Here is a 110569-nt window from a genome sequence, read left to right on the forward strand (position 1 = left end):
TCTCGATCAGCCGGTGCCGGCGCAGCACCGAGCGCGCGAGGAGCCTGCCGTCCGCGGTCAGCTCGATGCCGCGGTACGGCACGTGCGTGACCAGGCCGAGCTGGGACAGCTTCGTGACCATCCCCGACGCCGAGGACGGGCTGACCTCCAGCCGGCCGGCGAGCGACGTGTTGGTGACCGCCTCACCCCGCTCGACCAGGCCGTAGATCACCCGGACGTAGTCCTCGACGGACGAGGACCTCCGGACCGAACCATCTCCCATACCGCATACTTTACGGTGCTACGTACTTTCTCGTGAAAGTTATGGCCGCCAGCGGTAGCGGATCCAGCCCGGGACCGGCTCGGCGCCCAGCTGGGCGTAGAACGCCGCGCCCTTTTCGTTGCCCTCCTGCATGTCCCACTCGACGCGGCCGGTCGTGCGGTTGCGCAGCTCGTCGAGCAGCTCGCCGCCGAGGCCGTGGCGGCGGTGGGCCGGGCGGACGAACAGGTCGTCCAGCCAGATCCCCGGCCGGGCCTCCCACGTCGAGAAGTTCCAGCTGCAGAAGGCGAAGCCGGCGATGGTCCCCGGCTCATCGGGCGGGGTCGCGATCAGCACCCACGCCTTGGGGTCCGGCCCGAACAGGTGCCCGCTCATCTCGGCGCGGTCGAGCTTCAGGTCGTGGTTGTCCTCGTAGACGGCGTGCTCCTCGATGAGCGCGCAGATTTCCTCGATGTCTTCGAAGACGGCGTCGCGGACGGGCATCTCGCCTCCCGTTTCTGTCGGTGGTGGTCGTTACTGTCGGGGCAGGAGGTGGTCGATGTCACCAGAAGGCAGGTTCGAAGACCTGGTCGACGAGTTCACCGGACGCCCGGGCATCACGCCACCGGGGGCGACCGGCGGGTTCGGGCGCACCGCCCTGCGCGCCGACGGGCGGATCTTCGCGATGTTCGTCCGCGGGCAGCTGGTGCTCAAGCTGCCCAAGGCCCGGGTGGACGAGCTGGTCGAGGGTGGGCACGGCGTGCGGTTCGACGCGAACAAGGGCACGCCGATGAAGGAATGGCTGGCGCTGGACGCGGCGTCGCCACAGCCGTGGTCCGCGCTGGCGGAAGAAGCACTCGAGTTCGTGGGAAGGAAGTGAGTCATCACGCTTGATAACGCAGTTCGCCGCCGACGGCGGTGCCTTGCACGCTGAGGTCGTCCAAAGCGGACTCTTCCAGCGGCGAGCCGGACAACACGGCGAAGTCGGCGAGCTTCCCGGGCTCGAGCGTGCCCAGGTCACGCTCGGCGAAGGTCGCGTAGGCCGAGCCGTAGGTGTACGCGCGCAACGCCTGCTCCGGCGTCAACGCCTCTTCGGGCGCGAAGGGTGCGCCTGACGCCGTGCGCCGCCGAACCATGTCGGCGAGCGCGAGCAGCGGCGCGCCGTTCACGACCGGGCGGTCCGACGACGCGGGGAGCACGCAGCCGGCGTCGAGGACGCTGCGCAGCCGGTAGCACCACGGCACGCGGGCGTCGCCGAGCGCGGCGCGCATGCCGTCGCCGAGCTCGTTGACGAACCGGCCCTGCGGGGACGGGATGAGGCCGAGCGAGGCGAGCCGGGTCAGCTCCGCGGGCTGGAGCACCGCGCAGTGCTCGATGCGGTGCCGGTGGTCCGCGCGCGGCGAAGCGGCCAACGCGGCTTCGTAGGCGTCGAGGACGACGGTGATCGCGCGGTCGCCGATGGCGTGCGTCGCGATCTGCCAGCCGGCGTCGTGCGCGCGGCGGATCGTCCGCGCGAGCGACTCCTCGGGCACCTGGAAGTAGCCGCGGTTGTCCGGCTCACCGTCGAACGGGTCGTGCATCGCGCAGGTGCGCCCGACGAGGGAGCCGTCGGCGAACAACTTCATCGGGCCGACACGCAGCCACTCGTCGCCGAGGCCGGTGCGCAGGCCGAGGTCGAGGCCGAAGCCGGCGTCGTCGGGCAGGTCGTGCAGGACGCTCGCGGCGACCATCACCGTGCTGCGCACGCGCAGCACGCCGGTGTCGCGCGCCTGCTGGTAGGCGGCCAGCTCGGCGGGCGTCTCGCCGACCAGGCCGCCGCCGATCCCGGCCTCCTGGACGCTCGTGATGCCCTCGGCGAGGTACTGCTCGGACGCCCGGGCGAGCCCGCGCACGACCCGCGAGACCGGTGTCGGGTACGTCAGCGGCCGCAGCAGGAGCTGGGCCTGCTCGCGCAGCAGTCCCGTTGGCGAGCCGTCGGCGTGCACGACGTCGCCGCCGACCGGGACGTGCGCGAGGTCGAGCTGGTCGAGCACGGCCGAGTTGACCACGGTCATGTGCCCGGACGTGTGCTTGAGCCGCACGAGCATGCCCGGCGCGGCGCGGTCGAGGCCGTGCCGGTCGGGGTGCCCGCCGGCGAGCTTGTTCTGGTCGTACCCGCTGCCGACCACCCAGCTCCCGGCCGGCAGCGTCGCGGCGCGCGTGGCGACCGCGTCGTAGACCTCCTCGACGCTGCGGCAGTCGCTGAGCGGCACGTCGTCGAGGCCCATGCCGAACCACGCCATGTGGTTGTGGGCGTCGTGGAAGCCGGGCACGACGAAGCCGCCGGCGAGGTCGACCCGCGAGCGCGCGGACAGCTGACGAGCGTCGTCGCCCAGCGCGACCACCCTGCCGTGCAGCACGGCGAGTGCGCTGGTGACGCCTTCGCCCGTCCACACCGTGGCGTTCTCGTAGACCGCGTCGACCTTCATGAATCCAGAGGCTATCGATCGATCGATCGAACGTCTAGCATCGCCCTCATGCCCACCGTGGACTTCGCCGTCGAGGACGGCATCGCGCAGATCCGGCTGAACCGGCCCGAGCGGCTCAACGCGGTCGCCGCCGTCCTGGTCGACGACTTCCTCGCCGCCCTCGACGCGGCCGCCCGCAGCGACGCCCGCGTCGTCGTGCTGTCCGGGAACGGCCGGGCCTTCTGCGCCGGCCACGACCTCAAGGAACCCACCCCCGCGGGTGACTCGCGGACGCGGCTGGACCGGCTCCAGGACGTCACGCGGCGGCTGCGCGGGCTGCGCCAGCCGGTGATCGCGGCGGTCCACGGCTACGCGATCGGCGCCGGCGCGGAGTTCGCGCTGGGCTGCGACCTGATCCTGGCCGCCGAGGACGCCGTGTTCGCGTTCCCGGAGGTCTCGCTGGGCCTGAGCGTCACCGGCGCGGCGTCGCGGCTGCTGCCGCTGCTCGTCGGCCCGCTCAAGGCGAAGGAGCTGCTGCTGCTCGGCGAGCGGTTCGACGGCCGGAAGGCCGCGGAGCTGGGGATGGTCAACGCCGCCGTGCCCGCCGACCAGCTCCAAGCCGAAGCGCTGAGCTGGGCCAAGCGGATCGCCGAGCACCCGCCGGCCGCGGCGGCGATGGCGAAGCGCGTCCTCGACACGCCGATCGACGTCGAGCCGGCGCTCGAGCTCGAGGTCAGCCACGCCCTGATCACCGAGCACTCGGCCGCGGTCGCCGCGTCGACCGAAGCGTTCCGGAGCCGGGGATGACCCCGCTCGCCGAGATCGGGACGCTGGACCAGCTCGTCCGGCGCGCCGCCGAGCTGTGGCCGGAGCGCACGGCCTGGGTGTTCGACCACTTGGACCAGGCCTTCACGTTCGCCGAGGTCGACCGCGAAAGCTCACGGATCGCCGCGGCGCTGGCCGAGCGCGGCGTCGAGCCCGGCGACCGCGTCGCGGTGATGCTGCGGAACGTGCCCGCGTTCCCGCTGACCTGGCTCGCGCTGGCGAAGATCGGCGCGCAGCTGGTGCCGGTCAACACGAACTACCAGGAATTCGACGGCGCCCACGTCCTCCGCCACTCCGGCGCGAAACTCGTCGTCGCCGCGGCCGAGTTCACCGACCTCCTCAACCGCATCGGCCTGACCGAGGTTGTCACCCCGGACGCACTTTCACGTGAAAGTGCGCACCTGGGGCCCGCACTTTCACGTGAAAGTGCGGGCTTCACGCCGGTGCCCGAGCTGCCGGTGAACATCCAGTACACGTCGGGCACCACCGGCGCGCCCAAGGGCTGCGTCCTGCCGAACCGCTACTGGACGACGCTCGCGATCGGACTGGCCACCGACTTCCCCGCCGTCGGCGAAGCGGACGTCCTGCTGACCGCGCAGCCCTTCCACTACATCGATCCACAGTGGAACGTCGCGCTCGGGCTGGCCGGCGGCGCCACCCTCGTCGTGCTGGACCGGTTCCACCCCAGCACGTTCTGGGCGAAGGTCCGCGAGCACGGCGTCACGTGGTTCTACTGCCTCGGCCTGATGCCGACGCTGCTGCTGCGCCAGGAACCGTCGGACGCCGATCGCGACCACCGCGTCCGCGCGATCTGCGCGTCGGCCATCCCGCGGGAGCTGCACGCCGAACTGGAGGCGCGCTGGGGCGTCCCGTGGTACGAGGCGTTCGGCATGACCGAGACCGGCGGCGACATCCGGATGACGGCGGCCGACCACGACGAGACCGTCGGCACCGGCTGCATCGGGCGGCCGAGCCGCGACCGCGAGGTGATGATCGCCGGCGACGACGGGAAGCCGTTGCCGCGCGGGGAAACCGGGCAGCTGCTGATCCGCGGCATCGGGCTGATGCACGGCTACCACGACGATCCCGAAGCGACGGCGAAGGCGTTCGAGAACGGCTGGTTCCACACCGGCGACCTCGCCCGGCTGGACGACGCCGGCCGCGTCTACTACGTCGGCCGCACGAAGGACATGATCCGCCGCAGCGGCGAGAACGTGTCCGCGGACGAGGTCGAGCGCGCGCTGCTGCTGCACCCGTCGGTCAAGCTGGCCGCCGTCGTCGCGGTGCCCGACGAGCTGCGCGGCGAGGAGATCAAGGCGTACGTCGTGTGCGACGGCGACCGTCCCGACCCCGCCGAACTCGCCGAGTTCTGTTCGGGCAAGCTGGCCTACTTCAAGGTTCCGCGGTTCTGGGCGTTCGCCGACGCGCTGCCGATGACGCCGTCGGAGCGGGTGGCCAAGGGCGAGCTGCGGAAGGTGGCCGACCCGCGCGCCGGGTCGTGGGACGCGAAGGCGGGAGCATGGCTGTGAGCAGCCGGGAGCGGGTGCGCGCGGCGGCGGTGAAGCTGTTCGCCGCCAAGGGGTTCCACGGCACCGGCATCCGGGATCTGGCGCAGGAGGCGGAACTCTCGTCGGCGAGCCTGTACCACTACATGGGCACCAAGGAGGATCTCCTCGCGGAGATCATGCACACGGCGCTGAACCGCCTGCTGGACGCGGCCCGCGAAGCGACGGCGGGCGGCGGCGACCCGGTGCACCGGCTGCGCACGCTGGTCGCGCTGCACGTGCTCGCGCACGCGATCGGCCCGGCGGAAACCCGCGTGGTGGACAACGAAGTCGACGTGCTGTCCCCGGCCGCGCGCGAGCCGGTGGTGGCGCTGCGGGACGCCTACGAACGCCTGTGGGCGGCGGCGATCGACGAGGGCGTCGCGGCCGGGGTGTTCCACACCGAACACCCGGCCGTGACGCGGCTCGCACTGCTGGAGATGTGCAGCGGCGTGGCCCGCTGGTACTCCCCGCGCGGCCCGCTGGCGCTGGACCAGCTCGCGGAGCACTACGCGGAGCTGGTGTCGAGGGCGCTGGGCTGCACGTCCCCGCCGGGTCCCACCGACTTCCGACGGTGCCGGGAAATCGTCGCGAAAGAGTGGGGCGTGTCCGTTTAGCGGCGCTTTTACCTGTGTACGCCTTGCCCAGACGGCGTGCGTGGGGGACGCTCGAAGGGTGACTGAGGAAACGATCCAACTGGAACTGGACGACTCGGGTCTCGCGCCGGGCATCCCGGCGCCGGCACACCCCCGCGATCAGGTGCAGGATGTCCCCTATCGCCCGGTCGAGTTCCGCGATGACGATCTCCCCACCGCCCTGGAACGGTGCTCCGCGTGGCTACGGCAGGCTCAGGAGTGGCTGGGCGAGCCGCTCGACGTCCTGGCCATCCACCTCGACTACGACGACCGCCAGGGCTCGCCGTACTACGACGTGAAGCTCCTGTGCAACGAAGAGGACCTGGCCGGCGTCCCGATCGCCATCCGCAACAAGAAGTAACCAGACCAGAGTGCCGTTAAGGCCACCTTACGGGCGTCTGACGCCCGTAAGGTGGCCTTAACGGCGTTTCGGGCACGGTCAGCCGAGCACGCCGCCGACCTTCACGTGCCCCTTGAGGAGGTTGCGCGCGATGGTGCGGCGCTGGATCTCGTCGGTGCCTTCGTAGATGCGCAGCAGCCGCAGCTCGCGGTACCACCGCTCGATCGGCAGCTCGCGGGTGTAGCCCATGCCGCCGTGGATCTGCAGGACGCGGTCGACGATCTCATTGGCCTTCTGGCCGCCGTACAGCTTCGCCATGGACTGCGCGTGCCGCGAGTCGATGCCCTGGTCGACCTGCCAGGCGGCGTTGAGCACGAGCCAGCGCAGCGCCTCGAGCTCCACGCCGGAGTCGGCGATCATCCACTGGATGGCCTGGCGTTCGGCGATCTTCTGCCCGAACGTCTCCCGCGTGTTGGCGTGCTCGATGGCCATGGAGATCAGCCGCTCGCACGAACCGATCGCGCGGGCCGGCAGGAGGTAGCGGCCCTGCCCGATCCACTGCATCGCGAGCTCGAAGCCGCGGCCCTCTTCGCCGAGGATCTGCGTCTCGGGCACGCGGACGTCCTGGAAGATCAGCGACGCCGGGCCCCACTCGCCCATGGTGTCGATGTACTCGGACTTCCAGCCGGCCTCGCGGTCGACGAGGAAGCAGGTGACGCCGCCGTTCGCGCCCTTCTCCGGGTCGGTGATCGCGAAGACCATGGTGAAGTCGGCTTCGTTGCCGCCGGTGATGAAGGTCTTCTCGCCGTTGATGATCCAGTCGGTGCCGTCCTTGCGGGCGGTGGTCCGGATGGCCTTGGCGTCCGACCCGGCGCCCGGCTCGGTGATCGCGAAGCACGACTTGCGCTCGCCCGAGATGGTCGGCAGCAGGTAGGTCTGCTTCTGCTCCTCGTTGGCGTGGAACAGGATGTTGTCCGCGGCGCCGCCGAAGCGGAACGGCACGAAGGTGCGGCCGAGCTCGGCTTCCAGCAGCGCGGCCATCACGGCGGACAGGCCCATGCCGCCGTACTCCTCCGGCGTGAAGACACCCCAGAAACCGGACTCCTTCGCCTTGAGCTGGAGGGCCTTCAGCTCCTCGCCGGTCAGCCCCGGCTGGTGCGCGCGCTCGCGGCGGAGGACTTCCTGCTCGAGCGGGATCAGCTCCCGCTGGACGAACGTGCGGACCCAGTCGCGCACTTCCCGTTCTTCGGTGCTGAGTGAAAAGTCCATGGGTGAGCTGCTCCTCCGACACTGGCTAAGCGCTTGCTTAGTCCAGGGTACCCCGTGAGAGGTGGATTACCCCAGACCTCGGCCCGAATTCGTGACAAGCGCCCGGGCGCCCGGAAGGATCGGAGGGGTGATGGAGATCGTGGTCCGCTGGTCGCCGCCGTTGCCCGCCGAAGAGCGCTTCCTGCGCCTGTTGGACGAAGCCGAGCAAGACCGCTTCGCGGCGTACCGCCAGGAGGCCGACAAGCGCCGCTTCCTGACCGGCCGCGTACTGGCGAAGACGGTCGCGGCGGAGCGGCTGGGCCTGGCCGCGGACGCGGTGAAGTTCGACGCGACCTGCGAAGACTGCGGCAAGCCCCACGGCAGGCCCCGGGTCCCGGGCGCGGACCTGACCCTGTCGATCTCCCACTCGGGCGACCTGATCGGCCTCGCGGCCACCCCGGCGGTCCCGGTCGGCCTCGACGTCGAGACGGCCAACCGCCGCGCGGACGACGGCCTGATCGACTACGCGCTGAGCCCGGCCGAGGCGGCCCACCTGGCCGGCCTGGACCCGGACGCGAAGGCGGCGGCGTTCTTCGTCTACTGGACCCGCAAGGAAGCGGTGATGAAGGCCACGGGCAAGGGCCTGCGCATCCCGCTGCAGAGCATCACGTTCTCCCGCTACGACGAACCGGCCCGGCTGGTGTCGTCCGGGGACGCGGCTTTGGACCCGGCGCGCACGCGGCTGGTGGACCTGAAGGCGGCGGACGGCTACCGCGCGGCGATCGCGGTGCTGACCACCGAGGAGCTGTCGGTGACCGAGGAGCACTGGCTCCCGTAGCGCTCGACCGAGCGCCCCAATGTGGCCTTCGGTGCGTCAGACGCACCCAAGGCGGCCTTCGGTGCGCAAGACGCAACCAAGGCCACATTGGGGCGCTCGGGGCCGGGGTCAGACCGAGGTGAGGTCCTCCAGGCCCATCGCCGTCAGCAGGGTCCTGAACTTCGCCGTCGTCTCGTCCAGTTCCGCCCTCGGGTCCGACGCCGCCACGATGCCGCCGCCCGCGTACAGCCTCATCGACGTCGAGGCGATCTCCGCGCAGCGGATCGCCACCGCCCACTCGCCGTCGCCTGCCGCGTCGACCCAGCCGACCGCGCCCGCGTAGTAGTCGCGGTCGAAGGGCTCCAGCTCCTGGACCAGGTCGCGGGACTCCGCCGTCGGGGTGCCGCAGATCGCCGGGGTCGGGTGCAGGGCCGCCGCGAGGTCGAGGGCCGTGACCTCCGGGTCGAGCAGCTCGCCCGTGATCGGGGTGCGCAGGTGCCAGATCGCCGGCGTCGTCACCAGCTCCGGGCCCGCCGGGACGTCCAGCGTGCGGCAGAACGGCCGCAGCGCCTCGACGAGGTAGTCGATGACCACCGCGTGCTCGAGCTGGTCCTTGCGGGACGTCCGCAGCGCCTCGCCGTTGGCGCGGTCGGTCGCCGGGTCCGCGGACCGGGGCATCGAGCCCGCGTGCGGCGACGAGAACACCGTGCGGCCGGTGCGGCGCAGCAGCAGCTCGGGCGTGGCGCCGACGAGCGTGCGGCCGCCGGGCAGCTCGGCCGCGTACGTGAAGTGGCGGGGGTTGCCGGCCGCCAGGTTGCGCACGACGCGCTCAGCCGGCACCGGCGAAGAGAACTCGAGGTCCAGGGCGCGGGCCAGGACGGCTTTTCGCAGGCCGCGCGAGCCCAGCGCGTCGACAGCGGCCGAAACGGCGGCCATGTGCCGGGACGGCGAAGGCACCGCGCGCACCTCCACGGGCGCCGCCAGTACCTCACGCGCGAGCGAAGGCGCGCCCTCGGCGCGGTGGACGGTCCGCGGCACGACGAGGTGGCCCGGCACCTTCGTGTCGGGCCCGGTGTCGAACGGCAGGACGCCGACGGCCAGCGGGGCTCCGGTCTCCGCCAGGACGCCGGGGATCGCCGAAGCGAGGCGCCGCGGGTCCGTCTCGGTGACGGTCCGGAGCACGCCCTGCGCGAGGAGTGCGCGCTGGGCCGTGGTGAAGAGGAAGTCGCCACGCTGGTAGCGGGCGGCGAGGTCGAGTGCCGGGGTCGCCGGGTCAGGTGAACTCACGGCTCCAGCGTCCCAGGCTTCGGGAGATCCGCGAGGGGAGTGTCACGAGCGACACTCCCCTCGCGGGAGCTCCTGACGACGAGCTACTTGAGCGCGTCGATGAGCGCCTCGCGCTGGCGCTCGCCCAGGCCGGCCGCACGCCGGTCCGGGTCGATGCCGGCCTGCTCGAGCAGGGCGGCGACCTTCACCGCGCCGAGGCCGGGGACGGCCTTCAGCAGCTGGGTGACCTTCGTCTTCCCGATGGTCTTGTTCTCCTTGGCCTGCTTGAGCACCTTCTCGATGCTCTCCTTGCCGGACTTGATCGACGCGAGCAGCTCCGAACGCGCCTTGCGAGCCTCGGCGGCCTTGGCCAGGGCCTCGGCGCGCTGCTCCGGAGTCAACGTAGGCAGAGCCAACGTAGTGTCCTTTCCTCTCAGGTCTCCGCTTTCGCGGCCGACAGCTTTTGTGAGTGCTTGCTCCTGCAAGCGCTGCTCAGCCGTCTCTTGCCACGGCCCCAGTAAACGCCACCGGCTTCGCGGCCGTGCAACCGACACGCACTTATTACCCCCGGAGGTGATACCGGGCAACCCGCTCCGGCCTGCGGAAACGCTCCCAAGAAGCGCCTCGGGTGGCCAGAGTCACCCGGAAGTGGAGCCTCCGTTACCGCACGCATTTCCTTGCGTATAAGGAAAGGCGCAAAAATTGATGATCTTGATCATCGTCCGGTCGTCGCCCGATCGCGCGACGACCGTGACCGAACGGAGCCGTTGTTGACCATGCCCGCTTCACCCGATCCGCACTAGAGTCGGCGCAACCCCAGTTCACCGGCGAACGACCCCCGGGAGCGACCATGTTGAGCACCATGCAGGACGGCCAGTTGTCGCTGGCGAACCTGCTCAAGCACGGCACCTCGGTGCACTCGGCGAGCGAAGTCATCACCTGGACCGGTTCAGAAGCCCGGCGCGAGACGTACGGGGAGCTCGGCCGCAACGCCGCCCGCCTCGCGAACGCGCTCCGGAGCCTCGGCGTCACCGGCGACCAGCGCGTCGGCACGTTCATGTGGAACAACGCCGAGCACCTGGCCGCCTACCTGGCCGTCCCGGCGATGGGCGCCGTGCTGCACACCCTGAACATCCGGCTCTTCCCCGAGCAGCTGACGTTCGTCGCCAACCACGCCGAGGACCAGGTCGTCATCGTCGACGGCACGCTCGTCCCGCTGCTGGCCAAGCAGCTGCCCGAGTTCAAGACGGTCCGGCACGTCATCGTGGCCAACGGCGACGCGGCGGCCCTGCAAGCCCCGGACGGCGTCCAGGTGCACTCCTACGCCGAACTGCTGGCCGCCCAGCCGGACACCTTCGACTGGCCGGAAGTGGACGAGCGCTCCGCCGCCGCGATGTGCTACACCTCGGGCACGACGGGTGACCCCAAGGGCGTCGCCTACTCACACCGCTCGATCTGGCTGCACTCGATGCAGGTCTGCATGAGCGACAGCATGAACCTCGCGCAGAGCGACAAGGCGCTGGCCATCGTGCCGCAGTTCCACGCGATGGCGTGGGGCCTGCCGTACGCGGCGCTGATGGTCGGCGCGTCGCTGGTGATGCCGGACCGCTTCCTCCAGCCGGCCCCGCTCGCGGCGCTGCTCGCGGCCGAGAAGCCGACGTTCGCCGGCGCGGTCCCGACCGTCTGGCAGGGCCTGCTCGCCCACCTCGAAGCGCACCCGCAGGACATCTCCCACCTGCGTGAAGTGGTCGTCGGCGGGTCCGCGGTGCCGCCGTCGCTGATGCACGCGTTCGAGGAGCGGCACCAGGTGTCGATCCTGCACGCCTGGGGCATGACCGAGACGTCGCCGCTGGGCAGCGTGGCCCGGCCGCCCGCCTCCGCGACCGGCGACGAGGCCTGGCGCTACCGCTACACGCAGGGCCGCTTCCCGGCGTCCGTGCGGGCGCGGCTGCTCGACGACGACGGCACGGTGCTGCCCTGGGACAACGAAGCCGTCGGCGAGCTCGAGGTCCAGGGCCCGTGGATCGCCGGCTCGTACTACGGCGGCTCGCAGGTCGACCCGGACAAGTTCCACGACGGCTGGCTGCGCACCGGCGACGTCGGCAAGATCAGCGCGGACGGCTACCTGACGCTGACCGACCGCGCCAAGGACGTCATCAAGTCCGGCGGCGAGTGGATCTCCTCGGTCGACCTGGAGAACCAGGTCATGGGCCACCCGGCGGTGGCCGAGGCCGCGGTCGTCGGCATCCCGGACGAGAAGTGGGACGAGCGGCCGCTGGTCGCGGTCGTGCTCAAGGAGGGCCAGACGGCCACGCCCGAGGAGCTGCGCGACTTCCTGGCCGACAAGGTCGCGAAGTGGCAGCTGCCGGAGAACTGGACGTTCGTGGACGAAGTCCCCAAGACGAGCGTCGGCAAGTTCGACAAGAAGCGGATCCGCGCGTCCTACTCCGAGGGAAAGCTCGACATCGCCCAGCTCTAACGGGTAAATCTCCGGCGAGTCTTCATGTTCGTGAAGGCCACCTTGAGGAACTCTGTGTTCCTCAAGGTGGCCTTCACGAACTTCACGGAGGGGTTCTGGGGATGCAGCAAAACAGGCGCAGGTTCTTGGCGCTCGCGGGCTTGGGCGCGCTGACGGCGGCGTGCGGGTCGAACACCGGGCGGCAGGGCGACCCGCCGCCCTCGACGGCGTACTCGGCGGGGCCGCCGCCGTCGGACACCCCGAAGGTCACGCTCCAGCAGTGGTACCACGCGTACGGCGAGGACGGCGTCCAGGAAGCCGTGAAGCGCTACGCGGCGAGCTACCCCGGCGCGACCGTGAACGTCCAGTGGAACCCCGGCGACTACGACTCCAAGATCGTCACCGCGCTGCAGAACAGCAAGGTCCCGGACGTCTTCGAAGCGCAGGTCAAGATCGACTGGGTGCGGCAGAACCAGGTCGTGTCGCTCGACGACGTCATCGCGCCGGTGAAGGCCGACTTCAGCCCGGCCGTGCTGGCCGCGCAGACCGTCGAGGGCAAGGTCTACGGCATCCCGCAGGCCACCGACACGCAGGTGCTCTTCTACCGCAAGAGCCTGCTCCAAGCCGCCGGCGTGCAGCCGCCGCAGACGGTCGACGAGCTGATCGACGCGGCCTCGAAGCTGACAAAGGACGGCGTCAAGGGCTTCTTCGCGGGCAACGACGGCGGCGTCGGCGTGCTCACCGGGCCGCTGCTGTGGTCGGCGGGCCTCGACTACCTCAAGAACGGCAACCGCGAGGTCGGCTTCGACGACCCGCGCGCGGCCACCGCGCTCGGCAAGCTGCACACCCTCAACACCAACGGCTCGCTGCTGCTCGGCGCCCCGGCCGACTGGTCGGACCCGGGCGCGTTCATCGACGGGCTCACCGCGATGCAGTGGACCGGGCTGTGGAACGTGCCGAAGATCCGCTCGGCGTTCGACGACGACTTCGGCGTGCTCCCCTTCCCCAAGCTGGACGGCAGCGGGGCGCCGTCGGTGCCGGTCGGCGCGTACGGCGCGATGGTCAACGCCAAGAGCGCGCACGTCGCCGAGGCGAAGGCGTTCGTGAAGTGGCTGTGGATCGACAAGACGGACAACCAGCTGGAGTTCGCGACGAAGTTCGGCTTCCACGTGCCGGCCCGGCAGAGCCTGATCGACCGCGCGGACAACCTCAAGAGCGGCCCGGCCGCCGACGCGGCCCGGTTCGTCAAGGAGAACAGCCACCTCGTCGGCGGTCCGGTGTGGACGCAGCAGTCGAACACGGCGCTGTCGGACGCGGCGGCGAAGATCGCCAAGGAGGGCGCGGACCCGGCGGCGCAGGTCAAGACGGCCGTCGGCGTGGCCCAGTCCGAGCTGAAGCGCCTGTTCGGATGAAACGGCGCGACGCGCGCGCCTTCTGGCTCTTCGTCGGACCGTTCCTGCTCGGGCTCGCGGTCTTCGCGTACCTCCCGATCGGCTGGAGCGCGTACCTGTCGTTCTTCGACGCGCGCAACACCGTGACCCCGACGGACTTCGTCGGCCTGGACAACTACGGGCACATGCTCACCGACAAGCCGTTCCTGTCGAGCCTGGGCACGTTCAGCGTGTTCGCGGTGTTCATCGTGCCGCTGACGTTCGTGCTGTCGCTGGCTCTGGCGCTCGGCGTCAACCAGCTGCGGTTCGCGCGCGCGTTCTTCCGGTCGGTGTTCTTCCTGCCCTTCGCGTGCTCGTACGTCGTGGCGTCGCTGATCTGGAAGACGTCGCTGTTCTCGGGTGTCCGATATGGACTGGCGAACACCGTGCTGTCGGTGTTCGGCGTGGATCCGGTGGCGTGGACCGGGACGGTGCACCCGCCGCTGTACTGGATCGTGCTGGTCACTGCCCGGCTGTGGCTGCAGCTGGGCTTCTACATGATCCTGTTCATCGCGGCGCTGCAACGGATTCCGCGGCACCTGTACGAAGCCGCGTGGCTCGACGGCGCGAAACCGGGCTGGCAGGTGTTCCGGTACGTGACGCTCCCGCAGCTGCGCTCGACGGCGGTGGCGGTGCTGCTGCTGAACCTGATCAACGCCTACCAGGCGTTCGACGAGTTCTACAACATCATGGGCGACAGCCGCGGGTACCCGCCGTTCGCCCGCCCGCCGTTGGTGTACCTGTACTACACGTCGCTCGGCTCGGGCGGCCAGGACCTCGGCCGCGGCAGCGCGGGCGCGGTGATCCTGGCGCTGATCATCGCGCTGGTGACCCTGTTCCAGGGCCGGGTACTGCGGTTCGGGAGGCCGGCGTGAGGGCGTTCTTCCGGTGGGCCGCCCTGATCGTGGCGGCGGTCCTGTTCCTGCTCCCCTTCTACCTGTTGCTGCGCAACGGCTTGGCGTCGCGGGCGGAGATCACCGCTCCGGAGTGGACGTTCTTCCCGTCCACAGTGCACTGGGAGAACTTCTCGAAGCTGTTCTCCGCCGAGGACGTCCCGTTCGCCAGGAGCCTGCTCAATTCGGCGATCGTGGCGGTGCTGCAAACGGTCGGCCTGCTGGTGCTCTGCTCCCTGGCGGGCTACGGCCTCGCCCGGATCCCGTACCGCCGTTCCAAGATCGTGTTCTACGCGGTGCTGGCGACGCTGATGATCCCGACGTCGGTGACGTTCGTGCCGAGCTTCGTGGTGGTTTCGTCGCTGGGCTGGCTGTCGGACTTCCGCGGCCTGGTGATCCCCGGGCTGTTCAGCGCGTTCAGCGTGTTCCTGTTCCGCCAGTACTTCCTGGACTTCCCGCGCGAGCTGGAGGAAGCAGGCCGGGTGGACGGGCTCAGCCGCTGGGGCGTGTTCTGGCGGATCGTCGTGCCGAACTCGAAGGGGTTCTTCGCGGCGATCGCGGTCATCACGGTGATCGGCAGCTGGAACGCGTTCCTGTGGCCGCTGATCATCGCTCAGTCCCCGGATTCGTGGACGGTCCAGGTGGCGCTGTCGGGGTTGCTGACGGCGCAGAACCCGCAGCTGAACCTGCTGTTCCTGGCGGCGGCGGTGTCGATCCTGCCGATCGTGCTGCTGTTCGCGTTCCTGCAGCGGTACCTGGTGCGCGGGGTGACCGAGTCCGGCCTGACGGGCTGAACCGCCACCACAGCAGGACCAGCGTCAGCACGAGCGCCCCGCCGTCGGTGACCAGCGAAGGCAGCCACCCGGCCCAGCCGTACAGGTCGGAGGTCGCCCGCCACACCGGCGGCGGGATCGCGAACACGCCCGCCGCCTGGGTGGCGTTCACCGCCAGGACCAGCCAGAACACCCACGCGCGGCCGGTCAGCGCGAGCAGTCCCAGCAGATTGCCGACGAGGTAGCCGGTCCCGACCAGGCGCAGTCCCGCCAGGAAGCCGTCGGGCAACGGCGCACCGGCCAGGAAAGCCGCGCGCGCCACCAGTTCGTGGTCGATCACCACGAAGTTCTGCACCGCCGTGCCGAGTGCGAAGAGCAGCGAACAACCCGCGATCCACCACCGCATGCCGAGCCCCCTCTATCAGTGATAGAGACCAATCTACCACTGATAGAGTGGGCCTGGTGCCGCTCGATCGCCGTCAGATCACCGAAGCCGCGCTCGCCCTGCTCGACGAAGTCGGCCTCGCCGACCTGAGCACGCGACGGCTCGCCGCCCGGCTCGGGGTCAGCTCGCCGACCCTCTATTGGCACGTCAAGGACAAGGCGCAGCTCCTCGACATGCTCGCCGAGGCCATCTGCGAAGACGCCTTCGAGATCGACGAGACGCAAGACTGGCGCGGCCAGCTCGCGCAGGGCTTGCACCAGTTCCGCACCCTGCTGCTCGAGCACCGCGACGCCGCGACCCTGCTCCGGGACCGCCTGCCGGGGCCGAACCGCCTCGCACACATCGAAACGACGTGCGGGATCCTGCTCGACGCCGGCTTCACCCCCGAGGACACCGCGGGCATCGCCCGGCTGCTGACCGCGCACGTCCTCGCGTCGGTCGAGACGCCCGCGCGGCCGGACCCCGAGTTCCAGCACCGGCTCGACGGCTTCCCCGCGGTCAAGGCGCTCGGTCCGGCGTTCGCCCGCACCACCGCCGACGACCTGTTCGCGCTCGGCACCGAAGTCATCCTCGACGGCCTCGCCGTCCGGCTGAAATGACCACGACCTTCGGCGGTACACCCACCTCGACGCCTGTGACAGGGTAGCTCGAAATGTCACGTTCATCGCCCGGACACCGACGTCCGGCACGGTGCTGGGCAACCGAGAAGACTGGGAGCGAACAGCCATGGCCGAACTCACCCGGCGCACCGTCGCCACCGCGGGCGCCGCCGGTCTCGGGCTCCTGCTCTGCACGCCCACCGCGAACGCCCTCGACCGCGCCCTGCGGCTCACCGGCACCCGCTCGGTCAGCACCGCCGGCACCACGCTGGAGCAGGTCGCGACGGCGTCGGGCCCGGGTTACTCGCGGCTGTCCGCGGGCCCGGGCTGGCCGCTGGTCGTCCGCAGCGACCTCGCCGCGCCGCAGAGCGGGCGCGACGACCGCCGCCGCGCGCTCAGCGCGTTCGTCCAGTTCACCGACCTGCACATCACCGACACCGAAAGCCCCGCGCGGTTCGAGTACCTGCACCCGTTCATCGGCTCCGCGCACCGGCCGCAGGAGGCGCTCGGCACCGTCGCCACCAGCGCGCTGGTCGAGCGCGTCAACAGCGTGCGGCAGGGCCCGTTCACCGGGCGGCCGTTCGACCTCATGGTGACCACCGGCGACAACACCGACAACCACGAGCTGATCGAGCTGGACTGGTTCCTCAAGGTCCTCAACGGCGGCAGCGTCACCCCGGGCTCCGGCAACCCCGACGTCTACGAAGGCGTTCAGAGCTCGGGCAACAAGGAGTACTGGAACCCCTCGATCCCCGGCGTCGGCGACGACTACTCGGCCAAGGGCTTCCCGCAGCTGCCGGGCCTGCTCGAAGCGGCCATGAAGCCGTTCACCGCGCCGGGTCTCGACGTGCCGTGGTTCTGCACGTTCGGCAACCACGACGACAGCATCGTCGGCTCGCTGCCGGCCCAGATCCCCGGCATCGACGCCTGGTACACCGGCAAGTACAAGGTCATCGGCAAGGACGAGACCACCGCGAAGAAGCTGGCCGACGCCATCCGCAAGCCGGGTTCGAGCATCCCGGTCGCGGAACTGTTCGGCGGCTCCGGCACCATCCGCGAGATCACGCCGGACGCCCGGCGCCGCCCGTTCACCACCGCCGAGTTCGTCCGCGCGCACCTCGACGCGGCCAACACCGGCCCCGGCCCGGCCGGCCACGGCTTCACCAGCGCGAACGCCGACGGCAAGAACGTCTACTACACGTTCCGGATCGCCCCGGGCATCACCGGGATCAGCCTCGACACGACCACCGACGCCGGGTTCGCGGACGGGTCCATCGGGCTGGCGCAGTACAACTGGGTCGAGTCGACACTGAAGCGGAACAGCTCGGCGTACTACGACTTCTTCGGCCGCAAGGTCACCCACGCCGTCACCGACGAGCTGTTCATCCTGTTCAGCCACCACACCAGCGGCTCGATGGGCAACCTGCTGCCGGACTCGCGCCACCTGCTCGACCCGCGCCTGGACGGCAACGCGTTCGTCGCGCTGCTCAAGCGGTTCCCGAACGTGCTGGCCTGGGTCAACGGCCACACGCACCGCAACCAGATCACCGCGCACGCCGGCGGCACCCCGAAGCAGGGCTTCTGGGAGATCAACACCGCGTCGCACGTCGACTTCCCGCAGCACGCCCGGATCGTCGAGGTCGCGGACAACGCCGACGGCACGTTGTCGCTGTTCACGACGTTGATCGAGGCGGAAGCGCCGTACGCGGTGGACTACGGCGCCCGGACCCCGCAAGCGCTTGCGTCGCTGTACCGCGAGCTGTCCTACAACGACATCCACACCGACCCGGGCCGCGTCGGCGCGAGCGCGGACCACAACACCGAACTGCTGCTGGTGCACCCGCTGTCCTGAGCGCGTTACGTCGGAGGTAATCGCCCCGCGGCGGGCTTTCGGGCAAGCTGCGGGGCATGACCGATCCCGAGGGCACGCAGCTCTTCCACCGCTCCATGCCGTTCTCCGAACGCCTCGGCGTCGAGGTGCTGGAGCACGGGCCCGCGCTCGTCCGCAGCCGGCTGAAGTGGGACGAGAGCCTCTGCACGCTCGGCGGCGCGCTGCACGGGGGCGCGCTCATGGCGCTGGCCGACTCGACCGGCGCCGTGTGCGCGTTCCTCAACCTGCCCGAGGGCGGCCAGGGCACGACGACCGTCGAGTCGAAGACGAACTTCCTGCGCGCGGTGCGTTCGGGCTACGCCGTTGCGTCGTCCAGACCACTGCACGCCGGGCGCAAGTTCGTCGTCGTGGAAACCGAGGTCCACGACGACGACGGCAAGTTGGTCGCGAAAGTGACACAGACGCAGGCCGTCCTCTAGGTACCTGTTTACATACCTCGCCGGACCGGCGAAAATCCTCGCCTACTGGGTGGGTCGATCGAGGAGCCGCGATGCGGGTACGCAGTCTGTTCACACTACTGTCGGTTGTCGTGCTGACAGCCGTAACCGTTCAGGTCGCCGAGGCGGGGCCGCGCGACGACGAAGCCGTCGACTACCACGAGTGGACCGGCGGCCGCTTCCACGAGGGCGACTTCGCCGGGCTCGCGCTGACCCGGGACGGCCTGCGCATCACGCACCCGGTCGGCACCGTGCAGCACACCGAGCCGGAGCTCGGCACGACGCGAACGTACGAGTACAGCCAGTGGACGTCCCCGGCGTACCGGCAGGGCTTCGGCGCGACGCAGCTGGTCGCGTCCTGGAACGCGAAGACGCCGGCCAAGACGTGGCTGCAGGTCGAGGCGCAGGGCCGGACGTCGGCCGGTGCCGAAACCGGCTGGTACGTGATGGGCCGCTGGGCCAGCGGGGACGGCGACATCCTCCGCACCAGCGTCGACGGGCAGGACGACGCGAACGCGCTGGTCGACGTCGACACGCTGGTCACGAAGGCCGGGGTGACGCTGAAGTCGTACCAGCTGCGGATCAGCCTCTACCGCGAAGCCGGCTCGGACGCGACGCCGTCGGTGTCGCTGCTGGGCGCGATGACGTCCGCGGTGCCGGACCGCTTCGAGGTGCAGCCGACCAAGCCGGGGCGCGCCACCGGGATCGAGCTGAAGGTGCCCGCGTACGCGCAGAACCTCCACAAGGGACAGTTCCCGCAGTACGGCGGGGGCGGCGAGGCCTGGTGCAGCCCGACGTCGACCGAGATGGTGGCCGAGTACTGGGGCAAGAAGCCGTCCGCCGAAGAGATGGCGTGGATCCCGGCGGACTACGTCGACCCGCAGGTGGCGTTCGCGGCGCGCTACACCTACGACCACGCCTACGACGGCACCGGGAACTGGCCGTTCAACACGGCCTACGCGGCGTCGCGCGGGTTGAAGGGGCACATCACGCGGCTGCACTCGCTCAACGAGCTGGAGAACTACATCGCCCGCGGCATCCCGGTGATCACGTCGCAGTCGTTCCTGGCCTCGGAGCTGGACGGAGCCGGCTACGGGACCGCCGGGCACATCATGGTCGTCGTCGGGTTCACGAAGGACGGCGACGTGATCGCCAACGACCCCGCGGCCAGCAGCAACGACCGCGTCCGGAACGTCTACAAGCGCGACCAGTTCGAGAAGATCTGGCAGCGGACCAAGCGCTACCGCGCGGACGGCTCGGTGGCGGGCGGCCCCGGCGGCATCGCGTACATCATCACCCCGGCCTGAATCCGTGAAGGCCTCCTTACCGGGCAAAAAAGCCGGTAAGGAGGCCTTCACGGCTTTTGTCACCAGGTCTTGCCGGCCTGCTCCCGGATCGCGCGGTTGATCCGGTTGAAGAAGCCGGTCAGGGCGATGTTCAGGACGATCGCCGACAGCTGCTTGTCGTCGAAGTGCTCGGCGGCCGCCGCCCAGATCTCGTCGGTGACGCCGGGCTGGCCGTCCTGGATCCGCGTCGCGGCCTCGGTCAGGGCGAGCGCCGCCCGCTCCGGCTCGGTGAAGAACGGCGTCTCGCGCCAGGTGACGACGTTGTGCAGCCGGTCGTCGGTCTCCCCCTGCCGCTTCGCCGACGCGACCCCCGCGTAGACGCACGGGCTGCAGCCGTTGATCTGGCTGGCCCGCAGGTGGACCAGCTCCAGCAGCAGCGGGTCGACGCCCGCGCCGTGCACCGCCTTGAACAGCTGCTGGACCGCGCCGACCACCTCGGGGCTGCTCTCGCTCGTCAGCCGTGGTTCCATCTTTTCCTCCATCGGTTACCTGTGCCCCTCCGGGCTCGTCACCACCACGACGGAGCGGAACCGAGGAAGGTAACGACATGCCCGACACGCTGGCCGAAGCGTTCGAAGCCCGGCGCGACCGCCTGCGCGCGGTGGCCCACCGCCTGCTCGGCTCGCACGCCGACGCCGAGGACGTGGTCCAGGAGGCCTGGCTGCGGCTGTCCCGCCAGGACGCGGCGGCCATCGACAACCTCGACGGCTGGCTGACCACGGTCGTCGGCCGGATCAGCCTGGACGTCCTGCGCTCGCGCAAGTCGCGCCCCGAATCGCCCTACGACGAGATCGTGGTCGCGGTCGACGACGGCAGCGAGGACGTCGCCCGCGCGGACTCGGTGGGCCTGGCGCTGCTCGTGGTCCTCGAGTCGCTGGGTCCGGCCGAGCGGCTGGCGTTCGTGCTGCACGACCTGTTCGCGGTCCCGTTCGAGGAGATCGGCCGGATACTGGGCAAGTCCGCGGGCGCGACGAAGATGCTGGCCAGCCGCGCCCGCCGCAAGGTCCGGGCCGCGGACGCACCCCCGGCCGGACGCGCTTCGCAGCGCGAGGTCGTGACGGCGTTCCTGCGCGCGGCCCGCGACGGCGATTTCGAGGGCCTGCTGCGGGTGCTCGACCCGGACGTCCAGCTGACGGTGGACACCCCGGGCGGCGTGGTGGTGGTCCTGGGCGCGACGAAGGTGGCAGCAGGCGCCCAGTTCGGCGCGGCGTCCGACGGCAGCACGGTGCTGGTCGGCGGCCTGCCGGGCGTGGTGGCCTGGCGGCCGGACGGGTCGCCGTTGTCGGTGGTGGCGTTCGTGGTGGCGGACGGCCGGGTCGCGCGCATCGCCGCGGTGGCCGATCCGGTGCGGCTGGCGTCCATGGACCTGCCGAAGCCGCAGTGAACCGCAGTTGCGGAGGGCGCAACCCGTTGCGTATTCACCACCGAACCTCACTCATGCGGATGTCGCCATCTCCGCATGATCCGTGATTAGCTGCGGGCAGGACCAGCAGGAGCCGGAAGGTGGATTCGCATGCCGTACGAGGTGCAGGGGGTCGTTTCGCGGGCGAAGGGCGAGCCCGTCTCGCTCGAAACCGTCGTCGTGCCCGACCCCGGGCCCGGCGAAGCCGTCGTGAATGTGCAGGCCTGCGGGGTCTGCCACACCGATCTGCACTACCGCGAAGGCGGGATCAACGACGAGTTCCCGTTCCTGCTCGGCCACGAAGCCGCCGGTGTCGTGGAAGCCGTGGGCGAAGGGGTCACCGATCTCGAACCCGGTGACTACGTCATCCTCAACTGGCGCGCGGTCTGCGGCACCTGCCGGGCCTGCAAGCGCGGCAAGCCGTGGTACTGCTTTTCCACCTTCAACGCCGCCCAGCCGATGACGCTCGCCGACGGCACCAAGCTGTCGCCCGCGCTCGGGGTCGGGGCGTTCCTCGAGAAGACGCTCGTCCACAGCGGACAGTGCACGAAGGTGAACCGGGAAGCCGAACCCGCCGTCGCCGGGCTGCTCGGCTGCGGGGTCATGGCCGGGCTCGGCGCCGCCATCAACACCGGGGCCGTCACGCGCGGCGACTCGGTCGCCGTCATCGGCTGCGGCGGGGTCGGCGACGCCGCCATCGCGGGCGCGAAGCTGGCGGGCGCGACCACGATCGTCGCGATCGACACGGACGACCGGAAGCTGGCGTGGGCCAAGGACTTCGGCGCGACGCACACCCTCAACAGCCGGGGCCTCTCCGAAGAGCAGGTCGTCGAGGCCATGCAGGACGCGACGAACTCCTTCGGCCCCGACGTCGTCATCGACGCGGTCGGCCGCCCGGAGACCTGGCGCCAGGCGTTCTACGGGCGCGACCTGGCCGGCACCGTCGTCCTCGTCGGCGTGCCGACGCCGGACATGCGGCTGAACGACCTGCCGCTGATCGACTTCTTCTCGCGCGGCGGCTCGCTGAAGTCGTCCTGGTACGGCGACTGCCTGCCGAGCCGGGACTTCCCGATGCTCGTCGACCTCTACCTGCAGGGCCGGCTGCCGCTGGACAAGTTCGTCACCGAGCGGATCGGCGTCGACGGCGTGGAGCAGGCCTTCGAGCGCATGCACCACGGCGACGTCCTGCGCAGCGTGGTGACGTTCTGAGCCTCTTCACCGACGAGGACTACCCGGCCGACCCCTACCCGGGGACCCGGCCGGGCTTCTCCTTCGTCCACACCGAAGGCGCCGGCCACCCGCTGACGACCGCGCCGGCCGGCTGGCGGGACCGGCAAGCCGTGCTCGCGTACGGCTCCAACGCGAACCCGTCGAAGATCAGCTGGATGCGCGCCGAGCTCGGGCTCGAGGGCCCGGTCGTCGTGGCGCACGCGCGCTGCGACGGCCTCGCCGCGGTCTGGGCGGCCGGCCTGCGGTTCCGCGACGGCCAGCGCCCGGCGACGCTCACCGCGCTGCCGGGCGTCGAGGAGCACGCCGTCTGGTTCGTGACGCCGGAGCAGCTCGCGGTGCTGGACGTCTGCGAGGGCCGCGGCAACCGCTACCACCTGGTGCGGCTGACCGACCCGGACATCACGCTCGAAGACGGCAGCCGGGTGACCGACGTGCTCGCCTACATCGGCGCGGTGCCGATCCGGTACCCGCTGCTGGTCGACGGCAAGCCCGTGCGCACGGCCGACGTCCCGCAGGCGCAGGCCGTCGAGCTGCAAGGCGAGCCGGCCGACGGCCCGGGCGTCGCGTGCGAGGTCGTCGAGCCGCCGGACGGGCGCACCTTCCCCTAGACCAGCTTGCCGGGGTTGAGGATCCCGGTCGGGTCCACCGCGGACTTGGCCGCCCGCAGCACTTCCACGCCCAGCGAACCGATTTCCGCGCTCAGGTAGGGCGCGTGGTCGATACCGACGGCGTGGTGGTGCGAAATCGTGCCGAGCCCGGTGATCGCCTCGCACGCCGCCGCTTTCGCGCGCTGCCACTGGCCGACCGGGTCGACCCGGTCGCGGGCGGTCAGCACCGTGAAGTACAGCGACGCGCCGGTTTCGTACGCGTGCGAAACGTGGCACATCACGATCGCGCGGCCGAGCGACGCCGTCAGCGCCGCGCGGACGTCGTCACGCAGCTCGTCCACATTGGACCAGTAGGCCGCGGTCTCCAGCGTCTCGACGCAGATCCCCCGGTCCAGCAAGGCGTCCCGCTGGCGAGGCCCGGCGAACCGGCCGTGCCGCCAGGACTCGCCGAGCGCCTTGCCGACGCGCACCGCGCCCGCGGCCTTCAGCCGGCGGACCGTCTCGCGGCGGCGCAGCGCGACGTCGTGCGCGCTGCCTTCCCAGCCGACGATGAGGAAGCACGGCCGCCGCACCCCGCGCGCGGCGAGGTAGCGGCGCAGCGCCGCCGTCTTGAGGCCCGCGTTCAGCGCCAGCGAGACCTCGGTTTCGTCCACATCGGACAGCCGGGTGACGTCGGCGAGCGCGTGGTGCTGCGCGAGGTCGCGGACCGCTTCGGCGCCCGCCGCCCAGCCGGGCAGCGCGTAGCCCTCGTAGCGCTTCACCGCCGGCGTGGGGCGGACGCGCAGCGCGACCTCGGTGATCACACCCAGCGTCCCCTCGCTGCCGACCGCGAGCTGGCGCAGGTCGGGTCCGGCGGCGGACGCCGGCGCCACGCCGAGCTTCCACTCGCCGCGCGGGGTCGCCAGCCGCACGCCGGCGACCATGTCCTCGAACCGCCCGTAGCCCGACGACGCCTGGCCGGCCGAGCGCGTCGCCGCGAAGCCGCCGATCGTCGCCCGCTCCCACGACTGCGGGATGTGCCCGAGCGTGAGGCCGTGCTCACCGAGGAGGCGCTCGGCCTCGGGCCCGCGGACGCCGGCCTGCAGCACGGCGATGCGCGACTCGGCGTCGACCGAGACCAGCGCGTCGAGCCGGACGAGGTCGAGCGCGATCACCGACGCCTTGTCGCCGCGCAGCGCCGCGACACCGCCGACCACCGACGTGCCGCCGCCGAAGGGGACGACCCCGATGTCGTGCCGCACGCAGACGTCGAGCACCGCCTGGACCTCGTCCGGGCCGGCGGGGAGCACGACGGCGTCGGGCACCGGGAACTCCACCGACGGCGACCGGCGGCGCAGCAGGTCGAGGTAGGACAGCCCGGTCGCCCTCGCCAGCCGCGCCGCGTCGTCCACCAGCACGTTCTCCGCGCCGACCACTTCCGACAACGCGGCGGCAGCAGACTCGTCCAGTTTCCGTGACGGTATTTCCACCGGCAATTCGCTCGCCGGGGCAGCACCGGGGGCCACCTGGCCGATACGCTGTTCAAGCCACTTGGCCGCCCGCGCGGGCAGCTGGGCGGCGTCGGCGGCTTCCGCGGTCCAGGACCGGCGGAGACGGTGGTCAATGAGCGCGTTCACGACTACAGTGTGACATATGGACGTGAAACGTCACACCACGCAGACGGCGGGATCCTCCGCGCTCGCGGACACCCGCAGCCGTCAGACGGCGACCAGAGTGGCCGATGACGTGCTGCTCGACGCCGCGCGCTCGTGCGTGCTGGCCGTCGGTGTGCGCCGCACCACACTCGCCGAAATCGCCCGCACCGCCCGCGTCAGCCGGATGACGGTCTACCGCCGCTTCCCCGACGTCCGCAGCGTGCTCGCGGCGCTGATGACCCGTGAGTTCAGCGGGCTGCTGCAGACCGCGAGCGAGCGCGGCGCCGACGCCGCGAACAGCCGCGAGCGGCTCGTGATCATCGCTTCGGCCGGCGTCCGCGCGCTGTCGGCCGACCCGCTGTTCCGCACGCTGCTCGACGTCGACCCCGAGCTCGTGCTGCCCTACATCGTGGAACGGCTGGGCGCGACCCAGAAGTTCGCCGAGCAGGCGCTGCACCTGCTCCTGGCGGCCGGCCACGACGACGGCTCGATCCGGCGCGCCCCGGTCGCGGCGCAGTCGCGGGCGGTGCTGCTCGTGGTCCAGTCGTTCGCGTTCTCGCTGCGGCCGGCCACCGCGGACGTCGACGAAGCCGCGCTGCTGGCGGAGTTCACGCACGTGCTCGACGCGGCGCTGAAGCCGTGACGTCCGGCTCCCTCAACGCGCGGCGCCGCGACCGCGAGCTCACCGAGCTGGCCGCGGGCGAGCGCGTCGACGTCGTCGTGGTCGGCGGCGGCGTCACCGGCACGGGCATCGCGCTGGACGCGGCTTCCCGCGGGCTGTCGGTGGCGCTGGTGGAGGCGCACGACCTCGCGTTCGGGACCTCACGCTGGTCGTCGAAGCTCGTGCACGGCGGCCTGCGCTACCTCGCGCACGGCGAGCTGGGCCTGGCGCACGAAAGCGCGGTCGAGCGGGGCATCATGATGACGCGGACCGCGCCGCACCTGACGCGCGCGATGCCGCAGCTGTTCCCGTTGTACCCCAGCACTTCCCGGGCCCAGCAGGCAATCGTGGCGGCGGGGCTCCGCGCGGGCGACGTGCTCCGCCGGGCGGCGCGGACACCGTCGTCGGTGCTGCCGCGGCCGCGGTCGGTCCCGCCCGCCGAAGCGCTGGCGCTGGCGCCCGGCCTTTCCCCGCACGGCTTGCGCGGCGGCCTCCTGGCCTACGACGGCGCGCTGGTCGACGACGCCCGGCTGGTGGTTTCCCTGGCCCGCACGGCCGCGTCGTTCGGCGCGCGCATCCTGACGCGTCTCTCGGCCTCCTCGCTTTCGGCGGACCGCGTCTCGGTCGTCGACGGCGTTTCGGGCGACGCGTTCGACCTCCACGCGCGCCAGGTGATCAACGCGACGGGCGTGTGGGCGGGCACCCTGACCGGCTCGGTCCGCCTGCGGCCGTCCCTCGGCTCGCACCTCGTGCTCGCGCCGGGGACGGTGCCGATGGGCACGACGTCGGTCAACATCGGCGTGCCCGGCGAGACCAACCGGTTCGTCTTCCTGCTGCCCCAGCCGGACGGCCGGGTCTACTTGGGACTCACGGACGAGCCGGTCACGGGCGCGATCCCCGACGTGCCACCGGTGCCCGAGTCCGATGTGGACTTCCTGCTGTCGCTGGCTTCCTCGGTGCTGGAGCGCCCGCTGACCCGCGCCGACGTCGCGGGTTCCTACGCGGGGTTGCGCCCGCTGGTCGAAGGCAGCGGCGGCCGGTCGGCCGACCTGTCCCGCAAGCACGCGGTGCTGGCCGGTTCCGACGGGCTGCTGACCGTGGTCGGCGGCAAGCTGACCACCTACCGGCGGATGGCGGAGGACGCCGTCGACGCGGCGATCCGCCTGGCCGGGCTCGCCGTCACGCCGTGCCGGACCGCCCGGTTGCCGTTGCTGGGCGCCGCACCCCGCGCCGAACTGTCCCTTGTGGACGCTCCGGCGCGCTTGGTGGCCCGGTACGGCACCGAGGCCCCGCGCGTGGCGGCGCTGGGCGAACTGGACGCCGAGTTCGCGGCCCCGGTCGCCCCCGGCACCGAGATCACGGCGGCGGAAGTCGTGTGGGCGGTCCGCAACGAGGGCGCGCTGGACGTCTCGGACGTGCTGGAGCGCCGCACGCGGCTGGCGCTGGTCCCGGCGGACGCCGAAGCCGCGCGGGCCAGGGTCGCCGAACTCGTCGACAAGTCGCTGGCCGGGCTCGCCTGAGCGCGGTGACCACGGCCATCCGACGAGCTTGCCGGGCGTTCACGTGGCCTAGGGTGAGGACATGACCGAGGGGACGCTCGAGATCGACGGGATCTCCAAGCGCTACGGCACGAAGGTCGCGCTGGACGGCGTCTCGTTCGACGTCCGCGCCGGGGAGCTGTTCGGCTTCGTCGGCAGCAACGGCGCCGGGAAGACCACGACGATGCGGATCGCGCTGGGCGTGCTCGCCGCCGACGGCGGGGAAGTCCGCTTCGGCGGGCAGCCGGTCACGCACGAGACCCGCACGCACATCGGCTACATGCCCGAGGAACGCGGCCTGTACCCGAAGATGAAGGTGCTGGACCAGCTCGTCTACCTCGCCGAGCTGCACGGCCTGAGCACGAACGAGGCCCACCGCAACGCCGAGGACTGGATCGGCAGGCTCGGGCTGGCCGGGCGCCGCAAGGACGAGGTGCAGAAGCTCAGCCTCGGCAACCAGCAGCGCGTCCAGCTGGCCGCCGCGCTGGTGCACGACCCGGCCGTGCTCGTGCTGGACGAGCCCTTCTCCGGCCTCGACCCGCTCGCCGTCGACGTGATGAGCGGGGTGCTGCGGGAAAAGGCCGCCGCCGGGGTGCCCGTGGTGTTCTCCAGCCACCAGCTCGACCTCGTCGAGCGGCTCTGCGACCGGGTCGGGATCATCCGCGGGGGCCGGATGGTCGCCGTCGGCACGGTCGGCGAGCTGACCGCGGGCGCGAGCAGCAAGCTCGTCGTCACCGCGCCGGCCGCGCGGCCCGGCTGGGCCGGTGGCCTGCCCGGGGTCCGCGTCGTCGAGGACCGCGGCGCCACCACCGTGCTCGACCTCGACCCGGGTGCCGACGACCAGGCCGTGCTCGCCGCGGCGCTGAGCACCGGGCCGGTCACCGAGTTCAGCCGCCGTCGCCGGTCGCTGACCGAGCTCTTCCGCGACGCGGTGTCCGACGAGGGAGAACGATGAAGAAGCTGACCGGACGGCGGGCGGTCTGGCTCGTGCTGAAGCGCGAGCTGAACACGCGGCTGCGCACGCGGTCGTTCGTGATCGGCACCGCGGTGCTGCTGGTGCTGCTGCTCGGCTACGTCGGCTTCCAGACCGCGCTGGCCGGCTCGTCGGACAAGAGCAAGGTGGGGCTGACCGGGCAGGCGACCGGGATCGCCAAGCAGCTGCAGGTCGCCGCCGCGCAGTCCGGCCGCCAGGTCGAGACCGTCACCGTCACCGACCCCGCCGAAGGCCGCAAGCAGGTCGAAGACGGCGACCTCGACGCGCTCGTCTCGGGTAGCGCGGCGAAGCTGACCGCGACTTACAAGTCCGCTTTGGACGATCAGCTGCGCCGGGTGCTCGACCAGGTCGCCCAGCAGCAGGTGCTCGACGGCGTCCTGTCGTCCGCGCAGCTCGAACCGGCCGACGTGATGGCGCAGGTCAACAGCACCCACGTGCAGGACGAAGCGCTCTCACCCGAACCGGCGGACCACACGCAGCGGCTGGTGCTCGGCCTGGTCGTCGCGTTCCTGCTCTACCTGAGCATCATCACCTACGGGATGATGGTCGCCCAGGGCGTGGTCGAGGAGAAGTCGAGCCGGGTCGTGGAGCTCCTGCTCGCCAGCGTCCGGCCGTGGCAGCTGTTGCTGGGCAAGGTGATCGGCATCGGCCTGGTCGGCCTGACCCAGCTGGTGATCCTCGGCGCGGCGGGCCTGCTGGCGGCGACGGCGACCGGCGTGTTCACCCTGTCCGGCTTCGCGACCGGCGCGGTGCTGTGGGGCCTGCTCTGGTACCTGCTCGGTTTCCTGTTGTACGCCACCGTTTACGGCGCGCTCGGCTCGCTCGTGTCCCGGCAGGAGGACACGCAGTCGGTCGTCGGGCCGCTGAACATCATCCTGGTCGTCGGGTTCGTCGCGGGCATCAACCTGCTGCTGCAGGACCCCTCGGGCACGGCGGCGAAGGTCGTCTCGCTGATCCCGCTGCTGTCCCCGATCCTGATGCCGGCCCGCATCTCGACGGGCGCGGCGGCCGGCTGGGAGATCGGGCTGTCGCTGGCTTCGACGCTGGCGCTCGTCGCGCTGCTGACGTGGGTGGGCGGGAAGATCTACGGCAACAGCGTGTTGCGGATCGGCAGCCGCATCAAGCTGTCGGAGGCCCTGCGTGGCTGACGTGCGGACGGCCGGGCCGGCCGACGTGACGGCGATCGTCCGGTTCGGCGAGGCGCACATCCGGCCGCACTACACGCCGTTGATCGGCGCGGCGGCCGCGGACGCACAGGTCCGCGACTGGTGGAACGAAGCGCACCTCGCCGCGGCCGTGGCCGCCGGGCGCGTGGTCGTCGCCGAGGACGACGGCGGGCTCGTGGGCGTCGGGCAGCGTGGCCACGACGGGACCGACCCCGTGGTCTACAAGCTCTACGTCCATCCCGAGCGCCGCGGCCGCGGACTCGGTCCGCGCTTGCTCGACGCCCTGATCGGGCAGCTTCCCGCCGGGGCCACGCGGCTCTGCATCGAACACTTCGCGGCCAACGAGCGGGCCGGCGCCTTCTACGAGCGCGAAGGCTTCACCGTGGACCGGATCGAACCGAGCCCCACCGGCGATCCCCGGCTCGCCGTCGTGTGGCGCGCCCGCCCGCTGACGTCGTCGTGAGTGTTCAGGGCGGTTCTGGCGAACGTTCTTTTGCCGACCTACGGTGTCAGCCGGGGCAGGACCAGCCAACTCACCGCCCGCAGCGGCCAACTCACGAACCGGAACGGCCAACTCGCCGGCGTGTGGGTGAGTTGGCCGCCGGGCGCGTGGTCTCCGGTGTTGCTGCTGGCGGCGGGGGAGGCCAGTGTGCCGGGTCCGGATGCACCCAATGTGGCGTTCGGTGCGTCGGACGCAACCAACGCCACATTGGGTGCATTCCCCGGCGACCGCAGGCGCCTTCGCGCCGTAGGTAACCAAGTGACGGTTGACTCTAGCCGCCCTGAACACTCACGACGTGATCTTCCCGTACCGCTCCAGGGAAACCTGCCGCTCGTGCGCGTGGTCGGCCATCGGCTCCGGGTACTCCTTCGGCCGTTCCTTCAGCTTGTGCACCGCTTTCCCGCCGACCGAGCGCAGCTCCGGCACGTACTTCCGGACGTAGTCGCCGTTCGGGTCGAACTTCTCGCCCTGCGTCGTCGGGTTGAAGATCCGGAAGTACGGTGCCGCGTCGGTGCCGCAGCCCGCGACCCACTGCCAGTTCAACTGGTTCGACGCCAGGTCGCCGTCCACGAGGTGCTTCATGAAGTGGCGGGCACCGAGCCACCACGGCAGGTGCAGGTCCTTCACCAGGAAGCTCGCGACGACCATCCGCACCCGGTTGTGCATCCAGCCCTCGGCCAGCAGCTGCCGCATTCCCGCGTCGACGATCGGGTAGCCGGTCCGGCCCGCGCACCACCGCTCGAACGCCTCGGGGTCGTCGTCGTGCCGCATCCCGTCGAACCGCTTGTCGTAGTTCTTCCGCGCGGTCTCCGGGCGGTGCCACAGGACATCGGCGTGGAACTCGCGCCAGCAGATCTCGCTGCGCAACGACTTCGCGCCGACGCGGTCGTCGCCCGCCAGGTCCGCCAGGATGGTCCGCGGGTGGATGTTCCCCCAGCGCAGGTACGGCGAAAGCCGCGTGGTGCCTTCGCGGTCCGGGCGGTCGCGGTCCTCGTCGTAGGTTTCGATGCCGTCGTCGAGGAACGCGTGCCAGACGTCGAGCGCGGCCTGTTCACCCGGCTCGGGCAGGGTCGCGGAAACCTGGGGCGCACGAGGGATCTTCAGCGATTTCGGCGGTTCCACCCAGTCCACAAGGGACGGTCCGGTGTCCGCGGGCGAGTGCCAGCCGCGTGCGGTCCACGCGCGGTGGAACGGCGTGAAGACGCGGTACGGGTCGCCGTCCGGCTTGGTCACCCGCCCGGGCGTCACCGCGTACGGCGAGCCGGTCTCGACCCAGTCGATGTTGTGCTCCGCCAACGCCTTCGCCACGGAGGCGTCCCGGCGGCGGCCGTACGGACCGGTGTCGGCGCTGACGTGCACCGCGGCCGCGCCGATCTTCTTCGCGGCGCGGACCACCTCCACGGCCGGGTCGCCGCGCACGAGCATCAGCCGTCCGCCGAGCTGCTCGTCCAGCTTTTCGAGGCACCCGTACAGGAAGGCCTCGCGCGGGGCGCCGCCGGGCTTGAGCAAGGCCTCGTCGAGGACGTACAGCGCGAGCACGTGCTTGCTGTGCTTCGAGGCTTCGAGCAGGGCCGCGTGGTCACCCAGCCGCAGGTCGCGGCGGAACCACAGGACGACGGGTGCTTCTCTGGTCACGCGGCCCAACGATAAGCGCCCCGCCGTGCGGGTGCACGACGGGGCGGTTACCGGGGTGAGCCGTCAGCGCTCCGACATCGGGGTGTAGTCCCGCGAAGCGTGGCCGGTGTAGATCTGCCGCGGGCGGCCGATCTTGGTGGCCGGGTCGTTGATCATCTCGCGCCAGTGCGCGATCCAGCCCGGGAGCCGGCCCAGCGCGAACAGCACCGTGAAGAACTTCGTCGGGAAGCCCAGCGCCCGGTAGATCAGGCCGGTGTAGAAGTCCACGTTCGGGTACAGCTTGCGCGACACGAAGTAGTCGTCCGAAAGCGCGGTTTCCTCGAGCTTCTTGGCGATGTCGAGCAGCTGGTCGCCGCCCTTCAGCTTGCCGAGGATCTCGTCGGCGGTGCTCTTGATGATCTTCGCGCGCGGGTCGTAGTTCTTGTAGACCCGGTGCCCGAAGCCCATCAGCTTCACGCCCTTTTCCTTGTTCTTCACGCGCTCGACGAACTTGGCGACGTCGCCGCCGTCGTTCTTGATGCCCTCGAGCATGTCGAGGACCGCCGCGTTCGCGCCGCCGTGCAGCGGACCGAACAGCGCGTTGATACCCGCCGAAATCGAGGCGAACAGGTTGGCTTCGGACGAGCCGACCAGGCGCACGGTCGACGTCGAGCAGTTCTGCTCGTGGTCGGCGTGCAGGATGAACAGCAGGTCCAGCGCCTTCGCGATGTCCGGGTCGACCTCGTACGGCTCGGCCGGGAAGCCGAAGGTCATGCGCAGGAAGTTCTCGACCAGGCCGAGCGAGTTGTCCGGGTACAGCAGCGGCTGGCCCACGGACTTCTTGTACGCGTAGGCGGCCAGGGTCGGGACCTTGGCGAGCAGCCGGATGGTGGACAGCTCCACGTTCGGCTCGTCGAACGGGTCGAGCGAGTCCTGGTAGAAGGTCGACAGCGCCGACACCGCGCTGGACAGGACGGGCATCGGGTGCGCGTCGCGCGGGAAACCGCTGAAGAAGGCCTTCAGGTCCTCGTGCAGCAGCGTGTGGCGCTGGATCTTCTCGGTGAAGTCGGCCAGCTGGGCCTGGGTCGGCAGCTCGCCGTAGATCAGCAGGTACGAGACCTCGACGAAGGTCGACTTCTCGGCCAGCTGCTCGATCGGGTAACCGCGGTAGCGGAGGATGCCGGCGTCACCGTCGATGTAGGCGATGGCGGACGACGCGGAGCCGGTGTTGACGAAACCGGGGTCGTAGGTGATGTACCCCGTCTGCGCCAGCAGCTTCCCCAGTTCGATCCCGGGCGCGCCCTCGACCGGGTGGACGATCTTGAACTCGTGCTCGCCACTCGGCAGGGTCAGCTTCGCGGTATCGCCGCCGGACTGCCCCGCAGTCGTCGCGTCGGACATGCAAGTCCCTCTCACGTTCGGCACGGAGCGGCGGCGCCTGTACGTTCCACAGGTAGCCACGTGTTCACGCGAGGAAACACTGGCGCCTCGCTGCACACCGCCCCGCTGGGGTATGAAGAATGCCCCTCTACGCTAGTCGAGGAACTGGTGTTCGCGCAGCGGTGGCGTTGCTCCTGGGGGCCCCTTTGGGACCAGGTTCACACGCTCGACGCCATATCCGCGGAAGTCGGCGGCTCGGCGCCGCTGCGGGACACCGTGATCGACGCCGCTTTCGCCGCGAAAGCGAGGGCCTCGCGCCACGCGTCCGCGTCGAGGGAAGCCAGGTCGGTGACGTCGCGGGTGTGCAGCCAGGCCAGCAGCGCGCCCTGCACGGTGTCGCCGGCGCCGATCGTGTCGACCACCTCGACCTTCCGCGACGGCACGTGGGCCAGCTCACCTGCGGCGGTGATCACCGCGAGCCCCTCGGCGCCCCGGGTGAGCACCACGGCGTCCACACCGGACTCGACCCACGTCTTCGCGGCCGCGAGCGGGTCGGCGCCGCCGGTCAGCCACGCGGCGTCGTCGTCGGAGATCTTGAGCAGCCGGACGTCCGGCAGCCAGGACGCGAACCGGGCGCGGTAGGCCGCCGGGTCGGTGATCAGCGCCTCGCGGATGTTCGGGTCGAGGACCGTCAGCACGCCGCGCGCGGCTTCGCGCCGCAGCATCGCCTCGTACGCCGAAGCGCCGGGCTCGAGGACCATGCCGAGGGTGCCGAGGGAGAGCGCGGTCACGTCGTCCGGAAGCGGTCCCGGGTCGGCGACGAGCCGGTCCGCCGTGCCCTCGACGTAGAACGTGTAGCGCGCGGCGCCCTTCGCGTCGAGCGCGACGACGGCGAGCGTCGTCGGCTCGTCCCCGCGCTGCAGCAGCGACGTGTCGACCCCGGAAGCGTGCAGCCGCTCGACCATCGCGTCGCCGAAGCGGTCGGTCGACACGCGGGACAGGAACGCCGCCGGCACGCCGAGCCGCCCGGCCGCGAGGGCGACGTTGTACGGACCACCGCCCAGCCGGGGCAGCAGCGCGCGCAGCCCACCGTCCACAGTGGAATCCAGGGGGTCGCCGGGAACCAGGTCGACCAGAGCTTCTCCGCCTACGACGATCACGCGGGGAGTTTATCCATTGCGGGCTGACAATTCCTGTCCGCTATTTGTTCAGCCCGCCGAGCAGCAACTCACCCAGAGCGGTGAACGCTTCGGCGTCGGAAACTTCGGTGCGCTGCCGGAGCACGCCGGTCTGGATGCCCTCGATGATCAGCCCGGTCATCTCGGCCACCAGCCGGGCGTGGACGTCCCGGAACACCCCGTCGGCGACGCCCTTGTCGATGAACCGCCGGAGCCGCTGGGCCGCGAACCGGCTGTTGACCTGGTAGGCCTCGCGCGCCGGCCCGAACTCGGCGAGGTCGCGCATGAACGCCGCCGACGCCCGGTTCAGGTGCTCGGCGACGCCGGCCAGGTACTCCCCGATGAGCTTGCGGGCGTCGTCGATCCCGGCGATGCGCTCCTCGATCCGCTCCGCGGCACCCCGGAAGAAGTGCGTGACGACCTTGACGGCGAGCTGCTCCTTGCTGGGCGCGAGGGCGTAGAGCGTCGACTTCGAGCAGCGCAGGCGCCCGGCGAGGTCGTCGAGGGTGAAGGCGACGAAGCCCTCGGCGAGGAAGAGCGCCTCCAGGTCGGCGAGCAGGGCGCGCTGACGCGCGGTCGGCCGTCGGCGGGGTTCGGGGCGCATCGGCTCACTATCTCCTACGTCTTCCGGCCACCCCAGGCCTGTCGTACTGTACTCTGATCGAGCCCACAGTACTGTTTTCAGTACCGCTTTGGAGGACGACGATGCCCGCCGAACGCCTGCTGCCCTCTCCCGAGGCCGAAGCCCTGGTCGACCTGGCCCGGGAGATCGCCCGCGACGAGCTGGCTCCCCGCGCGGCAGCGGCCGAAGAGGCGGAGCAGTTCCCGCGCGAGCAGTTCCGCCTGCTCGGCAAGTCCGGCCTGCTGGGCCTGCCGTACCCGGAGCGCTGGGGCGGCGGCGACGTCCGGTACGAGGTGTACCTGCAGGTCCTGGAGGAGCTGGCGACCGCGTGGATGACGGTCGGCGTCGGGCTGTCGGTGCACACGATGTCCTGCTACGCGCTGGCCGAGTACGGCACGGATTCCCAGCGCGACGAGTGGCTCCCGGACATGCTCGAAGGCTCGCTGCTGGGCGCGTACGCGCTCTCGGAGACGAACGCGGGCTCGGACGCGGCCGCTTTGTCGACCCGGGCCCGGCTCGACGGCGCGGACTACGTGGTGAACGGGACGAAGGCGTGGATCACGCACGCGGGCGTGGCCGACTTCTACACGACGATGGTCCGCACGGGCGCCGACGAGATCTCGTGCCTCCTGGTCGACGGCGCCACCGAAGGCCTGTCGGCGGCCCCGCGCGAGCGGAAGATGGGCCTCACCGGCTCCCCCACCGCCCAGATGATCTTCGACGGCGCCCGCGTGCCGGCGTCCCGCCTGCTGGGTTCGCCGGGCGAGGGCCTGCGGATCGCCCTGTCGTCCCTCAGCTCGGGCCGCCTCGGCATCGCCGCGTGCGCGGTGGGCCTGGCCCAGGCGGCACTGGACGAGGCGGTGGCGTACGCGAAGGGCCGCTCGCAGTTCGGCCGCGCGATCATCGACTTCCAGGGCGTCGAGTTCCTCCTGGCCGACATGGCGGCGACGGTGGAGTCGTCCCGGGCGACCTATCTGGAGGCCGCGCGGCGGCGTGACCGCGGGCTGCCGTTCCAGCGCCAGGCGTCGATCGCAAAGCTGGTGGCCACCGATGGGGCGATGAAGGTGACGACGGACGCGGTCCAGGTCCTGGGCGGGGCGGGGTACACGCGGGACTTCCCGGTGGAGCGGTACATGCGGGAGGCGAAGGTGCCGCAGATCTTCGAGGGGACGAACCAGATTCAGCGGATGGTGATCGCGCGGGAGCTGAAGAAGGCCTGATCGAGCGGGTTCTGTCACACGCTTGGGACACCTACGGTGACGGAATGTCAGGTGAGCTGCTAACGGTCGGGGAGTACGCGGCGCTCGGTGAGACCGAGTCGGGTTTCACCGAGCTTGTGGCGGGTCGCGTCGTGTCGTCACCCAGTCCCGAGGTCGGACACAACCTCGTGGTGTTCGAGATTGGGCGGCAACTCGTGCGACAGGTGCCCGGCCACCTCAAGCTCGTTCCCGGCACGGATCTCGATCTCGGTCTGGCGCCGCCCGGCAAACCGGGCTCCTCCCGGCGGCCCGACCTGATGATCGTCGACAAGACCGGGATTCGCCGGGATGGTGCCATGCTTCGGGCCGCTGAAGTGGCCGTCGTCATCGAAATCGTGACGCCGGGGTCGAAGCGCACCGACTACCACGTCAAGCACGACGAGTACGCCGACGCCGGAATCCCGCACTACTGGATCGTCAACAGCACCGAGCCCATCTCCCTGGTCGCATGCCACCGGGCCGGCGAATTCGGCTACCTCGACGCTTCAGCGGTCACCGGCACCTTCACCACCGACGTCCCGTTCCCCGTCAAGATCGGCCTCGACGCCCTTCTCGACTGACCCGACCTGGTCGAGCGAACCCTGTCCCACGCGCGGTACGGATACGTTGTCCGCATGCCAGGTCAGCTGTTGTCCATAGAGGAGTACCGAGCGCTCGGGGAGTCCGACCGCGGCTTCACCGAACTGGTGGAAGGCCGCGTCGTACCCTCACCCGGCGCCGGCCGCACGCACAACATGGCCGCGTGCCGGCTGGCCGCACAGCTGGAACGCCAGCTGCCCCGCGGCCTCGCGTTCGCCCTCGGCACCGACGTCGACCTCGGCTTGGCACCACTCGGCGAGCCCGGCTTCTCCCGCCGCCCGGACCTGCTGATCTTCGACCGGACAGCGGGCGACCCGATCCGCGCCGAGGCGGTAGCGGTGGTCATCGAGATCGCGACTTCGGGCTCCCGGCGCACGGACTACCGCGTCAAGCACGACGAGTACGCCGACGCGGGAATCCCGCACTACTGGATCGTCGACCTCGGCGAACCGGTCACGCTCGTCGCGTGCCAGGGCTACCACGACGCGGCGCCGGTCACCGGCACCTTCGAGACCGACGTTCCGTTCCCGGTCAAGCTCGACCTCGACGGCCTGCTGTCGTAGAGGAGCCGCGGTGACCGCACTTTCCGAGCCGGGCCCTGCTCGACGGTGGGAGATGCCCGATCACCTGCTGACGATCGAGGAGTACGCGGCGCTCGGTGAAACCGACACCGGTTTCACCGAACTCGTGGAAGGCCGCGTCTTGAGGTCACCCAGCCATGAACCCAGACACAACCGCGCGATCCACCGGCTGGCGGCACATCTTGAAGCGCAGCTGCCGGAACACCTCGACTTCGTCCCCGGCTGCGATGTTGACCTCGGCTTGGCGCCTCCTGGGAAGCCCGGCTTTTCCCGTCGACCGGATCTGATGGTCATCGACAAGTCCGCAATTGCCCGCGTCGACAAAGACGACGGCATGCTCAAAGCGGACGAAGTGGCGGTGGTCGTCGAGATCGCGACAGCGGGCTCCCGGCGCACCGACTACCGCGTGAAGCACGACGAGTACGCCGACGCGGGCATCCCCCACTACTGGATCGTCGACCTCGCCGAGCCGGTCACCCTCATCGCCTGCCAGGGGTACCAGGACGCCGCCGCAGTCGCGAAAACCTTCACGACCGACGACCCCTTCCCGGTCAAGCTCGACCTCGACGCCTTGATCGAGCAGCACGCCGGAACCGCCCGGTAACCGGCGTGCCGCTCGAAGCTCAACGGGACTCGCGGTAGCGGCGGTCCTTCGAAACGCCCTCGCCCAGCGTCTCGTCGAAGTGGTACACCTCGTCGCCCCGGACGAAGACGCGCAGCGCGCGGTTCATCACGTCCAGCGGGTCGCCCGACCACAGCACCACGTCCGCGTCCAGGCCCGGCTTCAGCGAGCCGATCTGCTCGTCCAGGCCCAGCATCGACGCCGGGTTGACGGTCAGCGAACGCAGCGCCGTCGCCGGGTCGAGGCCGTCCTTCACCGCGAGGGCCGCCTGGTAGACCAGGAAGTTGATCGGGATCACCGGGTGGTCCGTCGTGATCGCGATCTTCACGCCCGCGCGAGCCAGGATGCCCGCCGAGCGCAGGGTCCGGTTGCGCAGCTCGACCTTGGACTTCGTGGTGAACAGCGGTCCCAAGATGACCGGCACACCACGCGCGGCCAGCAGGTCCGCGATCAGGTGGCCTTCGGTGCCGTGGTTGATGACCAGCTTGTAGCCGAACTCGTCGGCCAGCCGCAGCGCCGTGACGATGTCGTCCGCGCGGTGGACGTGCTGGTCCCAGTACAGCTCGCCGTCGAGGACCTTCGACAGCGTCTCCAGCGTCAGGTCGATCTCGTGCGGCTTGCCCTCGGACTCGGCGTGCGCGCGCTTCGCCTGGTAGTTGCGGGCCTTGGTGAAGGCCTCGCGCAGGATCGCCGCGACGCCCAGCCGCGTCGACGGCGTCTGCTTCTTGTCGCCGTACACGCGCTTCGGGTTCTCGCCGAGCGCGCTCTTCACGCTGACCTGCTCCGCGAAGACCATGTCGAGGATGCTGCGGCCCCAGGTCTTGACGCCGATCGTCTGGCCGCCGATCGGGTTGCCCGACCCCGGCTTGATGACGACGCTCGTGACGCCGCCGGCCAGCGCGTCGTCGAAGCCCGGCTCGTACGGGTCGATGCCGTCGATCGCGCGGAAACGGGCGCCGTTCGGGTCGGTCATCTCGTTGGTGTCGTTGCCGGCCCAGCCCTCGCCGTCTTCGTGGACGCCGAGGTGCGCGTGGGCGTCGATGAAGCCGGGCAGCACCCAGGTGCCCGCCGCGTCGACGAGCTCGGCGTCCTCCGGGATGTCGACGTCGGCTTCGGCACCGATCGCGACGATCTTGCCGCCGTCGATGAGGACCGTGCCGCCGTCGATGGGTTCACCGTCGATGGGGACGACGTAGCCCCCGACAATTGCCTTCGCCATAGTTCGCCACGCTAACGAACTCGTCCGGGCGCGTGCACGCGGGCCTTCTCCAAGTGCACCAGCTCGTGGTTGTTCTCGGGCGTCCGGTGCGTCTCGCGGTAGCCGTGCTTGGCGTACAGGTGCAGCGGCCCGACGCTCTTCGACCCGGTGAACAGCCGGAACTCGGTCACCTCAGGCGGCGCCGCGGCCTCGGCGGCGAGCAGCAGCGACCCACCCAGCCCGGCCCCCTGCCGGTCCGGCGCCACGACGAGCCGTCCGATCACGCCGACGTGCCCGGTCACCGTCAGGCGCACCGACGCCACCAGGCGCCCGTTCTCGCGGATGCCCCAGGACAGGCCCGCCAGGGCCGCGCGCGTCTCGTCGAGCGTCTCCAGCAGCGGCGGCAGGTCGAGGTCGCCGTGCGCGCGGGCCTCGGTGACGTACGCGGCGCGCTGCAGCGTCAGCACCTCGCCCGCGTCGGCGGGACCCAGCCGGATCACCGGACGCGGATGCCCCAGCTGCCCGACCACGACGCCGACGGCTCCAGCTCGATCAGGTCCGTGCCGGTGTTGAGCGCGTCCGCCGGGCAGGTCATCGGCTCGATCGCCACCGCGCGGCCGCGGCCGACCAGGTCGTCCGGCGTGAAGACCTGCGCCCAGCGGAAGTCGGGGCCGGTCCAGACGACCAGCTGCCGGTCTTCGTGGGACAGCACGAACTGGTGCTCGCCGTCCGAAGCGGACAGCGAGCCGAACGCCGTGTCCAGGTTGACGCCTTCGAGCACGCGCCCGCCGCGGAAGTCGTACTCGGTGCCCTCGACGTCCTGCTCCGGCGCGTACGGCAGCTGCTGATCGCCCTCGTACGGGCGGACGCGGCTCGCCGGCAGCGTCAGGGTCAGCTCGTCGGTCGGGACGTCGCCGATCCGGAAGTACGGGTGCGTGCCGACGCCGACGCCGATCGGCTGCTCGCCCTCGTTGCGGATCTCGTGCGTCACGGTCAGTTCGCGCGGCGCGAGGTCGTAGGTCACCGTCGCGCGCAGCGGCACCGGCCAGCCCGGCTGCACCTCGACGTCGACGGCCAGGGTGATCGACGACTCGGCGTGTTCCAGCAGCTCCCACTCGAGGTGGCGGGTCAGGCCGTGGATGGCGTTGCCGCGCGCTTCTTCGGTGATCTCGAGCTGCTGTTCCTCGCCCTGGAAGGTCCACTTCCCGGCCTTGGTCCGGTTCGGCCACGGCAGCAGCACCTGGCCGGCGCCCTTCGGCGGCTTCTCGTCCTCGCCGAACTCCTCGACGTACGGCACTCCGCCGACCTCGAAAGCGCGCAGCCCGGCACCGATTTCGGTGACGACGGCGCGCGCGTTGCCGCGGGTGATCTCGAACTGCTGACCGGTCGGGTTGCCCATGGCACGACCTTACCGATCGACGAAGTCACTAGACCGGTCGTCATAGTTTGCGCTACGGTCGTCCCATGGTTCGCCGCACCGACACGCGGCAGCGGATGCTCGACACCGCCGCCGACCTGTTCCAGACCCAGGGCTACCACGCCACCGGCCTCACCCAGCTGACGACGGCGGGCGGCGCGCCCAAGGGCTCGCTGTACTTCCACTTCCCCGGTGGCAAGGAACAGCTCGCCGCCGAAGCCGTCCGGCTGTCGGGCGAGCGCACCGGTGCGATCCTGGAAGCGATCCTCCGCGACGCGCCCGACGCGCCGACCGCCGTCACCCGGGCGATCGACGCGCTGGCGAGTTTCCTGACCCAGTCGGACTTCCAGCGCGGGTGTCCACTCGCGACGGTCGCATTGGACGCCGCCGCGGCGAGCGAGCCGATCCGCGAAGCCTGCGCCGACGGCTACTCGTCGTGGCACACGATCTTCGCGGATTACTTTGCCGCGCAAGGACTTCCGGCCGAGCGCGCGGACGAGCTCGCCACCGTCGTGCTCGCCGCGATCGAAGGCGGGCTGCTGCTGGCCCGCACCCGCCGCGACCTCGCGCCGCTGCGCGCCGTCGCCACCCACCTGCACGCCACCCTCGACCGGGAGTTCTCCTGATGCGCGTCCACCACCTGAACTGCGGCACCATGCGCCCGCTCGGCGGCGGGCTGATCGACGGCAAGCCGGGCTTGTTCCGGCGCGCCACCATGGTCTGCCACTGCCTGCTGCTCGAGACGGACACCGGGCTCGTGCTCGTCGAAACCGGCATGGGCACGCCGGCCGCGGTCGACCGCGCCGCCTGGCTCGGCGCCGGGTTCGTCCGCCAGTCCAACCCCGTCCCGGACCCGGCGCAGACCGCGATCGCGCAGATCCGCGCGCTCGGGTTCGACCCGGCCGACGTTCGCGACATCGTGCTGACCCACCTCGACCTCGACCACGCGGGCGGGCTGATCGACTTCCCGTGGGCGCGGGTGCACGTCTACGCCGAAGAGCTGCGGGCGTTCACCGAACCGCGGGACGCCGCCGAACGCGGCCGCTACCGCCGGATCCAGTTCGCCCACGGTCCACAGTGGACGTCCTATGCGGACACCGGCGAACCGTGGTTCGGCTTCGACGCGGTGCGGCAGCTCGACGGCCTGCCGCCGGAGATCCTGCTCGTCCCGCTCTCCGGGCACACGCGCGGCCATGCCGGCGTCGCCGTCGACACCGGCAGCGGCTGGCTGCTCAACGCCGGCGACTCGTACTTCTTCCACGGCCAGCTCGACCCGGCCGCCCCGAGCTGCCCGCCCGGGCTCAAGTGGTTCGAGGGCCGCGTCGAGACGGTGCGGGGTGCCCGGCTGGACAATCACCGCCGCCTGCGCCAGCTTGTTCAGGAGCACGGCGACGAGGTCACCGTCTTCGCCGCGCACGACGAGACCGAGTTCCTCCGGCTGAGCACCAGGAGCAGCGTATGAAGGTGCACCACCTGAACTGCGGATCGATGCGCCCGGCGGGCGGCAAGCTGCTCGACGGCGAGCCCGGCCTGCTGCGGCGGGCGGAGCTGGTCGCGCACTGCCTGCTGATCGAGACCGGCGACGGCCTGGTGCTGGTCGACACCGGCTTCGGCGCGCAGGCCGTGGCCCGCCCCGGCGCGTGGCTCGGGCGGCCGTTCATGGCGATGGTCGGCGCGCGCGTCGAGACCGCGGAGACGGCCGTCGCCCAGATCCGCGCGCTCGGCCTCGACCCGGCCGACGTCCGCCACATCGTGATGACGCACCTCGACGTCGACCACGCGGGCGGCCTGGCCGACTTCCCCAACGCCGTCGTGCACGTCCGCGCCGAGGAGCACCGCGCGGCGACGGCCCCGGCGAACGCGGCGGAGAAGAACCGCTACCGGGCGGTCCAGTTCGCGCACCGCCCGCTGTGGAGCTCCTACGACGAGACCGGCGAGCCGTGGTTCGGCTTCGAAGCGGTCCGCTCGCTGAAGGGCCTGCCGGAGGAGATCCTGCTGGTCCCGCTCACCGGCCACACCCGCGGCCACACGGGCGTCGCGGTCGACACCGGCGACGGCTGGCTCCTGCACGCGGGCGACGCGTACTTCTTCCACGGCCAGCTCGACCCGGTCGCGCCGCACTGCCCGCCGGGGCTGACGGCGTTCCAGAACCTGGTCCAGACCCTGCGCCGGCCGCGGCTGGAGAACCTGGCGCGGCTGCACGAGCTGGCGCGGGACCACCACGACGAGGTGAAGGTGTTCTCGGCGCACAGCCCGGTCGAGCTGGCGGCGCTGCGCCGCGGAACCGTTTGATCTCGGCGTGGCGGCCGGGACGGTCCTGATCAGCTGGCGTCGACGGCCTGCTTGACCAGCGGCGCCATCTGCTCCGGCGTCATCTTGGCCGGGCCGGTGTAGTTGACCAGCACCGGCGTGCCCGCGACCAGCTCCGCCGTGGCGAGGGTGGCCGTCTTCTGCTCGTCGACGTAGTAGACGGCACCGTCCGGGAACCCGGCGACGTCCTTCGCGCCCGCCTTGGCCTTCTTGATGGACGCGACCATCTCGGCGGGCTTGCCCTGCTTGCCCTCGTAGCGGGTCACCGCGAGCGCGCCCGCGGCCTTGCCGTCCAGCTGGTACTCGCAGCTGCGGGCCTTGCCGCCGTTGGCCGCGTTGTCCTGCACCGGTCCCGGGACCGCCGTGAGGTTGTCCAGGAACAGCGCCTTCGACACGGCCGCCGCGGGCAGCAGCTTGCACGGGTCCAGCGACGCGGCGGCGGCGTTCGTGCTCGGCGCCGGCTTCGGGGCCGCGGACGACGACGTCGCGGTGGAGGGTTTGTCCCCCGAGGAGCAGGCGGTCAAAGCGGCAAAAGCGACCAAAACGACGGCTACCGTACGCATGCCCGCACCCTAGCCCGAACGGCCTACGCGGTCGGCGCCCGGTACCGCCAGAACGCCGGGAGCACGAACATCGCGGCGCAGACCAGCACGATGACCAGCAGGCCACCACCGGTCGCGGCCGCCGTCGTGCCGAACGCGGCGGCACCCCAGCCGTGCGTGAGGTCGGCGATCCGCGGGCCGCCCGCGACCACGACGGTGAAGACGCCCTGGAGCCGTCCGCGCATCTCGTCGGTGGTCGCGACCTGCAGGATCGCCATCCGGTAGACCGCGCTGACCATGTCCGCGGCGCCGGCGAGCGCCATGAAGACGACGGCGAGCCACAGCGAGTGCGCGAGCCCGAACCCGGCGACCGCCGCGCCCCACGCGCAGATCGAGACGACCACCGCGACGCCCTGGCGGTGGATGCGCGTCAGCCAGCCGCTGAACAGGCCGATCAGCATCGCGCCCAGCGGCAGCGCGGCGTAGAGCCAGCCGAGCGCGGGCCCGCCGCCGGGCGGGTCGCCGAACGTCCGCTCGGCCATCTCCGGGATCAGCGCCCGCGGCATGCCGAAGACCATCGCGATGATGTCGGCGACGAAGGAGGCCAGCAGGATCTTCTGCCCGGCGAGGTACTTGAAGCCGTCGACGACGTCGCTGAGCCCCGCCCGCCGCGACGGCCCGTTGAGCGGCGGGATCCACGGCAGCCGCCAGACGGCGACGAGCGTGATCGCGAGGGCGACGACGTCGATCAGGTAGAGCGTCGAGAGCCCGAGGACCGGGATCAGCGCGCCGGCGAGCAGCGGGCCGAAGACCGCACCGAAGGTCGACATGGTGGTGTTCAGCGCGTTCGCGGACGGCAGCAGCTCGGCGGGCACGAGCCGGGCGACGACCGCGCCGCGCGTCGGCATGTTGATCGCGAAGAACGCCTGGTTGACGGCGAGCAGGCCGAGCACCAGCCAGACGGACCCGAAGTTCGCGAAGGCCTGCAGCCAGAGCAGCGCGGAGGTGATCGCGACCCCGACGTTGGTGACGAAGAGGAGCTTCCGCCGATCGACGGCATCGGCGACGGCGCCGCCCCAGAGCCCGAAGACGAGCAGCGGAACGAGCGCGACGAGCCCGGTGAGCCCGACGTAGGCGGACGACCCGGTGAGGTCGAAAACCTGCTTCGGCACCGCGACGGCGGTCAGCTGCGTGCCGACGGCGGTGACCACAGTGGACAGCCAGAGCCGCCGGAAAGCCGGGATCTTCAGCGGCCGGGTGTCGACGATGATGCGTCCGAGGACCTTGCGCACGCCCGAGCGGGGCGGCATGGTCCCCGGTTCACCAGTCACAACCAACGAGCTTAGCTCGGCTAACTATCTCGGGTCTCGTGATTTACGTCGCCCGCGACCGGCGCCGGGCGGCCCTGCGGTGTCTTGAATGAGTCATTCAGGACCTCCGAAGACCTGAATGACTCATTCAAGACGTCGGCGAAGCCGCGGAGAGGGCTCGCAGGCTTCGGGCTCAGGGCGCGACGCGCTCCACGTGCCACCCGTCGTCCGTCCGCACGTACCGCAACCGGTCGTGCATCCGGTCCTCCCGCCCCTGCCAGAACTCCACCAGGTCCGGGCGGATCCGCCAGCCGCCCCAGTGCGGCGGGGCCGGGATGTGCTCGACGTCCGCGAAGCGCCGCTCGATGCCGCTCAGCGCGTTGTCCAGCGCGCGCCGCCCGTCGACCACCCGGGACTGCGGGGACGCCCACGCCCCCAGCTGCGAGCCGCGCGGGCGCTTCGCCCAGTACTCCGCCGTCTCCTTGGTGCCGACCTTCTCCACCTCGCCGCGGACGTGGACCTGGCGCTGCAGCGGGTACCAGGGGAACGTCACCGACGCGTACCGGGTCGCGGTCAGGTCGTGGCTCTTGGTCGACGTGTAGTTCGTGTAGAACACGACGCCGCGTTCGTCGAGGCCCTTGCACAGCACGGTGCGCGACGAGGGGCGGCCTTCGGCGTCCGCCGTCGCGAGGACCATCGCGTTCGGTTCGGCGATGCCGGCGGCGACGGCCTGGTTCAGCCAGCCCTGCAATTGGTCGGTCCACGTGGCGGCGAGCGCGGATTCGTCGAACGCGGCGCCGTCGTAGGCCACGCGCATTCCCGGAAGCCGTACTACGGCGTCTTCCACCTGGTCCTCGATTCCCGGCATCACGGCCAAACCTCCACGCCCGGTCGGGGCATCAGTCGACTTCGGCTCTAGGCACGTTAAGGCCTCACGAGCTGCAGCGGAACCCACTGAACGGTGACACCCGCCACCACGTCGCCGCCACCGGCCCGTAACCGCAGGACAACAAGCCGTAACCCCCGCGTTACCCGCCGGACCAGGATCGATACAGGACGCACCTACCTTCGGCCCGTTCCCCACCACCCCGGAGGCAGGCATGACCGACACCCTGTCCAGCGCCGAAGAAAGCGCCCCGCCGAAACGCCGCTACGCCCCGCTCGCGGCCAACGAAAACCGCGAGGACTACTCACTGCGCTTCGCCGCTCATTCGTTCCGGAAATGGTCACCGTTCGTGGTCGCGACGACGGCGCTGGGCGGCATCGCCTACCTCGCCGATTTCGCGATCGGCGCCAGCATCGTCCTTTCCTACGGCTTCACGTCCGGCGTCCTCGCGATCCTCGCCGCGGCGGTCGTCATCTTCGTGACCGGCGTGCCCATTGCGGCCGCCTGCGCGAAGTCCGGAGTGGACATGGACCTGCTGACCCGCGGGGCCGGCTTCGGCTACTTCGGGTCGACGCTGACGTCGCTCGTCTACGCGAGCTTCACCGTCATCTTCTTCTCGCTCGAGGGCTCGATCATGGGTCAGGCCTTCGAGCTGGCCCTCGGCATCCCGCTGCCGGTCGGCTACCTGCTCGCCACGCTGATCGTGCTGCCGTTCGCGCTCTACGGCATGGGCGCGGTCGCGAAGATGCAGACCTGGACGCAGCCGCTGTGGATCGCCGGCCTGGTGCTGCCGTTCGTCGTCGTGCTGGTCCGCGAGCCGGGCAAGTTCGCCGAGTTCACGCACTTCGCGGGCACCGAAGGCGCCGGCGCCGGGTTCTCCGCGATCGGGTTCGGCTTCGGCATGGGTGTCGCGCTGTCGCTGATCGGGCAGATCGGCGAACAGGCCGACTACCTGCGGTTCATGCCCGAAAAGACGGCCGAGAACAAGCGGTCGTGGTGGGCCGCGGTGCTCGCCGCCGGCCCCGGCTGGGTGATCCTCGGCGCCGCGAAGCAGATCGGCGGGGCGCTGCTGGCGTTCCTCGCGCTCGGCGTCGTCGGGAAGACGCACGCGCTCGAGCCGATCGCGCCGTACCTCGAAGCGGTGAAGCCGGCGCTCGGCCCGGTGGCGCTGACGTTCGCCGCGCTGTTCGTCGTCGTCTCGCAGATCAAGATCAACACGACGAACGCGTACTCGGGCTCGCTGTCGTTCGCGAACTTCTTCTCCCGCGTGCTGCACAAGCACCCCGGCCGCGCCTGGTACGTGCTGGTCAACTGCGGGATCGCGCTCGCGCTGATGGAGTTCGGCGCGTTCGGCTTCCTGAACAAGATCCTCGGCTTCTACTCGAACGTCGCGATCGCGTGGATCGGCGCGGTGTGCGCGGACCTGGTGATCGCGAAGCCGCTCGGGCTCTCGCCGCGCTACATCGAGTTCAAGCGGGCCTACCTGCACAAGATCAACCCGGTCGGGTTCGGCTCGATGCTGGTCGCGTCGGCGGTGTCGATCGTGGCGTACTTCGGCGCGTTCGGGCCGTTCCTGGCCGCGTTCAGCCCGCTGCTCGCGCTGGTCATCGCCGTCGTGCTGGTGCCGGTGCTCGCCGTCGCGACGAAGGGGAAGTACTACCTGGCGCGGGAGAACACCGTCATGACGGCGGAGGCCGACCCGCGCGCGACGCACACCTGCTCGGCCTGCGGCGACCCGTACGAACTGCCGGACGTCGCGGACTGCGCGAAGCAGGACGGCCCGATCTGCTCGCTGTGCTGCACGCTCGACAACACGTGCCACGACGTCTGCCAGTCGACCGGCCCGGTTTCGCTGGGCCTGCCGACGGTCCGGACGCCGTAAATCCGTAGAGGCCCGTCACCTGCGTCCGCGGCAGGTGACGGGCCTCTACGTTGGCCGGTTTCCCCCCTGGTCCCCCTCCCGGCTCGACTCCTTCACGTCCGGGGCGGCGCCGGGGTTGCCCCGGAGTTCCGAGATCTTTTCCGGCCGCGTGATGGCGGCCAGCATCAGCGCGCGCAGCTCGGCGCCGACGTCTTCGACCGGCAGCGGCGGCTCGTGCGCCTGCCACGCGCGCAGCAGGCCGGTGGCCGCGCCGACCAGCGCGATCGCCGTCAGCCGGTAGTCGCGGTCGGGCGCGGCGCCGTGCTCGGCCGCGCGCCGCGCTTCCGTCTCGATGAAGGTCGCCCAGCGGTCGACCCAGACCTGGTGCTGCTCCTCCAGCTCCGCGCTGACCCCGACCGCTTCGACGTAGTTGAGCCGCGGCAGCCGGGGGTCGACGGTGACCGTGTCGATGAAGACGTCGAGCAGCGTCGCGATGCGGGTCACGGCGTCGGCGTCGGCGACCTCGTCGAGCGCGGCGGTGACGTGTTCGAGCGCGAGGGTGTTGATCCGGTCGTGGAGGATGCGGAGCACGTCCTCCTTGCCGGTGAACTCCTCGTAGAAGTTCCGCGTCGAAACCCCGGCGCGGCCGCACACCTCGGTGATCTTGGTGTGCCGGAAGCCGGTGGAGGTGAACAGCTCGAGACCGGCCGTGAGCAGCCGCTCCCGGCGGTCGGCGCGGCGTTGCTCGGGTGCGACGCCGCCGTACGTGCGAGCCACCGGTTGACTCCTCCTCCTGAGGGATTGCCAGATCCTACCGGTTCGGCTACTTTGTGAAAATTTTTGTTACCACAAGGCTCGGAACACGCTCAACGCAGTCACCGCGTCGGGGGCCAAGGACGTCGTCAGGGTGCCGCCCGCGGCGAGCGGCGTGCGGGACCACCACTCACCCGATTCGGCCGGCAGCTCCGGGCCGCCGACCACCAGGTCCGTCGCCAGCACCCGGCGGCCCGCGAGCACCGCCAGGCTCCGGTCCAGCGCCGAACCGACCGCAAGCGTCTGGCGCAGCACCGGAACCCCACCCCGGGTCACCGACTGCGACGTCGTCAAGGACCCCGGCGCCTCGCCCGCGCGGCCCAGCACCAGCACCTCCCGCGTGTGCAGGTACGCGTCCGCGGCCAGCTCCCCGCGGAAGACCGCCGTGTGCCGGGCCCGGGACGTGACCACCGTCGGCTCCGGCAGGTACTCCAGCGAGCCACCCGGTTCCACGACGACGTCCACAGTGGACAGCGATGGCTCGCCGTGCAGGCCCGGCAAGGCGAGGGTCGCCGCCACGCCGGACAACCGGAGGGAGGCGCCCGGTCCCACGTGGACGGTGAGCAGCAGGTCGTCACCGCCCAGCGGGGCCGTGGCCGAGTTGACCAGGTGGACCACCGCCCCCGGCCCGCGGCCTCGGCGGGGGAACAACGTCAACGGCGCCATCGAACGCAGCTCGCGCAGCACCGTCCGCGAGCCGTCGAAGCACGCCGTCAACCGGGCGTGGGCTTTCACAGCAGGGAACGGACCCAGGCCGCGACCTCGGGTGCGTCCGGGGTGTCCACCAGGGACTGCGCGATGACCGGCAGGTCGCCCCGCATCCGGTGCGCGTCCGACGTCATCACCGCCATGTCCGCGTTCACCAGGTGCGCGATGTCGATCTTGTTGATCACCAGCAGGTCCGCCGTCGTGACACCGGGGCCGCCCTTGCGCGGCACCTTGTCGCCGCCCGCGACGTCCACCACGAAGATCTGGCTGTCGGCCAGCCCGCGGCTGAACACCGCCGTCAGGTTGTCGCCGCCGCTCTCGATGATCACCAGGTCCAGGCCGGGGAACTTCTCCTCCAGGCGCTCGACCGCGTCCAGGTTCGCGGTGATGTCGTCGCGGATCGCCGTGTGCGGGCACGCTCCCGTTTGGACCGCCTCGATCCGTGCCGGGTCGAGAACGCCCGCGCGGCGCAGGAAGTCCGCGTCCTCGGTCGTGTAGATGTCGTTCGTGACGACGGCGAGGTCGATCTCGTCACCCAACGCCCGGCACAGGGCAGCGGTCAGCGCCGTCTTGCCGGAGCCGACCGGGCCGCCGATGCCGATCCGGTACGCGCGCCCGGCCGTCGGTGCCGCGTCGTAGTGATCGGGTTCGGCGGCCGTCGGGTCGAAGTTGACCTCGTGGAAGTGGCCGTGACCGTGTTCAGCTGGCAAAGAGACGCACCTCTTCCTGGTGGTGCCGGGCGTGCGCCTCGGCGAACAAATCCAACGCGGGCGAGCCCGGCGAGGGCAGCGACGCCGGGTCGTCCCCCGCCACCGCCGCCGCTTCCGCACAAACCGAAGCGAGGTCCAGCCGCGCCACGACGGCGTTGACGGCGAAGGGATCCAGCCCCAGCAGCCGCACCGCGGCGCTCGCCGGCCCGCTCACCGCCAGGTACGCGGCCGCCATCGCGGCGTCGTACGGCGAACCGCCCGCGACCCCGACCAGCGCGCCGAGCACCACCGGGTGGTGCGGCCGCGGGGTCGCGGCCAGCAGCGCGTCGAGCACCGGCGACGGCCACGCGATCCGCCCGGCCCGTGCGGTACCGCGCCCCTGAGCCCGGGACGCATCACGCTGCGCGAGCGACGGGGTGCGCGCGTCCAGCTCACTGTCCAAAAGCGACCAATCGCCGCCGTCGACGGCCGTGTGCGCCGAAGCGGCGGCGAAAACGGCGGCGAGGAAGCCCGCCGTCCGCAACCGTCCGGACAGGAACCCGGGCAGGTCGCGCACGGACGTCACGAGCCGCCGGGCGACGACCTCCTCCAGCCCGCCGCTGTGGACGTGCCCGCCGCCGGGGAAGCGGGAGTCCGCGAGGATCAGTGCCGAGAGGTCCATCAGAAGAGGAAGTACCGTTGCGCCATCGGCAGTTCCGTGACCGGCTGCGGCTCGATCAGCTCGCCGTCGACGTGCACGGCGAAGCTGTCCGGCTCGACGCGGACGTCCGGCGTGGCGTCGTTGAGCACCATGTCCGCCTTCGTCCGCGCGCGCATGTTGGACACAGCGACCAGTGGCCGCGTGATGCCGAACGTCTCGCGCAGCCCGCTGTCCAAAGCGGACGGTGCGACGAAGTGCAGGCTCAGCGCCGCCCCGATCGAAGCGCCGAACATCGGGCGGGCCAGGACCGGCTGCGGCGTCGGGATGGACGCGTTCGCGTCGCCCATCGCCGCCCACGCCGGGAACCCGCCCTTGAGCACCACGTGCGGGCGGACGCCGAAGAACTTGGGCTCCCACAGCACGAGATCGGCGAGCTTGCCGACCTCGACCGAGCCGATCTCGGTCTCCATGCCGTGCGCGATGGCCGGGTTGATCGTGTACTTGGCGACGTAGCGACGGGCGCGAAGGTTGTCGGCCGCGCCGTCGCCGGGCAGCGCGCCGCGGCGGCGCTTCATCACGTGCGCGGTCTGCCAGGTCCGGATGATCACCTCGCCGATCCGGCCCATCGCCTGCGAGTCCGAGCTCATCATCGAGATGGCGCCCAGGTCGTGCAGGACGTCCTCGGCCGCGATCGTGGTCGGCCGGATCCGGCTCTCGGCGAAGGCGAGGTCCTCGGGCACCGACGGGTTGAGGTGGTGGCAGACGACCAGCATGTCGAGGTGCTCGTCGAGCGTGTTGGCCGTGTGCGGCCGGGTCGGGTTGGTCGAGGACGGCAGCACGTTCGGCAGCGAGACGACCTCGACGATGTCCGGCGCGTGCCCGCCACCGGCGCCTTCGGTGTGGTAGGCGTTGATCGAGCGCCCGCCGATGGCGTCCACTGTGGACTCCAGGAAGCCGGCCTCGTTCAGTGTGTCGGTGTGGATCGCCACCTGGACACCGGCTTCGTCGGCCACGGTCAGGCAGGCGTCGATGGCGGCGGGCGTCGTGCCCCAGTCCTCGTGCAGCTTGAAGCCGCCCGCGCCGGCCGCGAGCTGCTCGCGCAGGGCGTCGTGCCGGACGGTGTTCCCCTTGCCCAGCAACAGGACGTTGATCGGGTAACCGTCCATGGCGGACAGCATCCGGCCCAGGTTCCACGCGCCGGGCGTGACGGTGGTGGCCTTCGTGCCCTCGTTGGGCCCGGTCCCACCGCCGACCAGGGTGGTCAGCCCGGCGGCCAGCGCCGTGTCGACCAGCTGCGGGCAGATGAAGTGGACGTGGCAGTCGATGCCGCCCGCGGTGAGGATCTTGCCGTTGCCGGACAGCACCTCGGTCGACGGCCCGATGACCAGGGCCGGGTCGACGCCGTCCATCGTGTCCGGGTTGCCCGCCTTGCCGATGCCGACGATCCGGCCGTCGCGGACGCCGACGTCGGCCTTGACGACACCCCAGTGGTCGAGGATCACCGCGCCGGTGATGACCAGGTCCGGGGCACCCTCGGCGCGGGTCGCCGTGCCCTGGCCCATCGACTCGCGGATGACCTTGCCACCGCCGAAGAGCACCTCGTCGCCGGAGCCGCCGGCCCCCATCGAGCGGTCCTCGGTGACCTCGATCAGGAGGTCGGTGTCGGCGAGCCGGATCCGGTCGCCGGTGGTCGGGCCGAACAGCTCGGCGTAGCGCTCGCGGTCGATCTGCGGCATTTCAGAACTCCCCCGAGAATTCGGACCGCAAGCCCGGAACGCGACGCGCGCCGGCGAGCGGGACGAGATCGACTTCCCGTTCGACGCCGGGTTCGAACCGCACCGACGTGCCGGCCGGGACGTCGAGCCGGTGGCCGCGGGCGGCGTCGCGGTCGAATTCGAGGCCGGGGTTCACCGCCGCGAAGTGGTAGTGCGAACCGACCTGGACCGGCCGGTCGCCGAGGTTGCGGACGAGCAGCCGCACGCGCGGGCGGCCGGGGTTCAGCTCGACCGGCTCGGCGCCGGGGATGATCTCGCCTGGGTGCATCGGTCCGCCTTCACACGATCGGGTCATGCACGGTGACGAGCTTGGTGCCGTCCGGGAACGTGGCTTCGACCTGCACGGAGTCGACCATTTCGGGCACGCCGTCCAGCACCTGCGCCCGCGAGAGCACGCTCCGGCCGCTCGCGACCAGCTCACTCACCGTGCGCCCGTCGCGGGCCCCTTCGAGGACGTGGTCGGTGATCAGCGCGACCGCCTCGGGGTAGTTGAGCCGGACGCCGCGGTCCAGCCGCTTCCGCGCGACGTCCGCCGCCACGTGGATGAGCAGCTTGTCGCGCTCCTGCGGACTGAGGTGCATCCGCTAGGTCTATCACCCGGACCGGGGCCGCGCCTGGTTCGGAAACATACCTTTAACCTGGGCTTCGTCACACTGAGTGGTGAAAATTCTCCCGCCGGGCGGCCTCGGTGACTGAATCGTTCTCGTAATCGTGACCGAAACCACCGCTTCTTTCGATTGCCCCGTGGCGATCGAGGGAGCAAGGTCTATCCATCCGTGCGATGGCGCGCGCGTTCCGTGCGCATTTCCGTCCGCGCGTGCACCACCACCAAGACGGGGAAAAAAGCGCACCGAAAGGTTCCGCGAAACAGTGACTACCTCCACGATCAGCAAGCCACAGCCGTCCGGCCAACCCGACGACGGCTTCCGACCGGGTCTGGAGGGCGTCGTCGCCTTCCACACCGAAATCGCCGAACCCGACCGGGACGGCGGTGCGCTGCGCTACCGCGGCGTCGACATCGAGGACCTCGCCGGCAAGGTGACCTTCGGTGACGTCTGGGGCCTCCTCGTGGACGGCCGGTTCGGGCACGGCCTGCCGCCCGCCGAGCCCTTCCCGCTGCCGGTGCACACCGGCGACGTCCGGGTGGACGTCCAGGCCGCGCTGGCCATGCTCGCGCCGATCTGGGGCTACCGCCCGCTGCTCGACATCACCGACGAAGAGGCCCGCGAGCAGCTGGCCCGCGCGTCGGTGATGGCGCTGTCCTACGTCGCCCAGTCGGCGCGGGGCATCGGCCAGCCCGCGGTGCCGCAAGCGCGCGTCGACGAGGCCCACTCGATCACCGAGCGGTTCCTGATCCGCTGGCGCGGCGAGCCGGACCCGGCGCACGTCAAGGCGCTGGACGCGTACTGGGTGTCGGCCGCCGAGCACGGCCTCAACGCGTCGACCTTCACCGCCCGCGTCATCGCCTCCACCGGCGCGGACGTCGCGGCGGCCATGTCGGGCGCGATCGGCGCGATGTCGGGCCCGCTGCACGGCGGCGCTCCGGCGCGCGTGCTGCCGATGATCGAAGAGGTCGAACGCTCCGGCGACCCGGCGGGCCTGGTCAAGGGCATCCTCGACCGCAAGGAACGCCTGATGGGCTTCGGCCACCGCGTCTACCGCGCGGAGGACCCGCGGGCGCGCGTGCTGCGCCGCACGTGCCAGGAGCTGGGCGCGAGCCGGTACGAGGCGGCCGCCGCGCTGGAGCAGGCGGCGCTGAAGGAGCTGCGCGAGCGGCGTCCGGATCACCCGATCGAGACCAACGTCGAGTTCTGGGCCGCCGTGATCCTGGACTTCGCCCAGGTCCCGCCGCACATGATGCCCGCGATGTTCAGCTCGGCCCGCACCGCCGGCTGGGCCGCGCACATCCTGGAGCAGAAGCGCACCGGACGCCTGGTGCGCCCGTCGGCCAAGTACGTCGGCCCGGCGCCCCGCACCCCCGAAGACGTCGAGGGCTGGGAACTGGTCACCAAGCACTGACCGCAGTCCGTGAAGGCCTCCTTACCGGCTTTTACGACCGGTAAGGAGGCCTTCACGGACTTGGGACGGAGTCGTGGGCGGCGGTGGCGGCGAGCATGGCTGTGAGCTGGTCGACCAGCCATGTGTCCAGGTGCTCGCGCGGGATCGTGCGCTCCTGGAGCCAGGACAACAGGGCGCCTTCGACGACCGCCGTCCAGCAGCGCAGGGTCAGGGAGAGCAGGGGGGACGGGTCCGTGACGGCGAGGGCGTCCAGGATCAGGGCCACCGCGCGGTTGCGGACCTCGTCGATCGCCGCGTCCGTGTCCGACGTCGCGATCACCGACCCGCTGCGCAGCAACGCGATGTACCCGGCGCGGTAGTGGTCGGCGACGTCGATCAGGCCGCGGACGGCCGCCCGGAGCCGGGTTTCGGGCGGGCCCTCCTCGAGACCGGCCAAGCCGTCGATGAGGCCGTCGGTGACCGTGCGCAGGGCCTGCACCTGCAGCTCGCGCAGGTTCGGGAAGTACCGGTAGAACAGCGGCCGCGACACCTCGGCGCGCGCGACGATGTCGTCCACCGTGACCAGTTCCGGCGCCCGCGAGCCGAACAGGTCGAGCGCGGCCTGGATCAGGTCGTCGCGGCGGGCCTGCGGCGACATCCGCCGCGGGCGGCTCACGGCGTCAGGTCCAGCTTCGCCGCCGCGCGCAGCAGCCCGGGCGTCAGTCGCGAAAGGACCAGCGCGGCTTTCGCCTCCGGAGTGGACGGTGCGATCGCCGTGTCCTTCTCCACTGCGCGCAGGATGTCGCGCGCGACCCCCTCGGGCCCGAACCCGCGCCGGGCGTAGAGCTTCGAGCTCTCCTTCTGCCGCCGGCGTTGCTCCTCTTCGGACACCCCGACGAACGTCGTCGTGTTGGTGATGTTGGTCTTCACGATGCCCGGGCACACCGCCGTGACGCCGATGTGGTGCTCGGCCAGCTCGGCCCGCAGGCAGACGCTCAACGTCAGCACGGCGGACTTCGTCGTGGCGTACGCGGTCAGGATCTTCGACGGCAGGTAGGCCGCGGCCGACGCGAGGTTGACGATCTGGCCGCCTTCCCCGCGTTCGGCGAGCATCGGCGCGAACGCGCGGCAGCCGTGGATCACGCCCCAGAGGTTGACGTCGATGACGCGCTCCCAGTCCTCGACGGACGTGTCGAGGAACGGGCCGGACATCCCGATGCCGGCGTTGTTGACCACGATGTCCGGGACGCCGTGGTTTTTGCGGACCTCACGGGCGAAGCGGTGCACGGCATCGCCGTCCGAAGAGTCCACTGTGTACTCGGCGACGCCGTGGTCTTCCAGCAGCTTCAGGGTTTCCGCGGCCGCCGCGGGGTCGATGTCGGTGATGACGACGTCGGCGCCCTCGGCGGCGAACGCGAGCGCGGTGGCCCGCCCGATGCCGCTGCCGGCGCCGGTGACGACGACCAGCTTGTGCGCGAACCTCCCGGCGCCGGCGCGCGCCCGGCGCAGGCCCCGGCTTTCGGCGCCGGTCTCGGCGTACTCGACCAGCTCGGCGGCGGCGCGCGCGACCACCGCGGGCTTGGCGCGGGTGACCCAGTGCGTCCCGACGACCCGGCGGATCCGCAGGTCCGGCACCCAGCGGGTGACCTCGGTCTGCAGCGGCGTCGTGACGTAGGCGTCGCCGGTCGGGGCGAGCACCTGCACCGGGACGTCGGCGGGCTTCGGCGCGGGCCGCGAGAGCCGGGTGAACATGTTGGCGCGGTAGAGCTGGAGCCCGTGCAGGCCGTCGGACTTGTCCGGCGGTGCCGCGTCGGGCTCCATGCGCTGGATCTGCTTGCCCAGCAGGCCGGTGCGCCACAGCACGTCCGGGATCAGCGGGAACTGGAACGCGAGGATGTACCACGAGTGCAGGAACTGGCTCAGCGCGTTCTTGAGGCGCTTCGGCGTCGGGCGCGTGAGCTGCGCGCGGAACCAGGCGCCCGCGTGGTCGAGGCTCGGGCCCGAGATCGACGTGTAGGAGGCGACCCGGCCGCGCAGGCCGTCGCCGGTGACGGCGTGCCACGTCTGGATCGAGCCCCAGTCGTGGGCGACCAGGTGCACCTTCCCAGCCGGCTGCACCGCCTCGACGACCACGCGCAGGTCGTCGGCCAGCTGGTCCAGCCGGTAGGACGAGCGTCCCGACGGCTTGTCCGACTGCCCGGCCCCGCGCACGTCGTAGGTGACGACGCGGTGCTTCGCCGTCAGCTCGGCGGCCACCCCGCCCCACATCGAGCTGTTGTCCGGGTAGCCGTGCACGAGCACGACCGTGGGCCCGTCTTCCCGGCCGTCGACGTGGACGGAGAGGCGGACACCGTCGCTGGCGGTCACCCACTTGTGAGACATCCTGTCATGTTAGACAACCTGTCAACAGTCGTGTTCACCCGCGCGGCGGTTACGCGTGCCGGGAAGTTCAGGTTTTTGCTTGTATGACAGCGTTTTCGTGGTTTCCCGTGGAACCAAGCGGCGGCGGTGGACGACCGTGTCCACCGAACGGTGGACAGCCGGATTCAGCTGGGCGTTGCTCCCGATCAAGCCCCCGGTCGACCACGCTGGAGCCATGACCACAGCAGTGAGCGTGCGCGGCCTGCGCAAGCAGTACCCCGGTCACCTGGCCGTGGCCGGGCTGGACCTGGACATCGCCCCGGGCGAGGTGTTCTCCCTGCTCGGCCCGAACGGCGCCGGGAAGACCACGACCGTCGAAATCCTGGAAGGCCACCGGCAGCGCACCGCCGGCGAGGTCACCGTGCTCGGGGCGGACCCCGGCAAGGCCGGCCGCGCCTGGCGCTCGCGCATCGGCATCGTCCTGCAGACCGCGAACGACGCCGCCGAGCTGAGCGTCGCGGAGACCGTGCGGCACTTCGCGAAGTACTACCCCGGCCCGCGCGACCCCGACGAGGTCATCGACAAGGTCGGGCTCACCGCGAAGGCCGGCGCCCGGGTCAAGTCGCTCTCCGGCGGGCAGCGGCGCCGCGTCGACGTCGCGCTCGGCATCGTCGGACGGCCCGAGCTGCTCTTCCTCGACGAGCCGACCACCGGCTTCGACCCCGAGGCGCGGCGGCAGTTCTGGACGCTCATCGGCGACCTCGCCGCCGAAGGCACCACCATCCTGCTCACCACCCACTACCTCGACGAGGCCGAGGCGCTGGCCGACCGCGTCGCGGTGATCGCGCGCGGCGAGATCGTCGCGCAGGACACCCCGCAGAACCTGGGTGGCCGCGCCGCCGCCGAGGCCACCGTGCGGTGGACCGACGAGCGCGGTGCGCACGTCGAGCGCACCGCGTACCCGACCAAGCTCGTCACCGAGCTCTCCGCTGGGGGTAGGGAGCTCGCCGGGCTGACCGTGACGCGGCCGAGCCTGGAGGACATCTACCTGGACCTGATCGGAGACAAGGCATGACCACGCTCGCTCTACCCGGCCCGCTGTCGCTCGGCCTCGCCCGCGGCGGCACCGAGCTGCGGCAGTTCTTCCGGCACAAGGAACAGGTGGTCTTCACCTTCTCGCTGCCCGCGGTCCTGATGATCCTGCTCGGGTCCATCCTGGACGGTCCGACCGCCCTCGAAGGCGTCACGTCCGGGCAGCTGCTGGCCGCCGGGATGATCGGCTCCGGCATCGTCTCGACGTCGTTCAACAGCATCGCGACCGGTGTCTCCGCCGACCGGGAAACCGGGGCGCTCAAACGCCTTCGCGGCACGCCGATGCCGTCGTCGTCCTACTTCATCGGCAAGATGGTGCTGGTCGCGGTGTCCAGCCTGGCGCAGACCGTGCTGATGGCCGGGGTCGCCGTGCTGTTGTTCGGGCTGAAGCTGCCCACCGCGCCGGAGAAGTGGCTGACGCTGCTGTGGGTGTTCGCGCTCGGCATCGTCTCCTGCACCCTCCTGGGGATCGCGATCAGCTCGCTCGCCAAGTCCACCAACGGCGCGGTCGCCGTCGTGCAGATGCTGTACCTGGTGCTGCAGTTCATCTCGGGGGTGTTCGTTTCGCCGATCACCAACCTCCCGAAAGTTATGGTGGACATCGCGTCGTTCTTCCCCTTGAAGTGGATTTGCCAGGGCTTCCGGTCGGTGTTCCTGCCGGACGCCGCGGTGCGGATGGAGATGGCTGGGTCATGGGAGCTGCCGCGGGTGGCGCTGGTGCTGGGGATCTGGTGCGTGGTGGGCGCGGTGCTGGCGCGGCTGACGTTCCGGTGGACCGACGCGAGGTGAAGGACGCCTGGGACCGGTTCAACTGGCTCTGGGAGATCCTCTTCGCGGTGGCGTACCTGGCCACGACGGTGCTGGTGGTGCTGGACGAAACCGATCCGCTGCGCACCACCGTCGCGGTCGGGGCGCTCACCGCGCTCGCGCTGACGTACCTGCTGTGGGGCCGCGGGGTGGTCCGCGACGACGGCCACCTCCCGCAGCGGTGGACGCTCGCCGTCGTGGTCCTGGCGCTGGTCGCGGTCGCGATGTTCGCCAACACGACGACCAGCTTCATCCTGTTCATGGTGTGCCCGCTGCTGTTCTCGACGCTCGAGTTCCGCCCGGCCGCGGCGTTCACCACGGTGGCCATCCTGCTGAGCCCCGCGTCGGCGGTCGTCAACGACGGGCTGCGGGGGCCGACGCTGCACATCCTGCTGCCGATGACCGCGATCCTGATCGTCTTCGGGATCCTGTCCGGCAAGTTCATCCTGCACGTCATCGAGGAAAGCCGGGCGCGGGCGGACCTGATCGCGCGGCTCGAGGCGAGCCAGGCCGAAGTCGCGCGCCTCTCCCGGGAAGCGGGCACGGCGGCCGAACGCGAACGCCTGGCGCGGGAAATCCACGACACCCTCGCGCAGGGCTTCACCAGCATCGTCACCCTCGCCCAGGCCATCGAGTCCGAAGTGGACACCGACCCGGCCGCGGCGCGGCGGCACGCGGAGCTGGCCGCCCGCACCGCGCGCGACAACCTCACCGAGGCCCGCGGGATGGTCGCCGCGCTGGCCCCGGCCGACCTCACCTCGGGCTCGCTCGTCGACGCCGTCCGGCGGCAGGCGAACCGGCTGGCGGACGAGGCGGGCCTCGCCGTCCGGTACGAAGTGGACGGTCCGCTGCCCGCGTTGCCGATGGCAGGCGAAGTCGTCCTGCTGCGGGGCGCGCAGGAAGCGCTCAACAACGTCCGCCGGCACGCGGCCGCGTCGGCGGTTTCGGTCACGCTGTCCGTTGTGGACGATGCCGTCCGGCTGTCCGTCCGCGACGACGGCGCCGGCTTCGACCCCGACCGCGCCGACGGGTTCGGGTTGCGGGGCATGCGGTCCCGGGCGGAGCAGGTCGGTGGCAGACTGAGCGTCCGGAGTGGCCCCAGCGGCACCGAACTCACCTTGGAGGTGCCCGCTTGATCCGCGTCCTGCTGGTCGACGACCACCCGGTCGTCCGCGAAGGCCTCCGCGGCATGCTCGAAGCCGAACCCGACCTGACGGTGGTCGGCGAAGCGGGCTCCGGCGACGAGGCGGTCGCGCTCGACCGCATCGCCGAACCCGACGTCGTGCTGATGGACCTGCGCATGCCCGGCCTCGACGGCGTCGGCGCCACCAAGCGGATCCTGCGCGACCGGCCCACGCGCCGGGTCGTCGTGCTCACGACGTACGAAACGGACGCCGACATCCTGCGCGCGGTCGAGGCCGGCGCGTCCGGCTACCTGCTGAAGGACGCGTCCCGCATGGAACTGGCGAACGCGATCCGCGCGGCAGCGCGCGGCGAGACGGTGCTGGCGCCGTCCGTGGCGGGCAAGCTGGTGAACCGGGTGCGCAACCCGGAGCCGCAACCGCTTTCGGCGCGCGAGGTGGAGGTGCTGCGGCTGGTCGCGAAGGGCGGGACGAACGCGGACATCGGCCGCGCGCTGCACATCAGCGAGGCGACGGTGAAGACGCACCTGCTGCGGGTGTTCGGCAAGCTCGGCGTGTCCGACCGGACGGCCGCGGTGACGACGGCGATGTCCCGGAACCTGCTCGGCTGAACCCCGGGACCTGCTTCTCCCGCCTCCGCGCGGCAGAATGCCCCCATGCTTGAGTCGACCGAACACGCCCTGCTCCGCCGGATCGCCCACGAGCAGGCCGCCTGCCGGGCGCCGTCGCTGGTCGCCGCTGTGGTACGGGACGGTGAGATCGTCTGGTCCGGCGGGCGGGGGCGGGTCGGGGACACGCGGCCCGGGACCGACACCCAGTACCGGCTGGGCTCGATCACCAAGACCCTCGTCGCCACCGCCGTCATGCGGCTGCGCGACGAGGGCCTGCTCGACCTCAACGACCCGCTCGAAAAGCACGTCCCCGGCACGCCGTTCGGGGCCGCCACCGTGGCCCAGCTGCTGTCGCACACCTCCGGCCTGACGTCCGAATCGCCGGGCCTGTGGTGGGAGCGGACCCCGGGCGCCGACTGGGAGGCGCTCGTCGGCAGCCTCGCCGAGGGCGCGACCAAGCACCGGCCGGGCGCGAAGTTCCACTACTCGAACGTCGGCTACGGCGTGCTCGGCGAGCTCGTCGCGCGCCACCGCGGCAAGGGCTGGCTCTCCGTGCTGGACGAAGAGGTCCTCGGCCCGCTCGGGATGACCCGCACCACCCCGCACCCGACCGGCGCGCACGCCGAGGGCTTCGCCGTGCACCCCTTCGCCGACGTCCTCCTGCCCGAGCCGAGCCCGGACGCCGGCGCGATGGCCCCCGCCGGTCAGCTGTGGTCGACGGCGAAGGACCTCGGCCGCTGGACGGCGTTCCTCGGCGGCTACGGCGGCGGGGTCCTGTCCCCGGAGACCATCGAAGAAATGCGGACCGTGATCACCGTCGACGACACCGACGTGTGGACGACCGGCTTCGGCCTCGGCCTGATGCTCGTGCGCTACGGCGGCCGCCGGCTGGCCGGGCACACCGGCTCGATGCCCGGCTTCCTCGCCGTCACGCTGGTCGACCCGGCCGCGCAGACCGGCGCGCTGGTGCTCACCAACTCGACGTCCGGGGTCGGCATCACCCAGCTCTGCCTGGACCTCATCACGACGACCGACGAGCTGGAGCCCCGCCTCCCCGCCGAGTGGGAACCCACCGCCGTCGACCCGGAACTGCTGGCGCTGACCGGGCTCTGGCACTGGGGCCCGACGCCGTACCACCTGCGGGTCCAGGGCGAGGGGCAGCTCCTGCTGGCACCGGTCGAGGGTGCCGGGCGCAGCTCGCGCTTCCGCGCGACCGGCAAGGACACCTACGTCGGTCTCGACGGCTACTACTCCGGCGAGACGCTCGAAATCGGCCGCGACGCCGACGGTGTGGCCACCCACCTCGACCTCGCGACGTTCGTCTTCACCCGCACGCCGTACGACCCGGCCGCGCCGATCCCGGGCGGCGTCGAGAACTGGCGCTGAGGACCGGGCCCCGCTCACACCCCCAGCGTGGTGGTGAGCGGGGCCCTCAGGTCAGCGCGGGGGCGCCCGCCGCGTACGCGACGGCGGCGGCGAACCGGGTGGCGATGCGCTTGCCCTCGCCCCAGTCGAACAACCCGAACTTCAGCTGGGTCTGGATGGTGAGCGTGGCGCCCGGCGCCGCCGGCGAGACCATCGCGGTGACGACCTGGCCCCAGCTGAAGAACGTCATCCCGGTGCGGCAGGTGACGTAACCGCGCTGGGCGTCGTAGAACGGGCCCTGCCCGCCGATCGCCGTGACCCCGGCGGGGAGCGCGTTCCACAGCACCTGGGGCGGCACCGGGAAGCTCTGCTGCACAGTCGTCATGACGGGCAAACTACCGTGTCGCGCGCTCTGCGGTAACGGCGTTTTTACCCCCACCGCGGTGGACCCCGACCTGGCCGACGGCGTAACCGTCGCCGTCCGGAAGGCCGACGACGAAGTCCTCCGAAGGCCACCCGGCCAGCCACAGCCGGCGGCGGCCCGCCAGTTCGGCGGCGACGTCGGGCGGCGCCGCGGGCAGGTGGAACTTGATCCGCACGTCGCCGGGCAGCACCGCCCAGCCGTCGACCGGCTCGCCGGGCCGCACGTCGAACGCCGCGGCCGCGACCGGCGTCCAGCGATCGCTCTTCAGGCAGCGCGCGACTTCGGCGAGGTCCGAGCGCCACCCCACCAGGCCGAGCACGACCAGCAGGCTCGGGACCGGCACCAGCCACGGCAGCCAGCCGCCGTCGAACACGATGGCCGCCACCTCGCCCGCCACGGCGAGGACACCGGCCGTCCACGCCGTCAGAGTCCGGGCCAGCAGCCGCACCGGCACCCAGGACCGCTTGCGAACCCGGACGCGCCGGACGCGATCCGGGCGCTCCTCGCCGGTCGCCCACCACGGCAGCCGGGGGACGAAGACCAGCACCAGGGTCGCGGCGAAGCCGACGGGCAGCCCGATGGCGGTGGTGTCGGTCCAGCCCTCGACGAGGAGGTGCACCGCGGCCACCACCGCGAACCAGGCGAAAAAGTACCAACGAGGCTTCATCGATTCCACATGTCGGACACCTGACCACCTCTGTTAGCAGCCCGATCCCGACCTGAGAGACTGGCCACATGACCGACGCTGAGTTGACCATCCCCGCAGACCTCAAGCCGGCCGACGGCCGCTTCGGCTGCGGACCGTCGAAGGTCCGCGCCGAGCAGCTGAGCGCACTGGCGGAGTCCGGCTCCACCTACCTCGGCACGTCGCACCGGCAGAAGCCGGTCAAGTCCCTCGTCGGGCGCGTCCGGGCCGGCCTGTCCGAGCTGTTCTCGCTGCCCGAGGGCTACGAGGTGATCCTCGGCAACGGCGGCACCACGGCGTTCTGGGACGCGGCCGCCTTCGGCCTCGTCCGCGAGCGCGCGCAGCACTTCACCTACGGCGAGTTCTCCTCGAAGTTCGCCACCGTGACGAAGGGCGCGCCGTTCCTGGCCGACCCGATCGTCGTCAAGGCCGAGCCGGGCAGCGCGCCGGACATCGCCTACGAAGCCGGTGCGGACCTGGTCGGCTGGGCGCACAACGAGACGTCCACCGGTGTCGCGGTGCCGGTCCGCCGCCCCGAGGGATCGGACGGCGCCCTGGTCGCCATCGACGCCACCTCCGGCGCCGGCGGTCTCCCGGTCAAGGCCGAGGACTTCGACGTCTACTACTTCGCGCCGCAGAAGTCGTTCGCCGCGGACGGCGGGCTCTGGATCGCGCTGGCCTCCCCGGCCGCCGTCGAGCGCATCGGCGAGATCGGCGGGAGCGACCGCTGGATCCCCGAGTTCCTGTCGCTGACCACAGCGCTGGACAACTCGCGCAAGGACCAGACGTACAACACCCCGGCCGTGGCCACGCTGTTCCTGCTCGCCGAGCAGATCGAGTGGATGAACGGCCAGGGCGGCCTCGAGTGGACGACCTCGCGCACGAAGGACTCGTCGTCGCGGCTGTACGAATGGGCCGAGAAGACGAGCTACACCACGCCGTTCGTGAAGGACCCGGACCTGCGCTCGCAGGTCGTCGGCACGGTCGACTTCAGCGACGACGTCGACGCCGCCGCGGTGGCGAAGGTGCTGCGCGCCAACGGGATCGTCGACACCGAGCCGTACCGCAAGCTGGGCCGCAACCAGCTGCGCGTCGGCCTGTTCCCGGCCATCGACCCGGACGACATCACGAAGCTCACGCAGAGCATCGAGTACGTGGTCGAGCGCCTGTCCTGACCCCTCAGACGTCCGTGAAGGCCTCCTTACCGGCGTTTTCGACCGGTAAGGAGGCCTTCACGGCTTTCAGGCGGGGTGCGGCGACGGCAGCGAGGGCCAGCAGGAGCAGGCCGAACAGTTCGTAGGACTCCGTCGCCAGCCACCAGCCGGGAGAAGGCGCCGGGCGCGGGGCGAACCACATCGGGCCGACGATGAACAACGCCACTCCCGCGACGACGACCGCGGCCGCCACCCACCGGACCGCCCGGTCGAAGCGCCACGCGTACCACCCGGCGAGGACGAGGATCGGCACGCACCACGTCCAGTGGTGGGTCCACGAGATCGGCGAGACCAGCAGCCCGCCGAGCGCACAGGCGGTGAGCCCGAGCACCGGCTCGGCGGCACGCACGATGATCACCGCGACCAGGGCCATCACGGCCACCGCGGCCAGCACCCACACGCACTCCGGCAGGCCGGCGCGCACGGTCAGGCCGTGCAGCGACTGGTTGCCGACGTAGTCGACGCCACCGATGCGGCCCGCGTCGAAGACGAGCTTCGTCCAGTACGTGAAGGACGCCGACGGCCGGACCAGCCACAGCAGCGCGCCGGCCGCCAGGAAGCCGACGACGACCCGCGCGGCCGACTTGAAGTCGCGGCGGAACAGGAAGTAGACGACGAAGACGGCGGGGGTCAGCTTGATCGCCGCCGCGATGCCGATCAGCAGGCCCTTGGTGCGCCTCCGCTCGCCGGGCAGCAGGACGTCGAGCACCACCAGCACCATGAGCAGGGCGTTGATCTGCCCGAACCCGAGCGTCGAGCGCACCGGCTCCAGCAGGGCGCCGGCCAGCTGCGCGCCGATCGCGACCAGCGCGGCCACCACGCGGCCGGTGACCTTCGAGGGGTCGGTGAGCGAGCCGTTGAGCGTCGCGACGTAGAGGTAGGCGACGACCCCGGTCGCGAGGATCGACGCGATGCTGACCAGCTTCATCGTCACGGCGAACGGCAGCAGTGTGCCGGGCAGGAACACCGCCGCGGCGAACGGCGTGTACGTGAACGGCAGCAGGATCTGGTGCGTGGTCGGCACCCAGGCGTCGTACGGCGAACCCTGCGCGGCCAGCGCCTTGGCGCCGCCCAGGTAGACCTCCAGGTCGAGGCCGTCGAACCGCTTCAGGACGAGGACCAGCACGATCGCGGCGATTTCGAGTGCCCCGAGCACCGCCGCCAGTTTCCGCCCAGCCACCGCGTCCCCCTCGAACCAGGTCCTCGACCGGCCGAGATTACCGGGCGCTCAGCAGCAGCCGCGCACCGGCAAGCGCACTGACCTGGCCTTCGCCGCGGGCGGACGGCTCGCCGCGGCTTCGGCGTCGGCGAGCATCCGGGCCCGCGTGGCCCGGTCGAGCACGCGGCCCGCGGTGACGACGGTGTCGATCCGCCGGACCGCGCCGATGTCGGCGAGCGGGTCGGCGTCCAGCAGCACCAGGTCGGCGGCCTTGCCGGCGCCGATCGTCCCCACGGTGTCCGCCCGGCCCAGGAACGCGGCCGCGTCGCGGGTCACGGTCTGCAACGCCCGCTTCGGGGTCAGCCCGGCCTCGACCAGGAACTCCAGCTCGTCGTGCAGGCTGAAGCCGGGGAAGACGTACGGGTTCTGGCAGTCGGTCCCGCCGAGGATGCCGACGCCGGCCCGGTGCGCCTCGCCGGTGAGCCGCAGCTGCGCGTGGAAGTAGGCCTCCTGCTGGGCGACCTGCTCGGGCGTCACCGGCGTGAACAGCCGGAGCCGGTCGGCCCAGTAGTCGCGGATGTCCTGGGAGATGTACTTGAGCCGCTCGTCGTGCTCGTAGGCGTCGGCGGGCTTGGAGATGACGCGGTTGACCGCGAACGTCGGGGTCAACCGGCTGCCGACGGCGTTGAGCCCGGCGAAGTGGCGCGCGGCCGTGGCCGGGTCGTAGGCCTGGGCGGCCTGCCGGTCGAGTTCGCGGGCGAGGTTGAAGAAGTCGCGCGGTGCCGCCGGGTCGAACGGCGTCGCGTCGAGGCGGGCGAGGAACTCGTCGCGGCGGCTCGAGGTCGCGATCGGCAGCCCGAAGGAGTGCTCGAAGCTGCGCTGCCCGTGGCGAGCGGCTTCCAGCTGCCCCATCCGGTACGGCCAGTGGCCGGCGAAGGTGAGGCCGAGGCGGTCGCACTCGTCGGCGATCGCGGTGAAGCACTCGCGGGGCAGGTAGAAGTACACCTTGACGAAGTCCGAGCCCTGTGCCGCGGCGGTCCGGACCGCCGCCCGCGCCTCTTCGGCGTTCGCGACCTGCGTGATCGGCGGGCCGAGCAGGGACACCGGGCCGTCGATGATCGCGCTGGCCAGCACGACCCGCGGGCCGAGCAACTCACCGCGGACGATCTTGTCGCGGGTGGCGCGGTTCTCGTCGTAGCCCTGCATCTCCCGGATCCCGGTGACGCCGTTGGCGAGGAACAGCGGCGGCCACACGTCTTCCATCTCGATGCCGTGCGTGTGCATGTCCCAGAGCCCGGGCACGAGGAACCGGCCGCGGCCGTCGATCACCCGCGCTGTCCCGCGAAGCGGCACGTCGGTGGCGGGCCCGACCCAGGCGATCCGCTCCCCGACCAGCACGACCGCGGAGTTCGGCCGGGCCGGCCCGTCGGTGCCGTCGACGACGGTCACCCCGGTCACGACCACGACATCGCTCCCGGCCGCGGCGGCCTCCTGCGCGAACACCGCGGGCGCGATCCCGGCGGCGGCCAGCCCGACGCCCGCCGTAGCCAGCCACCGCAGGAAATCCCGCCGGTTCGCCTCGACTCGCACCAGGCCCACCACCCCTTCGATCACCCATCCCGGGTGCCCATTCAACGCGGGACGATCGGGTGGGAGATCTTCCAACGTGCTGAATGTCGGGGAAGGTGTAACCCGCCACCGGCCATTCCGTGTCGCGGCCCCGGGGTGTCTTGATCCGGCCATCCGCGATGTCATGAAAGGGTCGTTCATGTCGTCTGGCGAGGTGAACGACCCTTTCATGACATCCCTGCGGCGCCGGTCGTGACGAGTGGCGCCCGGGCAGGACCGGCTCAGGCCAGTGCCTGCGTCGGTGGCAGCCGGGCCGCCCGCACCGCCGGGTAGGCCCCCGCGACCGCCCCCACCAGGGCCGCGACCCCCACCCCGCCCGCCAGCGCCCCGGCCGGGAGCACCGCCGGCCACCCCTGGCTCAGCGCGTACCCCGCGGTCACCAGCACCCCGGCCAGCACCCCCGCGAGACCCCCCAGCCCCGACAGCAGCACCGACTCGGCCAGGAACTGCCCGCGCACCTGCCGCTTCGTCGCGCCGAGCGCCCGCCGCAGGCCGATCTCGCGCCGCCGTTCCAGCACCGAGATCACCATCGTGTTCGCCACCCCGACACCGCCGACGAGCAGCGCGACCCCGCCGAGGCCGAGGAACAGCGCGCTGTATGTGGTGTCCGTCAGCTTCTGCGCGGCGAGGGCGTCCGACGGGCGGCGCACCTCGACCTCGTTGGGTGCCTGCGGGTTCAGCGTCGCCGCCAGCACCGAGCGCACACTGTCCACTTGGGACTCCTCGGCCCGGACGTACACAGTGGACGGATGGCCGTCGAAGCCGAGCAGCCGCTCGGCGACGTCCCAGCCGACCAGTGCCGACCGCTCGATCTCCGGCGCGAGCGGCATCGGCGCGAGGATCCCCGCCACGGTGAACCACTGCGTCCCGATCAGCACCTGCGGCGGGCGGGCCGGGTCGATGTGGTCGACACCGAGCCGGGCCGCGGCCTGCGAGCCGAGCACCACCACCGGGTAGTCCTGGTTGCCAGCCGCCAGGAAGGCACCGGCCCGGACCTTGCCGCCCAGCACGCCCAGCAGGTCCGGCCGCGCCGCGTACACCGCGAGGCCGGACGAGTCGTTCGGCGCGATCTTGTCGCTGCGCCGCACGTTCGCCGACGTCGTCCCGGTGCCGCTGACCGCCTGCACCGGCCCGATCCGCTTGGCCATCGGGACGGCGTCGTCCGGCAGCGTCGCGGTGTCGCCGAACAGCGTCTGCCCCGGCCCGGCGGTGAGCAGGTTCGTGCCGAGCGCGGCCAGCCGGTCGTGCAGCGCCTGCGCGCCGGACGCCGGGATCGCCAGCACCGCGACCATCGCCGCGACGCCGATCGCGATGCCCAGCGCGGAAAGCACCGCGCGCACCGGCCGGGTGCGCATGCCGTGCGCGCCGAGCGCGACGACGTCCGGCGGCTTGAGCCGGGCCGGTTCCGGCAGGGTCACCAGCGTCATCGCGCACCCACCAGCCCGGTGTCCAGCCGCAGCCGCCCGTCGAGCAGCTCGATCCGGCGTGGCATGCCGGCCGCGATCTCCCGGTCGTGGGTGATCACGACGATCGTGGTGCCCTCCGCCGACAGCTCGCCGAGCAGCGCCAGCACGGACGCGCCGGTGCCGGTGTCGAGGTTGCCGGTCGGCTCGTCGGCCAGCAGGATCGACGGCTCGTTGACCACCGCCCGCGCGATCGCGACGCGCTGGCGCTCCCCGCCGGACAGCTCGCCGGGCCGGTGCCACGCCCGGTGCCCCAGCTTGACGCGGTCGAGCGCGGCCAGCGCCCGGTCGCGCCGCCGCCGTCGCGGGACCCCGGCGTAGAGCAGGCCGGTGCACACGTTGTCCACCGCACTCATCCCCTCGTCCAGGAAGAACTGCTGGAACACGAACCCGATCCAGCGCGACCGCAACGCGGAGACCTTGCGGTCCGGCAGCGCGGCGACGTCGTGGCCGTGCAGCTCGATCCGCCCCGACGACGGCCGGTCGAGCGTGCCCATCAGGTGCAGCAGCGTCGACTTGCCGGAGCCGGACGGCCCGACGATCGCGACCATTTCGCCGTCCGCCAGCGAAAGCGAGACGCCGTCGAGCGCGGCGACCCCGCCGGGGTAGGTGCGCGTGACGTCGTGCACGCGCAGCACGGGTGTCACGACGTCGTCACCACCCGCATGCCCGCGGTCAAGCCCTCGCCGGTGACCTCGACCTTGCCGCCGCTGAACAGTCCGGTCTGGACCGCCACCAGCCGCCGCTTGCCGTTCTCGTCGACCTCGACCGCGTACCCGCCTTCGGCGAGCGCGAGCAGTGCGCCGACCGGGACCGCGAGCACGCCCTGGTGGACGTCCTTGGTGAACCGGACGCTCGCCGGTGAGGAGTCGAGCGTGCCGCCCGCCGCCGGGTCGTCGAGCCGGACGGTGACCGTGATCGTCGGCTTCCCGTCGTTGTTGCCCGCCGCGTCCTTGCCCTCGACGGCGGTGCGGCCGACGTCGGTGATGGTGCCCGTCGTCGTCTTGCCGTTGATCGTCACGGCCGCCTTCGCGCCCTGCTGGGCGAGGTCCTGCTTGGCCGCCTCCAGCTTCACCTGCACCGACCGCACGGTCCCGGTCGTCTTGAGCACCTCGCCCTGCGCCGGCGCACCGGGCTTGGCGGCGAGCGACGACACCCGGACCTCGCCCGCCGCGAGCACGACGTCGCCCTGGCCGAACGCGCCGGTCTGCTCCAGCCCGAGGGACTTCTGCCACTTCTTGAGCGCGGCCGCCGTCGCCGACGTGAACTTCTTGTCCGGCGTGCCGAACCCGCCGAAGCCGCACGCCTTGAGGTTCTCCTCCAGCTGCTTGACGTCGGCGCCGTCGTCGGCGCCGGTGGCGAGGTCGCGGTAGAACGGCAGCGTGCCGTAGAACAGCGGCACCGGCTTGGCGTCCACGCCGTACACCGCCTGGCAGCGGCCGATCTTGGCGCCGGCCGCGGGCAGCGACGTGATCGTGCCGGGCTTGCGGCCCTGGACGGGCTCCTCGTCGCCGTACCCGAGGGTGCCGTCGGCTTCCTCCTCCTCGCTGAGGTCGGTCTTGACGACCTCGGCGGTCTCCACCGGCGGCGGCGCGGCCTCCTTGACCGGCGTCGCGCTCGACACCCGCGTCAGGATCACGACGGAGCCGGTGCCCAGCACGACGACGAGGACCGCGGCCGCGACGAACCAGCGGGTCCGGCCGCGGCGCCGCGGCTTGAGTTCGGTGACGTGACTCATTTCGCCGGCGCCGCCTTCACGCTCATGCCCATGCCGCACGCCTTCGCGGCCTCTTCGAACTTCTTCGGGTCGTCGCCCGGCCCGCCGACGCGCATCGTCCCCTTGCCGCTCGGGTCCGGGTCGGGCATGTCGATGCCGTGGTCGCGCATGCACTTGGCGTCCTTGCGCATCTTGTCGAGCTCCTCGGCGCTCGGCGGCTTCATCTCCCCGCCGTTGGGCATGAGGTGCTTGCACGCCTTCTGCGCGGCTTCGATCTTCGAGACGTCGGCGCCGTCCCCGCCGAGGGTGATGGCCATGCCCCCGCCGTCGCCGGCCGGCTTGGGGTCGGGCATGTCGACGCCGTGCTCGCGCATGCACTTGGCGAACTCGCGCATCTTGTCTTCGTCGCTCTTGCCGCTGTTGTCGGCGGCGGTGGGCCCGCCCGTCTTCGGGGGTGTCGAGATCGAAGCCACCTTCGACCCGTCGTCCCCCTGGCCGCCGCAGCCCGCGAGCAGCAGGGCCGCCCCGATCGCCGCGACGACGATCCGTGTCCGCATCGGCTCGCTCCTTTCGTTCCGGTCGGGTCCCAGGTCTACGGATCGGGGGATTCGGGCGCGCTAAGCGACGTCGCTTATGCGGTCCTTATGGCCTCCCTGCGCAGACTGGGCGGGTGCGCGTGCTGGTGGTGGAGGACGAGCGGTTGCTGGCCGACTCGGTCGCGGAGGGGCTGCGGCGGTTTTCCATGGCCGTCGACGTGTGCTACGACGGCGCGCAGGCCCTGGAGCGGGTCGGCGTGCACGGCTACGACGTCGTGGTGCTGGACCGCGACCTGCCGGAGGTGCACGGCGACGACGTCTGCGCCGCGGTGGTCCGCGCGGGCGGCGAGGCGCGGGTGCTGATGCTGACCGCGGCCGCCGACGTCACCGACCGGGTGGCCGGGCTGGGCCTCGGCGCCGACGACTACCTGACGAAGCCGTTCGCGTTCGCCGAGCTGGTCGCCCGCGTCCAGGCGCTGTCGCGGCGCGCGCGGCCGGCGCTGCCGCCGGTGCTGGAACGCGACGGCGTCGTCCTCGACCTGCCCCGCCACCAGGCCGCCCGCGACGGCCGGTTCCTGCTGCTCTCGCCGAAGGAGTTCGCCGTGCTCGAGGTCCTGATGCGGGCGGAGGGCTCGGTGGTCAGCGCCGAGGAGCTGCTCGAAAAGGCGTGGGACGAGCACGCGGACCCGTTCACGAACGCGGTCCGCGTCGCGGTGATGACGTTGCGGCGCAAGCTCGGCGACCCGCCGGTGATCGAGACCGTGCCCGGCGCCGGCTACCGGTTCGGCACCCCGTGAACGGCGTTTCGGTCCGGACGAAGCTCACCGCCTGGTACGGCGGGCTGTTCCTGCTGGCCGGGCTGGTCCTGGTGGTCATCAACTACCTGCTGGTGCAGAGCACGCTGCCGGACCCGGCGCGGGTCGCGTCGACGACGATCGGCTCGGCGGACCTGACCTACGGCGTCCCGGCGGACACGGCCCTGCCGTCGTCGGGCGTGGCGGTCCGGCTGCTGAGCGGCTCGCTGGCGGACTACCGGTCGTCGACGCTGTCGACGTTGCTCGTCGGCTCGGGGATCGCGCTGGTGGTGACGGCCGGCCTGGCGGTGCTGTTCGGCTGGCTGATGGCCGGCCGCGCGCTGCGGCCGCTGCACGACATCACCTCGACGGCCCGGCGGCTGGAGGCGGGCAAGCTCGACCGCCGCATCAACCTGGACGGCTCGCCCGACGAGCTGAAGGAGCTGGCGGACACGTTCGACGGCATGCTCGACCGGCTCGCGGAATCGTTCGACAGCCAGAAGCGGTTCGTCGCCAACGCGTCCCACGAGCTGCGGACGCCGCTGGCCGTGCAACGGACGCTGATCGAAGTGGCGATGGCCGACCCGGAAGTGACGCCGGAGCTGCGGAAGCTCGGCACGCACCTGCTCCACACGAACGAGCGCAGCGAACGGATGATCGAGGGTCTGCTGGTCCTCGCGCGCAGCGACCGCGGCCTGCACGCGCGCACCCCGGTCCGGCTGGACGAGGTGGTCGCTTCGGTGGTCCGGGCGACGACGGCTCAGGCGTCGTCGGCGGGGGTGACGGTCGAGACGCGCCTGCGGCCGCGGGTGGTGGCGGGCGACCCGGTCCTGCTGGAGCGGCTGGTGACCAACCTGGTGGTCAACGCGATCACGTACAACGCTTCGGGCGGCTGGGTGTACGTCGAAGTCCGTGGCGATCCGGCGCTGGAGGTGCGGAATTCGGGTCCGGTGGTACCGCCCGAGGCGGTGCCGACGTTGTTCGAGCCGTTCCGCCGGGTGGGCTCGGAGCGGACCGGCGACACGCGCAATGCGGGGCTGGGCCTGTCGATCGTGCGGTCGGTGGCCCAGGCCCACGGCGGTTTCGCCGAGGCCCAGCCCGGCCGGCGCGGCGGCCTGACGGTGACGGTCCGACTGCCGCCGTCCTGATCCACCGCTGGGCTGCCGACGACGTGAATGAGTCATTCAAGACGTTCAGGCACCCCAGCTCAACCGCGCCGCCGCCCTGATCCACTCGATCGTGACTGACCGTGTCCGGCGTGTCACACAGCACCCGCTGACCTGGGTGACCCATGATGCGAGCGTCGCGAAATGAACAGTGGGCAGTTCGGCACGGACTCGGCGCGCCTCGCACGTCAAGTCGACGCGCCGTTCTAACGTGGGCACCCACAACGGTGAAGAAGATCGGGGAGGCGAAAACAATGCGGGCGCTGCGAGTGGTCGGGCTGCACGAGGACGGCAAGTCCATCGTGCTCGAAGACCCGGCGAGCCGCACCCGCTTCCTGCTCCCGGCCGATGAGCGACTGCGCGCGGCTGCGCGGGGGGACATCACCCGCCTCGGCCAGATCGAAATCGAGTTGGAGAGCCAGATGCGGCCACGCGAGATCCAGGCGCGAATCCGCGCCGGCGAGTCAGTCGAGCAGGTCGCGAACGGCGCCGGCATTTCGGTGCAGCGCGTCGAACGCTTCGCCTACCCCGTCCTGCTGGAGCGCTCGCGCACCGCCGAAATGGCGCAGAGCGCCCACCCCGTCCGCGAAGACGGGCCCGACGTGCAGACGCTCGGCGAGGTCGTCGCGTACGGCTTCGGCGTCCGCGGGCACGACTACTCGCAGGCCACCTGGGACTCGTGGAAGGGCGACGACGGCCGCTGGGTCGTCGTGCTCCAGTGGAAGGCCGGCCGGTCGGACAACCGCGCGCACTGGGCGTTCTCCCCCGGCGCGCACGGCGGCACGGTCACGGCGCTCGACGAGAACGCCGAGGTCCTGCTCGACCCGAACGCCTACCGCCCGCCCCGGACGGTCCGCGCACTGGAGCCGGCCCGGGAGGCCGAGTTCCAGCCGACGCTGGACTCGGTCGCGCCGGAGCGCGCCGAGCTGCCGTCGGCCGAGCCGGACCCGGACGACGACACCCGCGAGATCCCGCGCGTCCCGGCGGATCCGGAAGAGGACACCGCCGAGCAGGCGCGGCCGAAGGCCAAGAAGAACCACCCGATCGTGCCGTCCTGGGAGGACGTGCTGCTCGGGGTCCGCTCCCAGCGCGGCTGAGTCTCAAGCGCCCCAATGTGGCGTTGGTTGCGTCCAACGCACCCAATGTGGCGTTCGGTGCGTCCAACGCACCGAACGCCACATTGGGGCGCTAGTCCACCAGCGCCGCGAGCGTCTTCGGCGCCACCTGCCGGTAGGCCTCGCGCACGATCCGGTCGACCTCACCCCAGTCGACGTCGACGTCCAGCCGCACGCCGACCCACCCGCGGTGCCCGACGTACGCCGGCCGGAAGAACCGCTCCGGCTCGGTGCGCACGAGTTCCTCCTGCGCGCCGGGCGGAGCGGGGCACCAGAAGGCGAGCCTGCCGTCGCCGTGGTGGTCGTCGTGGAACATGACGAACGTCTTCTTGCCGCGGACGAACCAGGCGGGCGTCCCGTGGCTGAGCCGCTCGGTCACTTCGGGCAGGGCGAGGCAGAGCTTCCGCAACGCGTCGAGCGGCGCGCTCATCAGGCGCCGCCGAACGCGATCACCAGCACGCCGATCCACGCGATCACCACGCCGCCCGCGGCGCCGTACGCCGCCCACCGCAGGATCGGCGTGCGCCGCACCAGCCACAGCGACGGCGCGATCCCCGCCGTCACGACGACCGCCGCCACCAGCGCCAGCCACCCGTTCGTCTCCCTGGCCAGCGTCGAAGCCAGCGCCAGCATCGCGATGACGACGACGGCCGCGATGAACGCCGACACCGTCAGCCCGGTCAGCCACGGCGTCGGTTCACCGGGCGGCCCGACCGGGCCCAGCACCGTCCGGAGGAGCCGCTGGCCGGGTTCGGGCTCCCGCGGCGGTGGCTCGACGACCGTGTCGGCACCCGTCACCGGGTCCACGAACCGGACGGTCGTGCCCATCACCGAGGCGAGCCGCCCGGCCAGCTGACGGCCGCGTTGCGAGACGACCGCGCCCGCTTCCTCACCGGATTCGGCCGAAACGGCGGCCGCGACGCGCGCCCACTCGTGCAGGGCCTGCGCGAGGTCGGCGCCGATCGCGAGCTTGTGCGGGTCCACCTCGCGCGCGTGCTCCCCGCCGGGACCGGCCAGCACGGCGCGCTCGCCGCGGATCCGCAGCTCCATGGTGTCCTTTCGCCCAGACCAGGGGATCACCTTAGCCACCCGGGGCCAGTTCGTAGAAGGCCACCGCGGCGGCGGTCGCGATGTTCAGTGAGTCGACCCCGGCCGGCATGGGTATCCGCACCGCGTGATCCGCCGCCGCCAGCGCCGCTTCGGTCAGCCCGGGACCCTCGGCACCGAAGAGCAACGCCACCCGCCCGGGCGCGTGCGCGCGCAGTTCACGCAGGGGGATCGAACCCGGTCGCGGGGTGAACGCCGCGACGGCGAACCCGCGCGCCCGCAGGTCGTCGAGCCCGCCCGGCCAGTCCGCGAGGTGCCCGAACGGCACGCGCAGCACGTGCCCCATCGACACGCGCACGCTGCGCCGGTACAGCGGGTCGGAGCAGCCGGGCCCGAGCAGCACCCCGCCGACGCCGAGCGCGGCCGCATTGCGGAAGAGCGCGCCGAGGTTTTCGTGGTCGCCGACGCCTTCCAGTACGGCAACGGTATCGGCGCCGTCGACGACTTCGGAAACCGTGAGCGGCGCCGGCCGGTCGGCGACCGCGAGGATGCCGCGGTTGAGGTGGAACCCGACCACGTCGGCCATCGTTTCCGCGGACGCGACGTACTGCGGCGCCTCGATTCCCTCGAGTTCTTCCGCCAGCTCGGCGAACCGCCGCTCGACCCCGAGCAGCGCCCGCACGGGGTACCGCGACGCCAGCAGGCGGGACACCACGACGGTGCCTTCGGCGATGACGAACCCCCGCCCGCCGGGCCGGTCCGGCCGCCGGTCCGCAGTGGACAGGTCGCGGAAGTCGTCGACCCGCGGGTCGCCGGAATCGTCGATGTGGATCACGCCCATCCGCCCAGTCTGTCACCCGCTTGCCGGGCGCCGGACTGGTCCGAACGTCCTGGCGCGGGTGGTACGAACGGGGCCATTTTGCTTTCGGTTAACCGGTCGTGACGGAGAGCACCAGTTTGGCCGCTAGCACGGGTGCATCGCCTGTGTAACGGTTGTCCGCCAGGACTTGAAACACGTCCTAGTTCCACGCCGACGCACGAAGCAGGGATGGTCATGGGGATGGACCTCGCGGCTCGATCGTTCAACACGCTGGACCGCGGGCGGTACCGCCGCAAGGTGCAGCGCTGCCTGGACACGTTGGCCCGGATGCTCACGGACGGCAGTTTTTCGTTCCCCCGCAAGAACATCGGCCTCGAAGTCGAGCTGAACCTGGTCGACCACGAGCTGCGCCCGTCGATGACGAACACCGCCGTGCTGGAGGCGCTGGACGACCCGTCGTTCACCACCGAGCTGGGCCAGCACAACATCGAGCTGAACGTGCCGCCGCGGCCGCTGGCCGGCGATTCGGCGCTGCAGCTCGAAGACGACCTCCGTGCGTACCTCGGCACGGCCGCGTCCAAAGCGCGGGACACCGGGTCGGCGCTGGCCATGATCGGCATCCTGCCGACGTTGAAGCACGAGCACTTCGACCAGAAGTGGCTCACCAACAAGACCCGCTACTCCACGCTGAACGACCAGATCTTCGCCGCGCGCGGCGAGCGCACGGTGCTCGCGATGGAAGGCGCGCCACTGCCGGGCCAGCAGCCGGAACGGTTGCGCAGCTACGCCGAATCCATCCTCCCCGAAGCCGCGTGCACCAGCGTGCAGCTGCACCTCCAGGTCGCGCCCGAGGAGTTCGCCGCGCACTGGAACGCGGCGCAGTGCCTGGCCGGGCTGCAGATCGCGCTGGCGTCGAACTCGCCGTTCCTGCTGGGCAAGGCGCTGTGGCACGAGACGCGGATCCCGCTCTTCCTGCAGGCGACCGACACCCGGCCCGAAGAGCTGAAGAACCAGGGCGTGCGGCCGCGCGTGTGGTTCGGGGAGCGCTGGATCACGTCGATCTTCGACCTGTTCGAGGAGAACGTCCGCTACTTCCCCGGCCTGCTCCCGGAAACCGACGCCGAGGACCCGATCGAAGCGCTCGACGCGGGCCAGGCGCCGAAGCTGACCGAGCTGCGCATGCACAACGGCACGATCTGGCGCTGGAACCGCCCGGTGTACGACGTCGTCGACGGCCTGCCGCACCTGCGGATCGAAAACCGCGTGCTGCCGGCCGGGCCGACGGTCGTCGACACGGTGGCGAACGCGGCGTTCTTCTACGGCGCCCAGCGCGCGCTCGCCGAGGCGGAACGCCCGGTGTGGAGCCAGATGTCCTTCCAAGCGGCGGAGGAAAACCTCTACGCGGGCGCGCGCCGGGGGTTCGACGCGCAGCTGTACTGGCCGGGCATCGGCTGGATCCCGCCGGACGAGCTGGCGCTGCGCGTGCTGCTGCCGCTCGCCCACGAGGGGCTGCGCCGCTCCGACGTCTCCGACGAAGCCCGCGAGCGCTACCTCGGGATCGTCGAGCGCCGCTGCCTCGCGCGGCGGACCGGGGCGACCTGGCAGCGCGACTACGTCCTGCGCGCGCAGGAACGCGGACTCGACCGGGAAGCCGCGCTGAGCCTGATGCTCGGGCGCTACCTGGAGCTGTCGGAGGCCGGCGAGCCGGTGCACACCTGGCCCGTCACCGACTGACCAAGGCCGCACTTTCACGTGAAAGTGCGGGCTTCCCGCTAGCCTGGGCGGATGCCGAAGATTCTCGGTGAGTCGCTCGAGGCCCACCGGCGCGAGGTGCGGACGCGGGTCTTCGACGTCCTGCGCGCGCAGCTCTACGAACGCGGCTTCGACGCGATCACGCTCGCCGGCGTCGCCTCGGCCGCCGGGGTGGGCCGGACAGCGCTGTACAACCACTTTCCCGACAAGGAAAGCCTGCTGGTCGCCTTCGTCGAGGACGAGGCCGCCCGGTACGTCACGCGGCTGACCGAAGCCGTCGAGGCCCAGGCCGATCCGGCCGACCAGCTGGCCACCTTCGTCCGCCTGCAGCTACGGGTGCTGGCGGAGTACCACATGCCGCCGGGCACGGCGCTCGCGTCGGCGCTGGCGCCGGCGGCGTACCGGCGGATCAGCGCGCACGCCGACCCGATCACCGACCGGCTGCGCGCGATCCTCGCCGGCGGCGTCGACCTGGGGCGCTGGCCCGCCGAGGACCCGGACGTGCTGATCCCGATGATCACCGCGGCACTGGGCAACCGGACCCTGGTCGACGGCCCGCCCGAGCAGCTCGAAGACGTCGTCGAAGCGGCGGTGCGGTTCGTGCTCCGGGCGGTCGGGGCGTCGATTTAGGGTAGCCTAAGCCGGAATTGTGGCCTACGATCTTTCTGACAGCGTGTCAGATCGATCGCCGGGAGGCCTGCCCATGTCGGTGACCACGGACGCCCGACCGTTCTCGGCGACGCTGCGCGCGTCGACGCTCGAGGTGCACGAGAAGGCCAACTACTCGACGTACATGCGCGCCCTGCTCGGCGGCGAGCTGTCGCAGGCGGGCTACACCCAGCTGGCGATCCAGTACTACTTCATCTACGGCGCCATCGAGGCGGCGAGCGACGCGATGGCGGGTCACCCGGTCGGGGGCGAATTCGTCTTCGACGAGCTCCGCCGGCTGCCCAACCTCGAGCGCGACCTGGCCCACCTGGTCGGTCCGGACTGGCGCACGACGATCGCGCCGCTCGCCTCGACGCAGGCGTACGTCGAGCGGGTGCGCGAAGCGTCCACGTGGGCCGGCGGGTACGTGGCCCACCACTACACGCGCTACCTCGGCGACATCGCGGGCGGCCAGGCCATCCGCCGGCTGCTGGAGCGCCAGTACGACGTGGCCGAGGCGGGCGCGCTCTTCTACCACTTCGACGAGATCGGCAGCGCCCCGCGGTTCCGCGACCAGTACCGCGCGAAGCTGGACAACGCGCCGTGGGACGAGGCCGAACGCGCTCGCGTGATCGACGAGACGCTGGTCGCGTTCGAGTGCAACGTCGCGGTCTTCGACGAACTGGCCCGGCGGCTGGACGAGTACCGCGCCGCATGATCGTCCTCACAGCTCGTTGACCTCCAGTTAAGTCCAGGTAGCAGGCTCGGTTTCGGGTGGCGGACCCTCGGGTACGCCACCTACGAGCCCGCCGTCCCACGCTGTGACGGCCACCCGCCCCCGCTCGCCGCGAAGGGTGGTGTGCTACTAGGTTCGGTACCGGAAACTTGTGTCGAAGACAGAAGGAGGGCCAATGGCCCGCTACGAGCTGCCCGATCTCGACTACGACTACGGCGCCCTCGCGCCGCACATCTCCGGCGAGATCAACGAGCTGCACCACAGCAAGCACCACGCGACCTACGTCAAGGGCGCGAACGACACGCTCGACAAGCTCGAAGCCGCCCGCGAAGCGAACGACTTCGGCTCGATCGTCGGCCTGGAGACCACGCTGGCCTTCAACCTGGCCGGCCACGCCAACCACGTCGTGTGGTGGAAGATCCTGTCGCCGGAAGGCGGCGACAAGCCGACCGGCGAGCTGGCCGCGGCGATCGACGAGGCGTTCGGCTCCTTCGACAAGTTCAAGGCGCAGTTCACCGCCGTCTCGACCACGATCCAGGGCAACGGCTGGGGTGCGCTCTCCTGGGACCCGATCGGCAAGACGCTGATCACCCAGCAGCTGCGCGACCACCACAACAACCTGATCCTGCCGACCGTGCCGATCCTGCTGGTCGACGTCTGGGAGCACGCGTTCTACCTGGACTACAAGAACGTGAAGCCGGACTACGTCAAGGCGCTCTGGAACATCTTCAACTGGGCGGAGATCTCCAAGCGCTTCGACAACGCCGTGGCCGGCGGCAACGGCCTGCTGCTCGGCTGAGCGCGTTCGCCGTCAACGGGGTCCTCCTTCGCGGGAGGGCCCCGTTTTTCGTCGGGAGGTGAAATCGCTTGACCTCGAGTGCGGTCGAGGTGTTTGGCTGGACGCATGGACGTCGACGCGTATCTGGACCGGCTGGGGGTGCGGCGCCCCGCCGCGGCCGACCTCGCGACCCTGCGCCACCTGCAGGAGCGTCACCTGGCCGCGGTCCCGTTCGAAAACCTGAGCATCCACCTGGGCGAACCCGTCGAGCTGACCGAAGCGGCGTTGTTCGCGAAGATCGTGCACCGGCGGCGAGGCGGGTTCTGCTACGAGCTGAACGGGCTCTTCGCGGCCCTGCTGCGCGAGCTCGGCTACTCCGCGACCCTGCACGCGGCGAAGGTCTTCCGCCCCGACGGCAGCCTCGGCCCGCCCCTGGACCACGCGGCGATCGTCGTCGACCTCGACGAGCCGTGGCTGGTCGACGTCGGTTTCGGCCGCTTTTCCCGGCACCCGCTGCGCCTGTCCGGCGTGGACGCCCAGCTCGACCCGGACGGCGAGTTCCTGCTGCTGGACACCCCCGATGGCGACGTCGACGTGCTGCTGGACGGCAAGCCGCAGTACCGGCTGGAGCGCCGTGCGCGTCCCCTGGCCGACTTCGTCCCGATGGCGTGGTGGCAGTCGACGTCCCCGGAGTCGCACTTCACGCGCTCGCTGACCTGCTCGCGCCCGACGTCCCAGGGCCGCGTGACGCTGTCGGGCGACAAGCTGATCGAGACGGTCGACGGCGTCCGGAACGAAGTCGTGCTGCCGACCGAAGCCGCGATCCGGACGGCCTACCGCGTCTACTTCGGCCTCCCGCTGACGCGCCTGCCGACCCCACCGGGTGGGAGTCCCTTGACGAGCGGGGCACTCAGCCCGAACACTGCCCTGACGTGAACGAAGCCCCGGCCTGGGGTTCCCAGTGCCGGGGCTCCGTCCGTTCCCGAACTGACTGCCGCTCCCACCACGAAGCGGACGTGTATGAGGTTAGCCTAACCTCATCTCTCTGAGCAAGGGTCGCGCCAGGGAGACTCACATCTCACTCGTTCGAGTGATACCGCCTGCGGAAACCCCCGGTTTTTGTCGGTGCGTGTCGCTACGGTCACAGCGTGAACACAAGGGGGATGTACCCACCGAGGAAAGACCACACGGTCCTGATCGCGCTGTCGGTCTCGGCCGGGGTGATCGTGCTGTCCTTGCTGGCCTGGTTCTTGACCCGCGACTCGCCGGAGTCGCCCGCGAAACCGTCGGAGCTGCCTTCGCAGTGGCCGTCACCCGGCGGCGAAGTGGTCCGGCAGGTGCCGATGCCGACCGGAGAGCTGGCCGTCGCCTTGCCGGGCCGCACGAGCGGCCACGTGCTCTGCGGAGCGGTGCCGGAGCAGACGTGGGCGAGCGCGCTGGGCGGCCCGGTGCTGCGCGAAGTCGACAAGAACGGGCTGTGCCACGTCGTCTCGGCAAACCTGGACGTCTCGGCCACGTTCTGGGCCGATCCGGTGCCGACGAAGGGTGTCGATCCCGAGGCCGTGACCGTCGCCGGCCGCCAGGGCGAGCTGACCCGGTTCGGACCGGAAGGTTTCGGCCGGATCCTCGCGGTCCGGCTGAGCGACTCGACCGAGAAGTGGGTGCGCCCCACGCTCCGGCTGAGCGTGCACCAAGTGCCGGGAGACCGGGCCGAGCACGACTACCGCGCCATCGCGCTGGCACTGGCCGGCCCGATGGTCGGCGCGATCACCACCCCGGGGCCATCGCTGCCGGCCGCGGACAAGCCCCGGGAGATGACCCCGATCCTCGGCACGGGGATCACCGACGCGCCCTACCCGCTGATCACCTGGCAACTGTGCACCCAGCTGTCCCGCGCGTTGAAGGTCCCGCTCGACCAGCTGGAGCCCGGCCCCTTCGGGTCTTGCCGGCACGAGGAGGACCTCAAGTCGATCACGCTGACCTACCACCAGGACAGCACCGGCTCCTTCACCGATCGGGTCGCCGGCCGTCCCGCGCACGAGAAGACGCTGGGCACCAACATCGAGATCCAGCTCCTCGACGATTCCCGGCAGACTCTCGAGATCAGCTGGATCGACGGCGCAAAGCCCGACGGCGAATTGCGCGCGTTCGCCGAGGAGGTGGTGCCGCCGCTCCTGGGTCGCTAGACCTTCACCCGCTGCAGCCCCGCAGCCCCGCGGCCGGCGCCGAAACCGCCGAGCGTGTCGCAACTACGGAACGGGGTCCCTCGATTACGGGGCCGATTCCGGCGGCACAATATCCGGGGTGACCGCTCATGTCTTCGTCGACGAAAGCAAGCGCGGCGGCTATCTCGTCACCGCCGCGGCGGTACTGCCCGGCGGCCTCAGCCTGGGCCGCCAGGTCATTCGCGGCTTGATACTCCCCGGGCAGCGGCGGTTGCACTTCACCCACGAGAGCGACAACCGACGCAAGCAGATCCTCGACGCCATCGCGGAGTTGCATCCGGCGGTCACGATCTACGATGGCTCGGCGCACGAGCGCAGGCGACAGCGAGAGGCTTGTCTCGACGGCCTGATCGCCGACCTCGCGGCCACCGACGCGCGATTGCTCGTCATCGAGACGGATGAATCCGTGCTTGAACTCGACCGCCGAATCCTTTACCGGTCGACCCGGCTGCACGGCTGTGAGGCACTGGAGTACCGCCACCACCGCGCCCACGAAGAGCCTTTGCTCGCGATCCCTGACGCGCTCGCCTGGTGCTGGCAAAGAGGAGGCTTTTGGAAGGCTCGAGCGAAAGAATTCGTCTCGGACGTCAGAGTCGTCTGATCCCGGAAACGCGAAACCCGGCCCGCCCACCGTCCGGAAGGCTGCCGGGTTCACTTCGCCCGCCTAATGGCGGGAGCGACATCAGCATACAACCTCCCACCCCGACCAGCCAACGCAGCCGCTAGACCTTCGCCCGCTTGAGCACCCGCAGCCCGAACCCCCGCTGCACCGGCCACGAAACGCCACCCCGCCGGATCAGCACCACCGCGCACACGACCGCGGCCAGCGCCGAAACCGCTCCGCCGATGTAGAAGGGAGATCGCCCGCCGAAGGCGTCCGCCATCCAGCCGACCATCGGTCCGCCTATGGGGTTGCCGCCGATCAGGACCAGCACGTACAGGCCCATCACGCGGCCCCGCATCTCCGGGCTGACCGACGTCTGCACCAGCGCGTTCGCCGTGTTGAGGAACGTCATCGTCGCGAAGCCGAGCGGGATCAGGCCGAGGCCGAACGTGAGGTACGTCGGCATGAACGCCGTGATCAGCTCGAACACGCCCAGGAAGAAGGCCGACACCAGCATCAGCCGCACCCGCGGCCGTCCCTTGGTGCCGCGGCGGGCGGACATCACCGCGCCGGTGAACGTGCCGACCGCGACCAAGGTGGAAAGGAGGCCGTAGCCGTCGGCGGCGGTGTGGAAGACGTTCGCCGCGACGATCGGCAGGGAGCTGAAGTAGGTGATGCCGAACGTGCTGACGAACAGCACCAGCACCATCACGGTCATCAGGTCGGAGCGCCGCCGGACGTACCGGAGGCCCTCGACCAGCTGTCCCTTCTCGCGCGGCACCGCCGCGACGCGGAACAGCTTGTCCGGGTTCATCATCAGCAGCCCGATGATCACCGCGACCGTGCTGAGGGCGTTCGCGATGAACAGCCAGCCGGTGCCGATCCAGGTGATCGCGAACCCGGCGATCGCCGGGCCGACGATGCGGGCCATGTTGAAGATCGACGAGTTCAGCGCGACCGCGTTGGCGATCTGGTCCCGGCCGACCATCTCGGCGACGAACGACTGCCGCGTCGGCACTTCGAGCGACGCGGTGATGCCGAGCGTGAAGCACAGGACGTAGACCTGCCACAGCGCGACGAGCCCGGTGATGTCGAGGACGCCGAGCACCACGGCCTGCGCGCACGCCGCGGCCTGGATCCAGGTCAGCAGGCGCCGCTTGTCGACGCGGTCGGCGAGGACGCCGGCCCAGAGGGAGAGGAAGAGCGTCGGCGCGAACTGCAGCGCGACCGCGATGCCGAGGGCGATCGGGTTGTTGCCGCTGAGGGTGAACACCAGCCAGTCCTGGGCGATGCGCTGCATCCAGGTGCCGATGTTCGAGATGACCTGGCCGGTGAAGAACAGCCGGTAGTTGCGGACCCGCAGCGACGCGAACATGCTGCCGCGCTTGGCCGGAGATGGTGGTGAAGCGGACGGCGGTGGCGCCGTGTCCCGGGTAGCAGTGGTCTCGATCGAACGCTTCGTTTCGCTACCCGTGGCCGTCACCGTGGTTAGTTCCCCGCCATCCTGTCGATGATTTCGGCGGCTTTGGAGAGCACTTCGCGCTCTTCGTCGCCGAGTTCCGCCAATTGCCGGTCCAGCCACGCCTCCCGCACGGAGATGGCCTTCCGAACGTAGGCCAGTCCGCTCTCGGACAACTCGACGATGGCTTGCCTGCCATCGGTCGGGTGCGGGCGCCGCTCGACGAACCGCATCTCTTCGAGCGCGGCGATCACCCTCGTCATCGAGGGCGGCTGGACGCCTTCCTTCGCGGCGAGCTGACCCGGGGTCAGCGCACCGCACTTGTGCAGGGTGGACAGCGCGGCGACCTGCGTGAGCGTGAGGTCGTCCCCGACGCGCTGTGCCCGCAGCCGGCGGTTGAGCCGGACCACCGCGAGACGCAACCGACTCGCCAAGGAGCGTTCGTGCGTGTCGCCGGACATATAGTTAGCATACCTTACGAAACTTCGGCCGCACGGGTGATCTCCGTCAAGCGGCAACCCGGAATACGCGCCGTGCGTCCTCACCGGGGAAACCTGGGGGTCGGATGAACAAGAAGCTGGTGGGCTCGGCCGTGGCCGGCGCGGCGGTCCTGGCGATCGCGGCGGCGCTGTTCTGGCCCCGGGCGGACACCCCGGCGGCCGCACCGCCACCCTCACCCGCGCCGTCGACCGGCCAAGGCGCGCTGGAGGTCTACCGGCTCGCGGACGGTCCCGCGATCGAGATCCTGGTGCCGTCGGGCTGGGCGGTGAGCCGCGACAAGGAGCGCGCGAGCTACCGCCGGGGTGACGTCCTGCTCGAGACCGACCGGGTGCCGATCACGCAGGAGGACGTGCTGAGCGGGCTCAAGGCGGTCGCCGGCCGGCAGGGCGGCACGGTCGCCGAGCACGCCCCGATCGCCGACCTCGACGCCGCGGAGTGGGACTTCACCTACGACCGCGACGGCGTGCCGCGGCGGGTGACCGTGGTCGGCCTCGGCGCCGGCGACGCGCTGGTGACGGTCCGGTTCGACGCCCCGGCCGCCGAGTTCGAGCGCGACCGGGGCGTGCTCGACGAAGCCCTGAAGATCAGGAGCTGAACGCCGCCTGGAGCGGCCCGACCGCGAAGTACGCCACGAAGGCCAGCGCGATCACCCACATGAGCGGGTGGACCTGGCGGGCCTTGCCGGTCGCCGCGCGGATCACGACGTAGCTGACGAAGCCGGCGCCGATGCCGTTGGCGATCGAGTACGTGAACGGCATGACGACGATGGTCAGGAACGCCGGCAGCGCGATCGAGTAGTCGGTGAAGTCGATGTCGCGGACCTGCGACATCAGCATCGCGCCGACCACGACCAGCGCCGGCGCGGCGGCCTCGACCGGCACCACCTGGTAGAGCGGCGTCAGGAACATCGCGGCGATGAACAGCACGCCGGTGACGACGTTGGCCAGGCCGGTCCGCGCGCCCTCCGCGATGCCGGACGCCGACTCGACGAACACCGTGTTCGAGCTGGCCGAGCCGAACCCGCCGGCCGCGCCCGCGAGGCCCTCGACGAACAGCGCCTTGCCGACGTTGGGCAGCTGGCCGTCCTTCGGCAGCAGGTCGGCCTCCTTCGCGAGGCCGGTCATGGTGCCCATGGCGTCGAAGAAGTCGGCGAGCACCAGCGTGAACACCAGCAGGCAGACGGTGATGATCGGCAGCCGCGTCCAGGCGCCGAAGGAGACGTCACCGACGAGCGAGAGGTTCGGCAGGCCGAGCACCTGGTCCGGCAGCGCCGGGTAGCCGAGGTTCCAGCCGAGCGGGTTCGTGCCCTTCGACGGCCCGGCCTTGACGATCGCCTCGACGACGATGGCCAGCACCGTCGACGCCAGCACGCCGATGAGGATCGCGCCCTTGACCTTCCGCACCACGAGGATGCCGGTGACCAGCAGGCCGACGACGAACACCGCGGTCGGCCAGGAGGCGATCGAGCCGTTGATGCCCAGACCCACCGGGACGGTGGTGTGCGCGGCGTCCGGCAGCCGGCGGACGAACCCGGCGTCGACCAGGCCGATCAGGCAGATGAACACGCCGATGCCGACGGCGATCGCGGACTTCAGCGCGGCCGGCACGGCCTTGAACACCGCCGTGCGGAAGCCGGTGAGCACCAGCAGCACGATGATCACGCCCTCGATGACCACCAGGCCCATCGCCTCCGGCCAGGTCATCTGCGGGGCGATGGTGACCGCGACCAGGCTGTTGATGCCGAGCCCGGTCGCGATGGCGAAGGGGTAGTTCGCGATCAGGCCCATCAGGATCGTCATGACCCCGGCGACGAGCGCCGTGACCGCGGCGACCTGCGAGACGGGCAGGATGCCGCCGAGGAGGTCCTTGTGCGCGCCCGCGTCGTCGCTGGAAAAGCTGCCGATGATCAGCGGGTTCAGCACCACGATGTAGGCCATCGTGACGAAGGTGACCAGGCCGCCGCGCACCTCGCGCGACACCGTCGAACCCCGCTCGGTGATCTTGAAGAACCGGTCCAGTGTGGACGTCCCCGCGCGGGTCGTCTCCTGCTCCGCCATTCGCCTGCCCATTCTGTCGCTGCTGCGGAGTACCCTGCACCTCGTGAGTGAACCGATCAATCCACCGGAGGTTACGGGCTCGTTGCGGCACACGCCGGAGCTGCCCAAGAAGCTGACCGACCTGACGCCGGTGGTGATCGTAGGCACCTCGATCTGGGCTGTCGCGCTGGTGGTGCTCTTCTTCACGACATCGGGGCTCTGGGTGCAGACGGCGCTGTCCGGCTTCGCGCTGGGCTTCATCGGCATGGCGATCATCGGCTGGCAGCGCGCCGCCGCCCGCCGCGGCTCGAAGTCGGCCCAACGCCTCTAGCTCAGCAGCGTCCGCGGTGACGGGTCGTCGAGCAGCGCCGTGATGAGGTGCCGGTCGGGCCAGCGCCCGGCCGCCCAGGCGAACGCGCGGGCGAGCCCCTCCGACGTGTCGGCCGCGTGCAGCCGGTCATCGGACCACCACTGGACGTCGTGCTCGGCGCCCTGGATCGACACGGTCAGCGGGTCGTGCACCAGGACGCCGCCGTCGGGCAGCCCGGCACCGAGCAGGTCGGCGACGAGCTTCAGCGCGGGCAGCTCGGCCCAGGGCGCGTACTCGCCCTCGCTGGTCACTTCGGCGGGCGCGGTGCTCGCGAGCGGCAGGTCGAGCAGGTCGGCGAGCCGCTCCGGGTCCTCTGGGGCGACCACGTACCGATCGGGCTCGAGCGCCCCGGCCACCCACGGCACGTCCAGCACAACCGCGTCGTCCACAACGGACCCGTCCGCGGCCCGGACCCCTTGCGGCGCGCGCGGTCCGAGCCCCGACTCGACGACGGCGTCGTAAGCGCGGGTCACCAGCCCGGCCGGGACCACGCGATCCGGGTCGGCGAGCCGGTCGAGCAGGTCCTCGGCCTCCTCCACTGTGGACAGATCGAGATCCGCCCGCACCCCGGCGGCCGCGAGGAGCTGCTCGCCGAGCCCGAGGTCGGGAACTTCGTCGTAGAGCCCCGCCAGATCGGCGTCCGGCAGGCGCCATTCGTTCGGCGCGAACCCACCGAGCACGGCGTACTGCGCGATCCACCAGGCGGCGTGCCCCCGCGGCGCGCGCAGGGCGTGCCAGGTTTCGGGGCGCGCCGCGAGCAGGCGCAGCGCGGCGGGCCAGGAGTCGTCGGCGACGAGGTCGAGGTCCCGGATCGCGACGAGCGTCGACGGCGGCTCCGGCAGCGAGTCCCACCAGGTCTCTTCGTCGGGCAGGTCGTGTTCGGGTTCGTGCGGCTCGTCGTCCACGACCAGCGCGAACGAGTCGAGCACGCCGGCGGCTTTGAGCGTGTCGGCGGGCCAGTCCTCGGCGAAGTCCTCGTCGAGGACGTCGAGCGCGCCGTCCTCCTCGAAGACCTCTTCGTCGAAGACGTCGATGAGCGGCGACGACGGCAGCACGAGCTCGTCGGCCCGGCGCCAGGTGTCGGTGGCGGGCAGCGCGAGCGCGCCGACCCAGCGCGGGGCGTCATCGCCGCAGTCGGCGACCAGCCGCAGGACCGCACCGGCGAGTGTCGTACCGTCCAATCCGGACCGCACGTCCTCGACGCTGCGCTCGACGGCGTCCCGCAACTGATCGGCGTTGAGCAGCTCGCGCGCGTCGGCGTGCTTGGCCCCCAACCGTTCCAGCAACGGGTGCGCCGCGGCGGGGTGCACCAGCCGGAGCCCCGGGATGTCCACATCGGACAGCAGTTCGAGCAGCTCCGCGGACCCTTCGACCAGCAGGGAGCCCCGCGCACCCGGCAGCGTCCGGCCGTCCGACAGCGGAACCGGTAGTCCATCCAGTTTGGACGCGTTCACCGCATGGGAGTCGACGCCGATCGCAAGCGCGGCGTAGACCTCACGCCACCAGCCGGGATCCCTGGACACCCCGGTAAGCGTTTCCAGCACCTCTTCGACGCCGATGACCTGCCCGGAAACGGCTTTCAGCGCCTGCGCCGGAACATCTCCCTTGACCAGCCCGGGCACGAGCTCGGCGAGCAGCTCCGGCAGTCCGGGTACCTCGACGTCGAGAATCTTGGCCTGCCGCCCGGAAACCTCACTCTTGTCCTGAGTAGACACCCAAGTCTCGTTGCCGAGCGCGGCAAGCACGCCATCGCGCAAGGCAGCGTCCACAGTAGACTTCGGAAAGCCGGGCACCGGAACGAGCGCGAACCGGTGTTCGGCGGCGACCGCCCGCACAAGCCCGACGTACTCGGCGGCAGCCTTCTCCAGCGCCGCGGTCAGTTCGGCCCCGGGCAACACCCGGCGTCGCGAAGGTTCGACCGGAACGGAAGCAATCAGCCGAGCGGGCAACGACAGCGCGTCATCGGTCGGCGTAGGAGCACGCAAAACGTCTTCGGTCAGCGGCTCCGGCACGCCGTCCCGCCCGATCGGCACGGCCCACACGACGTCGCCGCGATGAGTCAGCCACCGGGTTTCCCCTACCGGGCCCCGGATTTCGACGACGTCCTGGTCGGAAGAGCGAGTCCAAACGCGACCCCCGACCTCGAACTCGGCCAGCCAAGGCAGCGCGAGCAGGAGATCGCCGACGTCGCGTGCGAGTTCGTCGAGGAGCGCGTCGCCGTCGACGTCGTCCCGCAACGGGAGCCGGACCTCGGTGTCGAAGCCGTCCGGCACATCGCCGTCCACGGGCCACGGCAACCGCAGAACGGGAACGTCCCCCTCGATCCCGGCGGCGGCCCGGGTCCGCTCGGCGGAGAAGGCGACGCCACCGGTGCGGGAGACGACGCGAGGTTCGTCGGAAACGGTCCGCACAGCGGCGAACCCGACCCCGAACCGCCCGACGCTCTCGCCGGTCTTCCCGGAAGCCCGAAGCGAGGCAAGCGAAGCAACCCCACGAGCATCGAGCGGCGCACCGGTGTTGGCGAACCGGAGTTCCCGGTCCACAAGCGACACCTTCACCCGCCCGGGCGCCCCGGCGGCCGTGGCGGCATCGGCGGCGTTCTGGGCCAGCTCGACGAAGAGCCGATCCCGGTACGCCCCGACCCGCAGATCGCGCTCGACGTTGGTGTCTTCGATGAGCCGCGTCGGCGAGTCCCGCCAAGCACGCAGGGTCGCCTCACGAAGCCGAGCGCAACCGAACGGATCGTCCCCGACCGGCTCAGCGCCCGCCATCATCACGCCGCTCGGCCTCCGCGCTGGCCTCGGGCACGTCGTCCTCGCCGGCCGACGTCCCGGCACCGGTCACCTCAACCGACTCCGCCGCCTGTGCCCCATCGGTCGGCTGCTCTTCCACGGCGACCACATCGGTGACCTCAGCCTGAGTCGGCTCAGCTTCCGCCGGCTCGGGAACATCACGTTCAACCGGCTCAGCACTGACCGCGCCCTCGGCGACCGTCTGCTCGCCCTGAGCCACAGCCGTGTCGGATTGAGCCGGCTCAACCGCCACCGGCTCGGCCGCGCTGACCTCCGGCGCCGCCGTCTGCTCGGCGACCGCCGCTACCTCCGGCTCCACCTCCGCGGGCGACACGTCCGCCTCCGCGACCGCCGTTTCCGGCTCCGCCGCTGCCGTCTCCACCGCCGCTGCGGTCTCCGGCTCCGCCGAATCGGCGCCCGCCACAACTTCCGGCTCGGCCGCCGTCTCCGGCTCCGCGATCGCTGCCTCCGCCTGGTCCGGCGCCGCGGCCTCCGCCGTCGCGGCCTCCGGCTCCGACTCCAGCTCGACCTCCGCGGCAGCCGCCTCCGGCTCCGTCGTCGCGGCCACCGCCTCCGGCGCCGCCACTGCGGTCTCCGGCTCGGCCGCCGTGACCGCCGCCTCCGCGGCAGCCGCCTCCGGCTCCGTCGCCGTCTCGACTGCCGCTGCGGTCTCCGGCTTCGCCACCGGCTCCGCGCTCTCCGGCTTCGCCACCGCCGCGTCCGGCTCGGCCTCCGCTGCAGCCGCCTCCGGCTCCGCCGACTCGGCCGCCGTCTCCGGCTTCGCCTCCGCCGCCTCCGCGGCAGCCGCCTCCGCCGCCACTACCTCCGCCTCCGGCGCCACTACCTCCGCCTCCGGCTCCGCCACCGCCGACTCCGCCACCGCCGCCGCGTCCGGCTCCTCGGCCTTCTCCACCGGCGTGAAGTCCAACAGCGAGTCGTCGTAAACCAGCTCCGCCACCGGCACCGACGACGTCACCTCGACCTCGACCTCCGAGTGCGCGCCGCACCCGTACTCGACGTCCACCACGTGGCCGTCCGCCGGGGCGATGTCGTTGCTGCAGACCCCGAACACGCCACTCAACGAGCCCGCCAGCTGCACGAAGAACCCGCACGTCCCGCACACGTCCGGTGCGCTGCGGGCCATGTCCGACCGCGGGCCGAACTCGCCGCTGTGCCAGCGGGCGGCTGCTTCCGTGCGGCCGAAGCGGGACAGCACGTGGACGCGGCCCAGGCCCGCCTCGCGGGAGACCTCCTCCACCGCCGGGTCGTCGGACTGCAGGTACGCCGGGGCGAGGCGGGGGTCGTTCTCGTCCGTCGGGAAGATGTCGCCGACGCCGAGGTCGCCCGCGCGGACGCGGCGCTCCCACGGGACCCACGGCGGGGCGATCAGCGCCTCCGGGCCGGGCACCAGGACGACCTCGCTGACCGTCACCGGGTCTTCGTCGGCCGCCAGTGCCACCGTCACCGACCAGCGCCAGCCGCGGTAGCCGGGGACCTGGGCCTCGAACAGGTGACTTGCCGTGACCGCGTCCTCGCGAGTGACCCCCACGTGGGTGCCGAGCTGCTCCGCGGGCGCTTCCTCCAGCACCGCGGCTCGCGCGAACTCCACCGCGTCGGCGAGTTTGCGCTGCACGGAACCGTCGTCGAGGGTCAGCAGCAAAGTCATGCGGCCAATTGTGCCGCACGCATCCGCGGCGCCCGTGCCAGGCTGTTCAACGTGCGCACGCCCATCGTCACCACCCTGCTGCTGGCCGCCGCGCTCGGCGGCTGCGCCGGGGCTCCCGGACCGGAAACCAGCCCCGAACAGCTCACCGTCGAGGTGGTCTCGACCTTGGCGCACGACCCCGCCGCCTTCACCGAAGGGCTCGAGTTCGCCGGGGACACGCTCTACGAGAGCACCGGGCTCTCCGGCCGGTCGACGCTCACCGCCGGGCCCGCCGGCGGGCCGCCCGCCACCACGGCCACGCTGCCGTCACCGCTGTTCGGCGAGGGCGTCACCGTGCTCGGGCCGACGCTCTGGCAGCTCACCTGGCAGGACGGCGTCGCCATCGAACGCGACTCGAAGACCCTCGCCGAACTGCGCCGGGTGCCCTACCAGGGCGAAGGCTGGGGGTTGTGCCACCAGGACGGCGGGCGGCTCGTCATGAGCGACGGCTCGTCGCGGCTCACCTTCCGCGACCCGAAGACGTTCGCCGTGACCGGGAGCGTCGACGTCGGGCGCGACCAGCTCAACGAGCTCGAGTGCGTTGGCGGCGACGTCTACGCAAACGTTTGGCACACCGATACGATCCTGCGGGTCGACGCGGCCACCGGGCACGTCACCGGCACCATCGACGCAGGTCAGCTGCGTGCCAGGGTGAACCCGGCGGACGCGGAGGCCGTGCTCAACGGCATCGCCGCCGTCCCGGGAACCGGCGAATTCCTGCTCGCCGGGAAGCAGTGGCCGGTCACGTTCCGGGTGAGGTTCGTCCCGGTCTCCGCCGGAAAGCACGGATGAGCAGGCGAGACCGACCCCCGGTAAGGCAGGATTGACACGTGGCACTCTTCGGCTCCCGCTCCGACGGCTCCGGCTCGCAGCCGCGCGGCCGCAAGTCGAAGCGACGCTGGACGCCGGAGCCGGGCGGGGCGGAGGCGCGCAGCTGGCGCGAGGCCGCCCGCGACCCGCAGCCCACCCGCGTCGAGCACCCCGGCCCGCCGCCGGCCGAGCGCACCCGTGTCGAGCACCGCAGCGCGGCGCCGCCCCGCGTCGAACGGCCCGCGCCCCCGCCGCCCCCGCGCGGTGGGTACTACGGGCCGCCGGACGCGAACGAGGCGCCGACCGCCGCCGCGCCGATGGGGCACCGGCCGCCGCCGCCACGCGGGGCGCGGCCGTACCCGCCGCCGCGCGACCCGCACCGCACCGAGCCCGTCCGCCGCGAGCCCGCCGGCTTCTACCAGGGCGACCGGCACCCCGGCAGCGGCGAGTACGAGCACTACGACACCGGGGGCTACGCCGGCGAGCCGCGGCCGCCGGAGGCCGAGCCGCTGCCGCCGCGCGAAGAACCGCGGACGCCCGGCGGCACGCCGAAGCTGCCGAAGAAGATCACCGTCACGCGGGTGGCGGCGATGCGCAGCCGCCAGCTGACCGGCCAGGCCGTCGGCGCCTTCCAGCGCGCGACGAAGGCCGACGGCGCCGAGAAGTCGGGGCTCACCTCGCTGACCTACGCCGTGATGCTGAACTACGCCAGCGACGCGGCGATGGCGATCGCGCTGGCCAACACCCTCTTCTTCGCCGCGACCAGCGGCGAGAGCAAGGGCAAGGTGGCGCTCTACCTGCTCATCACGATCGCGCCGTTCGCGCTGGTCGCGCCGGTGATCGGGCCGGCGCTCGACAAGGTGCAGCGCGGCCGCCGGCTCGCGATGTGCGCGTCTTCGGTCGGCCAGGCCCTGATGGCCGTCGTGATGGCGCTGCACTTCGACGACTGGCTGCTCTACCCGGCCGCGCTCGGGATGATGGTGCTCTCGAAGTCGTTCACCGTGCTCAAGGCCGCGGTGACGCCCCGGGTGCTGCCGTCCGAGATCACGCTGTCGAAGACCAACGCCCGGCTGACGACGTTCGGCCTGGTCGCCGCGGGCGCGTTCGGCGCGCTGGCCAGCGGGGTCAACGCGATCACCGGCTCGGCGGGCGCGCTGTGGTTCACGGCGCTGATCTGCGTCGCCGCCGCCGTGCAGTCGATGCGGATCCCGGCCTGGGTGGAGGCGACCGAGGGCGAGGTCCCGACGTCGCTTTCGGCGCACCCGACCGAGAAGAAGCGCCGCCAGCCGCTGGGGCGCCACATCGTCGTCGCGCTGTGGGGCAACGGCTCGGTGCGCGTGCTCACCGGCTTCCTCATGATGTTCGCCGCGTTCGCGGTGAAGGCGCAGACCGAAGGCACCGGGCAGACGCCGTTCATGCAGCTGCTCCTGCTCGGCGTGATCGGCGCCGCGGCGGGGGCAGGCGGGTTCCTCGGCAACGCGCTGGGCTCGCGCCTGCACTTCGGCAGCCCGGACCAGGTGATCGTCGGCTGCGTGGCGGGCTGCGTGCTGGCCGCGCTGGTCGCGACGATCCTGCCCGGCCTCGCCACGGCCGCGATCGTCGGCCTGGTCGGCGCGACGGCCAGCGCGCTCGCGAAGATCAGCCTCGACGCCGTCATCCAGGAAGACCTGCCGGAGGAGTCGCGCGCGTCGGCGTTCGGCCGCTCGGAAACCGTGCTGCAGCTGGCCTGGTGCCTCGGTGGCGGCGCGGGCCTGCTGCTGCCGCCGACGTACTGGATCGGCTTCCTGGTCATCACGATCGTGCTGGCGGTCGGCCTGACCCAGACGTACCTCGTGCGCCGCGGCGGTTCGCTCGTGCCGGGCCTCGGCGGCGACCGGCCGCTGCGCCCCGAGCCGACCGGCAGCTTCCCGGCCCAGGGCCTGCCCAGGGACGCGGCGCCCCGCCGGTAGGGTCTGAACCCATGCGACGTTCCCGGGTGGTGGCCCTGCTTGCGGCCGGTGGGTTCGCGGTGGCCGGCTGCTCGGCACCCGGCCCGGCCGAGGTCACGTTCTACGCCGACGGCCACACGATCAACACCACGCCCGTGCTCACTTGCGACTACTCGCGGCAGCTCGCGCAGCCGTGCAGCGCCAAGGGCGACACGAAGACGCTGAAGGTCCGCCCGGGCAAGCCCGTGCAGATCTCCGTGCCCGGCGAGGTCGCCGACGCGCCGTGGCAGATCGTCTACGAGTACGTCACCCCGCAGGGCGAGTACAAGCAGAGCGACCCGATCCCGTTCACATCGCTGGACCGCTACGCCTACACGGTCACGCCGCCGACGCCCGCCGACCGCATCTCGGCGGTCGACGTGCAGAAGTACACGGCCGTGCTCAACTCGAGCACCGGCGAGTCGGGCCTGCTGCCCAGCGACGTGTGGGGTCTCCGGCTGGAGGCTTAGGGATCGAGGTCCCGGGCCACCGCGCGCATGATCTCGCCGATCTGCTTGGTGTGCTTGCGGTCCGGGTAGCGGTTGCGCCGCAGGTCCGGCTGCACCTTCAGCTCGAGCAGCTTGATCATGTCCTCGATCAGGCCGTGCAGCTCCTCGGCGGGACGGCGGCGCGCCTCGGCGACGGACGGCGGCGGGTCGAGCAACCGGACGGAGAGCGCTTGCGGACCGCGACGGCCGTCGGCGACGCCGAACTCCAGCCGCTGGCCGGCCTTGAGCCCCTCGACGCCCTGCGGCAGCGCGGCCTTGCGGATGTAGACGTCGGCGCCACCGTCCTGCGTGACGAACCCGAACCCCTTCTCCGCGTCGTACCACTTGACCTTGCCGGTCGGCACTTCCCTCACCAATCCTTCTGCTGTCCCGCTCACGACGAACGCGCCCGGGGGCGTACCCAGGGCGCGCTGGGTAAAGGGTATCTCGCCACATGCCCTGGGGAGAAGTCGATACCGGCGGATACCCTCTGCTTCATGAGTAAGGCGACGAAGGAGGCCGCCGTGGCCGCCACCGGCAAACCGTTCCTGATGCGCGTCGGCATCGGCTTGTTCGGCATCGGCATGCTGGCCGTGCTCGCCGTGTTCATCATGTTCGCCGCCGGCCTGGAGAACCTGCCGATCTGGCTGTCCGTCGCCGCCGGTGTCGTCACGCCCCTGGGTCTCCTGCTGGGCCTGATCGCGCTGGTCCGCGAGGCTCGCGCCAAGAACTAGCCCACGGTCGCGAACGTCTTCTCGAACCAGTCCGGGAACTCCGTCAGCGACTCGAACACCACCTCCGCTCCTTCGCTCAGCAGGAGCGCGCGGTCGCACGGGCCCGTCGTGACGCCGACCGCGATCGCGTTGGCCGCCAAGGCACCCCGGATGTCGCCCGCGTGATCTCCGACATACACGCGCGCGTCGTGCGCCAGGAGCGCCTCGGCCTTCTGCGTCGACCACAGCTCGCCGACGACCTCGTCGACGTCCAGGCCGAGCGCGTCGACGTGCAGCTGCGCGTTGGGGCCGTACTTGCCGGTGACGACCAGCGTGCGCCCGCCGGCGTCCCGGACCGCGCGCAGCGCCTCGACCGCGCCCGGCAGCGCGACCGTGCTCGGCACGACCATGTCCGGGTAGAGCGCGCGGAACCGGTCGACCAGCCCGGGGATGCGCTCCTCCGGGGCCTCGAAGCCGCGCAGGATGTCGTCGAGCGGCGGGCCGAGGTTGGCCGCGAACGCGTCGCCGTCCAGCGGCAGGCCGGATTCGGCGCCGAGCGCGTTCATCGCCGCGGCCATGCCCGGCCGCGCGTCGATCAGTGTCATGTCGAGGTCGAACCCCACCGTGATGCCCACAACCGACACGTTAGCCGCCACCACCGACAGTTTTACACGTCAGCTGATCATGTACAGCGTCTTGACAGCGGAGTCATCTGTGTCAAGGTGGGGGTGTGACCAGCTTCACTGACCGGACGAAGGCGTCCCTGCGGGAAGCACTCCTCGACGCCGCGGCCGACCTGCTGCCGGACCGCGGGCACGCGGGCCTGCGGATGGCCGACGTCGCGGCGAAAGCGGGCGTGAGCAGGCAAACCGTCTACAACGAGTTCGGCAACAAGGCGGCGCTGACCCAGGCGGTGGCGCTGCGCACCGCGGCGGAGTTCCTCGACGGGATCCGGCAGCGGTTCGAAACGGCGGACGGGCTCCTGGCGGGCATCCACCACGCCGTGGTCTACACGATCGAGCACGCGCGGGAGAACCGCCTGGTCGCGGCGGCGCTCGGCACCGAAGCGGGCGAGGACCTGCTGCCGCTGCTCACCAGCCGCGGCGAGCCGATCCTCACCGCGGCCGCGGACCTCGCCGCCGAGCAGTACCGCGAATTCGAACCGGGGCTCTCGGCCGAAGCCGCGGCCCTGCTCGCGGAGACCGTCGTGCGGCTTTCGCTGTCGCACCTGGTGCTCCCGACGCACTCCGCGACGGAGGCGGCCGACGCCGTCACCGCCGTGCTGGCACCCGCCATCCGCCAATTCGTCCACAATGGAGTGACACGATGACCGACACGCTGCCCGAGCTGCGGACCGGCTTTTCCTCGCTGCGCAAGGGCGGGCTGAACTGGGACTCCTTCCCGCTGCGCCTGTTCGTCAAGGGCAACAAGAAGTTCTGGAACCCCGCCGACATCGACTTCAGCCACGAGCGCGAGGGCTGGGACACGCTGAACGACGAGCAGAAGCGTTCGACGACGTACCTGGTCGCGCAGTTCATCGCCGGCGAAGAGGCCGTCACGGAGGACATCCAGCCGTTCATGCGGGCGATGTCGGCGACCGGCCGCTTCGGCGACGAGATGTACCTGACGCAGTTCTGCTTCGAGGAGGCCAAGCACACGGAAGTGTTCCGCCGCTGGATGGACGCGGTCGGGCTCACCGAAGACCTCCACCCGTACGTCGCCGAGAACCCGCACTACCGCAAGCTGTTCTACGAGGAACTACCGCAGTCGCTGCGGGCGCTGGAGGACGATCCCAGCCCGCTCAACCAGATCCGCGCGAGCGTGACGTACAACCACGTGATCGAAGGCAGTCTCGCGCTGACGGGGTACTACTCGTGGCAGCTGATCTGCACCCAGCACGACATCCTGCCGGGCATGCAGGAACTGGTCCGCCGCATCGGCGACGACGAGCGCCGCCACATGGCGTGGGGCACGTTCACGTGCCGGCGGCACGTCGCCGCGGACGACTCGCTGTGGGACGCGGTCCAGCAGCGGATGGGCGAGCTGCTGCCGCACGCGCTGAACATGATCCAGTGGGTGCAGGACCAGTTCGAGGAGCTGCCGTTCGACAACGACCCGCAGGAGATCGTCCAGTACGCGGCGGACCGGGCGCAGCGCCGCCTGGGCGCGATCGAGTCGGCGCGCGGGATGCCGGTGGAGCAGATCGACCTGGACTACTCGCCGGAGCACCTGGAGGAAACGTTCGGCGAGGAGGACGCGAAGGCGATCGCCGAGGCGGCCGCGGCCGTCGGCTGAAGGGGGTGGTGGGGCACCTTCGCGACGGTGCCCCACCACGTCTCACCACTCCCAGTCCCGCGTGGTTTAGGCGTGCTTGGTCGCCGCCGCCTTTTCCAGCCCCAGCAGGCTGATCGACTTCTCGCGCATCTCGACCTTGCGGACCTTGCCCGTGACCGTCATCGGGAACTCCTCGACGACGTGGACGTAGCGGGGGACCTTGTAGCGGGCCAGCTTGCCCTCACAGAACTCGCGCACCTTCTCCGCCGTGAGCGGTTCGGCGCCTTCGCGCATCCGGATCCACGCCATCAGCTCTTCGCCGTACTTCTCGTCCGGGACACCGATGACCTGCGCGTCCAGGATGTCCGGGTGCGTGTAGAGGAACTCCTCGATCTCCCGCGGATACAGGTTTTCCCCACCGCGGATCACCATGTCCTTGATCCGGCCGGTGATGTTGAGGTAGCCGTCGCCGTCCATCACCGCCAGATCCCCGGTGTGCATCCACCGCGCCGCGTCGATCGCTTCCGCTGTCTTGTCCGGCTGCTCCCAATAGCCGAGCATCACCGAATACCCGCGCGTGCACAGCTCACCCGGCTCGCCACGCGGCACGGTCAGCCCGGTCTCCGGGTCCACGACCTTGACCTCCAGGTGCGGCCCCACCCGCCCGACCGTCGACACCCGGCGCTCGATCGAGTCGTCCGCGCGGGTCTGCGTGGACACCGGGGAGGTTTCGGTCATGCCGTAACAGATCGACACCTCGCCCATACCCATCCGGTCGATGACCTGCTTCATCACCTCCACCGGACACGGCGACCCCGCCATGATCCCCGTCCGCAACGACGACAGATCAAAACTCGCGAAATCCGGGTGGTTCAGCTCCGCGATGAACATCGTCGGCACCCCATACAAGGAGGTGCACTTTTCGGCCGCCACCGCTTCCAGGGTGGCTTTCGGGTCGAACGCCGGTGCCGGGATCACCATGCAGGCGCCGTGGCTGGTGCACGCGAGGTTGCCCATCACCATCCCGAAGCAGTGATAGAACGGCACCGGAATGCACACCCGGTCCGCTTCGGTGTAGTTGCACAGCTCCCCGACGAAGAAGCCGTTGTTGAGGATGTTGTGGTGCGACAGCGTCGCACCCTTCGGGAACCCGGTCGTCCCGGAGGTGTACTGGATGTTGATCGGATCATCCGCCGACAACCCGGCCTGCAGGTGCTTCAGCTGCTCCAGGTCCCCGCCCGCCGACATCAGGGCCTGCCAGTCCGGCCCACCGAGGATCACCACGTGCTCCAGCGCCGCGCACTTCTCCCGGACTTCCTCGACCATGGCCGGGTAGTCGGAGGTCTTGAACGCATCCGAAGCGACCAGCAACCGGATCCCCGCCTGGTTGAGCACGTACTCCAGCTCGTGCGACCGGTAAGCGGGATTGATGTTGACCAGGATCGCGCCGATCTTCGCCGTCGCGTACTGCAGGAACGTCCACTCCGCCCGGTTCGGCGACCAGATCCCCACCCGGTCACCCTTCCCGATCCCCCGCCCCACCAACCCCAACGCCAGCGCATCGACCTCGGCGGCCAGCTCCCGATAGGTCCACCGGCGCCCCGCGGTGCGGTCGACCAGAGCGTCCCGATCCCCGAACGCGGCCACCGTCCGGTCGAAATTGTCGCCGATGGTGTCCCCGAGCAGCGGGACCTGCGACGTCCCCGAGGCGTAACTCGGCAGGGCGGGCGCGTCAGGCATGGTGCCTCCTGAAGTCGGCGGTGACTGCCGCCGAGTCTAGGAACCAGGTGCCTGATCAGCCAGCGCAGTGGCAGGATCCTCCGGGGAAGACGGAGGGAACCCGATGCGAAGAATCCTGACTCTGGCCACGGCGATCCTGCTGCTCGCGCCGGTCATACCGGCGTCGGCGGCGACCCGCGTGATCGTGCTGCCCGGCGCCAAGTCCGCCGAAGGCATCACCGCGGCCGGCGGCGGCACCTACTACACCGGCGACCTCGTCGCCGGCACGATCTTCCGCGAGGACGTCAAGCGCGGCACCGCCGAGCGCTTCATCGAGGCAGCACCCGGGGCGATGGCGGCCGGGGTGGACCTCGACCGGCGCCACGACCTGCTGTTCGTCGCCGGCGGGACGGGCGGCAAGGCCTACGTCTACGACGTGCGCACCAAGGCGAAGGTCGCGGACTTCACCTTCGGCGACCCGCGGACGTCCTACGTCAACGACGTGGCCGTGACCCCGCAGGGCGCCTGGTTCACCGACTCCTACCACCCGCAGCTGTTCTTCGTGCCGGTCGTGGCCGGCGTGCCCGGCGCGCCGCGCACCCTGCCGCTGAGCGGCCCGGGCGCGGGCGGTTCCCCCGACACCTTCTTCATGAACGACATCATCGCCACGCCGTCCGGCGACACCCTGCTCGTGGCCGCCACGACGCCCGGCAAGGTGTACAAGATCAACCCGCGCACCGGGGTCAGCGCGGAGATCGAGGGGGTCAACGCGCCCAACGTGGTCAGTCTCGTGCTGGAAGGGCGCCGGCTCTGGGCGGTGCAGCTCGACGACAAGATCACCCGGTGGTGCCTCGACGGCGACCTGAGCCGCGGCACCGCCGACGGGACGATCACCGATCCGCTGTTCGACCAGCCGGTTTCGGCGGCGAAGCTCGGCGACCGGCTCGCCGTCGTCAACTCCCACATCTTCAGCGGCTACCCGCCCACCAGCCCGACCTACGAGGTCCTGCTCGTCGGCGCGTGACTGGTAGGGTCCGGACGGACTTCGAGGGGGCGATCGATGGCCGGCCAGGGGTTTCGCGACGAGCTGACCCAGCTGCTGCAGGCGCGCTACCCGCTGCTGGTCGTCGAGACGCACGAAGAGCAGCGGGTGCTGCGGGAGATCCGCGCGGTCGCGGAGGACCAGCAGCGGCTTCGGACGCCGCGGCGGGTGTACGTCTGGTCGTCGACCACCGGGCTGGCGCCCGCGGGCGGCCCGCCGATCAGTGAGACCCGCAGTGCGGCCGCAGCGCTCGAACGGATCTACGGCTGGGGTGAGCCCGCCGTCTTCGTCTTCGCCGACCTGCACCCGTCGCTGGTGTCCGAAGGCGGGCACCGGCCCGATCCCGACGTCGTCCGGCGGCTGCGCGAACTCGCCGCCGCGTTCAAGACGCGGCCCGTGCCGCTGAGCCTGATCCTCGTGTCGCCGTCCCTGCCGGTGCCGCCGGAGCTGGAGCACGACGCGACCGTCGTCGACTTCCCGCTGCCCGACCAGCGCCAGATCGGCGAGCTGCTGGACGGCATGGTCGCCGCGCACCGGCAGAACGTCCGGATCAGCATCGACCGCGACGACCGGGACATGATCGTCGCCGCCGCGCGGGGCCTCACGCTGCCCGAAGCCGAGAACGCGTTCGCCAGGGCCCTGGTCGAAGGCGGCGGGCTCGACCCCAGCGACCTCGAGCTGATCCTCGCCGAGAAGCGCCAGGCCGTCCGCCGGTCCGGGATGCTCGACATCGTCCCCGCGGAGACGAGCTTCGACGCCGTCGGCGGGCTGGACCGGCTCAAGCGCTGGCTGACCAAGCGCACCGGCACCTGGACGCCCGCCGCGTCGGCGTACAACCTCGCGGCGCCGAAGGGCCTGCTGCTCACCGGCGTGCCCGGCTGCGGCAAGAGCCTGTCCGCGGTCTGCGTCGCGAACATGTGGCGGCTGCCCCTGCTGCGGCTGGACCTCGGGCGCGTCTTCGCCGGGCTGGTCGGCTCCAGCGAGAAGAACATCCGCACGGTCATCCGCACCGCGGAAGGCATCGCGCCCTGCGTGCTGTGGGTCGACGAGATCGAGAAGGGCCTCGCGGGCGCCGGCGGCGGGGGTGACGGCGGCACCGCGCGGCGTGTGTTCGGCACGTTCCTGTCCTGGATGCAGGAGAAGTCGGCGCCGGTGTTCGTGATGGCGACCGCGAACCAGGTCGGCTCGCTGCCGCCGGAGTTCCTGCGCAAGGGCCGGTTCGACGAGATCTTCTTCGTCGACCTGCCCTCGGCGCCCGAGCGCGCCGCGATCTGGCGGATCCACCTGGCCAAGCGCGTCACCGACCCGTTCGTGGCGAGTGAGCTGCGGCTGGACGACGCGCTGTTCGCCGAGCTGGCCGACGTCAGCGCGGGCTACAGCGGCGCCGAGATCGAGCAGGCCGTGCTGTCCGGGCTGGTCGACGCGTTCGCCGAGAAGCGGCCGCTGCGGCGCGACGACCTCGTGCGCGCGGTGAAGTCGACCGTGCCGCTGTCGGTCACCCAGGCCGACGAGATCCTGGCCATCCGGAACTGGGCGGAGACCCGGGCCGTCGCGGCCACGGACACTTCCGATGACGCCGTCGAGGCTCCCGTCGCGCCACCGCCGCCGGAGTCCCCGAGGGGAAGGACGATCGACGTATGACGCACCGCGTGACGGTCACCATCGCCAAGGACGGCTCGATCAGCGCCGAAACGCACGGCGTGACCGGGTCCAAGTGCCTCGACTACATCCCGCTGCTGGAAGACCTGCTCGGCGCGGAAACGGTGTCGTCGGAGTTCACCGAGGACTACCGCCGGACCTCCGCCGAGGTCGAGAACACGGCGTCGCAGCAGCAATGGAACTCCTGAACCTGCACCGGATCGTCGACGTCACCGCGGCCGAAGGTCCCGGCGTGCGGTGCGCGGTGTGGACGCAGGGGTGCTCGGTGCGCTGCCCCGGCTGCTTCAACCCGCAGACGTGGACCACGCGCGGCGGGACGCTGATGCCGTGGCCCGACCTGGTTTCGCACGTGCTCGCGATCCCCGGGATCGAGGGCGTCACGCTGCTCGGCGGCGAGCCGTTCGACCAGCCCGAGCCGCTGGGCCACTTCGCCGCCGCGGTCCGTTCCGCAGGACTCTCGGTGATGACGTTCACCGGGCACGTCCTGGAAGACCTGCCGCCGTCGAAGCTCCTCGAGTCGACGGACCTGCTGGTGGACGGGCCGTTCCTGGCGGACCGGCCGGAGACCGCGCGGCCGTGGGTGGGGTCGGTCAACCAGCGGTTCCACTTCCTGACCGACCGCTACGACGAGTCGATCTTCACCACGCCGAACCGCCTGGAACTGACGATCGGCGTGGACGGCGGGATCGAAGTGAACGGGTTCGCCACCACCGAAGTACTGGAAGCGCTGCTCGAAGGGGATCACCGATGAGTGTCACGCTGAAGCTGCGCAGCGAAGCACTGGCCCAGCTCAATGCCGCGACGATCGCCGCGCACACGCAGGCGCAGCCGGGCGTCGTCACCGTGCGCACCCGGATGCGGCACCGCGACCTGCTCGCCCGCGCGCTCACCGGGCTGCGGGCGCAGGTCACCGACGACGGCAACTCCGTCGTCGCCGCGTGGGAGGGACGGCGGATCACGTTCGTCTACGGCCCCGAAGGCGTCCAGCTGGCGCACGTCGACGGCCCCGGTCTCGCCGAGGCCGAAGCGCAGCGGCTGGTGCTGTCGGTCGACGAGGCGTACGCGGCTCAGGTGCAGCAGTCGGTGCTGGCGCGTCTCAAGGCGCGTGCGGCTTCGAACGGGATGGTCGTCGAATCCGAGCGGGTGAACGCCGACCAGTCGATCAGCGTCACGCTGGCCGCCACGTCGTGACCGAGGTCAGGGTCGGGCTGATCGAGTTCGGCAAGGCGCTCAACGACTCCGTCACCCTCCCCGGCCTCGGCGAGCTCCCGGGCGGCCAGGTCAGCGCGGGCCGGGCGGTCCGCGGCGCCCGCGCGCGGCTGCGGCGCGGCGACCGCGTGCTCGCGGACAACCTGCGCCTCGGGATCATGGTGCGGAAGAAGTTCTTCTCCAGCGACGTCGAGGCGGTCACCGACGCCGGGTTCCTCAAGGACGTCTTCGTCGCCGTCGGGCGGCGCGACCTGGTGCACGGCGACTCGCTGGAGCTGTACACCGACGACACCGTCGGCCCGGACACCAGCCGTCAGGACGGCGCCGGTGCGGTGCTGATGCCGGGTTTCGACCACCTGACCGGGTTCCATGCTTCGGTGGCCGTCCGCGAGGGGGTCGTGCGGTCCGGCGCGCTGGTGGCGCTGACGCGCGGCGGGCGCCCGATCGGCGAGCCGATGCGGGTGCTCGGGCTGTTCGGTCCCGGCCCGCTGGAAGAGCTGCCCGCCGGGCGGCAGGGCACGGTGCTGCTGGGCTTCCAGTGCGACGTCCCTCCGCTGGCCGGTGACGCGCTGGTGGCGTTCCAGGAGCCGTCGCACGACTACCTGGAGCGGCGCGAGGGATCGGTGGTGGTGCACGGGGTCACCGACCTGGGCAACGGCACCGTCGTCGCGGCGGTCGAGGTGCCGGAGGGGCGCGGCGCGGCGTTCACGGCCGGGTCGCCGGCGCGGGTGCTGCGGCCGATCGGGACGACGTTCAACGAGCGGAGCACGGTCATCGCCGCTGACCTGCGGATCCTGTCGCTGGCGCGGGACGGGGTGGCGGTGCGGACCAGCGCGGGGTCGCGGGTGTTCACGGTCGGGCTGGCGACGCGGGACCTGCGGGAGAACGACCTGATCGAGGCGTACGTCCCGGTTTCCGTTCCGTTGGCCCCGCCGCCGGCTCCCGCTCCGGTGCTGGTGGACGTGAACACGGCGCCGGGCCCGGAGCTGGCGTCGTTGCCGGGGCTGTCGCCGGCGCGCGTGACCACGGCGCTGGAGCTGCGGCAGCGGCAGGGCGGCTTCCCGGACGTGGAGGCGTTCGGCGTCGCGATCGGCCTGCAACCGCACGAAATCGTCCGCCTGCGCGGACGGGCGACGGCCAGCCGGGTGGCGTTGCGCGAGACGGGCGTCCGCCAGCTCGACATCTGAAGCGGCGGGTGGCGGTTCCGCTACGCTCGGGGACGTGCCGGAGGAATTCTCACTGGGCCTGACGGAGGTCGACACCGCGGTCCGGCGCACCGGTCTCCCGGCGAACTGGCACCCGTTCGAAATCCGCAGCGCGGGCCGCACCCTGGCCGAACACGACCGCCTCGCGGCAGCGGCCTGGGACTCGATGCGGGCGCGCGGGCTGGCCGGTCCGGACAAGCTGGACATCGAGGTCGAGCAGACGCTCAGGGCGTGGACCCAGCCGGACGTGCTGATCATGGTCCGCGCGGCGGAGGACACCCGCCAGGTCTTCTACCGCGCGACGATCGGCCACGGGCTGGGGGTGTTCTCGGAGCTGTCGGGCGAGGAGATCCTGTTCGCCCAGACCCGCCCGGACCGCCTGGTCGACCTGCTGGTCGGCATGCTGCCGGCGTACCCACCGGTCCCGCTGGCCGAGCTGACGTTCACCACCCCGGGCTCCACCCGCGAGGCGGCGCTGGCGGCGGAGTTCTCGGCGTGGCCGCTGCACCGCTACGGCACGGTGGAGCTGTCGGTCCGGACGTCGGGGACGCTGAAGCCGGCGGGAACGGTGACGTTCGTCGACAACGACGGCGGACGGTTCCTGATGTTCAGCGAGGCGCTCCCGGGCAACGAGACCCGCGTGACGTTCACCCCTTCGGATGGTTCTCACCTGCGAGCTTGGCTCCACGAGCGTGGCAGGAACCACTGACGCGGCCGGTTCGTCACTAGTACAGTGCGGAGAGACCACGCAGGGTGGTGCCGGACGACTGGGAGGGCGTCATGGGCGGTTCGCAATTCGGCGCACCGGGCTCGTTCACACCCCCACCCGCGGCGGGGGACGCGGGGGCGAACTTCCTGTCGGGCATCGTCGACGGACCGGTCGATTCGGCGGCCGCGCAGCGGGTCAGCGAGGGCGGACACAACCTGAAGTCGCTGGCCGAGAACGGCCAGTTCACGGTGAACGAGGCCGGGTTCCAGGCTTATATCAAAGCGTGCGACTTCTTCATCGACGGTTACAACCGGATGATCGGTGACGTCAGCCTGCTTGCCACCGCCGCCAACATGGGCAGCAGCGAGTACGCCAAATCCGTCGCGGCCTTCAACGTCAAGGTAGCCAACGGCGACGAAGAGTCGTTGATCCCCAACCTCATCAAAATGCGTGACGGAGTTCAGCAAGCCCGCGAAGCAATGGTCATCGCCCGCAAGAACTACCGCGAGACCGAGGATTCCCACAGCATGACGTTCGCCCAACTCAACAAGGGGCTGCAGGACAAGTGACCGCACGCCGTGTCCTGAGCGCGCTGGCCGTGCCGGCCATCGCACTGAGCTTGACCTCCTGCACGAGTCAGGTGGGAGGGCAAGCGAGCCCCAGTTCGTCGGTGGCCGAGTCGACGGCGCCCGGAACCGACAGCGCGGGTGCCTCGCCCTTCGCGGGGTTGAACCAGTGCACCATGCTCGACCAGGCACTGACCGGCCAGGGCTTTCCCCCAGCAACTCCGACAGTGGCACGGGCAAAGGAAAGCTGCCGCGCTTCGAAAGCCACCTCGGGCAACACGCCGGGCGTCGACGTGATCCTCTCGCTCCAGGCCGGGCAGAACTACCGCGACAACGTGGGCAACCCGAGCCAGGCGAGCGAGGGCAACGTCAACGGGCGACCCGCGGTCGAAGAACGCGAACCGGAGCATTCATCCGGGCAGTGCGGCGTGTGGCTGGAAGTGAAATCCAACTCGCGCGCGCTGGTGCTGGTCAGTTCCGGATCGGACACCGCGACCGCCTGCACCCAGGTCGAAGACATCGCCGCGAAGGTCGAGCCACTACTGCCGAAGAACTGAGACGGAGTTCAGCCATGAGTCAGCCGCACCGGGCGCAGCATCGCCAGTCCGAGGGTGACTACTACGCGGCCACCGAACAGAAGCTTCAGGGCAACGGGGACGCGCAACGGCTGACGCAGAAAGCCGCGTCGGACTACTCGGTCGCGCAGGGCAAGGTGCTGCAGGAAGGGCAGACCCTGCGGGGTGACTCACCGGCTCCCGGGGAGAACTACGCCAACAGCCCGCACGAGGTGCTCTACGACATGGTCCACAAGGACCTCGACCTCGAGGGCATCAACGACCGCAGCCGGGTGGCCAACGTCTACGGGAACTGGCTGGCCGATGCCTCCAACCAGTTCCGGGACGCCGCCACCGCGGCCGGTGGTTCGTGGCAGGGGCCCGCCGCCGAGCAGGCGAACAACTTCTTCCAAAGCACCGCCGGGCACACCGAGCAAACCGGCAACGCCATGCAGCTCGTCTCGAACCACTACTCCCAGCAGTCCGCCGCCGCGCACTACGCCAAGACCAACATGCCCGAGCCCACCGGCTTCAACCAGCAAGCCGAGCTCGACAAGGCGAAGCAGCAGTACAACAACGGTGACCTCATCGGCATGAGCGGCACCATGGCCGGCATCCAGGCCAAGCAGCAGCAGGCCGACGCCGCGCACCAGCAGGCCGTTCAGGTGCTGCAGAACCTCGACGGCACCTACCACGAAACCGCCAGCTCCCAGCCCACCTACGCGCCCCCTCCGCAGCTCGGCGGGAACGACTCCACTTCCGTCTCCGGGTTCCACGGCACCAGCAGCACCAGCGGCTTCACCGGCACCCCCAACATCGGCCCGGGAGGCGGAACAAGCGGCAGCTACGTCCCCGGCGGCACCACACCACCACCCGCCACGACGCCGCCGACCGGGTACGTGCCGCCCGGCACCACCAGCGGGACCGGGAACTTCGCCGGCAACACCAACTTCCGCGCCGCGCCCGCCGCGAGCGGCTTCCCGCGGATGACCCCCGACAGTCTCGCCATGCCCGGGACCACCGCCGGGGGCACCACGACCGGCGGCGGGGACACCACCCGGGGCGGCAAGCCCGGGCGGGCCGGCAGCGGCTTCGCCGGGTCGCGCGTGTCCGGCAGCGCCGGTGGTACGCCCAAAGCGGCGCCCGGCGAAAGCGAAAGCGCGGGCAAGGGCGCGGGCAAGGGCAGCGGCGCGGGCAAGATCGGCGAGCGGCTCGAACGCGGGGCCACCGCCGCCGCGGCCGCCAAGGGCAAAGGCGCAGCCGGGGCGCCCGGCGCGGCGGCCGGCAAGAAGAAGGACGACGACAAGGAACACAAGAACAAGTACGCCGTCGACGACGACGTCTTCGACCTCAAGCCGGAACGGGGGCCGGACGGCGAGAAGATCGTGCGGCCGACCATCGGGGAGACCCCCTAGATCTCCCTGATCCCGGCGCCGGGAGCGGGGCGGCGCCGGGAGCCCTGGCTACATTGGGGGCATGCGCTTCTTCATCGTCGACGCCTTCACCGACCGGGCCTTCACCGGGAACTCCGCCGGGGTCGTCCTGCTGGACGAGCCCGCCGACCCCGCCTGGATGCAGGCCGTCGCCGCCGAGATGAAGCACGCCGAGACCGCCTTCGTCGTCACCACCGACGGCCCCAAGTCGCTCCGGTGGTTCACCCCCGAGGTCGAGGTCGCCCTCTGCGGGCACGCCACCCTCGCCACCACGCACGTGCTCGGCGGCGAGCAGACCTACACCACGAAGAGCGGCGAACTGCGCGCTAAGGCGAAGGACGGCTGGGTCGAACTCGACTTCCCCTCCGACCCGCCCACAGCCACCGACGACGACCTGTCCGCCATCCTCCCCGGCGTCGAGATCGAGTACGTCGGACGCGGCGTCGAGAACCTCTTCGCCGTCCTCCCCGACGCCAACGCGGTCAAGAACCTCGAGCCCGACCTCGAACAACTGAAGCGTACCTGGACCGGACGGCTGCTCGTCACCGCGAAGGGCGAGGACACGGACTACGTGAGCCGCTTCTTCGGTCCCGGCGTCGGCATCGACGAAGACCCCGTCACCGGCTCGGCGCACTGCATCCTCTCGCCGTACTGGTCCGAGCGGTTCCAGAAGACCGAACTCGTCGGGCACCAGGCCTCGGCCCGCGGCGGGATCGTGCGGACGCGCCAGGACGGCGACCGCGTCCACCTCGCCGGCCAGGCCGTGACCGTCCTCAGCGGGGAGCTGCACGTCTGATGCGCGTCCTGCTGAACATCATCTGGCTCGTCCTGTGCGGCTTCTGGATGGCGCTGGGCTACCTGGTCGCCGGCGTCATCTGCTGCATCCTGGTCGTCACCATCCCGTTCGGGCTGGCGTCGTTCCGGATCGCGAACTACGCGCTCTGGCCGTTCGGGCGCACGGTCGTGGACCGGCGCGACGCGGGCGCCGCGTCGTGCCTCGGCAACGTCATCTGGTTCGTCTTCGCCGGGTTGTGGCTGGCGCTCGGGCACGTCTTCACGGGCGTCGCGCTGTGCCTCACCATCGTGGGCATCCCGCTCGGCGTCGCGAACTTCAAGATGATCCCGGTGTCCCTGATGCCGCTCGGCAAGGAGATCGTCGACCTCCCCTGATCACGACTCCGGTTCGTAGGGCAGCTTGACGACCAGGCAGGGCCCGCCGACGAACAGGCCGCCGTCGACGCCCAGCGCCTTGCCGCCCGCGTACAGGAACGGGCCCTCGATCTGCGTCGGGTGGATGCCCAGCTGGTCGGCGATGACGCTGTGCCCGTGCACGATCCGGGACCCGCCGAGCGTGTCCATCAGCTTCTGGGCGTTCTCCTCGCCGTCCGGGCCGCGGAAGGCGTAGCGCGTCGTCATCCGGCGCCAGACGTCCCACCAGGCCTCGAGGTCCGAACCCGTGAGGATCTCCTCCGCGGAAGCGTTGATCTCCTCGATCGTCGAGCCCCAGTCGAGGTACTCCAGCGTGTCCGAGTGCAGCAGCAGGTGGTCGGCGGCCAGCGCGGCCAGCGGGCGCGCGGCCAGCCACTCGATGTGCTCGGGGGTCAGCCGGTCCTGGTCCGACAGCAGGCCGCCGTTGATCTCCCAGCTGCGGGCGAAGCTGCGCGGGCCGAAGTCGGACGGCACCGGCTCGTCGCCGAAGTGGTACATCCCCAGCGCCAGGATCTCGTGGTTGCCCAGCAGCGTCTGGACCTGGCCGCCGGCCTCGGCCGCCTGCGCCTCCAGCCGCATGACCAGGTCGATCGCGCCGACGCCGTCGGGCCCGCGGTCGACGAAGTCGCCGAGGAACCACAGCTGGTCCTCGCCCCCCGACCAGTTGTCCTCGTCGTCGACCAGGCCTTCGGCGCGCAGTGCCTCGGCCAGTTCGTCACGGTGGCCGTGCACGTCGCCCACAACGTAGGTGGACTTGCTCATCCGGTGACGATAAGCCCTGCGCGCACCCGGCCCACCGTCAGCCTTCGCCGAACGGGTCGCTGGTTCGCCCGATCAGGTCGGCGATCGAGTCGAGCACCAGGGTCGGCCGATACGGATAGCGTTCGGCCGACTCCCGGGTGGATATGCCGGTGAGCACCAGGATGGTCTGCAGCCCCGCTTCGATGCCGGAGTGCACGTCGGTGTCCATCCGGTCGCCGATCATCAGCGTCGACTCCGAGTGCGCGCCCAGCCGGCGCAGCGCCGAGCGCATCATCAGCGGGTTCGGCTTGCCGACGTAGTACGGCGAGCGGCCGGTGGCCTTCTCGATCAGCGCCGCGACGGACCCGGTGGCCGGCATCGAGCCCTCCAGGCTGGGGCCGGTCGCGTCGGGGTTGGTCGCGATGAACTTCGCGCCGCCCTCGATCAGCCGGATCGCGCGCGTGATCGCGCTGAAGCTGTACGTGCGGGTCTCGCCCAGCACGACGTAGTCCGGGTCGCGCTCGGTCAGCACGTAGCCGACCTCGTGCAGCGCCGTCGTGAGGCCGGCCTCGCCGATGACGTACGCCGAGCCGTTCGGCCGCTGCGACGAGAGGAACTTCGCGGTCGCCAGCGCCGAGGTCCAGATCGACTCCTCGGGGATGTCGAGCCCGGTGCGCTCGAGCCGCGCCCGCAGGTCGCGCGGGGTGTAGATGGAGTTGTTCGTCAGCACCAGGAAGTCGATGCCGTTCGCCTTCAACTCGGCGAGGAACTCGTCGGCCCCGGGGACGAGGTGCTCCTCCTTCACCAGGACGCCGTCCATGTCGGAGAGGTACGTCCACCGGCGTTCGCTCATGCGCGGAACCTATCACGCGCGGGTGACACCTGCGGTCCCCGCCGAAAACGGCTACAGTGGAAATTGCCGGTATTGCGAGGGGAGTTCGCGGGCCGGCCACCGAGGGGGTTCGGGGGAATACCATTCACCGGCGTCCGCGCGTTCCGCGGCCGCGCGATTCTTCGTGCCCCCTGTCCGCAAAAAGGGGAGATCGCATGACCGAAATCATCGAGCGCCCGGCCGCCGCCGCGCCGGTCGCCGGGCCGAACTGGGGGCTCACCAAGTTCCTCGACCCACTGCGCGTTCCGCCGGTGTACCGGCCGCATTCGTGGGGCGGGCAGGACACCATCACCATTCCGATGATCACGAAGCGCCAGCGGCTGCACTCGCAATTGCCGCCGAGCACGTTGTGGACGTACGCGGGACATTTCCCGGGTCCGACAATCGAAGTGCGCAGTGGCAAGCAACTGCGGATTTCGTGGTCCAACGAAATCGACGGCGAGTTCCCGCTCGTCGCCGTTCAGGGCCCGATCGCCGACGGGCCGACCAGCCGTCCCGGCCGCGAGCTCGACCGGCCCGGCTACTCGGTCATCGAGGGTGTCGCGGACCTGCCTGCCTGGACGGTCGTCCACCTCCACGGCGCGCGCACGAACGCGGGCAACGACGGCTGGGCGCACAACGCCGGGCTCCACGGCACTTCGCAGCTCACCGAGTACCAGAACCGCCAGCCGGCGATGCCGCTCTGGTACCACGACCACGCCATGGCGATCACGCGCTTCAACGTCCACACCGGCCTGGCGGGGATGTACCTGGTCCGCGACGACGAAGAGGACGCGCTGGACCTGCCGCACGGAGACCACGAGATCCCGCTGGTCATCACCGACCGGAACCTCGACACCGACCCGGCGACCGGCGCGCTCACCGGGCAGCTGCTGTTCAAGGTGCCGGTGGTGCCGAACGGCCCGATGATCCCGTTCACCGGGCCGTTCACCCTGGTCAACGGCGTGATCTGGCCGCACCTCGACGTCGACGCGCGGTGGTACCGCTTCCGGCTGCTCAACGCGGCCAATTCGCGGTTCTACACGCTCAACCTGGTCGACGAGAACAACGCGCCGGTCAACGACGCCGTCCGCGTGATCGGCACCGACGGCGGCCTGCTGCCGGCGCCCGCGCCGCTGCCGGGCGGCGGGCTGACCGTCGCCCCGGCCGAGCGGTTCGACGTCCTCATCGACTTCAGCCGCTTCAAGGGGCGCAAGCTCAAGCTGCGCAACGCCGACCCGCGGCTGGGCACGGTCGAGCCGGACCTGATGGAGTTC

General features: G+C 71.1%; 116 protein-coding genes (2 of these 116 only partly in view). 68 read left to right on the forward strand and 48 right to left on the reverse strand.

The annotated features are described in order from the left end of the window. Together EIY87_RS12715 and EIY87_RS12720 are read right to left on the reverse strand one after the other, a co-directional pair. Nucleotides 1–262: the beginning of a metal-dependent transcriptional regulator gene (locus EIY87_RS12715; RefSeq protein WP_086860186.1), read on the reverse strand. 422 nt of this gene lie to the left of the window's left edge; 262 of the gene's 684 nt are visible here — the first part of the coding sequence; the start codon lies at nucleotides 260–262; its stop codon lies beyond the left edge, outside the window. Between the two features lie 39 nt (nucleotides 263–301). Next, a complete protein-coding gene (locus tag EIY87_RS12720) occupies nucleotides 302–742 on the reverse strand; it encodes a GNAT family N-acetyltransferase (protein WP_125307920.1) in 441 nt (146 codons plus the stop codon). A 55-nt stretch (nucleotides 743–797) separates the two neighbouring features. Here EIY87_RS12720 and EIY87_RS48045 point away from each other — a divergent pair, with 55 nt between their 5' ends. Beyond that, nucleotides 798–1118, forward strand: a complete 321-nt coding sequence (locus EIY87_RS48045; RefSeq protein ID WP_191984072.1) for a hypothetical protein — start codon at nucleotides 798–800, stop codon at nucleotides 1116–1118. Nucleotides 1119–1122: 4 nt separating this feature from the next. Here EIY87_RS48045 and EIY87_RS12730 read toward each other — a convergent pair whose 3' ends face one another. Further along, nucleotides 1123–2706 (reverse strand): amidohydrolase, encoded by a 1584-nt coding sequence (locus EIY87_RS12730; protein WP_125307921.1) that lies wholly within the window; start codon nucleotides 2704–2706, stop codon nucleotides 1123–1125. Between the two features lie 48 nt (nucleotides 2707–2754). Here EIY87_RS12730 and EIY87_RS12735 point away from each other — a divergent pair, with 48 nt between their 5' ends. From EIY87_RS12735 to EIY87_RS12750, 4 genes are read left to right on the forward strand one after another with little or no spacing between them, the layout of a single operon-like run. Continuing rightward, a complete protein-coding gene (locus EIY87_RS12735; protein WP_125307922.1) occupies nucleotides 2755–3492 on the forward strand; it encodes an enoyl-CoA hydratase/isomerase family protein in 738 nt (245 codons plus the stop codon). Beyond that, on the forward strand, nucleotides 3489–5039 hold the full coding sequence (locus EIY87_RS12740; protein WP_125307923.1) for an ATP-dependent acyl-CoA ligase: 1551 nt from the start codon (nucleotides 3489–3491) through the stop codon (nucleotides 5037–5039). The genes EIY87_RS12735 and EIY87_RS12740 overlap by 4 nt, the downstream gene beginning before the upstream one ends. Further along, the gene (locus tag EIY87_RS12745) at nucleotides 5030–5671 is read left to right on the forward strand and encodes a TetR/AcrR family transcriptional regulator (protein ID WP_225439849.1); all 642 of its coding nucleotides are present in this window, start codon (nucleotides 5030–5032) and stop codon (nucleotides 5669–5671) included. The genes EIY87_RS12740 and EIY87_RS12745 overlap by 10 nt, the downstream gene beginning before the upstream one ends. Before the next feature lie 58 nt (nucleotides 5672–5729). Beyond that, nucleotides 5730–6050 (forward strand): hypothetical protein, encoded by a 321-nt coding sequence (locus EIY87_RS12750; protein ID WP_125307924.1) that lies wholly within the window; start codon nucleotides 5730–5732, stop codon nucleotides 6048–6050. A gap of 78 nt (nucleotides 6051–6128) precedes the next feature. On the opposite strand, the gene EIY87_RS12755 is transcribed toward EIY87_RS12750, so the two are convergent. After that, nucleotides 6129–7298, reverse strand: a complete 1170-nt coding sequence (locus EIY87_RS12755; RefSeq protein ID WP_125307925.1) for an acyl-CoA dehydrogenase family protein — start codon at nucleotides 7296–7298, stop codon at nucleotides 6129–6131. 130 nt (nucleotides 7299–7428) lie between these two features. On the opposite strand from EIY87_RS12755, the gene EIY87_RS12760 reads away from it, so the two are divergent. Continuing rightward, complete coding sequence (locus tag EIY87_RS12760) at nucleotides 7429–8115, forward strand: 4'-phosphopantetheinyl transferase family protein (protein WP_191984073.1); 687 nt, start codon at nucleotides 7429–7431, stop codon at nucleotides 8113–8115. Between the two features lie 108 nt (nucleotides 8116–8223). Here the strand turns inward: EIY87_RS12760 and EIY87_RS12765 are convergent, their stop codons facing one another. Beyond that, nucleotides 8224–9381, reverse strand: coding sequence for an isochorismate synthase (locus tag EIY87_RS12765; RefSeq protein ID WP_125307927.1), 1158 nt, complete (start codon nucleotides 9379–9381; stop codon nucleotides 8224–8226). Nucleotides 9382–9464: 83 nt separating this feature from the next. Further along, nucleotides 9465–9776: an integration host factor, actinobacterial type gene (gene mihF, locus EIY87_RS12770; protein WP_051767699.1), complete on the reverse strand. Its 312-nt coding sequence runs from the start codon at nucleotides 9774–9776 to the stop codon at nucleotides 9465–9467. Between the two features lie 434 nt (nucleotides 9777–10210). Here mihF and EIY87_RS12775 point away from each other — a divergent pair, with 434 nt between their 5' ends. From EIY87_RS12775 to EIY87_RS12815, 8 genes are all read left to right on the forward strand, one after another. After that, nucleotides 10211–11839 (forward strand): long-chain fatty acid--CoA ligase, encoded by a 1629-nt coding sequence (locus EIY87_RS12775; RefSeq protein WP_125307928.1) that lies wholly within the window; start codon nucleotides 10211–10213, stop codon nucleotides 11837–11839. Nucleotides 11840–11940: 101 nt separating this feature from the next. Further along, nucleotides 11941–13230, forward strand: a complete 1290-nt coding sequence (locus EIY87_RS12780; protein WP_125307929.1) for an ABC transporter substrate-binding protein — start codon at nucleotides 11941–11943, stop codon at nucleotides 13228–13230. Next, on the forward strand, nucleotides 13227–14123 hold the full coding sequence (locus EIY87_RS12785; protein ID WP_125307930.1) for a carbohydrate ABC transporter permease: 897 nt from the start codon (nucleotides 13227–13229) through the stop codon (nucleotides 14121–14123). Before EIY87_RS12780 ends, EIY87_RS12785 begins: the two co-directional genes overlap by 4 nt. A gap of 29 nt (nucleotides 14124–14152) precedes the next feature. Then, a complete protein-coding gene (locus EIY87_RS12790; protein WP_125309687.1) occupies nucleotides 14153–14935 on the forward strand; it encodes a carbohydrate ABC transporter permease in 783 nt (260 codons plus the stop codon). Between the two features lie 441 nt (nucleotides 14936–15376). Then, complete coding sequence (locus EIY87_RS12800; RefSeq protein ID WP_225439850.1) at nucleotides 15377–15958, forward strand: TetR/AcrR family transcriptional regulator C-terminal domain-containing protein; 582 nt, start codon at nucleotides 15377–15379, stop codon at nucleotides 15956–15958. Nucleotides 15959–16085: 127 nt separating this feature from the next. Continuing rightward, entirely contained in the window at nucleotides 16086–17810 is a 1725-nt protein-coding gene (locus EIY87_RS12805) for a TIGR03767 family metallophosphoesterase (RefSeq protein WP_125307932.1), read from the forward strand. Nucleotides 17811–17866: 56 nt separating this feature from the next. Continuing rightward, nucleotides 17867–18268: a PaaI family thioesterase gene (locus EIY87_RS12810; protein ID WP_086856281.1), complete on the forward strand. Its 402-nt coding sequence runs from the start codon at nucleotides 17867–17869 to the stop codon at nucleotides 18266–18268. Nucleotides 18269–18339: 71 nt separating this feature from the next. Further along, nucleotides 18340–19593, forward strand: a complete 1254-nt coding sequence (locus tag EIY87_RS12815) for a peptidase C39 family protein (protein ID WP_125307933.1) — start codon at nucleotides 18340–18342, stop codon at nucleotides 19591–19593. A 59-nt stretch (nucleotides 19594–19652) separates the two neighbouring features. Here EIY87_RS12815 and EIY87_RS12820 read toward each other — a convergent pair whose 3' ends face one another. Continuing rightward, nucleotides 19653–20102: a carboxymuconolactone decarboxylase family protein gene (locus EIY87_RS12820; RefSeq protein WP_125307934.1), complete on the reverse strand. Its 450-nt coding sequence runs from the start codon at nucleotides 20100–20102 to the stop codon at nucleotides 19653–19655. A 77-nt stretch (nucleotides 20103–20179) separates the two neighbouring features. Between EIY87_RS12820 and EIY87_RS12825 the strand changes: the two genes are divergently transcribed. From EIY87_RS12825 to EIY87_RS12835, 3 genes are all read left to right on the forward strand, one after another. Next, on the forward strand, nucleotides 20180–21016 hold the full coding sequence (locus EIY87_RS12825; RefSeq protein WP_125307935.1) for a sigma-70 family RNA polymerase sigma factor: 837 nt from the start codon (nucleotides 20180–20182) through the stop codon (nucleotides 21014–21016). Nucleotides 21017–21145: 129 nt separating this feature from the next. After that, nucleotides 21146–22243, forward strand: a complete 1098-nt coding sequence (locus EIY87_RS12830; protein WP_125307936.1) for an S-(hydroxymethyl)mycothiol dehydrogenase — start codon at nucleotides 21146–21148, stop codon at nucleotides 22241–22243. Nucleotides 22244–22335: 92 nt separating this feature from the next. Then, nucleotides 22336–22872: a gamma-glutamylcyclotransferase family protein gene (locus tag EIY87_RS12835; RefSeq protein WP_125309691.1), complete on the forward strand. Its 537-nt coding sequence runs from the start codon at nucleotides 22336–22338 to the stop codon at nucleotides 22870–22872. On the opposite strand, the gene EIY87_RS12840 is transcribed toward EIY87_RS12835, so the two are convergent. Continuing rightward, on the reverse strand, nucleotides 22869–24488 hold the full coding sequence (locus EIY87_RS12840) for an FAD-binding oxidoreductase (RefSeq protein WP_404800037.1): 1620 nt from the start codon (nucleotides 24486–24488) through the stop codon (nucleotides 22869–22871). The genes EIY87_RS12835 and EIY87_RS12840 overlap by 4 nt on opposite strands. 97 nt (nucleotides 24489–24585) lie before the next feature. On the opposite strand from EIY87_RS12840, the gene EIY87_RS12845 reads away from it, so the two are divergent. From EIY87_RS12845 to EIY87_RS12865, 5 genes are all read left to right on the forward strand, one after another. Beyond that, a complete protein-coding gene (locus EIY87_RS12845) occupies nucleotides 24586–25149 on the forward strand; it encodes a TetR/AcrR family transcriptional regulator (protein WP_125309693.1) in 564 nt (187 codons plus the stop codon). Next, nucleotides 25146–26687, forward strand: coding sequence for a glycerol-3-phosphate dehydrogenase/oxidase (locus tag EIY87_RS12850; protein WP_125307937.1), 1542 nt, complete (start codon nucleotides 25146–25148; stop codon nucleotides 26685–26687). The genes EIY87_RS12845 and EIY87_RS12850 overlap by 4 nt, the downstream gene beginning before the upstream one ends. Before the next feature lie 61 nt (nucleotides 26688–26748). Next, on the forward strand, nucleotides 26749–27660 hold the full coding sequence (locus EIY87_RS12855; RefSeq protein WP_125307938.1) for an ABC transporter ATP-binding protein: 912 nt from the start codon (nucleotides 26749–26751) through the stop codon (nucleotides 27658–27660). Continuing rightward, nucleotides 27657–28847, forward strand: coding sequence for an ABC transporter permease (locus tag EIY87_RS12860; protein WP_125307939.1), 1191 nt, complete (start codon nucleotides 27657–27659; stop codon nucleotides 28845–28847). Before EIY87_RS12855 ends, EIY87_RS12860 begins: the two co-directional genes overlap by 4 nt. Next, on the forward strand, nucleotides 28840–29328 hold the full coding sequence (locus EIY87_RS12865) for a GNAT family N-acetyltransferase (protein ID WP_125307940.1): 489 nt from the start codon (nucleotides 28840–28842) through the stop codon (nucleotides 29326–29328). Before EIY87_RS12860 ends, EIY87_RS12865 begins: the two co-directional genes overlap by 8 nt. Nucleotides 29329–29655: 327 nt before the next feature. Here EIY87_RS12865 and EIY87_RS12870 read toward each other — a convergent pair whose 3' ends face one another. The 4 genes from EIY87_RS12870 to EIY87_RS12885 all read right to left on the reverse strand — a co-directional run bounded on the left by EIY87_RS12870 (nucleotide 29656) and on the right by EIY87_RS12885 (nucleotide 34143). Continuing rightward, nucleotides 29656–31002 (reverse strand): cryptochrome/photolyase family protein, encoded by a 1347-nt coding sequence (locus EIY87_RS12870; RefSeq protein ID WP_125307941.1) that lies wholly within the window; start codon nucleotides 31000–31002, stop codon nucleotides 29656–29658. 63 nt (nucleotides 31003–31065) lie between these two features. Further along, nucleotides 31066–32382 (reverse strand): citrate synthase, encoded by a 1317-nt coding sequence (locus tag EIY87_RS12875; protein WP_125307942.1) that lies wholly within the window; start codon nucleotides 32380–32382, stop codon nucleotides 31066–31068. Between the two features lie 197 nt (nucleotides 32383–32579). Further along, nucleotides 32580–33521 (reverse strand): carbohydrate kinase family protein, encoded by a 942-nt coding sequence (locus tag EIY87_RS12880; protein WP_125307943.1) that lies wholly within the window; start codon nucleotides 33519–33521, stop codon nucleotides 32580–32582. Between the two features lie 40 nt (nucleotides 33522–33561). Further along, nucleotides 33562–34143: a TetR/AcrR family transcriptional regulator gene (locus EIY87_RS12885; protein WP_125307944.1), complete on the reverse strand. Its 582-nt coding sequence runs from the start codon at nucleotides 34141–34143 to the stop codon at nucleotides 33562–33564. 101 nt (nucleotides 34144–34244) lie between these two features. On the opposite strand from EIY87_RS12885, the gene EIY87_RS12890 reads away from it, so the two are divergent. Genes EIY87_RS12890 through EIY87_RS12905 form a run of 4 tightly spaced genes read left to right on the forward strand, consistent with a single transcriptional unit; the run spans nucleotide 34245 to nucleotide 37184 of the window. Then, complete coding sequence (locus EIY87_RS12890) at nucleotides 34245–35381, forward strand: acyl-CoA dehydrogenase family protein (RefSeq protein ID WP_125307945.1); 1137 nt, start codon at nucleotides 34245–34247, stop codon at nucleotides 35379–35381. 44 nt (nucleotides 35382–35425) lie between these two features. Further along, entirely contained in the window at nucleotides 35426–35980 is a 555-nt protein-coding gene (locus EIY87_RS12895) for a Uma2 family endonuclease (protein ID WP_125307946.1), read from the forward strand. Between the two features lie 54 nt (nucleotides 35981–36034). Then, nucleotides 36035–36562 (forward strand): Uma2 family endonuclease, encoded by a 528-nt coding sequence (locus EIY87_RS12900; RefSeq protein WP_125307947.1) that lies wholly within the window; start codon nucleotides 36035–36037, stop codon nucleotides 36560–36562. A gap of 10 nt (nucleotides 36563–36572) precedes the next feature. Further along, complete coding sequence (locus tag EIY87_RS12905) at nucleotides 36573–37184, forward strand: Uma2 family endonuclease (protein ID WP_225439851.1); 612 nt, start codon at nucleotides 36573–36575, stop codon at nucleotides 37182–37184. Nucleotides 37185–37203: 19 nt separating this feature from the next. Here EIY87_RS12905 and EIY87_RS12910 read toward each other — a convergent pair whose 3' ends face one another. From EIY87_RS12910 to EIY87_RS12920, 3 genes are read right to left on the reverse strand one after another with little or no spacing between them, the layout of a single operon-like run. Next, nucleotides 37204–38421 carry an amidohydrolase gene (locus EIY87_RS12910; RefSeq protein ID WP_125307948.1) on the reverse strand — a complete coding sequence of 406 codons (1218 nt, stop codon included), beginning with the start codon at nucleotides 38419–38421 and terminating at the stop codon, nucleotides 37204–37206. A gap of 11 nt (nucleotides 38422–38432) precedes the next feature. Then, nucleotides 38433–38930, reverse strand: a complete 498-nt coding sequence (locus EIY87_RS12915; protein WP_125307949.1) for a GNAT family N-acetyltransferase — start codon at nucleotides 38928–38930, stop codon at nucleotides 38433–38435. Continuing rightward, nucleotides 38897–39799, reverse strand: coding sequence for an aldose 1-epimerase family protein (locus EIY87_RS12920; RefSeq protein WP_125307950.1), 903 nt, complete (start codon nucleotides 39797–39799; stop codon nucleotides 38897–38899). The genes EIY87_RS12915 and EIY87_RS12920 overlap by 34 nt, the downstream gene beginning before the upstream one ends. 65 nt (nucleotides 39800–39864) lie before the next feature. On the opposite strand from EIY87_RS12920, the gene EIY87_RS12925 reads away from it, so the two are divergent. From EIY87_RS12925 to EIY87_RS12935, 3 genes are read left to right on the forward strand one after another with little or no spacing between them, the layout of a single operon-like run. Next, a complete protein-coding gene (locus tag EIY87_RS12925; protein WP_191984074.1) occupies nucleotides 39865–40443 on the forward strand; it encodes a TetR/AcrR family transcriptional regulator in 579 nt (192 codons plus the stop codon). Then, on the forward strand, nucleotides 40443–41279 hold the full coding sequence (locus EIY87_RS12930) for an MBL fold metallo-hydrolase (protein ID WP_125307952.1): 837 nt from the start codon (nucleotides 40443–40445) through the stop codon (nucleotides 41277–41279). Before EIY87_RS12925 ends, EIY87_RS12930 begins: the two co-directional genes overlap by 1 nt. Further along, nucleotides 41276–42109, forward strand: a complete 834-nt coding sequence (locus tag EIY87_RS12935) for an MBL fold metallo-hydrolase (protein WP_125307953.1) — start codon at nucleotides 41276–41278, stop codon at nucleotides 42107–42109. Before EIY87_RS12930 ends, EIY87_RS12935 begins: the two co-directional genes overlap by 4 nt. Before the next feature lie 29 nt (nucleotides 42110–42138). Here EIY87_RS12935 and EIY87_RS12940 read toward each other — a convergent pair whose 3' ends face one another. The 3 genes from EIY87_RS12940 to pdxH all read right to left on the reverse strand — a co-directional run bounded on the left by EIY87_RS12940 (nucleotide 42139) and on the right by pdxH (nucleotide 44847). Continuing rightward, on the reverse strand, nucleotides 42139–42690 hold the full coding sequence (locus EIY87_RS12940) for a DUF3558 family protein (RefSeq protein ID WP_125307954.1): 552 nt from the start codon (nucleotides 42688–42690) through the stop codon (nucleotides 42139–42141). 23 nt (nucleotides 42691–42713) lie between these two features. Then, on the reverse strand, nucleotides 42714–43979 hold the full coding sequence (locus EIY87_RS12945) for an MFS transporter (protein ID WP_191984154.1): 1266 nt from the start codon (nucleotides 43977–43979) through the stop codon (nucleotides 42714–42716). 193 nt (nucleotides 43980–44172) lie between these two features. Beyond that, nucleotides 44173–44847, reverse strand: a complete 675-nt coding sequence (gene pdxH, locus EIY87_RS12950) for a pyridoxamine 5'-phosphate oxidase (protein WP_191984075.1) — start codon at nucleotides 44845–44847, stop codon at nucleotides 44173–44175. A gap of 232 nt (nucleotides 44848–45079) precedes the next feature. Between pdxH and EIY87_RS12955 the strand changes: the two genes are divergently transcribed. Further along, on the forward strand, nucleotides 45080–46747 hold the full coding sequence (locus EIY87_RS12955; protein WP_125307955.1) for a purine-cytosine permease family protein: 1668 nt from the start codon (nucleotides 45080–45082) through the stop codon (nucleotides 46745–46747). Between the two features lie 45 nt (nucleotides 46748–46792). Here the strand turns inward: EIY87_RS12955 and EIY87_RS12960 are convergent, their stop codons facing one another. The 7 genes from EIY87_RS12960 to EIY87_RS12990 form a co-directional block, all read right to left on the reverse strand. After that, nucleotides 46793–47503 carry a TetR/AcrR family transcriptional regulator gene (locus EIY87_RS12960; RefSeq protein WP_125307956.1) on the reverse strand — a complete coding sequence of 237 codons (711 nt, stop codon included), beginning with the start codon at nucleotides 47501–47503 and terminating at the stop codon, nucleotides 46793–46795. A 66-nt stretch (nucleotides 47504–47569) separates the two neighbouring features. After that, on the reverse strand, nucleotides 47570–48274 hold the full coding sequence (locus EIY87_RS12965; RefSeq protein ID WP_125307957.1) for an urease accessory protein UreD: 705 nt from the start codon (nucleotides 48272–48274) through the stop codon (nucleotides 47570–47572). Beyond that, a complete protein-coding gene (gene ureG / locus EIY87_RS12970) occupies nucleotides 48271–48957 on the reverse strand; it encodes an urease accessory protein UreG (protein WP_125307958.1) in 687 nt (228 codons plus the stop codon). Before ureG ends, EIY87_RS12965 begins: the two co-directional genes overlap by 4 nt. Beyond that, nucleotides 48947–49618 carry an urease accessory protein UreF gene (locus EIY87_RS12975; protein WP_125307959.1) on the reverse strand — a complete coding sequence of 224 codons (672 nt, stop codon included), beginning with the start codon at nucleotides 49616–49618 and terminating at the stop codon, nucleotides 48947–48949. The genes ureG and EIY87_RS12975 overlap by 11 nt, the downstream gene beginning before the upstream one ends. After that, nucleotides 49618–51333, reverse strand: a complete 1716-nt coding sequence (locus tag EIY87_RS12980; RefSeq protein ID WP_125307960.1) for an urease subunit alpha — start codon at nucleotides 51331–51333, stop codon at nucleotides 49618–49620. The genes EIY87_RS12975 and EIY87_RS12980 overlap by 1 nt, the downstream gene beginning before the upstream one ends. A 1-nt stretch (nucleotide 51334) precedes the next feature. Then, nucleotides 51335–51640: an urease subunit beta gene (locus EIY87_RS12985; RefSeq protein WP_125307961.1), complete on the reverse strand. Its 306-nt coding sequence runs from the start codon at nucleotides 51638–51640 to the stop codon at nucleotides 51335–51337. Nucleotides 51641–51650: 10 nt separating this feature from the next. Next, complete coding sequence (locus tag EIY87_RS12990) at nucleotides 51651–51953, reverse strand: urease subunit gamma (RefSeq protein WP_125307962.1); 303 nt, start codon at nucleotides 51951–51953, stop codon at nucleotides 51651–51653. 289 nt (nucleotides 51954–52242) lie between these two features. On the opposite strand from EIY87_RS12990, the gene EIY87_RS12995 reads away from it, so the two are divergent. Then, a complete protein-coding gene (locus EIY87_RS12995; RefSeq protein ID WP_125307963.1) occupies nucleotides 52243–53391 on the forward strand; it encodes a citrate synthase 2 in 1149 nt (382 codons plus the stop codon). Between the two features lie 52 nt (nucleotides 53392–53443). On the opposite strand, the gene EIY87_RS13000 is transcribed toward EIY87_RS12995, so the two are convergent. Both EIY87_RS13000 and EIY87_RS13005 read right to left on the reverse strand, forming a co-directional pair. Further along, nucleotides 53444–54028 carry a TetR/AcrR family transcriptional regulator gene (locus EIY87_RS13000; protein WP_125309699.1) on the reverse strand — a complete coding sequence of 195 codons (585 nt, stop codon included), beginning with the start codon at nucleotides 54026–54028 and terminating at the stop codon, nucleotides 53444–53446. A 14-nt stretch (nucleotides 54029–54042) separates the two neighbouring features. Next, nucleotides 54043–55737 (reverse strand): SDR family oxidoreductase, encoded by a 1695-nt coding sequence (locus tag EIY87_RS13005; protein WP_125309701.1) that lies wholly within the window; start codon nucleotides 55735–55737, stop codon nucleotides 54043–54045. A gap of 229 nt (nucleotides 55738–55966) precedes the next feature. Between EIY87_RS13005 and EIY87_RS13010 the strand changes: the two genes are divergently transcribed. Genes EIY87_RS13010 through EIY87_RS13030 form a run of 5 tightly spaced genes read left to right on the forward strand, consistent with a single transcriptional unit; the run spans nucleotide 55967 to nucleotide 60769 of the window. Further along, nucleotides 55967–56806, forward strand: a complete 840-nt coding sequence (locus EIY87_RS13010) for an ABC transporter ATP-binding protein (RefSeq protein WP_125307964.1) — start codon at nucleotides 55967–55969, stop codon at nucleotides 56804–56806. Beyond that, entirely contained in the window at nucleotides 56803–57612 is an 810-nt protein-coding gene (locus EIY87_RS13015) for an ABC transporter permease (protein ID WP_125307965.1), read from the forward strand. Before EIY87_RS13010 ends, EIY87_RS13015 begins: the two co-directional genes overlap by 4 nt. Next, entirely contained in the window at nucleotides 57609–58766 is a 1158-nt protein-coding gene (locus EIY87_RS13020; RefSeq protein ID WP_125309703.1) for a sensor histidine kinase, read from the forward strand. Before EIY87_RS13015 ends, EIY87_RS13020 begins: the two co-directional genes overlap by 4 nt. Beyond that, the gene (locus EIY87_RS13025; RefSeq protein WP_125307966.1) at nucleotides 58763–59383 is read left to right on the forward strand and encodes a response regulator; all 621 of its coding nucleotides are present in this window, start codon (nucleotides 58763–58765) and stop codon (nucleotides 59381–59383) included. Before EIY87_RS13020 ends, EIY87_RS13025 begins: the two co-directional genes overlap by 4 nt. A gap of 45 nt (nucleotides 59384–59428) precedes the next feature. Continuing rightward, nucleotides 59429–60769: a serine hydrolase domain-containing protein gene (locus EIY87_RS13030; protein ID WP_125307967.1), complete on the forward strand. Its 1341-nt coding sequence runs from the start codon at nucleotides 59429–59431 to the stop codon at nucleotides 60767–60769. 46 nt (nucleotides 60770–60815) lie between these two features. Here EIY87_RS13030 and EIY87_RS13035 read toward each other — a convergent pair whose 3' ends face one another. Continuing rightward, the gene (locus EIY87_RS13035) at nucleotides 60816–61133 is read right to left on the reverse strand and encodes a hypothetical protein (protein WP_125307968.1); all 318 of its coding nucleotides are present in this window, start codon (nucleotides 61131–61133) and stop codon (nucleotides 60816–60818) included. Between the two features lie 10 nt (nucleotides 61134–61143). Beyond that, complete coding sequence (locus EIY87_RS13040; protein ID WP_191984076.1) at nucleotides 61144–61839, reverse strand: hypothetical protein; 696 nt, start codon at nucleotides 61837–61839, stop codon at nucleotides 61144–61146. 68 nt (nucleotides 61840–61907) lie between these two features. Here EIY87_RS13040 and serC point away from each other — a divergent pair, with 68 nt between their 5' ends. After that, complete coding sequence (gene serC, locus EIY87_RS13045; protein WP_125307969.1) at nucleotides 61908–63032, forward strand: phosphoserine transaminase; 1125 nt, start codon at nucleotides 61908–61910, stop codon at nucleotides 63030–63032. Between the two features lie 4 nt (nucleotides 63033–63036). Here serC and EIY87_RS13050 read toward each other — a convergent pair whose 3' ends face one another. The 6 genes from EIY87_RS13050 to EIY87_RS13075 all read right to left on the reverse strand — a co-directional run bounded on the left by EIY87_RS13050 (nucleotide 63037) and on the right by EIY87_RS13075 (nucleotide 69596). Further along, nucleotides 63037–64251 carry a glycosyltransferase 87 family protein gene (locus EIY87_RS13050; RefSeq protein ID WP_225439852.1) on the reverse strand — a complete coding sequence of 405 codons (1215 nt, stop codon included), beginning with the start codon at nucleotides 64249–64251 and terminating at the stop codon, nucleotides 63037–63039. Between the two features lie 48 nt (nucleotides 64252–64299). Continuing rightward, nucleotides 64300–65820, reverse strand: coding sequence for an amidohydrolase family protein (locus EIY87_RS13055; protein WP_125307970.1), 1521 nt, complete (start codon nucleotides 65818–65820; stop codon nucleotides 64300–64302). Between the two features lie 260 nt (nucleotides 65821–66080). Further along, nucleotides 66081–67286, reverse strand: a complete 1206-nt coding sequence (locus tag EIY87_RS13060; RefSeq protein WP_125307971.1) for an ABC transporter permease — start codon at nucleotides 67284–67286, stop codon at nucleotides 66081–66083. Further along, on the reverse strand, nucleotides 67283–67969 hold the full coding sequence (locus tag EIY87_RS13065) for an ABC transporter ATP-binding protein (RefSeq protein WP_125307972.1): 687 nt from the start codon (nucleotides 67967–67969) through the stop codon (nucleotides 67283–67285). The genes EIY87_RS13060 and EIY87_RS13065 overlap by 4 nt, the downstream gene beginning before the upstream one ends. After that, complete coding sequence (locus EIY87_RS13070) at nucleotides 67966–69060, reverse strand: peptidoglycan-binding protein (RefSeq protein ID WP_125307973.1); 1095 nt, start codon at nucleotides 69058–69060, stop codon at nucleotides 67966–67968. Before EIY87_RS13070 ends, EIY87_RS13065 begins: the two co-directional genes overlap by 4 nt. After that, nucleotides 69057–69596 (reverse strand): hypothetical protein, encoded by a 540-nt coding sequence (locus EIY87_RS13075; protein ID WP_125307974.1) that lies wholly within the window; start codon nucleotides 69594–69596, stop codon nucleotides 69057–69059. Before EIY87_RS13075 ends, EIY87_RS13070 begins: the two co-directional genes overlap by 4 nt. 113 nt (nucleotides 69597–69709) lie before the next feature. On the opposite strand from EIY87_RS13075, the gene EIY87_RS13080 reads away from it, so the two are divergent. The 3 genes from EIY87_RS13080 (at nucleotide 69710) to sepH (ending at nucleotide 72632) form a co-directional block, all read left to right on the forward strand. Then, nucleotides 69710–70372 carry a response regulator transcription factor gene (locus EIY87_RS13080; protein WP_125307975.1) on the forward strand — a complete coding sequence of 221 codons (663 nt, stop codon included), beginning with the start codon at nucleotides 69710–69712 and terminating at the stop codon, nucleotides 70370–70372. Beyond that, entirely contained in the window at nucleotides 70369–71517 is a 1149-nt protein-coding gene (locus tag EIY87_RS13085) for a sensor histidine kinase (protein ID WP_125307976.1), read from the forward strand. Before EIY87_RS13080 ends, EIY87_RS13085 begins: the two co-directional genes overlap by 4 nt. A 272-nt stretch (nucleotides 71518–71789) precedes the next feature. Beyond that, nucleotides 71790–72632 (forward strand): septation protein SepH, encoded by an 843-nt coding sequence (gene sepH, locus EIY87_RS13090; protein ID WP_125309707.1) that lies wholly within the window; start codon nucleotides 71790–71792, stop codon nucleotides 72630–72632. A 91-nt stretch (nucleotides 72633–72723) separates the two neighbouring features. Here the strand turns inward: sepH and EIY87_RS13095 are convergent, their stop codons facing one another. Genes EIY87_RS13095 through EIY87_RS13105 form a run of 3 tightly spaced genes read right to left on the reverse strand, consistent with a single transcriptional unit; the run spans nucleotide 72724 to nucleotide 74538 of the window. Continuing rightward, a complete protein-coding gene (locus tag EIY87_RS13095; protein ID WP_125307977.1) occupies nucleotides 72724–73080 on the reverse strand; it encodes an MmcQ/YjbR family DNA-binding protein in 357 nt (118 codons plus the stop codon). Then, a complete protein-coding gene (locus EIY87_RS13100) occupies nucleotides 73080–73700 on the reverse strand; it encodes a DUF2537 domain-containing protein (RefSeq protein ID WP_125307978.1) in 621 nt (206 codons plus the stop codon). The genes EIY87_RS13095 and EIY87_RS13100 overlap by 1 nt, the downstream gene beginning before the upstream one ends. 31 nt (nucleotides 73701–73731) lie before the next feature. Continuing rightward, a complete protein-coding gene (locus EIY87_RS13105) occupies nucleotides 73732–74538 on the reverse strand; it encodes a TrmH family RNA methyltransferase (RefSeq protein ID WP_125307979.1) in 807 nt (268 codons plus the stop codon). A gap of 213 nt (nucleotides 74539–74751) precedes the next feature. On the opposite strand from EIY87_RS13105, the gene EIY87_RS13110 reads away from it, so the two are divergent. From EIY87_RS13110 to EIY87_RS13140, 7 genes are all read left to right on the forward strand, one after another. Beyond that, nucleotides 74752–76251 (forward strand): glutamate-cysteine ligase family protein, encoded by a 1500-nt coding sequence (locus EIY87_RS13110; protein ID WP_191984077.1) that lies wholly within the window; start codon nucleotides 74752–74754, stop codon nucleotides 76249–76251. A 51-nt stretch (nucleotides 76252–76302) separates the two neighbouring features. Continuing rightward, nucleotides 76303–76899, forward strand: coding sequence for a TetR/AcrR family transcriptional regulator (locus EIY87_RS13115; RefSeq protein ID WP_125307981.1), 597 nt, complete (start codon nucleotides 76303–76305; stop codon nucleotides 76897–76899). 73 nt (nucleotides 76900–76972) lie between these two features. Next, nucleotides 76973–77635 carry a biliverdin-producing heme oxygenase gene (locus EIY87_RS13120; RefSeq protein WP_125307982.1) on the forward strand — a complete coding sequence of 221 codons (663 nt, stop codon included), beginning with the start codon at nucleotides 76973–76975 and terminating at the stop codon, nucleotides 77633–77635. 193 nt (nucleotides 77636–77828) lie between these two features. Continuing rightward, the gene (locus EIY87_RS13125; protein WP_003088226.1) at nucleotides 77829–78452 is read left to right on the forward strand and encodes a superoxide dismutase; all 624 of its coding nucleotides are present in this window, start codon (nucleotides 77829–77831) and stop codon (nucleotides 78450–78452) included. Nucleotides 78453–78557: 105 nt separating this feature from the next. After that, nucleotides 78558–79367, forward strand: a complete 810-nt coding sequence (locus EIY87_RS13130; protein ID WP_125307983.1) for an arylamine N-acetyltransferase family protein — start codon at nucleotides 78558–78560, stop codon at nucleotides 79365–79367. Nucleotides 79368–79579: 212 nt separating this feature from the next. Continuing rightward, on the forward strand, nucleotides 79580–80617 hold the full coding sequence (locus tag EIY87_RS13135; protein WP_125307984.1) for a hypothetical protein: 1038 nt from the start codon (nucleotides 79580–79582) through the stop codon (nucleotides 80615–80617). 118 nt (nucleotides 80618–80735) lie between these two features. After that, nucleotides 80736–81257, forward strand: a complete 522-nt coding sequence (locus EIY87_RS13140; protein ID WP_125307985.1) for a hypothetical protein — start codon at nucleotides 80736–80738, stop codon at nucleotides 81255–81257. Nucleotides 81258–81378: 121 nt separating this feature from the next. On the opposite strand, the gene EIY87_RS13145 is transcribed toward EIY87_RS13140, so the two are convergent. Both EIY87_RS13145 and EIY87_RS13150 read right to left on the reverse strand, forming a co-directional pair. Further along, the gene (locus EIY87_RS13145; protein ID WP_125307986.1) at nucleotides 81379–82635 is read right to left on the reverse strand and encodes an MFS transporter; all 1257 of its coding nucleotides are present in this window, start codon (nucleotides 82633–82635) and stop codon (nucleotides 81379–81381) included. 113 nt (nucleotides 82636–82748) lie between these two features. Then, nucleotides 82749–83180 carry a MarR family winged helix-turn-helix transcriptional regulator gene (locus EIY87_RS13150; protein ID WP_125307987.1) on the reverse strand — a complete coding sequence of 144 codons (432 nt, stop codon included), beginning with the start codon at nucleotides 83178–83180 and terminating at the stop codon, nucleotides 82749–82751. Nucleotides 83181–83284: 104 nt separating this feature from the next. Here EIY87_RS13150 and EIY87_RS13155 point away from each other — a divergent pair, with 104 nt between their 5' ends. Further along, nucleotides 83285–83815 (forward strand): hypothetical protein, encoded by a 531-nt coding sequence (locus tag EIY87_RS13155; protein WP_125307988.1) that lies wholly within the window; start codon nucleotides 83285–83287, stop codon nucleotides 83813–83815. Here EIY87_RS13155 and EIY87_RS13160 read toward each other — a convergent pair. Continuing rightward, nucleotides 83805–85277 (reverse strand): NCS2 family permease, encoded by a 1473-nt coding sequence (locus tag EIY87_RS13160; RefSeq protein ID WP_125307989.1) that lies wholly within the window; start codon nucleotides 85275–85277, stop codon nucleotides 83805–83807. The two genes, EIY87_RS13155 and EIY87_RS13160, sit on opposite strands and share 11 nt — an antisense overlap. Nucleotides 85278–85359: 82 nt before the next feature. On the opposite strand from EIY87_RS13160, the gene EIY87_RS13165 reads away from it, so the two are divergent. Then, complete coding sequence (locus EIY87_RS13165) at nucleotides 85360–85587, forward strand: DUF2530 domain-containing protein (protein WP_125309709.1); 228 nt, start codon at nucleotides 85360–85362, stop codon at nucleotides 85585–85587. Here EIY87_RS13165 and EIY87_RS13170 read toward each other — a convergent pair. Both EIY87_RS13170 and EIY87_RS13175 read right to left on the reverse strand, forming a co-directional pair. After that, nucleotides 85584–88397 carry a sacsin N-terminal ATP-binding-like domain-containing protein gene (locus EIY87_RS13170; protein ID WP_125307990.1) on the reverse strand — a complete coding sequence of 938 codons (2814 nt, stop codon included), beginning with the start codon at nucleotides 88395–88397 and terminating at the stop codon, nucleotides 85584–85586. The genes EIY87_RS13165 and EIY87_RS13170 overlap by 4 nt on opposite strands. Continuing rightward, complete coding sequence (locus EIY87_RS13175; protein ID WP_125307991.1) at nucleotides 88384–90084, reverse strand: DUF3027 domain-containing protein; 1701 nt, start codon at nucleotides 90082–90084, stop codon at nucleotides 88384–88386. Before EIY87_RS13175 ends, EIY87_RS13170 begins: the two co-directional genes overlap by 14 nt. Before the next feature lie 51 nt (nucleotides 90085–90135). On the opposite strand from EIY87_RS13175, the gene EIY87_RS13180 reads away from it, so the two are divergent. The 3 genes from EIY87_RS13180 to EIY87_RS13190 are packed head-to-tail and all read left to right on the forward strand — an operon-like array spanning nucleotide 90136 to nucleotide 93370. Next, on the forward strand, nucleotides 90136–90915 hold the full coding sequence (locus tag EIY87_RS13180) for a glutaminyl-peptide cyclotransferase (protein ID WP_125307992.1): 780 nt from the start codon (nucleotides 90136–90138) through the stop codon (nucleotides 90913–90915). Nucleotides 90916–90953: 38 nt separating this feature from the next. After that, complete coding sequence (locus tag EIY87_RS13185) at nucleotides 90954–92882, forward strand: MFS transporter (protein WP_125307993.1); 1929 nt, start codon at nucleotides 90954–90956, stop codon at nucleotides 92880–92882. An 11-nt stretch (nucleotides 92883–92893) separates the two neighbouring features. Continuing rightward, a complete protein-coding gene (locus EIY87_RS13190) occupies nucleotides 92894–93370 on the forward strand; it encodes a DUF2771 family protein (RefSeq protein ID WP_125307994.1) in 477 nt (158 codons plus the stop codon). Here the strand turns inward: EIY87_RS13190 and EIY87_RS13195 are convergent. Next, a complete protein-coding gene (locus EIY87_RS13195; RefSeq protein ID WP_086861937.1) occupies nucleotides 93367–93753 on the reverse strand; it encodes a cold-shock protein in 387 nt (128 codons plus the stop codon). The genes EIY87_RS13190 and EIY87_RS13195 overlap by 4 nt on opposite strands. Before the next feature lie 132 nt (nucleotides 93754–93885). Here EIY87_RS13195 and EIY87_RS13200 point away from each other — a divergent pair, with 132 nt between their 5' ends. Then, nucleotides 93886–94122 carry a hypothetical protein gene (locus EIY87_RS13200; protein WP_191984079.1) on the forward strand — a complete coding sequence of 79 codons (237 nt, stop codon included), beginning with the start codon at nucleotides 93886–93888 and terminating at the stop codon, nucleotides 94120–94122. Here EIY87_RS13200 and EIY87_RS13205 read toward each other — a convergent pair. Further along, the gene (locus tag EIY87_RS13205; protein WP_125307995.1) at nucleotides 94119–94736 is read right to left on the reverse strand and encodes an HAD family hydrolase; all 618 of its coding nucleotides are present in this window, start codon (nucleotides 94734–94736) and stop codon (nucleotides 94119–94121) included. The two genes, EIY87_RS13200 and EIY87_RS13205, sit on opposite strands and share 4 nt — an antisense overlap. A gap of 95 nt (nucleotides 94737–94831) precedes the next feature. Here EIY87_RS13205 and EIY87_RS13210 point away from each other — a divergent pair, with 95 nt between their 5' ends. Beyond that, complete coding sequence (locus EIY87_RS13210) at nucleotides 94832–95431, forward strand: TetR/AcrR family transcriptional regulator (protein ID WP_125307996.1); 600 nt, start codon at nucleotides 94832–94834, stop codon at nucleotides 95429–95431. Continuing rightward, nucleotides 95428–96396, forward strand: coding sequence for a R2-like ligand-binding oxidase (locus tag EIY87_RS13215; protein WP_125307997.1), 969 nt, complete (start codon nucleotides 95428–95430; stop codon nucleotides 96394–96396). The genes EIY87_RS13210 and EIY87_RS13215 overlap by 4 nt, the downstream gene beginning before the upstream one ends. A 66-nt stretch (nucleotides 96397–96462) precedes the next feature. On the opposite strand, the gene EIY87_RS13220 is transcribed toward EIY87_RS13215, so the two are convergent. Beyond that, on the reverse strand, nucleotides 96463–98115 hold the full coding sequence (locus EIY87_RS13220; protein WP_125307998.1) for an AMP-binding protein: 1653 nt from the start codon (nucleotides 98113–98115) through the stop codon (nucleotides 96463–96465). Nucleotides 98116–98218: 103 nt separating this feature from the next. Between EIY87_RS13220 and EIY87_RS13225 the strand changes: the two genes are divergently transcribed. The 12 genes from EIY87_RS13225 to EIY87_RS13280 all read left to right on the forward strand — a co-directional run bounded on the left by EIY87_RS13225 (nucleotide 98219) and on the right by EIY87_RS13280 (nucleotide 107641). After that, a complete protein-coding gene (locus tag EIY87_RS13225) occupies nucleotides 98219–99118 on the forward strand; it encodes an SMP-30/gluconolactonase/LRE family protein (protein WP_125307999.1) in 900 nt (299 codons plus the stop codon). A 36-nt stretch (nucleotides 99119–99154) separates the two neighbouring features. Beyond that, entirely contained in the window at nucleotides 99155–100777 is a 1623-nt protein-coding gene (locus EIY87_RS13230; RefSeq protein ID WP_125308000.1) for an AAA family ATPase, read from the forward strand. Beyond that, on the forward strand, nucleotides 100774–100983 hold the full coding sequence (locus tag EIY87_RS13235; protein ID WP_125308001.1) for a DUF2997 domain-containing protein: 210 nt from the start codon (nucleotides 100774–100776) through the stop codon (nucleotides 100981–100983). The genes EIY87_RS13230 and EIY87_RS13235 overlap by 4 nt, the downstream gene beginning before the upstream one ends. Further along, a complete protein-coding gene (locus EIY87_RS13240) occupies nucleotides 100971–101546 on the forward strand; it encodes a 4Fe-4S single cluster domain-containing protein (RefSeq protein ID WP_125308002.1) in 576 nt (191 codons plus the stop codon). The genes EIY87_RS13235 and EIY87_RS13240 overlap by 13 nt, the downstream gene beginning before the upstream one ends. After that, nucleotides 101543–101986: a hypothetical protein gene (locus EIY87_RS13245; protein ID WP_125308003.1), complete on the forward strand. Its 444-nt coding sequence runs from the start codon at nucleotides 101543–101545 to the stop codon at nucleotides 101984–101986. The genes EIY87_RS13240 and EIY87_RS13245 overlap by 4 nt, the downstream gene beginning before the upstream one ends. After that, on the forward strand, nucleotides 101983–103191 hold the full coding sequence (locus EIY87_RS13250) for a helix-hairpin-helix domain-containing protein (protein ID WP_125308004.1): 1209 nt from the start codon (nucleotides 101983–101985) through the stop codon (nucleotides 103189–103191). The genes EIY87_RS13245 and EIY87_RS13250 overlap by 4 nt, the downstream gene beginning before the upstream one ends. A gap of 34 nt (nucleotides 103192–103225) precedes the next feature. Continuing rightward, nucleotides 103226–103918, forward strand: a complete 693-nt coding sequence (locus EIY87_RS13255; protein ID WP_225439853.1) for an ESX secretion-associated protein EspG — start codon at nucleotides 103226–103228, stop codon at nucleotides 103916–103918. 47 nt (nucleotides 103919–103965) lie between these two features. Continuing rightward, nucleotides 103966–104487, forward strand: a complete 522-nt coding sequence (locus EIY87_RS13260; RefSeq protein ID WP_225439854.1) for a hypothetical protein — start codon at nucleotides 103966–103968, stop codon at nucleotides 104485–104487. Next, a complete protein-coding gene (locus tag EIY87_RS13265) occupies nucleotides 104484–105041 on the forward strand; it encodes a DUF3558 family protein (RefSeq protein WP_125308005.1) in 558 nt (185 codons plus the stop codon). Before EIY87_RS13260 ends, EIY87_RS13265 begins: the two co-directional genes overlap by 4 nt. A 14-nt stretch (nucleotides 105042–105055) precedes the next feature. Then, complete coding sequence (locus EIY87_RS13270; protein WP_125308006.1) at nucleotides 105056–106453, forward strand: hypothetical protein; 1398 nt, start codon at nucleotides 105056–105058, stop codon at nucleotides 106451–106453. Between the two features lie 61 nt (nucleotides 106454–106514). Then, nucleotides 106515–107267, forward strand: a complete 753-nt coding sequence (locus EIY87_RS13275; protein ID WP_125308007.1) for a PhzF family phenazine biosynthesis protein — start codon at nucleotides 106515–106517, stop codon at nucleotides 107265–107267. Next, the gene (locus EIY87_RS13280) at nucleotides 107267–107641 is read left to right on the forward strand and encodes a YccF domain-containing protein (RefSeq protein ID WP_125308008.1); all 375 of its coding nucleotides are present in this window, start codon (nucleotides 107267–107269) and stop codon (nucleotides 107639–107641) included. The genes EIY87_RS13275 and EIY87_RS13280 overlap by 1 nt, the downstream gene beginning before the upstream one ends. Here the strand turns inward: EIY87_RS13280 and EIY87_RS13285 are convergent, their stop codons facing one another. Continuing rightward, entirely contained in the window at nucleotides 107642–108442 is an 801-nt protein-coding gene (locus EIY87_RS13285) for a metallophosphoesterase (RefSeq protein WP_125308009.1), read from the reverse strand. A gap of 37 nt (nucleotides 108443–108479) precedes the next feature. Beyond that, a complete protein-coding gene (locus tag EIY87_RS13290) occupies nucleotides 108480–109274 on the reverse strand; it encodes an HAD-IIA family hydrolase (protein ID WP_125308010.1) in 795 nt (264 codons plus the stop codon). A gap of 194 nt (nucleotides 109275–109468) precedes the next feature. Between EIY87_RS13290 and EIY87_RS13295 the strand changes: the two genes are divergently transcribed. After that, nucleotides 109469–110569, forward strand: the 5' portion of a protein-coding gene (locus EIY87_RS13295) for a multicopper oxidase family protein (RefSeq protein ID WP_125308011.1). 681 nt of this gene lie beyond the right edge of the window; 1101 of the gene's 1782 nt are visible here — the first part of the coding sequence; the start codon lies at nucleotides 109469–109471; the stop codon falls past the right edge of the window.

The organism is Amycolatopsis eburnea, from assembly GCF_003937945.1.
Taxonomy (GTDB): domain Bacteria; phylum Actinomycetota; class Actinomycetes; order Mycobacteriales; family Pseudonocardiaceae; genus Amycolatopsis; species Amycolatopsis eburnea.

Coding starts and splice junctions, on each gene's coding strand:
- EIY87_RS12720 (WP_125307920.1), bottom strand. CDS start 742: ATGCCCGTCCGCGACGCCGTCTTCGAAGACATCGAGGAAATCTGCGCG.
- EIY87_RS48045 (WP_191984072.1), top strand. CDS start 798: ATGTCACCAGAAGGCAGGTTCGAAGACCTGGTCGACGAGTTCACCGGA.
- EIY87_RS12730 (WP_125307921.1), bottom strand. CDS start 2,706: ATGAAGGTCGACGCGGTCTACGAGAACGCCACGGTGTGGACGGGCGAA.
- EIY87_RS12735 (WP_125307922.1), top strand. CDS start 2,755: ATGCCCACCGTGGACTTCGCCGTCGAGGACGGCATCGCGCAGATCCGG.
- EIY87_RS12740 (WP_125307923.1), top strand. CDS start 3,489: ATGACCCCGCTCGCCGAGATCGGGACGCTGGACCAGCTCGTCCGGCGC.
- EIY87_RS12745 (WP_225439849.1), top strand. CDS start 5,030: ATGGCTGTGAGCAGCCGGGAGCGGGTGCGCGCGGCGGCGGTGAAGCTG.
- EIY87_RS12755 (WP_125307925.1), bottom strand. CDS start 7,298: ATGGACTTTTCACTCAGCACCGAAGAACGGGAAGTGCGCGACTGGGTC.
- EIY87_RS12760 (WP_191984073.1), top strand. CDS start 7,429: ATGGAGATCGTGGTCCGCTGGTCGCCGCCGTTGCCCGCCGAAGAGCGC.
- EIY87_RS12775 (WP_125307928.1), top strand. CDS start 10,211: ATGTTGAGCACCATGCAGGACGGCCAGTTGTCGCTGGCGAACCTGCTC.
- EIY87_RS12780 (WP_125307929.1), top strand. CDS start 11,941: ATGCAGCAAAACAGGCGCAGGTTCTTGGCGCTCGCGGGCTTGGGCGCG.
- EIY87_RS12785 (WP_125307930.1), top strand. CDS start 13,227: ATGAAACGGCGCGACGCGCGCGCCTTCTGGCTCTTCGTCGGACCGTTC.
- EIY87_RS12805 (WP_125307932.1), top strand. CDS start 16,086: ATGGCCGAACTCACCCGGCGCACCGTCGCCACCGCGGGCGCCGCCGGT.
- EIY87_RS12810 (WP_086856281.1), top strand. CDS start 17,867: ATGACCGATCCCGAGGGCACGCAGCTCTTCCACCGCTCCATGCCGTTC.
- EIY87_RS12815 (WP_125307933.1), top strand. CDS start 18,340: ATGCGGGTACGCAGTCTGTTCACACTACTGTCGGTTGTCGTGCTGACA.
- EIY87_RS12820 (WP_125307934.1), bottom strand. CDS start 20,102: ATGGAACCACGGCTGACGAGCGAGAGCAGCCCCGAGGTGGTCGGCGCG.
- EIY87_RS12825 (WP_125307935.1), top strand. CDS start 20,180: ATGCCCGACACGCTGGCCGAAGCGTTCGAAGCCCGGCGCGACCGCCTG.
- EIY87_RS12830 (WP_125307936.1), top strand. CDS start 21,146: ATGCCGTACGAGGTGCAGGGGGTCGTTTCGCGGGCGAAGGGCGAGCCC.
- EIY87_RS12855 (WP_125307938.1), top strand. CDS start 26,749: ATGACCGAGGGGACGCTCGAGATCGACGGGATCTCCAAGCGCTACGGC.
- EIY87_RS12860 (WP_125307939.1), top strand. CDS start 27,657: ATGAAGAAGCTGACCGGACGGCGGGCGGTCTGGCTCGTGCTGAAGCGC.
- EIY87_RS12875 (WP_125307942.1), bottom strand. CDS start 32,382: ATGTCCGACGCGACGACTGCGGGGCAGTCCGGCGGCGATACCGCGAAG.
- EIY87_RS12885 (WP_125307944.1), bottom strand. CDS start 34,143: ATGCGCCCCGAACCCCGCCGACGGCCGACCGCGCGTCAGCGCGCCCTG.
- EIY87_RS12890 (WP_125307945.1), top strand. CDS start 34,245: ATGCCCGCCGAACGCCTGCTGCCCTCTCCCGAGGCCGAAGCCCTGGTC.
- EIY87_RS12895 (WP_125307946.1), top strand. CDS start 35,426: ATGTCAGGTGAGCTGCTAACGGTCGGGGAGTACGCGGCGCTCGGTGAG.
- EIY87_RS12900 (WP_125307947.1), top strand. CDS start 36,035: ATGCCAGGTCAGCTGTTGTCCATAGAGGAGTACCGAGCGCTCGGGGAG.
- EIY87_RS12910 (WP_125307948.1), bottom strand. CDS start 38,421: ATGGCGAAGGCAATTGTCGGGGGCTACGTCGTCCCCATCGACGGTGAA.
- EIY87_RS12920 (WP_125307950.1), bottom strand. CDS start 39,799: ATGGGCAACCCGACCGGTCAGCAGTTCGAGATCACCCGCGGCAACGCG.
- EIY87_RS12925 (WP_191984074.1), top strand. CDS start 39,865: ATGGTTCGCCGCACCGACACGCGGCAGCGGATGCTCGACACCGCCGCC.
- EIY87_RS12930 (WP_125307952.1), top strand. CDS start 40,443: ATGCGCGTCCACCACCTGAACTGCGGCACCATGCGCCCGCTCGGCGGC.
- EIY87_RS12935 (WP_125307953.1), top strand. CDS start 41,276: ATGAAGGTGCACCACCTGAACTGCGGATCGATGCGCCCGGCGGGCGGC.
- EIY87_RS12940 (WP_125307954.1), bottom strand. CDS start 42,690: ATGCGTACGGTAGCCGTCGTTTTGGTCGCTTTTGCCGCTTTGACCGCC.
- EIY87_RS12945 (WP_191984154.1), bottom strand. CDS start 43,979: ATGCCGCCCCGCTCGGGCGTGCGCAAGGTCCTCGGACGCATCATCGTC.
- pdxH (WP_191984075.1), bottom strand. CDS start 44,847: ATGCCGGGAATCGAGGACCAGGTGGAAGACGCCGTAGTACGGCTTCCG.
- EIY87_RS12955 (WP_125307955.1), top strand. CDS start 45,080: ATGACCGACACCCTGTCCAGCGCCGAAGAAAGCGCCCCGCCGAAACGC.
- EIY87_RS12975 (WP_125307959.1), bottom strand. CDS start 49,618: ATGGACCTCTCGGCACTGATCCTCGCGGACTCCCGCTTCCCCGGCGGC.
- EIY87_RS12980 (WP_125307960.1), bottom strand. CDS start 51,333: ATGCCGCAGATCGACCGCGAGCGCTACGCCGAGCTGTTCGGCCCGACC.
- EIY87_RS12985 (WP_125307961.1), bottom strand. CDS start 51,640: ATGCACCCAGGCGAGATCATCCCCGGCGCCGAGCCGGTCGAGCTGAAC.
- EIY87_RS12990 (WP_125307962.1), bottom strand. CDS start 51,953: ATGCACCTCAGTCCGCAGGAGCGCGACAAGCTGCTCATCCACGTGGCG.
- EIY87_RS13000 (WP_125309699.1), bottom strand. CDS start 54,028: ATGTCGCCGCAGGCCCGCCGCGACGACCTGATCCAGGCCGCGCTCGAC.
- EIY87_RS13010 (WP_125307964.1), top strand. CDS start 55,967: ATGACCACAGCAGTGAGCGTGCGCGGCCTGCGCAAGCAGTACCCCGGT.
- EIY87_RS13015 (WP_125307965.1), top strand. CDS start 56,803: ATGACCACGCTCGCTCTACCCGGCCCGCTGTCGCTCGGCCTCGCCCGC.
- EIY87_RS13030 (WP_125307967.1), top strand. CDS start 59,429: ATGCTTGAGTCGACCGAACACGCCCTGCTCCGCCGGATCGCCCACGAG.
- EIY87_RS13035 (WP_125307968.1), bottom strand. CDS start 61,133: ATGACGACTGTGCAGCAGAGCTTCCCGGTGCCGCCCCAGGTGCTGTGG.
- EIY87_RS13040 (WP_191984076.1), bottom strand. CDS start 61,839: ATGAAGCCTCGTTGGTACTTTTTCGCCTGGTTCGCGGTGGTGGCCGCG.
- serC (WP_125307969.1), top strand. CDS start 61,908: ATGACCGACGCTGAGTTGACCATCCCCGCAGACCTCAAGCCGGCCGAC.
- EIY87_RS13060 (WP_125307971.1), bottom strand. CDS start 67,286: ATGACGCTGGTGACCCTGCCGGAACCGGCCCGGCTCAAGCCGCCGGAC.
- EIY87_RS13070 (WP_125307973.1), bottom strand. CDS start 69,060: ATGAGTCACGTCACCGAACTCAAGCCGCGGCGCCGCGGCCGGACCCGC.
- EIY87_RS13075 (WP_125307974.1), bottom strand. CDS start 69,596: ATGCGGACACGGATCGTCGTCGCGGCGATCGGGGCGGCCCTGCTGCTC.
- sepH (WP_125309707.1), top strand. CDS start 71,790: ATGCGGGCGCTGCGAGTGGTCGGGCTGCACGAGGACGGCAAGTCCATC.
- EIY87_RS13095 (WP_125307977.1), bottom strand. CDS start 73,080: ATGAGCGCGCCGCTCGACGCGTTGCGGAAGCTCTGCCTCGCCCTGCCC.
- EIY87_RS13100 (WP_125307978.1), bottom strand. CDS start 73,700: ATGGAGCTGCGGATCCGCGGCGAGCGCGCCGTGCTGGCCGGTCCCGGC.
- EIY87_RS13105 (WP_125307979.1), bottom strand. CDS start 74,538: ATGGGCGTGATCCACATCGACGATTCCGGCGACCCGCGGGTCGACGAC.
- EIY87_RS13110 (WP_191984077.1), top strand. CDS start 74,752: ATGGGGATGGACCTCGCGGCTCGATCGTTCAACACGCTGGACCGCGGG.
- EIY87_RS13115 (WP_125307981.1), top strand. CDS start 76,303: ATGCCGAAGATTCTCGGTGAGTCGCTCGAGGCCCACCGGCGCGAGGTG.
- EIY87_RS13120 (WP_125307982.1), top strand. CDS start 76,973: ATGTCGGTGACCACGGACGCCCGACCGTTCTCGGCGACGCTGCGCGCG.
- EIY87_RS13125 (WP_003088226.1), top strand. CDS start 77,829: ATGGCCCGCTACGAGCTGCCCGATCTCGACTACGACTACGGCGCCCTC.
- EIY87_RS13130 (WP_125307983.1), top strand. CDS start 78,558: ATGGACGTCGACGCGTATCTGGACCGGCTGGGGGTGCGGCGCCCCGCC.
- EIY87_RS13145 (WP_125307986.1), bottom strand. CDS start 82,635: ATGTTCGCGTCGCTGCGGGTCCGCAACTACCGGCTGTTCTTCACCGGC.
- EIY87_RS13150 (WP_125307987.1), bottom strand. CDS start 83,180: ATGTCCGGCGACACGCACGAACGCTCCTTGGCGAGTCGGTTGCGTCTC.
- EIY87_RS13155 (WP_125307988.1), top strand. CDS start 83,285: ATGAACAAGAAGCTGGTGGGCTCGGCCGTGGCCGGCGCGGCGGTCCTG.
- EIY87_RS13160 (WP_125307989.1), bottom strand. CDS start 85,277: ATGGCGGAGCAGGAGACGACCCGCGCGGGGACGTCCACACTGGACCGG.
- EIY87_RS13170 (WP_125307990.1), bottom strand. CDS start 88,397: ATGGCGGGCGCTGAGCCGGTCGGGGACGATCCGTTCGGTTGCGCTCGG.
- EIY87_RS13175 (WP_125307991.1), bottom strand. CDS start 90,084: ATGACTTTGCTGCTGACCCTCGACGACGGTTCCGTGCAGCGCAAACTC.
- EIY87_RS13190 (WP_125307994.1), top strand. CDS start 92,894: ATGCGACGTTCCCGGGTGGTGGCCCTGCTTGCGGCCGGTGGGTTCGCG.
- EIY87_RS13200 (WP_191984079.1), top strand. CDS start 93,886: ATGAGTAAGGCGACGAAGGAGGCCGCCGTGGCCGCCACCGGCAAACCG.
- EIY87_RS13215 (WP_125307997.1), top strand. CDS start 95,428: ATGACCGACACGCTGCCCGAGCTGCGGACCGGCTTTTCCTCGCTGCGC.
- EIY87_RS13220 (WP_125307998.1), bottom strand. CDS start 98,115: ATGCCTGACGCGCCCGCCCTGCCGAGTTACGCCTCGGGGACGTCGCAG.
- EIY87_RS13225 (WP_125307999.1), top strand. CDS start 98,219: ATGCGAAGAATCCTGACTCTGGCCACGGCGATCCTGCTGCTCGCGCCG.
- EIY87_RS13230 (WP_125308000.1), top strand. CDS start 99,155: ATGGCCGGCCAGGGGTTTCGCGACGAGCTGACCCAGCTGCTGCAGGCG.
- EIY87_RS13235 (WP_125308001.1), top strand. CDS start 100,774: ATGACGCACCGCGTGACGGTCACCATCGCCAAGGACGGCTCGATCAGC.
- EIY87_RS13240 (WP_125308002.1), top strand. CDS start 100,971: ATGGAACTCCTGAACCTGCACCGGATCGTCGACGTCACCGCGGCCGAA.
- EIY87_RS13245 (WP_125308003.1), top strand. CDS start 101,543: ATGAGTGTCACGCTGAAGCTGCGCAGCGAAGCACTGGCCCAGCTCAAT.
- EIY87_RS13270 (WP_125308006.1), top strand. CDS start 105,056: ATGAGTCAGCCGCACCGGGCGCAGCATCGCCAGTCCGAGGGTGACTAC.
- EIY87_RS13275 (WP_125308007.1), top strand. CDS start 106,515: ATGCGCTTCTTCATCGTCGACGCCTTCACCGACCGGGCCTTCACCGGG.
- EIY87_RS13280 (WP_125308008.1), top strand. CDS start 107,267: ATGCGCGTCCTGCTGAACATCATCTGGCTCGTCCTGTGCGGCTTCTGG.
- EIY87_RS13285 (WP_125308009.1), bottom strand. CDS start 108,442: ATGAGCAAGTCCACCTACGTTGTGGGCGACGTGCACGGCCACCGTGAC.
- EIY87_RS13290 (WP_125308010.1), bottom strand. CDS start 109,274: ATGAGCGAACGCCGGTGGACGTACCTCTCCGACATGGACGGCGTCCTG.